The sequence below is a fragment of the Planococcus sp. ANT_H30 genome, assembly GCF_008369335.1.
Lineage (GTDB): Bacteria > Bacillota > Bacilli > Bacillales_A > Planococcaceae > Planococcus > Planococcus kocurii.
Window position 1 is genome coordinate 1 of record NZ_VOBJ01000002.1, and the last position, 115,343, is coordinate 115,343.

The window sequence follows — 115,343 nt, forward strand, 5'->3', positions numbered from 1 at the left end:
GTAGACAGAACCATTGTTTTCAGCTCCTTTTGGGTGGGTATTTCGGAAGTTCTGTGATTGGTACTTCTTGTATACCCAGAAAACAATGGTTCTTTGCGCCGTTATCTATCTATTTCATATAGTAGGGTTCGTAAAAGTACACTTTTACGAACAAAATGAATTTCAGTACTCAAAAAGACCAATCATAATGATTGGTCTTACTTTCTTTACCCTATAAAAGTAATGGCATCGATGATAGCCTTGCATTCTTCAATCAACTCTTGATCGGCCTCGTCTGTTAATCTTGCAGCTCTAGCCAATGGATCAATTGCCTTTATCTTTTCACACAATACATATCCGGTTGTCTGATTGTTTACTACGCTGTTCTTGTTATTCTTGGTTCTTCCATTTACCGGTACATGAGTCGGGTAACCTTTATTCGTATTGGTGATTGGCAAAACCCAAATTAAGTCGGTCTCTTTATGTACATTTTCTTCTGAAACAACGATGGCTGGACGATAACCTTGCTGTTCGTGCCCTTTTGCCGGCGACATATCGACCTTTATAATATCCCCAACTTTAAAAAATCTTGTCATCACTACTCCTCCAATTAAATAGTGCCTGTACTTTTCCATTGAGGATTAAGTACAGGCAAACGATTTTTGAGCCTATTAATTGCTTACCACTCTTCTTTTCCGACTGGTTCTACTTCATCCCAAAGTGCTTCAGGCTCAGGTTTTTCACCATTATAACCAACAAATAACTTTTGAAACGGAGTTAACTGGCTTTTTCGAACTAATGAAATTCGATTTGGTTCAATCTCTACATCAAATACAGCATCATCAGTTGCATTAAATCCGGCTTCCTCAAGGATATCTCTTGTAAGCCTAACTGCTTTACTGTTACCCCAATTCTGAAGTTTAGCCTCTCGGTGACTAACTTTCTGCTTGATTTGCGGCATGTGAATCAACTCCTCAGAGTGCTATTTATATACCAAGTATATACAGTGTATCTACATTCGGCAAGCAATAGCTCTTTTAAGATTCTTTTATAATGGAACTCGATTAAAAAGTAGTCACCATTCGGAATAAACTCTTTTGATCCATCTAGCTGTTTATTTTACTTCCGATAATCCGGAATATATAAACTTCTTCACTTTTTATTTTAGATTCTTTTCCCCATTGCTGTTGATTGCGTTTGATAGCCCAGTTTTTTATAAAGTTTATAAGCATTAGGATTTTTGCCAAAAACATTTAATCCCATAGAGGTAATCCCAGCACTTTTCATGTTTGCTTCTAATTCTTTCAATACCAAGGTAGCGAATCCTTTCTTTCTAAACTCTTCCTTGATTAAAATATGGTAGATATAAGCTTTATTACTTTCGGATTGGATAGTGTACCAAATCACACCAATTGTTTCATCTTCTTCGGTTGAATAAATAGTGTAAACTAACTGGCCTTCTGTGCCTTGTTTGTTTGGAAGGAGTTGTTCCATTAAATCTTTTGATTCTTCCATCGCCTTTTCTAATGGAATCATATAGTTTTCAGATAAGTCTTTAGCGTAGTCAGGTATAAAATATGCCAAGTAACGATCAAATTCTTCCTCTGTCATTTGTTGTAGTTTTGTTTTCATAATAGTCACTCCTCACATTTTATAAAAATTCTAGAATGTTCTATATTTTATTTCATCCCAACTAATTATACCATTATTTCCCTATCTTTTTTTTGTCATTCCTCTAGCTCATTCTCAAAGAAAAACAGCTTATAGAAATAAAGCGTTCCTAAAAGTTCACTTTTCAAAACAAAAAGAGACTCAGGTTTGAGCCTCTTCTTCCGGTAATTGGTCATATGTCAATTAAGCTACTTTCACCATTTCTCATATTAACTTTAAAGACATTTTATGGTAATGAAAACCTATTTGATGCTACAAAGATATTAGTTACTTTCGTTACAATACTTTTCAGTCAGTCTCAAGTATTCTTCAATGGCTCCAATTAACGACTGCTGGGAGGCATTCCAAAATTCGCTCATCGATAAATCTCTCCCTAAAAAGGTTTGTGCCAATTGTTTCACTGTCATTCTTCCAGAGTTGCGCAATAGTTCGTCATATCGTTCGTTAAATCCACTAGGTTCTAATTTTGCCAATTCATAAATGCCATTGCTGAACAAATAACCGATAGTATAAGGAATGTTATAGAATGGTTTTTCAGCGTCATAAAAATGAACCGTATACATCCACTTATAAAGTGCCAATTCTTCAATTTCTCCTTCATAGAAGGAATTTTCTGCTTCGCTCAGCAGTAATTTTATTTCCTCGACATTCAACGGACCATTTTTTCTTTTTTCATAAAAGGCCTGTTCAAACCGGAACATATTGGGTACGGTTCCAACGTACATCAAACCATTTTTGATTTTTATTTCGAGAAGAGCCAGTTTTTCCAGTTCATTGGTGGTCTGATTAATAACGGCATCTAATACCAGGTTTTCCATGAAAGTAGAAGCTGTTTCATCAACGCTTGTTCCTTTCCGTTGGGCAAGAGCAGGTTCCTCATGAAGGATAAAGTTATGGTAAGCATGACCTAATTCGTGAGCTAAGGTTACGACATCCTGATAAGTTTCTCGATAAGTGAAAAATATTCGGCTTTCTTTTGCCAACGGCATGGATGCACAAAACCCACCTTCTGCCTTGTTGGGTCGATTTTCCGTTTCGATCCAGCCTGCTTCAAACGCCATTTCCGCAAAATGACCTAACTTTTCATTGAACCGATAAAATTGCTTAAGGATTAAGCTCCTCGCTTCAGCATAAGACACTTTCTCGACAGGGGCGAATACGGGAGCAACCAAATCAAACCAACTCGTTTTTTTAGTCTGACTTAATTGCAGTTTGCGCTGAATATAGGCTTGATAAATTTTCTTATTCTGATCAATTGAAGCTAGTACAGTATGAATGGTCTTTTCGTCTAAATCATTTTGTTCAACTGCTTCTTTTAATTGATTGGTCCAGCCACGCTGTTCATATATGTCTAACCGAGAACCGGCAATTCGATTCCATACGGAAGCAAAAGAGGCAGCTTCACCTTCACAAGCCACTTTTATTCCTTGAATCGCATGTTGGCGTAAATCCTGATCCTTTGAATAAATCGCATGGTTTAAGGCTTGGCCAATCGATACCTCTGTTATCTTCCCATCTATTTTTATGGAAACTCTCAATTGCGATAGCATCAGTTGATGTTGCTCTTCCCATCCCTTTATTCCGTTAACGGATAAAACGCTGATGAGCCTTTCCATTTCAGCAGGGAGCTGGTCATGAACTGCCTGTCTCTGTTTTTCTAAATAAAACGAAATGGGTTCCACTGCTTCCAAGTTGATAAATTCAGTCCATTCATCTTCAGGAAGCGCAGCAAGAACGTGGTCTAAGCTAATTTTTACGGAATCCAACTTTACTTTGATCTTAGCACTTTGGTCCATAAGAACGAACGTTGCACTGTCTTTCACGTTCTCGGCATACACACAAATCAAGAACTCATCCAATTCCTCCCATTCACTCAGCATAGATTGAAACTGGTACACAATATCGAGAATTTTTTGAAGTTCCTTTTTTTCTATTGCTGCTTCTTGAGCTTCGAAATTCTTACTTAAGATATGAAGATTCTCCGTCAACCGATCTATGAGTTTTCCTAGCTCTACTGATTGGCTTCCGCCTTCGTATAAAGAATCTAAATTCCAATTTTGTTTAACTGTTTGATTCAATGTCAGTCTCCTCTTCTTTTTACTTTATCGTTAAAATAACTGCTACTTCCGATAAACTGGTTGTGCTGTCTTTAATGAAATTACAGTAAGCTAACTAAGCAATTAGTGAAACCAACTCTCTAGTTATACGTATTTGTACCATGTTATCAATTTACATATGAGTACGAAAGGTCAAACTAGCAATCGTTGGATTGGTTCAATGCTTATCTAGAGAAAAAGGAGATAAAATATGAATTTCTTAGTTAACTTCATTATCATTGGTTTGTTTATTTTTCCTTTTGTTGCATTTATTCATGAGATCGGACATGCCTTTTTTCTTAAGCTATTTGGTGGGAAGATCAATGGGTTCAGTATTGGGAATGGTAAAATTCTATGGAAAAAGAACAACTTCAATATCAGAAATGCTTATTTTGCCGGTGGAAGAGTCGTCCCAAATACGATCAACGGGATGAGCACCACTCAAAAGTCCTTCTTCTTTTTAGGTGGTGTGCTATTTAACTTAATTAGCGCGCTGGTTCTGGATGTGACCACTGGATATGAGCTCGGAGTTTTCCGTCATTATTTAGATAGCTTCATATTCGTATCTTACTTAAATGTTTTCATCAATTTAGTTCCACTCACTACTATCTTTGGTGACACTGATGGTAAAAAATTAGTAGAGCTATACAAAAGGTGATCAGAATTACAGCTTTCATTCTTTTTCTAATAGCAGGTACATAAAAGTATCAAGTGAGTTAGTGAAAATAGTTAAGCCTTTTAACATATTTTAAATAACCGTTCGTAAAAGAATGAATTCACAAGCAAAAAGGAGAAAAGATGTGCTAGTTACAGACTCTTTTCCCCTTTGAAATACACGTAGCTTCCGATAAGCTGCGATATGTAAACTTGAGCACAGGTTTCCTCTTAGTAAAACTACGAGTCTCCCTAAGCCCTCGTTCTACCCTTCTCTTTGCGATAGTACTTAATGGCAAGGAAAACTTGAAGAAAAGGAACAAGCAGAGTGATATACAAGAGAGGTTCGATATCCAAGAACAAGAGAGCAATCACAACGGGCAGAAACACCAAAAATCCAATGATCATTCTACGTAACGACTCAAAAACAACACCAACGACAAATAAGTAAACTGATATCATCAACAATATCCACGGCAAATACATCAAGCTAAAATAGTAAAGAAAAATGTACATGGTTTCTAGCCACATGATTATTCCCCCCCTTTTCTACACTTCCCTGCTTAGTTATCGAATGAATTGAGTGAGATTCGAAGTTTGAATGTAACTTTAATCGCTTAGATGTGTCTAATCAATCATAGGGGGGAATTTCGTTGAAAAAATGGTCTCTGTTATTTCTATTTGTGGTTTTTACTTTGTCTTTTATTGGCGGGTGTTCTTCAGAAAACATCGAGAAAGTTGATGTTTTCGAAATGGAAAGCTTTTCGGTGATCAAAAAGGATTCATTAACTTCATACACAGACTCTAAGGTGGTTAGTGACTTCGTAAAAGCGTTTAAAAAAGCTAAAAAAGAGCCAGGGATAGTTGATATGATGGACCCTCGCTATAAAGTTGAATTCGGGGAAGAATCATATTATCTCTGGATCAGTAAAGAACAGGGAACAATAATGAATTTAGATGATACACATACCATCTATACCCTTTCACAAAGTTCGGCCAAAAAAATTTACGAGCTATTAAATTAACAGGTATTTCAGTACAGTGAAATCAAAGATCTGAATGTAACTTACTTACACTTAAGTTACATTCAGATTGAGTAAAAAAATCAATTTAAAGTTCTTTTTTAGAAAAAATGAAACCTTACTGGAAGTAAATAGGTATAACAAAGTGCATTATTATTTATTTAGCGTATGTATGAAAGGTGGAGAAATCAATTGTTCGTTTATTTTCTAGTAACGTTCGTTGTCGTCTTTTTAGCCATTTTAATCATTAATTATATCGTGAATAAACTTTTAAGAATAACGAACAAGACTCATTGGGTTATGTCCATCGTTGCAAGTCTCGTATTCACGTTAATTTTCATAGCAATACTTGGCTTATAAACATTGAAACTGAATGTAACTTAATTGGTAATAAGTTACATTCATTTCTACTAATAAAAATATTTTCTATTGAAAATTTTTCCATTCAACACTTAACTGTTATGATAAAATAACAGAAAAAACAAAATACTTATTAGGATATTAGGAGGTTGGAAATGAAAAAGATAATTCTATTATTCGTTACAGCACTTATATTAAGTGGTTGTAATACTGGAGATGGAACTGTTTCTTCAGATAATATTACTCCTGAAGAAAATTATAGCTTTACAGGCAGCAATGAAAATTGGGAAGTATTATTCGAAGTAGATGTTGTTAACAAAGATCAGGGTGAGAATCAAGTTGATGAAAACGGTACACTTACATTTATTGGTGAAGACGAAGCTCCCAAAATGGTAGATTATAAACTGAAAACCGGCAGTGGTGTAAACAGTAATGAAGGAACTAGCGTACCAATATACGATGAGGTCGGAAGTTTTGCGCAAGGCAGTTGTGGAAATTGCGTTCCTATGGAAGCTGATGAGGAACTTGAGTTAGAGATTATATGGGATGGAATACAGAAAAAATAATATTAAATTCTAATGAATGATTTGCTCAGCAGGTAGATATTTTTTATTGAAATTGAATGTAACTTAACTGCACTTAAGTTACATTCAATTCCCTGTTTTAATGGGCCGCTGGATTGATTTGAAGATAGAACACCATAAATAGGCTGAATAAAGCGATGGCACCAATCATGCCAAACACTACTTTCCTACCAAAATCGCTTACGAAATACAAATTCAGCATGAAAAAATAAAGCACGCTGCTGATCAAAATAAAGATTAAAAATCCGTTTATGTCTTCAATTCCATGAGTGAAAATAGAAAGGATAAGTCCTAAAAAAAGAAAAATACCGTATAGATTAAGCACCTTTTGAACAGTGATTTCTTTAGGAATATCAGCCTCTGTATCAGACCGAGATTTCGAATGAGCATCCATTTTTTCATCTCCTTTTCTATTGGTCTATCCAATTCTACGAAGAGAAAGATTCGATAGTTTCAAAAGCTTTTTCATTTTATTGTTATTTGTTCCAGATCCTCGCCCATAAACTTCGTTTATCTTTTTTAGGCATTATGGGTTCCGGTTCGCTTTCTTCCTCCTGTGAGGACGGTTCTGACGTATCTATTTCTGGTTTTTCGGGTGTTGGTGCAACTAGCTGCTGCTGATGTGCCTCTATCTGATCCAGTTGATGCTTCATCTCTTCTAAGGCTTCTACAAACAAAGAATCCCGTTTTCGCATCTCTTCTTTCAAACTTCGATTCTCTTTTTCAATATCTTCCAATTTTTTCAAGATAACGGCTGCCGCGACGTCGTCATGACGCCGTTTTCTGGCGTTATTGTAGACGCGCCTGCAGCTTCTCTGACCGCATTTTCGAACGTTTTTCCACCGCTTTTTGTGAGCGTCATAGACTCCCGTAACGCCGCGACCTCTGTGACGGTGTAAATTCGGCTATTACTTTTGTTTCTTTTAAAAAGAATCCCTTCCGATTCAAAGCGAAGGCTGTACTTTCTTAACGTCGAAGTAGAAATACTTAATTGCTTACAAACTTCACTGGGAGTCATCATCAATCGCTCACCACCTCTTTTATTTTCATGTTATAAGAGTTCCGTTATGCTTGCATCTCTTTTTCAAAATTGAGTTTGTAAAAATGAAGAAATAGTTAAGTGGACGAATTTCAGAATAGAGAAGAATGAATATTCCACTTCTTATATTAATAATTGGTTTATTTTGGTATATTGATAACAGAACTCAGAACAGAAACTTATTAAGTCCTAGGAGGAAGACGAATGAAAAAAAGTATTTCATTAATAATTTTATTATTTATCTTGAGTGGTTGTGGAAACGGCAGTGATCGGTATAATTTTTCAGGTAGCAGTGAAAATTGGGATGTATTTTATGTAGTTGATGTTTCTAATCCGACTGAGCAGCAACAAACTGGCACCATTAACTTTAGAGGAGAAGAATCAGGTCCGGAAACCATGGATTATAGCATCAAATACTCTGGTGGAAGTTCTTCGGGAATCGACGTACCTTTAGTAAATGGAACAGCGAACACTGGAAGAGGAGCCTGTCAGGGCTGTGCAGTTATTCAAAAAGATGAAGAAATAGAAGTTGAGATTACGTGGAATGGACAAACAGAAAAGTTAATATTAATTAATAAAAAGTAAATAATAAGTAAACAGAGAAAAATATAAACACCTTTTAAATACAGTTAGACAAGTTTACATATCACAGGTTACCGGAAGTTAGAGGCTGAAAAAATGAAAAGGGAGGAATTTCTTTGAATTCCGATCAATATGTTTCGGGTATAATAACTCTCCTCTTGGGGGTTGCGTGTTTAGGACTAGGAATAGTCTCCATAAAGAAAAAAAGATTTCTTGAGACAGATGATTTTTCAGGATTCAAACATACGCTTTTCTTTCCTCCAATCGTAAATTTCTGGCTGCTAAAATTGTTTTTGATCATAAGCGGTTCGCTTTTCATACTATTCGGTATCTATTTAATCGTAATCGGTGTATTTTGAATAAAATTTCTGCGGTAGGCTATTAGAAATAGCAGGAATTCTAAGCGCATTTCTAAATAAATTCAGAAAAAAAGATGCTAACCAACTAGCATCTTCTTTTTATTGTATGACTTCCGATAATCCGGAATATATAAACTTATTATCAATCATGTTCTCTTTCGTTAAAAAAAATAATTATAGTATCGTCCTTCACAAGTGTTTAGCGATCTTATTCACGCGAATAGAAGGTGCCATTTAATTTCTTTTTAATATTTCATTATCAAATTCCAAAAACAAATAGGTTTTGCAGAATATTAAGGTAAAATGAAACTAAGAAGGAATTTAATTGGTAAAAATCCGGATTTTAAGAACTAGGAAAGGATGATACAACTATGAGAAGTCATTCCAAATTATTTATTTTACTACTAGTGTCAGCCGTCATTTTAATAACGGTATTTACCGTATGGTCTATATCAGAAAACAAGATTTCTTATGAAGAACCGCAGAAAGCATTATTAGCTGAGAATAAGGATTTGATTTTAATTCCTGCCTATGTAACGGAGGATAAAGCTTTATACTTCTTCATTAAAGACTCAAACAACATTGGGACAGCTAAAATTACCAATGGACTTTTTGGATGGAAATCAGATTATCTAGCTTGGAGTACGACTACTGGTACGATAACTGATGAAAAATTTAACGGTTATCAGATCTACGGGGATGAAATAATATTTGGCTTGATGAAAAATGGTCAAGATTTTACGGTAATGGCCGATGACATACCCACCGAAAAAATCAATTTAGAAGTTTCTTTACATAATGAATCGGTAGAGATGGATTTAGAAAACGTATACCTGTGGTATATTGAATCGGATAATTTATCAAATATCAAGGAACTAATTTTGGTAAATCAAAATACTAATGAAGAGTTAGATCGACACACATATAGAGATTAGATTAAATCATTAATACCGCACTCTGCAATGTGTTTGTTTAAAAATGTAAATTGCAGATACATCATGCTTTTTATCAAAGAAAAAGCTTAATCACCTTTTCAGCTTAGCTCTCAAATTTTTAGCATTTATAAATAACGGCTCAAGTATATATACGATTAGGAATTACTGTTTTTATGCTGGTATTGGAGCAATACAAGTAGCTTCCGATAATGTGTCTTACGTTAACTAAATATGAATTTTAGCGTAAACTTAAACTTTGAGACTAAGAGTAAGTTTTACTCTCTCCTTCACCTTCAACTTTAAAAAGTTTTAGCAATATACGTAGACATTAGTTCTTTCACGCGCGCTTTATTAACTGCATAATTCTCATGCATGTATTTACTGCAATGTCAGAGAATACTTTCCGATTATCCGTTCTTTCTTTGGTAGCGAATTCACTCAACCCTTTCAAAGCTCTTACACGTTGATTTCTTTCATTATTAAACTGAAGGGTGATTTGTCTGTCGCTTTCGTAACCCTTGTTCTCCATGAATTCGGTACCTCTCCAGCCATTGGCTAAGGATACTCACCGAAACACCGTAGCGTTTAGTAATGCTTTTTTCGACACATGGCCATCCCCGTACTGCTTGTAACTTGTCCTCTACTGAAAATTTGTCCATAGAAAAACTGCATCTCCGCTGTTAGATTGGCGCCTAATAACGGAGGTGCAGTTCAAAATGAGATCACTTTTTTAAAAGTATCTACCATTTGGGTTCGATACACAAAAGTCATTTGTCTTTTTTCATAGATTTTTTCCATCAATTAACCAAAAACTACCAATTTATCAATCGGCAGCCTCTGCATTTTATTTATATTTAAGATTACAGTTTAAATTTTTTGTATATAAAGTGACACTGAACTATTAAAAAATTTAAAAAGAGTGTACATTCTAACCTTTAGAATCTTGATCTACGCCCCCTCAAAATCCATGTTATTATTGTTTTGATCTCCATTTAAAATATCAGTTAGTTTTTTACCCGATTTGCTTACAATGGTCTTTTTTGCGCCTTTCTTCAAAAGAAGTTTTATAATTTCTTTACTATCGGTTTTTGCTGCGTGGAACAGGGCTATTTTCCCTTCTTCGTCCTTTATCTCCATATCTCCTTCATATTTTAAAAAAACTTCGACAACTTGCAGATAGTTATACATGCTAGCTAACATCATTGGCGTAGTTTTGTCATCTTGACCAACTTGTTCATTCACATTAGCACCTTGTTGGATTAAATAATCAGCAAGTTTTGCGTTTCCTTCACCGCAAGCGATATAAAGAGGGGTTGCGCAGGAAAAAGTTCTCATTTTTATATTCGCGCCGTTTTTAATCAATAATCTTACACACTCTTCTTGCACTGCCCAATGCAGAGGGGGTTATCCTTCACCTTCTTTTTCCTGCTTATCGATGGGGATTTTTTTTCAATAAGAAGGTTCAGTATCCTGACATCTCCTTTAGCTGCAGCGGCATGCAAGGCTATGTATCCTTTACTGTGCTCGGAAAAATCATTGCTTTTCTCAAGGAGAAACTCTGCTATTTCAGTATGTCCATTGTTAATTGCTACCTCCAGTGGAGTGAAGTTTTGAAAATCCACCGCATCTACATCCTCTACACTATCCTACCAAAAATCGGACCATTTCCTCATGTCCCTCTTGAGCCGCCCAAAGCAGGACCGTATATTTATCTTTGTCTCCCTCAATGATATTAAAACCTGTCGAAAGAAATCCTTTTAAGCTCTCCATGTCTCCATCTGCTGCCGCTTGATAAGCATTATTTTTCGACATGGGTTATCTTCCTTATTAACTTTAGAGGAGAAAAACATTACTTCCTCTTTTTTATAAAAACATAGGTCTACCTTTGTCTCTTTGGATAGTAATAGTGGTCGTGGTATCTGGAATCCCCCTACAACTGGATGGTAATGAGGTTTAGACCCATCATGAGGATCATTTCTTGGCTCTGCTCCACCCCCTTCTCTTTTAGCTCTTTCATAGGCTTCTTTTCTTGAACCAAGTGTAACGCGTACCAGAAAGCGGTCAAAGAAAAAGGAATGAGCATGAGCATGTCCCGCAAAGGCACGCCCGCTGATAATTCCCCAATCGAAACGTTTCACTCCTCGCTAAAGTCTGAAACGTTTTACCTTGACGGCATTCATAGCACGACTAATGCATGTGTCATTCGAACCGTCGAAGCGTATTTAGATTATTATAACCACATCCGCATCCAGACGAAATTAAACAACCAGTCGCTGGTAAACTACCGACAACTGGCTGCCTAATTAAAAGGTGTTTTCTTACTATCTCAAATATGAAACTAAATGTCCATTTAAGGTTGAGAGCTTTTAATTTAATTTTTCATGCATATCACGAAGAACTCTACCTCCCCACTATGTTATATAAATAAGTATTTAAATAACGTAGAAATAAATGGGCTATTTGAAAACTGATGTGAACTAATTATTATTAGTTACTCGCTTTATCCATTTCAATACCGTAAACTTTGTAGCCTTGCTGATAAAGACGAGCTAGGGTATATTCTTCTTTTGTATCAGATTGATGTGCTGTATAGTATTTTTGAGAAGACAGATTACCCCAATTTTTCGTAATCATTACATTATGATCAATTTTCGAATCTCCACCTGTATCAAGACTGACAACATCGCCTGTTCGGAGGTATGCGACTTTGCTTGCTACACGTGCTCTGTCTTTAAAATGTTTATAAAAGGCATTTGCTCCTCCCCAGCTAAATGTGGGTTTGTTAGAGCCACTTGCATAATACCAGTTTGTACTCCATACATATCCTGAACCAACGCCACCTACATATTTCATGCCACCCGCTGCCAGTGCTTGAGAAATAAAGTTTGTACAATCCCACCAGCAATCATGGCAACCGCCACTATTTTTACTGTAGTAACCATATGAAGCATTATTTCTCAAATTAGCAGTGTTACTAGTCCACTTATAAGCATAGTCACGTGCTTTAAGAGGATAATAGGTATTGGCTGATGTTCCTGCATTATTATCAATTGCATCTGGATCGTCTTCAGTAGTTGGATCAGTTACTGGTGTTTGATCATCTTCAGGCATATCTACAGAAGCTACCGTGGCTAAATTATTAGGAATATATTCTTCCTCTAAATGGACTATCATTTCTTCCTCACTGACGGGCACATCTAGAGTTTCTGACTCTTCAGTTACCCCAAGATCAAACAGAAGAGAAAGTTCTTCATCGGTGATAACTTCTTTTTCAAATTTATTGATTAGCTCATCAATTTGCTCGTTTTGCTCATAGTTTTCATAAAGATCCATAAATTTGATGTACTCACTTACCGCATCTTGCTCACTTTTCTTAAAACTAAAAACTGCTAATCCAAGAGTTTTTACTTGTTCTTGGTACTTAATATCATCAAAATCACCAGATACAGTAATACCTTGATTTTCGTAGTATTGTTTTACAATTTTAATTGCGTGATTATGCTTTTTCCAAGATTTCTCCTTTGTTTCTTGTTTGTTTCCGCCTTCATCTGGAATTTTTAGTTTTTTCAAATTTTTCACTTTTTTGTTAGTCTCACTATCAAACTCCGCTGCATATGCATTCGAATTCCACTCTACAAAAACAACTCCTCCTAACAACAATGCTAAAATAATGATAATTCGTGACAATTTACTCATTACTATTCCTCTTCCCTAGGTAAATTTGTTTTTGTAAAAAACATTTTTTTACAACATCAATTAATATATCATTTTTTCATATTTTTGGGAATAGAATGAATAAATTGTTTTATTGTTTTTTTATTGTATAATCATTTATAACTAAAAATAAAAAGTTTCAATAGAAAGAAGGTTAATTATGAGAAAGTTAATTGTCATTTTTCTACTATTATTTATACTAGCTGGTTGTGCAGAAAAAGAATTTGAGTCCTCAGAAGTTATAGAAAACTTCCCAATACCCGCTGAAGCAAATCCTATTGAAAGTGAAGCTACTAACCCAAACATAGTAGCGTTTCAAAAGTATCGGTATTCTAATAATAATGAACCACAGGGTATTAGTAAGGAGTATTTAGCAGCTATAGAAGATGAGGGATGGTCTGAATTGGAGGAAGAGCAAATGGGGGCAACACGTTTTTTTTCAAATGGAGAGAGAAAGGTAGCAATTGAAGCTCTTCCCGACTCAATTTCCCTTTATGAATATAAAGAATAATTATATCTTCTCTTGTTAAATATCAATAAATAAGAAGTTATTCCATCCTAACTAGTTTTTTATGAAGTATCCTGCTTTTATTCCTAAAAATCTGTAACTCCTTAATAAATAAGCTTTATTAAATCTAATTAACAATATTACATGAAGTATAATGAGCAAAAAATCCCCGAAACTGTCTTCTCAGTCCGGGGATTTCTGTTTTAGGCTTAAAGCAATTGCACTCTTCCTTTTTTGCTTGAGGGCAGTAAAAAACATCAAGTATTTCAATATCATGGTTACGTAATGTATGGAGCATTTTGTTTGTGATGTCATTGTATTGATTTAAGGTTATAAATCCTTCGTTTATAAGATATTGATTTGTGATGATAATAACTCTGTAGCCTTTACTTATTACGCTTTTTAAAGTTTCTACGGCTCCCTCTACAAAAGAAGGGTTATCTATAAATGTCCATTTAGCATCTGGATAATCTTCGATAATTGTTCCATCTCGATTAAAAAAGGAAACTTTCACCAAAATATCCCCCACTTCAACTTGAATGAATTGTATTGTTTACTACTTAGCGAATGTAACTTAACTGCACATAAGTTACATTCACATTCTCAACTTTATTGTCTATTTTTCGGCTAACTCAACTGCAAATTCTTTGAACCAATCGGGTGGGAATTCCAATTTAGTGAGGTCCATCTTCCTCAGTTGTTCGTGTGAATAAAACTCGTACCAATACAAATCCCATTGAGCTTCAATATCCCGGGCAATACCAAAAGCTAATTGATCCTGGTCGTCTAAATCTTCTTCATCCCAAGCCATCGTTAAATTATCGCACCACATGCAAAAATCAACTTGAGGAAATTCGTTTTCTTTCTTACAAATCGTATCTAAAAGAGTCTTAAGATTTTCATATGAATAGGGAAGATTGATGCTGGTCTTATTCCAATTCCACTCCACAACAAAGTCCTCCTCTTTTAATACGGTTCCTCAGCAGAGAATTTAATGATTTTCATTTTTTACTAATAATACCATATTGGAAAGTTAAAAATTATAATCGAAGAAAATTTATCAGAAAATAACCGTTCGTAAAAGTACACTTTTACGAACTAAAGGGAGAGAAGAGCTGTTTTTTCAGCATCCTCTCTCCCTTTCTATTTATGCAACTTCCGATAAGGTGTCATATGTAAACAAAAACAGCTTGTGAAAATGAGATGACCTTTCCAAAGTTTGTTTGCTGACAGCGCGTCACATTCCCTTGTCATTCTTCTTTCTTTTTTATATTCCTAGTATACTAACCATAGAAAAGGGCAAAGGGTAGCCCTCTACCCTTTGCCCTTTTTAGATTTCTTCAGAGGTTTCCCCCATTTCCATAACATCATCACTCAGCCTGCCCAAACACGCCAATTTAAGACGGGTGTAGGTCATTCGTGATCACTCCTATGTTTTTCTTTGGACGGAAAATACATTTAGAGTGTACCACGAATGGCTTTTTCAAGGGAAAACAGTGGATTTAAGAATAAGATTTATTGGTAAACTTCTGAATTACTTCCTGCACAAAATCCGTCTAACTGAGCACACTTATTTTCTCTTTCGATCCACTCATCATAGTGCCCTTTAAAAGAATTTAAATTTTCCTCTAAATTTTTGACTTCACTTGCTGTAGGATTCTGCTGAAATGCAGCTATTGCTGACACAATGTTAGTATGACTTTCCTGAAATTGTTCTTTCTCAGCTTCAGGCATTTCTACAATAGAAAAAATTCCATTACCGATAATTAATTCAATAGGAGTTATTTGTAAGTTGTCTATATTTCCCGATGTCTCTAACAGATATTTTTCTTGCGTTAGTATTAACTCCAGTAATTGAATTTCATTATTCATAGCTGTATAAAAACTATAATAATTTTGATTAATTTCTTCTGTATACTTTTCTTTCAAATTACTAAAAGCGGCCCATAAAACTAAAAATGCAATTAAAGATACAATTGCCACTATCCAACTAATCCTTTTTTTCTTCAACATTATCCACTCCCAACAAATTTATTATCTCTTTTCCAAAGTGAAATTTTTTCATTCCACAAAAATCTATACAGTAATTGGCTATTCCTCTATATTGATTATGCTCTGTTTTCTAATAATCTACAATCATTCCTGGTAATTTTTATAATATTTTTTTAAAAATGGTAACATTCAGATAATTGTTATGGTATATTAAGGGAAAAGGAGGAATTAAATTGCTGAAAAAATTTTTTTACTTCACTGTTTTATGTTTATTTATTGCGGGTGCTTCATCATTTTTATTGTATGAATCAAAAGATGCGGATGCAGAAATTCAAGAAATAACACAGAAAACAGATTTAAAACAAGGAGATAATGAGAAGAATCCAGAAAAGCTCCTCTTTAATTTAAATCTTAATGAAACTTATTATGATTTAGTGATTGCTTCGGGCGGGGAATTAGGAAAAGGAAACGCGAACAAGTTTGGTGGAGATATTAAAAAATCTTCTATTAACATCTCCGTAGATAATATGGAGTTAGTGGAAGAAAATGAAAACAAAAAACTTTACAACGCAAATACCAGTGGTGTAATAAAATCTCCGACAGGAAACTTTAACTTTTCTGGTAAAGGAGAAATCTATAAAGTAAAACTATCTACTGGAGACTGGGTTTACAGTGGCTCTTTTGAAGGTGATTTTAAAAACAAGGCTACTAATGAAACATTCACTATTTCAATGCGGCATAATATAGACTCAGGTGAAGTTGATGTTGTTTTTGTAAGTGGAGTATTGGGCGACACAGGTGTTTTACCTTTTGGGAAACCTTTTCTTCTTGACGATAAAATAATTGAAATTGAAGAGACAATCAGACAAGTAGATGAAAGTGAGGTAAATGCTTCATGAGAAAAATTACTTGCTTAGTTGTAACCATGTTATGTATAGCTTTGTTCTTTTCAACTGCGAGTGCCAGTGCTGATAACTTTTATCATAAAGGATCTGCTTATAGCACGCAGGTAACAGATGAACTAAATAGAGAATTCTCGTCTGCTTCATCGGTAGTCGTTATATCCTCTTCAACCTATTATAGTGGAGTTAATATCGGTAAAGAACATGTAAGAGTATTTTCAAGATGTCAGGTAGTAAAAAATATTACAGGGGCTACAACTTGTTATGTCAGAGATATGAGCGTTCGTTTATCTGCTTCTTATAGTACGGGTACGGATAGAGCTATTCCTCATTTTATTCAACAAATGACTCCAGCAGCTACAGTGGGAACTCAGTATTTTACTTCACTTAGGTTTTTGATTAGAAACTATGCTGTTATCGCCGTAGGAACTATAGTAGAAGCTGCTGTTAACGGATCTAGCTTTAACGTTGACCATTCAACTACTGCTCATTTAACAGCAGGAAGAGTTATTTTTAAAAATCCACCAACTAGTCAAGTAGATGTTCCAACTTCAGTTGCATATAACAAAATCGATTATTATTATGACGGCGTTGATAAAGGTCTTGATGGATACTTCACGTTTTCATACGATGTTCCTTCAGGCGGTGGAATAATTACTTCACGCGGGGATGCTACATACAATCTTTCTATTCCCAGCGGAAATCCATACCAACCTAATTTAGTTATTGACGTTAAAACTGATGAAGCCATCCTTCCTCATTCTATCGGTGCATAAAAATTTGAACAGAATAAAATGAAAAAGGAATTTCATCATCAGTAAGAAAATGGAGTATACTAATTTTGAAAACTATTTTAATTAAAAATTTCAAATTCTTTAAATAAATTGAGCCAGGCCTGGTTTAACAGGCAGTGAACAAACTTACTATAAAAGAAGAATTTTACCCCCTCGTTTTAGATAATAGGAAGTTAGTTTTCCTATTGTTAAAATAGAGGGGATTTTTCTGGAAGAAATAGTTTAACGTCAAAACGTAAATTGAAGATAACTGAATCAAAATTTAAAAAAGATTTTATCAACAGTAACTTCAGTGATTATAATAATTTTTGTCTAGTCCTTCTTTTAGTGAGGCGTTTTCTTCTTGGAGCAGAATTACAGCATTTTTTAACTTCTGAAGCTCATTTTTTTGCCCTTTTAATTTAGTGGAATTAACGTACAGAACATAATACAGACCCAATAAAGTAGTAATATTTACGCTAAAAGTGAAAGAATCGTCTACAGTATAATTGCCTGTGAAAAATTTTTCCGTTTGTCAATTTAAGCTAGACAGATCTGCTCCATTCAGGTGACTCAAAAATGCCCCAGGGGTGTACGGTAATTCAGCGACTTTCGTGGGATGTTATTCCGCTTGTCAGCCACTGTGGAAATGAACGTTTGATCCACATGGTTGAAGTCCATTTCCTTTGCCAAACCGTCTTTTCGAAGGAGCCCGTTGGAATTTTCATTCAGGCGCGCTGGGAAGGTGGTCCGGGATCTGCAAAGTAAATCGAGACGTCGTGCAGGTTGCACAACGGTTCCCAGTTGAAGAATTCCTTCCCACAATCAAACATGATGGATTTGAACAGATTTCTTGGGATCCCTTGAAACCACTGGTTCAACGCGGTTTCAATATGGCATGCCTTACGTCCTGCAGGCTTCAAGGCGATGATGACTTTTGTCAGCCTTTCGACCAGCGTGATCACCGCACTTTTGTGACGGGCGCCCACAATGGTGTCGCCTTCGATGTGCCCGAACTCTTTTTGGAAAGAAAGATAATCGGCTTCCCTTTCATCGGCAGTGTGGCTGCATCAAAGACCTTATTTTTGAACATGCGATAAAGCGTGCGCGCGGAACAATCGATTGCCGTTTCTGAACGGCCGACAATGACATCCGGCGTCCAGTCCTAAGTCACCTTATCTTGAATATAGGCAACTTGTTTCTTCGGCAAGACCATTTTTCGTCGGCCGCAGCGTTTTTTGTTTTTCTTGTATTGTGTATTGTAGATCGGCTGCCTGGAACGGTTCAAGCGTTCGGCGATTCTCACCAGAGGTGTATTTTGGTGGTGGTAGGATTCTATCATCACCAATTCATCCGTGTTAAGACGAGTGTAGGTCATTCATGATCACTCCTATGTTTTTCTTTGGACGGAAAATACATTTAGAGTGTACCACGAATGGCTTTTTCAGTTGTCTAGTGTGTAGTGCAAAATAAAAGTACATAGTATTGCAAGCGAATACGACGTTGCAAATTTACATGGAGTGGCAAGCATGATAGCCTCGTTCAAGCCAGCCCTTGTTACGGCTGGTTTCCTGGCGTGATAGTCATGCTTGTAGAGGCTCCATGTCAAGTTGCAACATTGGGTGTTTTGATTTTGCAAAATACATCTAGCTTAATTTTATAATCGGCGTATAGTTTGAATTCAATAAGATTCGTATAAATTTTTTAAATTGGAACCGTTCGTAAAAGTACACCATTACGAACGCTCCAATCCTTTTAAAATAACAAGTAATAAACGTTCGGAAACCTATCCAAAGGCTTTACGAACGTTCGCCTATTGCTATCCACTTTTTCGAACACTATATAATAGAAGGAACAGCATCAAAATATGATATAATCTTGTTAACAGAACCCACCACGCCTCTTCATAATGCGGACCACGGTGGGTCTTATGATGAGTTTGCTATTTTGCAGTGGAGGTTCCGTCATGGATATTAACCAGTTCAACGAAAATTCTTCTGGCCGATTAGTAGTCGGAAAAATAAATCGAGAAAAAATTACTAAACTAACAGGCGTTACCTTCATTGAAGAAGATGTGTTTATCTATCCTGGTGCTATCAAGCATATTAATCGAAATCATCCACTCGTTTGGAATCAATATAAGGATGAACTTCCATCTATTCTGTTAAATCCCGATTACATCGGCCAAAACCCAAAAGTTCCAAATAGCGTTGAACTGTATAAATTCATTAGTAACTATCTTCTATTGGCCATTAAATTGGACCCGAGTGGATATGTATTCGTTTCCTCTTTTTATGTATTAGATAATGCCGAATATAAAATTAAGAAGAGACTGGCAAGCGGACGGGTTCAAGTATACGAATAAGCCAACAGCTTGAATAAAACACGTTTTGTGTTATGATTGAGGTAAGAAAAGATTATTTGTAAAGAATGTTAATCAGGTTATACGGGTTATTAAGGTGGGAAAGGTTCCCCACGCGCTCACAATGAGTTACCAGAGATCCTGGATACGCCGCCCAGGTAATAACCCCCTAAATATGTAAGCCTCTAACTTCGGTTAGAGGCTTTTTTTGTTCTTCTCCTATCTTATCTCCTTATGCCTCATATTCTTGAGGATTCCTTTTTTCCAAGTAACGATAGATGGTCGTACGAGAAACGCCCCATCTTTCAGCCACATCTTTAATCGGTGTTCCGCCCTGAATCAGGGAACGCATCATTTCAATATCTTTCGGTCCAAATTTCTCTGGTCTGCCACCCAATCGCCCTCTTGCTCTGGCAGCAGTTCGTCCCGCAGCCGAACGCTCCTCAATCAAGTTCCGTTCAAATTCGGCAAAAGCTGCGAACAAGTGAAACATCAATTGTCCCGTTGCATTGCGTTTATCCATCGTCAAGTTTTCCTGCAAACTGTGGAAGGCGACACCCCGTTCATTTAGGGCATTCACAAGTTGAATCAAGTCCTGCATATTTCGTCCCAAGCGATCCAATCGCCAAACAACGATCGTATCCCCTTCACGAGCATACGAGATGGCTTCTTCTAAACCGGGACGTTGCTTTTTCGTTCCACTCATTTTGTCGTGAAATGTTTTATCGCAGCCATAAGCTGTTAACGCATCCATCTGTAAATCCAAATTTTGTAATCCTGTAGACACACGCGCATATCCAATGAGCACTCGATCCCTCTTCTCTTCTTTTTTCATGAATTCATTGTACCATAAGATAAAAACACCATGGTTAATGAACATAGAATACTGTACAGGGTTTTATAACATGAAACGCATGAAAAAAGATCCTTTTCAAACCGACGAGTGCCGTGTTCAGAAAAGGACGAGTTTTGGAACATAGATGATAGATTCAATTCACTATCGATTAAATATAATTGAAGACAATATTAAACTACCAGTAGTGGAATTTGAATTATAGAAATAAACAATAATAAAGTGAAATCAATTTTGTAGAGGATCTAAAAAAACCAGTAACCTTTAAAAAAGGCCCTGGTTTTTAGAAATTCCGTTTATCAATTTAAGCTAGATAGACCCATTCCATTCAAGTGACTCAAAAATGCCTCCAAGGGTGTGCGATAATCCAGCGACTTCCGTGGGATGTTATTCCGTTTGTCAGCCACTGAGGAAATGAACGTTTGGTCCACCTGGTTGAAGTCCATTTCCTTTGGCAGGCCGTCTTTTCGCAAGAGGCCGTTGGAGTTTTCATTCAAGGCGCGCTGGGAAGGCGTGCCGGGATCCGCAAAGTAAATCGAGACGTCGTGCTGGTTGCACAGCGGTTTCCAATTGGAGAATTCCTTCCCACAATCAAACGTGATGGATTTGAACAGATTTTTTGGGATTCCTTGAAACCACTGGTTCAAAGCGGTTTCGATATCGCACGCCTTGCGTCCTGCAGGCTTGATGGCGATGATGACTTTCGTCAGCCGTTCTACCAGTGTAATCACTGCACTTTTGTGGCGGACGCCCACAATGGTATCGCCCTCGATGTGCCCGAACTCTTCTTTGAAAGAAGGATAATCGGTTTCTCGGTCGGAAATATGCCGTTTGAACACCTGTTTTCCGCGGCGTTCCTCGTGACCATTGGGTTTCCGTTTGCCTTTCATCGGCAGTGTGGCAACATCAAAGACCCGATTTTTGAACATGCGGTAGATGGTGCGCACGGAACAGTCGATCGCTGTCTCGGCGCGTCCCACAATGACATCAGGCGTCCAGCCCTGCGCCACCTTGTCTTGAATATAGGTCATTTGTTTCTTCGGCAAAACGATTTTTGGGCGTCCGCAGCGTTTCTTGTTTTTCTTGTATTGTGTGTAAAAGTCGAGGGCTGTATGTCCCAATTTCAGGAAATTGATGACCTTGTAAATTGGCTGCCTGGAACGTTTCATTTGATTTGCGATAATCGCCACGGGTATGTTTTGGCGGTGATAGGATTCTATCATCACCAGTTCATCCGTGGTAAGATGGGTGTAGGTCATTCGTGGTCACTCCTCTGTTTTTCTTTGGTCGGAAAATACATGTAGAGTGTACCATGAATGACTTTTTTAGTTGTCTAGCTTAATTTTACAATCGGCGAAATATAAATTTTACTGATAAAAGCTACCGATAACCTCGTGATATGTAAACTAGTCAGTTAATTTGATTGAACTAAATAAGACTTGATTTTCTAAAGGTAACCGATCGAAATAGTGTTTATCTAAGATTATTCTTTATATGAGTTACTCAACCAGTACAGAATCTTTTTTGGATAAGTTCTTTTGTTGCTTCATATAATCTGCTTTCATCACTCATTTTCCCTTTCAAGAAAGTGAATCTAATAGCTGTCGTTTCTTTTTACTTTATCGCTTCATTTAATGCAATGAAATCTATTCCCTCACTCTATTGTCTTTTACTTTCAGTGCCTTTTCACGCGTTACCAGCTTAATATTTTCATGATGAATTTTTTCATAAATGTTGAAAATCCACACTCATCTACAAAAGATTCCAGTAAATGATATTTACTGTCTTCTTCAGCCGTTCTCAGAAGCTGTTCAATATACCAGAGCGAGTCATCAAGTCTGTCTTTAATTTCTGTTGGACTTGAAGTAACAGACCCATGACCTGGAATAAGAATATTAATTCTCTGCTGTTCATGAAGGCTCTTTATTTTTTGAAGAGACTCCTCATAGAACTCGATGTTCTGATGAATGTATGGAATTTCTACATCACTTGAATAATCTCCAATGTCAAAATAAATTATAATTGAATATAACTTTTCAGTCGTGAGTAGAGTTGTTCACTTTACTTAATATATTAATTTAAACACTGTAACTTTTAGTTTAATGGCACCACCGTCGAGCTAGTGTACAATTCCAAACCATAATTATTTCTATATTCAACCCAAGGGGTAAAATAAGAAACATCATCTTTTTCAGTATTGCCACCGTGGTGAATACCTACTAAGCTTTGTCCAGAATTAGTCATGTAGTGCCAGGGACCGCCACTATCTCCGCCTTGTGAAAGAGAAGTTCCATCGTAACTTGTTACTTCAGTTCCGACAAATTTTTTGGGGGCATAATTTTTTGGTTCAAGAACCATTCTTACATCTGTAATTCTGCCGCAACTATGCCAAGTTTTAAGACCCTCTAAACAAACTGTATCTCCTGCTCTTTGATACATAGAACTCGTCAGCTTTTTATCATAATTGTAATTCACTATTCCTTCAGACAACAAACCATTAGTAACGTATCGCTGAAGAGAGCTACTAATTATTCTAATAAGTCCAACATCATATCCACCCTCCATTGAATTTAAATGTACCCTGCCCACAGAGTGAGAGGTATATTGAAAAAAAGTTGCTGTATTAAGACAATGGGCTGCTGTTACAATAAAGTAATCTCCAGCTTGGTTTTGAGCAATTGCACCTAGTGTACACAAGCCACCATCTGAGGTAGTAATTCCAATTCCTGCTCCTAATTTGTTATATGTCTTTACTTTATCAGTGGCCAGACTTTCTGGAACTATAGTAAGTTCATATTCCGGATCTATAATAACATTGATTATATTGCCAAACTTCTTGATGATTTTAGCTTTATCACTCTCACTTATGTCAGAGACTGTTAAATCAATCCTATTATCAATTGAATTGAGTGATGTTTTATATTCACCTGCAAGAATGATTTCACTTTTCATTATATGATTGACTAAATCATCTTGTGCTTTTGTTAAATCGTTATACGAGTATTCTACGATTTTAGTTTTAACTGATTTATTTAGCTTTTTTTCAATTTTCTCTTGCATTTTAATAATTTTACGTTCAGCTTTTGGAGTGGATTCTTTTAAAGTTTCCGATGTACCTACAACATCTTTTTTAATATGAAAAATGGGATTTTTCTGTTCATTAAGGTAGTAATTTCCTTCATTATTAAAATCCTCTTCAGTAATATTTAGTTCTAAAAGAGCTTCTTGAAATGCACTCTTAACAACTGATTGTTTAGTGTACATTTCTTCTACTGACATTTCGTTTAGATTACTAGCCTCAGTATTAGTTGCCATTACTATCGATAAAATAAAAGCAAAAATTAAAGGTACCTTGATTCTTCTCACTTTAATCACTCCTTTTCAATATATTTAAATTATAAACATTTTTTTACAAATAGTATATAATTAAAATGTAATTCAATTGCGAATTTTCAAATATTATTTCACGCGTGTTGATTAACCAATAAATGACAGACTACTCCTACTGAGGGCAAAGTACTCGTGCAGAAATGTCGTCAGGGCATCCAGCCAAATCAGCGGCAATGTACCGGTCAACAACGTGCGCTGAAAAGCGACAAGCGACAAAGCCGGCAGCCGGATGGCCAATTTCGTCTTTTGATACAGCCACTGGATCAATACGTACGCAATTAATACCGTAAACAGCTGGTTGTAGACGGCATTGGGCGTTTGGCCAAATAACTTCGGCACGTTCAAGTTCTGCTTGATCCAGCGGAAGAAAGATTCGATGCCCCAACGTGCTTTGTAGATTCGGGCGATGGCCTCAGCTGACAGGTTAAGAAGATTGGTGACGACCCGAATCTCATGCCCTTTATGATCCGTGAAAAAGACCATGCGGTGCCGTTTCGTTGAGCGCGATTGAGGCGTTCCAAGCCGGCAGGTGAAGTCACGGGTGACGTTGGACTCTTCCTCTGGCAGGCGCTGCAGCGATTTGACGGTCGACAGTTCGACATTTTCTTTCACCCGAATGACAAAATCTTGGTGATCCGATACGAACCGGTCAATGCGTTTGATAGTGAAATACGCCCGGTCCTGCACGAGGATAAACCGGCGGTCGGCCAAGCGTTCACCGACCGGTCCATCGTGTACGAGACCTGTAGTTTCAACTACGTCTAACGGCATATTGGTTTCGGGTGTATAGCTGACATGAAGCTTGATGCCCGACCGTTCGCCGTGATAAAGCGCCCAAGGGAGACGGCTCTTCCCTACAGTAATCGTTGTCGAATCTACCAGTAGAAGCCGGTTTGGAATTTTGAGTGCGCGCCTTGTCGCCCGGTTGCATTTACCGACGACTAAGGCGAAGGCTTTTTTCATCAACTGGTAGTCGAGTTCCTTCATCTTTTTGGAGATCGTCGAATGGTCGACATCGACCAGCCCCGCAGAACTTCCGACGTCGCCGCAATGACGATAGCCCTTCCATTCGGACGCCGCTGCGGTCACCAGGTATTCAATCAACTTGCCGACAGTGAACTTCCGGGCGGTATCTTCATAGCCAATCAGCTCCGTGAGCGTGGCCACCTCTTCATTCGTAATAAACTTTTGAATCAAATTGGGGAATAGGGTATTCTGTTTCATAAGGGACACCTCTTCCTGTAGTTGTTGGTTCGCACTTACAGTCTACAAGAACGGTGTCTCTTTTTGTATTGATTTGGATGATTCTGGTTAATCAACACGCGTGATATTATTTATGAGTTACACTAAAGATTTGGTAAAAGGATTATAATAATTAATGAGAGAGGAGGAGGCATATTATGAGAACTAAAAGTTTAAAGGCATTTTCTATTTTAGTATTCTTACTACTGACATTATGGGGCTGTACTGATAAATCTTCCTCAACAAACTATAATGACCTAAATTCTAGTGATCAAAAGGGAGATTTCAAAGTAGAAGTTTTTTCCAAAGACAATGATAAGAAAAGTATATATGCGACCTTAACGTATATTGGCGAAGAAGAAGAGGTTTCAATTCTTCACGGGGGAGATGAAGCACTTTACTTTTTAATATTCAAAAATGAGGAGTTACTTAATCCTGGTTCTCGAACCGATCAGGGTACTAAAGCAATACTCAAACAAAATGAACCACTAATTATTAACCTAGATAAAAGTTATCAAGATTTGTTGAAATCTGGTGATTACCAAATAGTTGCTATCGCAGATATGAGCTATGATACGCCTGAAAGCACACAATATAGAATCCCCGTATCTACCAACTTTTCAATCAATTGAAAATCGATTACTAATTTTCTGTTTTAATTATCCTAAAAGCAAACAAAAAACATTCATATCTAGACTGACATAGCGATTTGAGACACCTATAAAAAACCTTCAGTAGGCTGCTTGCGCCCATATTCGTTGAGGGCCAAGAAGATCTATTTATTTCATAGCTCTGTATCTTCATATCTTTCATACGGGTGTGCTAATAAACTTGGAATTTCCTCTACAGCAACACAATCTTCAGCTTCTTTTAAGGCTGAGAGGGCTTTTTGGAAAGCATTTTCTCCTTTATCAAACTTGGATGTAGCTACTCCTAATTCCCCATCCCTCTATACGCACAGCCTTGGGCTACCAAACTTTTCGATAAGACCGCATATTCCAGTGGTTGGTCCAACAGGATGTTACCTTCCGCGTATTTCTTCTCTTTTATAGCGATGGAACCCCGTTCATAAAAGTACGAGTTTTGGAACATAGAACGCAAGTGGAGGTTTCATAACTGAATAAATTTCTATGACCGGATATTCGTCCCAAAATAACGAAATCCCAATAAGTGCCACCGTGGTTCTTACTGTTATATTTTGATGCTGTTCCTTCTATATATGTAGTGTTCGTAAGAGCTTATGAAAATTAGCGAACGTTCGTAAAGTGTCTTTCCACATTTACGAACGTTCTTTTTGTCGTTTCTTAACTATTTTTGGAGTGCTCGTAAACGTGTGATCTAAATGATCTTTTGTTGATACTGTCATTTTTAAAATTAAGTTCGAATAATATTTTAAAAGACCAGTGACATCTGTGTAACAGTTACTTTTTGCTTAATGCTTCTATGGTTGTAATAATCTGTTTTACTGTTTGAATCAATTTCATAATGCGCACTTTTAAAAAATCATAGAAGAGCCGAAAATCGATGATTCCTTAAAAAAACGAATGAAATGGTGAATTACGCTGCGATTGTTTGAAGAACTTTTAAACGGTCGATGGCGAGTTTGGATGCGTTATACGCTAACTGAACCAAATCGACATGCAATTTGGCTTTCTTTCCAGTGCGATGATAAATCTGATTTAAGAGGAAGTACCCTTTCAAATAGGCATTGACCCTTTCAACGGCACTTCGTGCCTTGTAGAGCTGTTTCCATTTCAGCGAGCCTCTTGCCGGCGCTGTGTATTTGCGGAGGTCGTCCGTGATTTTCTTTTTGTATACTTTTTGGCACAAGCTGTCGTGGGCTAACGGACAGTCCGCGCATTCGCTTGGCCTCGTATACTTAAGGGTTTCGTGCTTTTTATCGAAACTGTCATATCGGTAGCTATGTTCGCGGACGCAGGTCGGCGCAAAATGACGATCAAATCCAATTGGTTCTGGTTCGTTCTTTTTATTGTAGGCAATGACTGATTGGGCGCCCATCCGGTAAACTTGTTCGTAAATCGGAGCGTAGTCGTATCCGGCATCCATCGTGGCATAAGCGATTTTGAGCGAAGCCAACCGTTCCTGTATTCCTTTAAGCAGCGGGATGGCGGCTTTTCCGTCATTCAGATTGCCCGAAGAAAATAGAGACTGAAGGATGTACTGGCTTTCTGCCCCAACGGCGAGATGGATTTTGAATCCAAACCAGAACACGTTCTTTCCTTCGCTATTCTTTTTCACTCCCCATTCGGGGTGTATGGGAACTGAAGCTCGCAGTTCCGAAAGCAGAATATCCAGCTGATCGGCAATTTTTTTTCATATAAGGGAAGACTCGCTTCTTCTTCCGCCTTTTCCGCCAGCCATTGTTCCCGTTCTTCTTTCTTTTTGCGGCCACGCTTTTTCGGTTCTTTTTCGACCGCTTCTTTCTTTTGTGGCGCACAGTCATGTGCCTCGACATGGGTGGCGTCTATGGCAACAATTTCATCTGAGATGAACCCTTCAGACATGGCCATCAAAAGAGTGCGTTCCTGGACAATTTCCAAGGCATCCGATTCGCTGACCCACGTAATCATACGTGAATAAGAAGCTTCCGAAGGAATCTCGTCCGATACCAAAAAGCCGCAGTCCACTTTGAAGCGCAAATCACTTTCCAAGCGTTTGACCAAATCTTTGATGAAGGGAATCCGTTCGGTGATCCGCACAATCAGCGAATAGATCATCGCCGCGTAATTCAAGGTTTGCGGTGGTCCGAAACGAGACTTTTTCGTCACAACATTAAGAATTGGATGGATATCAATTCCCGATAAAATTGAGTTGAACCGGTGGGTAGGTTCCAAGTCATATAAAACTTGCATGTCAAACAGGCTTTCTTGTCGTATAATAGGCATAGGGCAACTCTCCAGTCTGTTAATGTTTGTGTCGTAACTCTCATTATACAGGATTTGGGGAGGTGCTCTATTTTCTTAGGATTTTACCCTTAGAGCCGCAAGGGCTCGGAGTTATGAAATTGATTCACATAGAAGAGTTTTTCGCAAAATGCCACGGTGAAATAAAACAGCAATAAACTCTCATTATGAATAACCCCTAAACTCGATGCGTTCACATGACAATTTCGAGCCTATCTTACTAGTAATGCCAGAATATTTTCAGTGGCAAGCTTCTGTACTTTTAAATCCGTTTTCATTTGGATAGAGCTTTTTGCCAGTTCTAAACAAAATTCACTTTCGTCAAACCGTACAAAGCCAAACAATTGTGTAGAAATCCATCCCATTACGAATCATCTGAACATCTCTTTCTAAGGATGTTAACTGGTGCGCAGAGGGATGACAAGCTGTCATCTTATACCGACGATTTTCGTTTTGATAGGTATAATCGATTCTTGAATGATTACGGATCTTTGAACCTATCATGTATGTATCTGTGTTTACATATTTGATTTTTCTTTTATCCAACAGGTTTATAAGCCTATTGGCAAACGTCTTTTTCTCTGCAGCACCATGACCGGATATTCAGATAATAATTTTTATCCGTCTCTTTTATTCTTTTTGCTAACTCTTGAATAAAATCTTCCATTCTTCTTCTTCTTTTAGGCTTGTTGTTGGCTTTTTTGAATGCCATTCTAAAGCTTCTTTTTGAATTTTTAAAGCCAGTTGCTCTTTTCCCTGGATATAGGATTCGATGTCGTACGGAAACTTCTGGCTCAAACGGCTTTTTAATTCTCCATATTCTTTCCTAGCAACCGAATGAGTGCGAAGATAGTCACGAAATGCTAAATGTCTTTTAATTTCAAGACTTCCGATTTGATAAATATGGAGATGATGCGTCCGTTCATCTCCGCCTTTTTGAAAATACCTGCGTCCTGGAATGCCATTTTCGCCTTTTCCTTCGTATCCTAAGCCTTGTAATTGATTAGTATAGGTATCTATTAAAGTGATTACGTTCACTGTAGCTAATATATCTATGACCGGCTTAGCTTGTAATCCTGGAATGGATGTACTGCCAAAATGATGAATCGAAACAATCTCTTCGCCTAACATTCCCTTTAACTTAGTTGCCTCTTTGACAAATAAGGATACCCACTGTTCATCATATGGCAAAACTCTAACTTCTCTCAAAACTTCACCCTACTTTCGCTAATTCACAAATTTTTCATAAACATGAATTCTCTCAAATGTCATCAAGAAATGGTGGTTTGTATCTTCAAAAACAAAATGTTTCTTAAAAGTGCACCCATTGAGGGAAAGATGGAAAGCGCTAAAAGTTTGGTCTTTATCCTTCTTCGTTCATGTATAAGAATTTCATGGCAAAAAAAAGCCATTTAAATTCCAAACGGCTAAGAAAGTTTGAATTTATTTAGTGTAAACAAAACGAAGAATAGGCATATTCGTTTTTAGAGTCTATTATTCCACAAAGCCCATTTCATTCAATGGCCAAAAGACGTAATTAGTGCTACCGGTTATATTCGTTATCGGCACGAGACCAATAATTCGACTATCGGTGCTACTTCGACGATTATCGCCTAAAACGAAGACATAACCTTCAGGAATCTTGTCCAGTTCTGTAAGTCCTTCAAGTGTAAAATCTTCTGTTAGCGTCCCACTTCCCAAGTTATATTGCTCCTTAAGAGAAGATAAATACGGTTCAGCTTGAGCTTTCACATTTATGTACAGCTGATCATTCTCGTAGGCTACATAATCTCCCGGAACGCCAATTACTCGTTTAATATAATCTTTGTCTTTTGTCGCATGAAACACCACAATATCGGATCGTTCAGGTTCTCCGATGAAATAACCAATTTTGTTCACCAACATTCGATCCTCATTTTCAAGTGTCGGCATCATTGATTCTCCATCGACAACAACTGGGGCGAATAAGAAAAAACGAATGAGTCCAGCGACTGCTAAAGCAACAAAGAGCGCTTTTCCCCACTCCCAAAGTTCATTTTTCTCTTTTTTTGTCTGATCCACGGTTTACTTTCCCCCTTACTATACTAAATCTGAATGTAACTTAGTTACTAATAAATTACATTCAAAAAATAAACAATAACGTGAATTGATGGTGAGAGAGCCTAGTTAATAGTTAAAGGGAAAACATAATATCCTGTTCCTCGTTCCCACGTGGCGACAACTTCATAGATTGTTTTCCCACTTTGTCCATCCAGCACTACATCTTTGAAAGAACCTTTTAGATTATCTGTAGAATCCCAAATGTTAACCTGGTAAGAGATTGGTTCTTCCTCAAACTGAAGTTCAATGGATGTACTTGTATTTACGATTGGCCCGTTTCGATCACCAACCAATTCAGAAATACCGATAGTTTCTGCCTCTATCTCAACCATAGAATTTTCTTCTTGATCAAAGTAACTCCAGGCATAACCACCTAAAGCAGCAGAAAACTCCTCTTCATTCACTTCTATTTTTAATTGAGGAGGTTTTTTTTCAGTATATTTTACATTTCCCACAGAATTACTCATGTTTTTTTCGTTTTCTGTAGCTTCCTTTTCTTGATAGCAACCAGCTAATACAACAATCATTAGCATGCTTAAAAATAATAATTTGGATTTCATCTTCATCCTCCTTAGCTCAACTTTAGACGTAAAGTACAATCTATTGGTTACAGAAGGTGACTAATTGCTAAGCTCTCAGTCTAGTGAGCATAAAGTATAGCTCTTTAGCAATGGAGAATTTTAAAGAACATTAATCTTATTATTCCCTGTAGTTTTTACCAGTTAATTGACCAGCAATTAAAGCTAACAACATATTAGTAATTATAAGGGCGCTCAGAGGCATATTCGAAACGATAAGAATTAAAGTCAATATACCTGCGACTCCAGCAAACAAAAAAGCATTGTAATTCATAAAGGTCACCTCCTCGATTCATTCTTCGGATTTTGAATGTAACTTACTTCATCTTCAGCTACATTTCGTTTCCATCGTTCTCAATCGCTTTCAATCGCTTTCAACGCGTATTATTTTTCTTTCTTTTTCGAATCTCCATCTTCTTGCCAAAAAGCTGGACCCGTTACATCCGATAACCAAAACAAAACATCCTGTTCATGATTCTCGGGCTTTAAGTTGCTAATGGGCCCGATATCATAGGTTTAGATGTAACTTTTCTGCACATCTGTTGCATTTAATGGCTTGCGCTATTATATGTTCTTCAATCAGAAGACTCAGCTATATAATAGGATGGTTTATTGTACCCAAATTTTATATTTAAAATGAAACAGTAGGATAAACTACTAGAAAACTGATGACTTCCCTTTTTTATAAAAGACGATGTTCAATATCAACTTGGACGACTTGAAAATCTTTTACAATAACAAGGGTTGGTCCTAAGCGTAGGTCGCTAACGAACTTTTCATTTGAAAAACTGGGAATCCATTAATTGTTACTTCAAATATACATATACCACAAGAAGATAGCTAGCTAATTTCGGAAATTAAACCGTTCGTAAACATATCGAAATCCGTTATGAACGTTCGCATGTTTACAGCTACTTTTGCGGTCTGATTTGTTTAAGATAGAATGGATGAAAACACGTTTTTTCTATAATTGTATGAATCACTCTTATTTTGGACTAACTAAAACGAACCGTGTAAAATTGAACTTTAACGAAGAGGAGGTCATGGCTATGTGCACATCCCTAACGTATTCAACGAAAGATCATTATTTTGGGCGTAACTTGGATTTGAATTTATCGTATGGTGAATCGGTCACGATCACACCTAGACATTTCCCATTTGAATTTAGAAAAGTGAAGGCTGCACCACATCATTACGCTTTGATTGGGATGGCGGTTGTAGTGGACAACTATCCTTTGTATTTTGAGGCTACGAATGAAAAAGGGTTGAGCATGGCGGGGTTAAACTTTCCGGACAATGCGTATTTCTTTTCAGCAGTAGAAGGCAAAGACAATGTGTCTCCATTTGAATTTATCCCGTGGATTCTTGGGCAATGCGCATCGATTACAGATGCAAAAAAGCTATTAGCAAACTTGAACCTTGTGAACATTAATTTTAGTGAGGACTTACCGCTGTCGCCGCTCCATTGGATCATTGCAGATCAAACCCAGTCCATTGTTGTGGAATCGGTAGCGGAAGGATTACAGATTTACGACAACCCAGTGGGCGTGCTGACAAACAACCCGCCTTTTGATTATCACTTGCTGAATTTAACAAACTACCGCCATCTCTCTACAACTACACCTGCAAATACGTTTTCCTCACAACTAGAGCTGGGTATACACAGCCTTGGCATGGGAGGACTTGGGCTTCCGGGAGACTTGTCGTCACCTTCTCGCTTTGTCCGCGCGGCTTTTGCGAAATCAAATTCGGTAGCGGGTGATTCAGAAGCAGAAAGCGTCAGCCAATTTTTTCATCTCTTAAAATCGGTCGCCTATGCAAAAGGGTTGTGCGAAGCAGGCGAAGGAAAATTTGAATACACGATTTATTCTTCTTGTTGCAATGTGGATAAAGGAATATATTATTACACGACTTATGAAAATAGCCAAATTACGGCCGTACAAATGAACAACGAAGATTTGGATGGTGCTCAATTGACTGCGTATCCACTCGTCAATAAAGAGCAAATCAATATTATCAATTAATTTAAGTAACAAAAATGATTCTGCGATTAGCTGCAGAATCGTTTTTTTACTTACAGCTATCTTTGCTATTAAATCACGACTCTCTAACGAATTTTGAAATCGTTCAATCCTCTGTGTCTTCTCAACAAATCAAGAAAGGCAGAAAGTGCTTTTGTTTGAAAAGGTGACCTCGTGACAATTGAAAAGTCTCTGGTATACGGCATTTCTTTAATGTTTAAGATTTTTAAATCGCCATAACGCAGCTCTTTTTGAATCGCCCACTCGGATAGTAAACTGATGCCCATACCAGCTTCAATCATTGCTTTGATTGGCTGTGTACTACTGAAATGCATAATGGATTGTGGAGACATTGAAAATTGCTTGAAGACATTTTCAGCTGCTTCTCTCGTACCCGAGCCAAGTTCTCTTAAAATCCATGTTTCTTTTATTAAGTCTGGCATGGTAATTGACTTCTGTTGGCGCGTTAGCACATGATCTGCACAAGCAACGACTACCATTCGATCTTCTGCAAATGGTTCGGTTTTCAATTCTGGCACCTCTTTAAAATGACCTTCTACTATCCCCACATCTAACTGATGACTGAGTACAAGTGCTGCAATCGTTGTTGTGTTGCCAATCGTCACAGTTGGTTTAATGTCTGGGTATTGTTCTTTTGCTTCTGCAATAATGCGTGGTAATAAGTATTCTCCAAATGTATAACTAGCCCCGATCGCAATCGACCCGCTGGCTTTATGAGTCAAGTCTTCAAGAAGGTGATTCATTTTTGTATAAAGTTCTTTGATTTCAATAGCATGATGATAAACAATTTCGCCTGCTTTGTTTAACCTGACGTATTTATTGGTTCGTTCTAACAATTTGACTCCTGTCAATTCTTCTAATGACCGAATATACTGACTAACGGCAGGTTGTGTCATATGCAACGCTTCGGCTGCTTTGGAAAAATTTTTCTTTTCAACTACCTTGAGAAACACTTCCAATCGTAGATCCATCTCTATCCTCCACTCTTACATACAGCTTTACTTATTATCACTATTCTAATTATTTATTTTACTAATGTATAGTGCTTTTCTATACTTACTACAGGAGGTTTTATCATGTCTGCTTATTATCAAAAACTAAATCGTTTCAACTTGAATTCGTCATCCCCTAAAACTGCTTGGTTAGGCGGCGTGGCATTCACATTTTTAATTGCTTTTCTCGGATATCTGTTAGCACAAGTACCTGGATTTGATCAAATTGGTCAGTTAGCCTGCGCGATTATCATTGCGGTTTTCTACCGTCAGATTTTTGGTTATCCGAATGCCATTCGTTCAGGTATCACATTTTCGTCCAAACGTTTATTGCGTGTTGCCATTATCTTATACGGACTAAAATTAAACATTGATACAGTTTTAAGTGATGGACTTTGGCTTTTAGTGCGTGATCTTGGTGTTATTACTTTCGCTATTTTAATGACGGTATGGCTAGCGAAACGCTTTAAAGCCGATAAAACCATTTCGTTATTGCTTGGTGTTGGTACCGGCGTGTGCGGAGCAGCTGCGATTGCAGCGATTGCACCAATTATTAAAGCAAAAGACGAAGATACAGCTATTGGGGTTGGAATTATCGCGTTGATGGGGACAGTATTCGCGATTTCTTATACAGTTATTCGTCCTTTTTTACCGCTTGACGACATTGAATATGGCATGTGGGTCGGCATAAGCCTTCATGAAATCGCCCATGTTGCATTAGCAGGTGCGCCAGCTGGAGAAGACGGATTAGCTATGGCTTTACTTGGAAAACTAGGGCGCGTCTTTTTACTTGTCCCTCTTTGCTTTATCTTTATTTTTATGATGAAACGCAAAAATAAAGGTGAAGAAACAACTGCAAAGATTGAATTTCCATGGTTCTTGCTTGGCTTTATCTTGTTGAGTATTTTAGGAAGTTATGTCTTTGGTCCCGTTATTCCTTTCCCCGATGCATTGCGTGACTTTGTATCGACATTGACAACCTGGTTATTGACGGCTGCAATGGTCGGGCTCGGCTTGAACGTCAGTTTGCGAGATTTGCGAGAACGTGCATTACTGCCGCTCGCCGCCATGACTATTACGTCAATTTTGCTGTCGATTCTTACGTATTTTATCGTTTGATATTTCTATCCCCCAAAGTTATTCTATGGAATAACTTTGGGGGATTTTTTTGAACTAGTTCTTTCTAAATTGAGTATTTCACTTTGACCTTTTACATTGACTTGAATAATTTTTAATTTAGACAACAATTTTTTACTAATAATTCGTGTTTTTTGAAAAAATTACTATACAAAAGAGAGGTAATAAAGCTATAATAATTTCAGTTTGATAATTTGAACGGAAAGGGCATCTGATTTTATCATTAATTATTAACCTGCATTTATTATATTGAGATTGGGGATATATCATTGAACATTAAAAAATTCTTATACACAACTACAGCTGTCGTACTTGCTGTCGTCGCTCTTGCTTCACCCGCATCAGCTGCATCAACTACTTCTTCACATTCTTTTACTGATGTCGGAGACCGCTACGCAAAAGCAGTAGATTTCTTATATGCGGTAGAACTTATTAACGGAAAAAGCCCAACGAAATTTGGTACCAATGATCCTTTGACGCGCGGAGACGCTGCTGTTATCCTCGCAAATACGTTGTTTTCAACTATTGAAAATCCAAAAGATGCAGGATTTAAAGATCTGAATACTCGTGTACGTGCCTCTGTAAATGCTCTTGCAGAAGTAGGAATTGTATCTGGAGTAACTCCAACTGAATTTCAACCTGGAGCCCCGTTAAGCCGAGGCGCGATGGCAAAGTTTCTATCTTTAGCATTTGAATTAGAAGAATACCAACAGCAAACACCATTTTCTGATGTAGGCGGCGTATTTAAGCCTTACATCGAGTCATTGTATGGCGCACAAATTACTGCCGGTAAAACACCATCAACTTATGGAACACATACACAAATTACTCGTGGAGAATTTGCAAACTTGCTTTATAAAACAATCGAAACAACTACAGATTGGTTATATTATCCAGAGGTTGCTGATGTTAAAGTGACTACAGTGACTTCTACTACGGTCACGTTAACAGAACCAGCATTGGCTGATTACACAGCTACTGAAATAGCTGACTTCTTGGAGTTTATGGTGATTCTCGAAGATGGAACTGAAGTACCTGTAGAACCAACTTCGTTCAAATTATCTGCGGATCGTTTAGTGTTGACCATTGGACATACGAAGCAAAACTTAACTGGAAAAGCGGGTCACTTTGTTGTGAGTGATTTTGATATTAGTTTCGAGTCACCATTTAACTTCAAATTGAAATAAGCTTTATAAAACCCCTTGAATGGAATCACTCGTAAGTGAACTCCTTCAAGGGGTTTTTCATATGTATTCAATTAGTCAGTTGGAGACTTTCGCGTGATGGCATCGTTAAATTTTGCCTCTTACAATATATTGGGCTTTCTTATACGATCATTATTCTAGATTTTTGTAACGGGCACTTTCACGGCTCTTCGCTTTTCTGGCCAGTTCACAAGAAAAATCCCTGCAAAAATCAAACTCCCCCCAACAAAAAGCGGCAATCCAACAACTTCTCCTAACACGAACCATCCGGATACAATGCCAAAAAAAGGAGCTAAAAAGAGAAAAGCACTCACTTTTCCAGAATCTCCTTTTTGCAATAAATAAAACCAAATAGTAAATTGAACAATTGAAGCTGGAATAGATAGCCACAATAAAATGGAAATAGATGTCGGGTTGATGACAAGGTAAGAGACTTCCAAGAAAAAGGAGCCAACCAGTAAAATAATACCCCCGAATAACATCTGGTAAGCGGTCAAGACCCACATATCAATGGAGCCTCCCCATTTCTTAATTAACAGTGTGCCGACTGACCAAAAAACAGCGCTTGAAAATCCAAATAAGGTACCGATTTGAAGATCTAAATGACTTCCCATTGTCACAAAAACACCCAAAAATCCAACCAGCACGCCTAACCATTGAATGACTCGGTAACGCATACCCAGTGCGAGTGTACCGATTAATACCACAAGCAAAGGATTCATAAAAGTTAAAATAGCCGATTCGCCGGAAGTGATGGTTCGCAAGCTTAGAAAAATAGCACCCATGACACCAGCAGTTTGAACGGCACCGATAATGATGATTTTTCCCCACGTAGTTACAGTTTGAGGGTGATTTCTTTTAAACAATCTGACAAACAACATCATGATACTACCTGCAATCGTAAACCGGATGCCTGCTAATAACAAGGGGGATATGTAGAGTAAGCCAATTTTAGCTACTACAAAGGAAGAACCCATTAAACCCGTGGTCAGAATGACTAAAAAAGAGAACAGTAATTTGTCTTTCAATGTGCCACTCTCCTTTTTTAAGGGTGCGTTGTTTCTTGTTTATTTTTGTTAAAGACTAGTTAACTTCAGTGTTTGCTAATGGTTGTCGACGATTTCAGTCCAGTAATCCCAAACTTCTAAATAAGCTAGCCAATCAGCTGGATGATGCTTTAAACAAATAGCTAACCGTTGATACAACCCTATTAGTACTTCTTCATAGAGCTGCTTCGTATTAGATGTGTTAACAGTTAACTTGGCAGCTGCCGCATCAAATCCCTCTTTTGTTAAATCATACGGCGAAGAAAAGAAAGCGTAAATTAAATCATAATGTGGCCAGCCGAAAATCGGGGTTGGATCGATAATACCTGTTAATTGTTCTTCACTGACTAAAAAGTTATGAAATACACAATCACCGTGAAGCAAATACGGAATTGGCTGCAAGTTCGCTTGTTCTCGCTTTGTTGGTACCGGAGCTTCTATATGTAGGCCTGCTCTTTTAAAACAAGGCGCCAATATTTCTTTTGCTGCTTCTACTTCTGCTGTTAAAAATTGTTCCCACGTGCTCACAGTTGCCCCTCGCCAGCCCCACTGTTCGTTTGTGGAAGCAGGCTGATAGCGATTGAGTAGACCCGAAACCAAATGTTGCATCAGTTTATTTTTACTGCTGTTAAAGGATGTAGCAATCGCACCAGGAATATGTGTATAGACCATGAACTGAAAACCGGGATCGACAAGCGTGAGATCTGGTAGTAAGGAAATGGACTGATAAGTAGACAAAAAATCTACTTCTGCTTGAGTTGTTTCGGCTTTGTTTATTTTGAGGACATGAGCTTTGTCATTTTCTTTAGTAAGCAGATAAACCTCACTCCTGGTTCCACCACTCAAAGCTGTGCGCGTCCAATCCAGTTTATCTCCATTCAGTTGGGTAAGAATTGTTGTTATATCCATTTATTGCCCCTCCGTTTAAATCAGATCAGTAGAATAAGCATACCATTATTCACATTGAAAATTTATACTAGTTAAATTAATCCGAATCAGTAACTTGCTTACTCCGTTAGATAATTAGCCAATTGTGCATTTTTTATGGAGTTTATTCTGAGTAAATGAAGGTATACACATACTAAGTTCAGCTTGTTAGCAGACTAACGAGAGAAGGAGGAGAATTTTCTGTGAATGCTTATGCGAAATTCGGTATAATGATTTTGACTTCAACTTTTTTGATGTATTGGTTAATGTTCTTGAATATTTTTCAACTTGACCATATTTTTTACAGTGAGACTCGCGTTTATATGGCCTTGATTATGGGCTCGGTGATGGCGATTGTCATGCTGCTGTTCATGTGGCCAATGTACAAAAACAAAAAAACCAATACCGTGATTCTCGGAGGAAGTGCAGTTATATTCGCGCTTTCGCTATGGCTCGTCCGTAGCCAAATACTTGTAGAAGATGTTAAATGGATGGAAGCGATGATTCCCCATCATTCGATCGCCATCTTAACGAGTGAACGCGCCAACATTTCAGATCCTCGTGTTCGTGAACTGGCAGACTCAATTATCGAAGCACAACGTAAAGAAATTGCCGAAATGAAAAAGCTAATTAAAGATCTTGAAGACGAAGAATGATCAAAGTCAATTAACCAGAAAAGCCAAGAGCAGATTGGATGCTCTTGGCTTTTTTCTATTGCTAGTTCCTTATTAAAAGGCAATAACAAATGGCTGTGTACGATCATCTAAACAATACTCGATTCTTTCTCTAAAGTTTCCCCAAGTAACCATTGCCAAAGCTTCGGCAATTGGATAAAAACCTACTAGTAGACTTTCAGCAGATGTTTTTGCTTGACCACCGACAGGTTTTGCTAAAAAAAGCATATTGCAAATTGAATTTTCCACATTTTGAAACACACCGCAAAATTTCTGGATTTCAATATCAATACCGGTTTCTTCTTTTACTTCTCGAATCGCTGCCATTTCAAGCGATTCTCTTTCTTCTACTTGTCCGCCTGGCATTTCCCATCCTCTACGTGGTCCTTTTATCAGTAATATTTCACCTTCGTCATTTAGAACAATTGCTGCCGCAGACAAGATATGACTCGGGGGTAAGAAAGCTGGTTTCTCATCTTCATTACGTAGAACCATGTAACTTCACTCCTTAAATTTAGATAGAACCTGAATAAGTTTACTTAGCCAAAGTAACTCGTTACAATTCATCTCCAGCTATTTTTTCTATTGACCAACGATGACGTTTATATCGCTCCCATACGGTCGGAATAACTAATTGTTGACTGTTCATTTCTTCCCACTCTGCTAACGTTGCAAATTTAGCACCACACACCTCACCTGCTTGTAATTTTAAGTCTGTCAGGTTGAGCTGATTTGGACTTTTCCATACATAGCTATCTAAATAATAAGGATGTTTCTTCATGCTGCTAATATGATGCAATTTGCTTGGGTCAGCGAATATGCCTGTTTCTTCTTCCAGTTCACGAACTGCTCCGATTCGACTGGTTTCTCCAGTCGTAATAGATCCACCTGTAAATTCCCATAGCAATGGATACGTTTTTGCCTTATCTCTTTGAGTAACTAATAGTTTTCCGTCTTTATTGAGTGTTAAAATTTCAACGACAATATGATATTCCTCTTGCTCCACGAGTTCACCGCGGACATGTTTCTTGCCAAGTGGTTTTCTTGTTCCATCAACTAAATCCCAAATTTCCATAAGACTGGTTTCTCTACCTTCTGTTTATTCTGTCTTTCCATCGCAGATTACAACTTCCAACAAAAGGAACAGACCACACAAATCGCCTGCTCTATTCCTTTTATTGCGATAAGCTATAGCAAGAGTACTAAGTTTCAAAATTGGAATTTAACGTAGAAAATGGTTCCTTGCTCGCTAGATTCTACTTCAATTTTTGCCTTATGACGTGCCGCGATTGCGTACGAAATACCCAATCCTAAACCTGTTCCGTTATCTTTTGTTGTATAAAAGGGTGTGCCGATTTTTTGCATGACTTCCTTGTCCATGCCAGTACCTTGATCTTCTATTTCAAGCACGACCTTTTTTCCGTCTTCTATATACGTCCGAATAGACAGCAGCTTTTCTGGCTTCATCGCCTCTAAACCATTTCGACACAAATTAATTAATAATTGACGAATTTCATCTCGGTTTAATAATAATTCGGGGATTTCCAATGTCTCAAATTCGATAAATTTGTTTTGATTAAACGTATCAATCTTTAATAACGGAGAGATGTCGTAGATGATGTCATTTAAATTTTGCATCTCCAAATCTGACGATCGGGTATTTCCCATCGATAAAAACTCCGAAATGATTGCGTTGGCACGGTCCAATTCATCAATCATTAAATCAAAATAAGGATTGAATTTCTGTAATTCATTGTTGTCGGTAAGTAATTGCAAAAATCCTCGAACAGTCGTCATTGGATTTCGAATTTCATGGCTTATTCCTGCGGCCATCTGCCCAATCAATTCCAAATTGGATAAACGCTTTAGTTCGTTCTCATAATTCTTTTTCTCTGTGGTGTTTTTACATAAACAACAAATGCCGTCATCAAAAGGGTAGGCAACTAAATCGTAGCAATAGCCGTCTTCTGTAGATGAAATTTCAAAATGTACGGGCTTTCTATTAACCATGGCTTGAGAAAACTCTTTGTACAAAATCTTATTGAAATCATCCGGAAAAATAGACCATAATTTCTCGCCTAGTACATTTTCAGCCGTTTTTCCTATCGGCAGTTCTTGGTATTGATTGATGTATATAAATTCCCAGTCTTTGTTTAGCGCAAAAAAACCATCCATAATACTTTCAATTACACTGGTGACTTTGTCGTTGGCATTTGCCAATTCTTTAGTTCGTCTTTGGACACGAAGTTCTAACTGATCCATATAAGTTAAATTTGAATAAGTAAGTGCTGTCGTATCAATAATAGACTGTGCCAGATAGACCTGCGATCTCTCGTCTGATTGAAGATTTTCCATTAAACAAGCAATCATGACTACACCAAAAACATCTCCTTTAGAAATAAGCGGAATGAGAAGCAATTGACAGTTGTCTTCACTTGGAATAAATTTGGTATTCTTTTGAGCGAATATTTCTTTAATAATTGTTGCTTTGCCGTCATGAGGCTGAATTTCGTCTAGTATATTTTCCCATTCGGATTCTGTCCATTCGGATTTTTTGCTCATTTCTTTGAAACAAATAGTCTCCATATCATTGGGATTTCTTAAGTAAACTGCAACATTTTTGCACTTCACGGCCTTTTCTAAATAATAAAAACAAGTGTCCAAACTTTCTTTCACAGTTGAACATCTAGAAAGATCACGGTTAGCATCTAGTAACAATTGTTTCTCAGCAAGCAGCTGCTCTTTTTGTTTTAAATTATTGGCATTTTGAACTGCAACAGCTGCCATATTGACGTAGGCTTCCACACTTTGTATTTGCAATTCTGTTAAATTCATCGGTTTTCCACGATCAAACAAAAAAACCAGTCCGAATAAATTTTGCTCATAAATAATGGGAAGACCGAGCAGCGAATGAATGTTAAACGCGGCGATCGCGGCGGGATCTGGACGTGGATCTACTGATGTATCTGGAATGTAAATAGCTTGCTTTTTAGTTGCGATATCATGCGAAAATCGATCTGTGCTAAAGTTGATTTTCTGTGAAGTGAGAGACTGTCCGTTGATGAATTGCGGTTTCCCAGCTACCGCGCTAAATACTCCATCGCTATCAGGTAAATATATACCAATCGAGTCACATTGCACAATTTCTTCTGATATGGCTACCGAAACATGTTGCAACATGTCACCCAATTCAAGCTTTGTATTAACAATTCTCGTTAGTTCTGCTAGTCTGGAATATCTGTTTTGTTCTTTTAACATGGCTATTCGCTCCACTCTTAATCTTGATGAAGTAAAGAATACCAGTTGCATTGGATAAACTTCTCTATTTCATTCGTCTATTATTTCTGTAGCTTATCATAAAAAATATTGCGCTGGCTAATAATTTTTGATGTTTTTGCTACAAAATTGATTTCTCTAGTCAAACACTTAAAAAAGGAAGAGACAGCGTTTTAGCTAAATCCCTTCCTTTTTTATTTTGCTCGGTCGTTACTTCATGTAGCGGTATTCCCTCAAACTGTTTAAATTAAAAATTTCTTGCATCAAACCATTCCCAATATTGGTTTCTCTAACTTTTTTACGCTCTAACTCTTCATCAACTAAGCGCTTAGCCGATAGTACATCTGTGCCGTTTTGCAAAACTTCTTCTTTTGAATTGAACAATTGATGCGCGACCAATTGCATGCCATAGGAGTTGTAAAGCAACGTATATCCGGCTATCCCTGTAGTCGATTGGTAAGCTTTCGAAAACCCTCCATCGATAACCAGCATTTTGCCGTTCGCTTTGATTGGGTTTTCTCCATCTCGCTCTTTAACAGGCGTATGGCCATTAATAATACGTCCGTAATCCGGGTTCATGTCAAACTCCGTCAATATTTTGCGACAAATTTCCTCGTCTTCCCGTAAATAATAATAAGGATTTTTGCGCTCTTTGTGCGTTTCTTTGTCTTTGATAAAATAGCGTTCAAATGTAGTCATTTCTCGTTTCCCAAAGAGTGACGAATACTCCCCAGTCCACAAATACCAAACCATATCTGTCGCAAAGTCATCAGTTTCTTCCGGATGAGCAAAAGAGTAACGGAGGTAACGTTCAAAGACATCTAGCAGTTCTCGCCCAGCATAGGATTTCCCTTCGATCTCCATTTTCTCCATATTGCCGTCTTCATCTAATGGAATACAACCATGAATCAATAAATTACCATTATACTTTAAATAAAGACTCCCTTTTTTCATCAAAAATTTCATGTGTCTAGCTAGTTTTTCTGAATGTTGAACTGAAAAAAGTAACTTGTCCATAACTTGTCTTTCTTCTTCAAGCAATTCGTCTGGCTGTTCCGGATTAATGGTCGTAAAACACGTCCCATCTAATGAATACGTGTTTCCATGAATCGTTGCCGTATTTTTTTCATAATCAACTTTTTCAAGCACTAAGCGATCTGTCATATCGAAACAAGCTCTTCTTTTGATAATTGGGCTTTCGAGCTTGAATTGGATAATTGAAATGGCCTGATGGATTTTAGTGATTTGCAACTGTTCTTGCTCTGTCATTTTTTCATCTGAAATTCTTTTTGGGCGAAAAGCTACATTGTCTTCATAGTATTTCTCCGCTAAATTCAACAACGGCCTCAAGTTGATGCCATACACGTCTTCAATAATATCTAGGTTATTATAACGCGCACATATCCGTAAAATATTCGCTAAGCACACTTTTGATCCAGCAAATGCTCCAATCCAAAGTACGTCATGATTTCCCCACTGAATGTCAACGGAATGGTAATCAATAAGTGTATCCACAATCTTATGCGGATCCGAACCTCGGTCGTAAATATCACCCACTACATGAAGATGGTCGACCACTAAACGTTGTGTCGTATAAGCCAAGCCAATAATTAGCTTGTCTGCCTGGCCTAAGGAAATGATTTGTGTCACCATTTTGGCGTAATAATCCTTTTTGTTCTTAAACTCGTCAGTCTTATACAGCAGTTCTTCTATAATATAGACAAATTGTTTTGGCAAAGCTTTACGCAGTTTTGAGCGTGTGTATTTGGAAGAAGCATAAGAAATCAGTTTTAATAGCCGCTCGATAACTTCTATGTACCATTCCTGCAATTCTGCTTTACTGCTAAAATGGCTTTTAATCAACTGTAATTTTTCTTCAGGGTAGAAAACCAAAGTCGCAAATTCGTTTAGTTCTTCTTCACTCAGTTCATTTTTAAATAAATCCTTTATTTTTACTTTTACGTTTCCGGAACCATTGCGCAATACATGTTGAAATGCCTGAAACTCTCCGTGCAAATCGCTAACGAAATGCTCTGTTCCTTTTGGCAAATCTAAGATTGATTCGAGGTTAATGATTTCGGTAGCCACTTTTTCTTCACAATCGTATTTTTGCGCTAACAAATCCAAATATTTTAAGTTCAACACCATGCATCCTCTCCTTGTCTATTTTTTATTGTTTAGCTATTGTGATGATGAGAACCATTAAAATGCCCTATAGTAATTAAGAATAACTAACTACTTTGCAACGCAGCTAGACTGTGTGTATTTAATTTGACTTTAAGGTTTACAATACAGCTCACTAAATCTTGTTCAAAAAGAGTTGTGTCTTATACCTCAGTTTACCCCAGAAACACCGCAATCTCTAGGTGATAAGAAAACCTTTGGAATTTTTGACAAAAATCAATAGGAATTCTTTTGTCCTACTCAATTTTTTGTTTTAAATTCGTCTGATTTCACTATTTTATACTAGTTGTAATAGCTTTCTGAAAGAGATTAACAACTTCGCGTATTCTGTTACAGTCATGCTAACACCCTTATCTACCTCTATTCTTCATTTATCTGGAAATTCCTTGTGAAATGATAAAAAAACAGAGAAGCATGGTGCGACTTCTCTGTTTTTTTTGTTGTGTTTCATTAACTCCGCATTCGGTAGTCGCAACTTTTAATATGATCATTGACCATGCCGATTGCTTGCATAAAAGAATAAGTCGTTACCGGTCCTACAAATTTAAAGCCCCGTTTTTTTAATTCTTTACTGAGCTTTACAGACAAAGCCGACTGCGCAGGAATCTGCGCATCGGTATCCCACTTGTTGTCGATTGACTTACCATCTGTAAAACTCCAAAGAAATGCTGCAAAACTACCCCATTCTCTAGAGAGATCTAAAATAGCTAGTGCATTAGTTCGTACCGATTGAAGTTTGGACCCATGCTTGATCACCGCAAAGTTTTCCTTTATAAAAGACAACTCTCCGTCCGTTAGCTCCGCACAATACGCGACGTCAAATTGGTGAAACGCTTCTCGATAAGCACCTCTCTTTGATAAAACGATATTCCACGACAATCCTGCCTGTGCGCCTTCAAGTACTAGCATCTCAAAAATGTACCGATCATCTGAGCTCACTCTGCACCATTCTTTATCATGATAGTTCTGCATGAGTGCGTTACGTTGCGCCCACAAACACCGATTCCCCATTCTCTTCCTCCATTCTTTTCGTGAAATTTAGTATTCTCGCACAGTTACTAGTTGGGACATTCCTCTATCCAAAACACATAAAAGGACACTTGCCCATCTACTGGGGCAGGCGTCCTTTTATGTAGTGTACTTAAATTAACAAGTTAAACAATAAGGAATCATTGTTAATGTCTTTATAAGGAAAGCCGTTTTCTGCCATACGTTTAACGAGTGGCTCATAGTCCTCTTGGCATTTCAATTCAATGCCCACTAAAACCGGACCTTGTTCACGATTCGTTCGTTTTGTGTATTCGAAATGCGTTATGTCGTCGGTATCGCCCAGTACCTCACCCATAAATTTACGTAGCGCACCTGCCCGTTGCGGGAAAGTGACGATGAAATAATGTTTCAAGCCTTCATAAATCAAGGACTTTTCTTTAATTTCTTGCATCCGCTCGATGTCGTTATTGCCTCCACTAATGACGCAGACAATGTTTTTTCCTTTGATCTCTTCTTTATAAAAGTCAAGAGCGGCCACGGACAAAGCGCCTGCGGGTTCCGCGACGATTGCATTTTCGTTATATAGCTGTAAAATCGTTGTACAAACTTTGCCTTCTGGAATCAATACAATATCATCTAAAACTTCTGAACAGATAGCCATAGATAGATCGCCTACTTGTTTAACTGCTGCACCGTCAACAAACGTGTCAATTGTATCAAGACGCGTGACTTTACCGTGAGTTATAGATGTTTTCATACCCGGAGCACCTTCGGGTTCGACACCGATTAGTTTTGTTTTTGGGCTAATGCCTTTTAAATAAGAACCAACCCCTGAAGCTAATCCCCCTCCGCCAATTGCACAAAACATGTAATCGATTGATTCTTGCATATCATTTAAAATTTCCACCGCAACGGTTCCTTGTCCGGCTATGATTCGGTTGTCATTAAAGGGATGGACAAATATTTTTTCTTCAGCGTTACAATATGCCATTGCTGCTGTAAACGAGTCATCAAACGTATCTCCTACCAATTCAACCGATACTTGGTCACCGCCAAAACGTTTTACTTGAGAAATTTTTTGGCGTGGTGTTGTTAAAGGCATAAAGATTTTCCCTTCGATGCCAAGGGCAAAGCACGAATACGCAACACCTTGTGCATGGTTGCCCGCACTGGCACAAACAACGCCTTTAGCACGTTCAGAAGCATTTAGACTACGGATAAAATTGTAAGCACCGCGCAACTTAAATGAACGAACAATTTGAAGATCTTCTCGTTTTAAATACACATTGCATTCATACCGTGCAGACAGCAATTCGTTTTTTTGCAAAGGTGTCTTGATGACAACATCTTTGAGCGCCTGGTTGGCTACCATAATTTCTTCTACCGATACTTTAGTTAACGTTACTTCTCTCTCAAGCTCTTTGATGTTGCTCTTAGTCATAGTTGTCACCCTCTTTTTTTAATTTATCTCACTACTCTACCACATCGAAGCGTCAAATTGGAGAGAAAATTGCGACAATTAAACAAAAAGTTAACGGATTAATATTTTGCTCCTGCTTCCTTCTACAGTAAAGTTTACAGCTAGACGCACAAACAAGAGAGGAGAATCCATAGCTTCTACTAGTTTATACGTCTATTGACATTGGATTCTATTTATTTAACATCCTTAATAATTGCTGACTGCACGCATCATCAGACAGTTGAATATCTTCCAAAAGAATTATACATCAACCAACATTCAAGATGAATATCATTTCATCAATCGATACCAGAAATTATTCCTCTAATTATTCAATTGCTTGCAAAAATGAATATTATTCGTTAGCGTGAGTATAAATAAAAGGGTCGAATGATGAATGCTCATTAATATATTCATTTCAAACCACACTATTCAAAATCTTAGTTTCAGTGACAGTAAGATTGAAGTTGCTCTTACAGAAAGTAGAATAGTTGAATAATCCGAACTTATAAGCTGTTATTTAGTTTAGTTGGACTTAGCATGCAGTTAAGCTGATGAATAGAGAACCCCTCTTGCTATTTACAAGAGGGGTTCCAATTTATTCTTTTACTGCTACTCGATAAGCTGTAGTTACTTTGCCATCTGTTGCTTCATCAGCTATGAATGAACCATTTGAATACCGATCTACATTTTTCAATGCGTTAGCGATCAGCGGAATTCGAATGCCTTTGTCGGTTTCTAAAATGATTTCCTCTTTCCCTGTTGCACCAATAACGGCAACTACACGATGAGGGTTCGACTTTAGTTCACGTAGCATAACTACGCCACGCTTCGCACGACTGCCACTTTCAAACTCCTGCAGCTTCATTTTCTTCGCTGAACCACGATGAGTAATGAGGACAAGTTCCTGTTTAACTTCTGGATCGATTAGAACAGCAGATACAGCTTCGTCATCATCTTTCAAGTTGACGCCTTTAACGCCCCCTGTTCGAAGTCCAGTAAGTGGCACTTCGTCTAATGGGAAACGAACACCGTAAGCTTGTTTCGTACCAATGAATAATTCAGTTTCTTTCGTAACTAATGCTGCATAAATCATAGAATCACCAGACTTAAGATTCATGGTTTTAATCGTTCTTGAATACCGTTGAATCTGATAATCTTTCAATGCTGACCGTTTGACTTGACCCATTTTTGAGACAGTTAAAATACTGCCATCTGTTTCAAAATTCTCAAATGGATAAACAGCAAGTATAGATTCATTCGCCTCTAGTTGAATAATACTTGATAAATGTTGGCCTAAGTCTTTCCATTTGATATCAGGCAACTCGTTAATTGGCTGGAAAACAAAGTTACCTGCTGTAGTAAAAATTAGAATTGTATGCTGTGTATTCAGATTGCCTTCAAATAGCAATCGATCCGACTCTTTCATTGCAAAATCTTTGCCATTCGAAGCGGCGTGTGAACGTGTACTCGTACGTTTTACATACCCTTCTCTAGTAACAGTTACCACCACTTCTTCACTTGGAATCATGATTTCACGTGTAATGGTAATCTCTTCGATTTTATCTTCAATAACCGAACGACGCGGCTCTGCAAATTGCTTTCGAATACTGGCCAATTCTTTTTTGATAATATTTTTTAATTTAGTTGAACTAGTTAAGATTCCTGTTAGTTCAGCAATCAGTTTTTTTAAATCGCTTTCTTCTTTTTGCAGGTCGGTAATATCGGTATTGGTCAATCGGTATAGTTGCAAAGAAACAATCGCTTCCGCTTGTGCCTCTGAAAAATCATAAGACGCAATTAAATTATTTTTGGCATCGCGCTTGTCTGTTGAAGAACGGATGGTTTTAATAACTTTATCAAGAATCGACAGAGCTTTCATCAAGCCTTCGACAATGTGCATGCGGTCACTAGCTTTTTGCAAATCAAATTCAGAACGTTTCGTAATAACCTCTTTCTGGTGTTCAATATAAGCATCTAACATAGTCTGCAAAGTCATCATCGTTGGACGACGCTTGTAGATTGCTACCATGTTAAAGTTGTAGCTGACTTGTAAATCTGTGTTTTTATAAAGATAGCTCAAAATCCCTTGTGCTTGTACATCTTTTTTCAATTCAATTACAATGCGCAATCCCGTTCTGTCGGATTCGTCGCGCACTTCCGAAATACCTTCGAGTTTACGATCAAAGCGATGATCGTCAATTTTTTTAATCATTGTCGCTTTATTCACTTCAAACGGAATTTCCGTAATGACAATTTGTTCCTTGCCACCTTTTAACGGTTCTATTTGAGCTTTTGAACGAACGATAATTTTACCTTTTCCGGTCTCATAAGCTTTTTTAATCCCGTCGATCCCTTGAATAATACCACCTGTTGGAAAATCTGGACCTTTTATGACAGTCATTAGTTCAGCAACAGTCGCTTGCGGATTGTCTATGCGCATCAATACAGCGTCAAGAGCTTCATGCAACGCATGCGGCGGAATATCGGTCGCGTATCCAGCAGAAATTCCTGTCGATCCGTTAACTAAAAGGTTCGGAAAACGTGCCGGTAAAACGGTTGGTTCCATGTCCGAATCATCAAAATTTGGGATAAAATCCACTGTACGTTTATCAATGTCGCGCAGCAACTCAGAAGAAATAGCAGACAAACGAGCTTCCGTATAACGCATCGCAGCTGGTGAGTCACCGTCCATTGACCCGTTATTTCCATGCATTTCAACGAGCATGTGACGGATTTTCCAGTCCTGGCTTAAACGCACCATCGCTTCATAAACAGAGCTGTCTCCGTGTGGATGGTAGTTACCTATAACATTACCGACAGTTTTGGCCGATTTACGAAACGCTTTATCGTTGGTATTGCCTTCATGATACATTGCGTATAAAATGCGGCGCTGAACAGGTTTTAATCCATCACGAGCATCTGGAAGTGCTCGGTCCTGGATAATGTATTTACTATACCGGCCAAACCGATCGCCAATTACTTCTTCTAATGGCAAATCTTGAAATCGTTCGGTTTGTGTCATACAACTTCCTCCTCAGCGTGAATCAAATCATTTTCAAGTATGTTGCTGTCATCTTCTAATCCAAAGTCGACGTTGTTTTCAATCCATCGTCTTCTTGGTTCAACTTTATCCCCCATCAACGTAGTAATGCCGCGCTCTGCACGCGCACTATCTTCAATCGTTACACGAATAAGTGTACGGGTTTCGGGGTTCATCGTCGTTTCCCATAATTGGTCTGCGTTCATCTCGCCCAAACCTTTATAGCGCTGCAAGGTGTAGCCTTTACCAACTTTTTTAATCGATGCATCTAGATCGGCTTCCGTCCAGGCATAGTCGATTACTTCTTTTTTACCGACACCTCGAGAAACTTTGTATAACGGCGGCAAGGCGATAAACACTTTGCCCGCCTCTATTAATGGCTTCATGTAACGGAAGAAAAACGTCAAAAGTAGCACTTGGATATGCGCGCCATCAGTATCAGCATCGGTCATGATAATGACTTTATTGTAGGCAATGTCATCGATTGAAAAGTCGGAAGAAACACCCCCACCAATTGCATGGATAATCGTCGAAATCTCTTCGTTTTTCATAATTTCTTCCAATTTGGCTTTTTCGGTATTCACAACCTTACCGCGCAGTGGCAGAATGGCTTGGAAAGTTCTGTCGCGTCCTTGTTTTGCAGAACCACCGGCAGAGTCTCCCTCCACAAGGTACAGTTCATTTTTAGAAGCGTTACGAGATTGGGCAGGTGTTAATTTGCCAGATAGTAATGCATCTGATTTTTTGCGTTTTTTGCCGTTTCGCGCGTCTTCTCGTGCTTTTCGAGCTGCCAAACGAGCTTGAGACGCACGAATTGCTTTCCGCACAAGCGAAGCACTAAGTTCTGCATTTTCTTCCAAAAAGTACATTAACTTTTGTGAAACGACTGAATCGACAATGCTGCGGGCTTCACTCGTCCCTAGTTTACTTTTTGTTTGACCTTCAAACTGTAGCATTGCTTCTGGAATACGCACTGAAATAATCGCTGCTAATCCTTCGCGAATATCAGAGCCTTCTAAGTTTTTATCTTTGTCTTTTAATAAATTAATCTTTCTAGCGTAATCATTAAAAACACGTGTCATAGCTGCTTTTGCACCAGTTTCATGCGTACCACCATCACGAGTCCGGACGTTGTTAACGAACGATAAGATGGTTTCAGAATAGCCATCGTTAAACTGGAACGAAAATTCGATTTCCATTTCGTCCTGCTGACCTTCGATGTAAGCTACTGGATGCAGCACATCTTTTTCTTCGTTGAGGTAAGCGACAAATGCCTCAATTCCTGTTTCGTAATGAAAAATGTCTTTGGCTTGTGTTCGTTGATCGACTAACTCGATTTTTAGTCCTTTTAATAAGAAAGCAGACTCACGCAATCGTTCAGAAAGCGTTTCATAATTGTATTTAGAGACAGAGAAAATAGACTCATCTGGCAAGAAATGAATCATTGTGCCTGTTTCTTTTGTCGAACCAATTTCCTCTAAAGTTGTGGCAGGCTTGCCACCCTTTTCAAAGCGCTGGCGATATTTTTTGCCGTCACGGTAAATGGTCACTTCTAAAAAACTGGATAAGGCGTTGACGACAGATGCGCCAACACCATGCAAACCACCACTTGTTTTATAGCCACCTTGTCCGAACTTGCCGCCTGCATGCAAGACTGTCAGAATTACTTCAGGTGTAGGTTTCCCGCTCCGGTGCATACCGGTAGGCATACCACGCCCAAAATCCCTCACACTGATGCTGTTGTCTTCGTGAATCGTAACGGCAATTTTATCTCCGTGTCCTGCAAGCGCTTCATCTACCGAGTTGTCCACAATTTCATAGACCAAATGGTGAAGTCCTCGCGTATCTGTAGAACCGATATACATACCCGGACGTTTTCGAACGGCATCTAAGCCTTCGAGTACTTGAATTGCTTCTTCGTTGTATGCCGTATTTTGAATTTTAGCCATCTAATTCCCTCCAACAAACATTTGTTCGCTTTTTAATCTCTCTTTATCGTATTCTATTTCCAGGTCATCTGTCAAACTTCATAGAAAAAGAGCGCCGAGCGCCCTTTAGCGGTGATGCCTTATTTCAGAATGGCGTGTTCCACTTTGACACAACGATCCATAATGACAGTATAGCCTGCATCACTGAGTCGATTAAAGACATTTTCATCTACTACATTTAGTTGTGTCCAAAATACAGGACACTCCATTTTCATAAATTCATTTGCGATATCTTCTAGAAACTCACTGCGCCTAAACACGTTAACGATATCTACTTTGCCCGGAATGTCACTTAACGAAGCATAACTTTTCTCACCCAGCACAACATCTGCTAGTGGATTTACCGGAATGATACGATATCCTGCTCGTTGCATAGATTCTGAGACGATATAGGAAGTTCTGCTAGGGTTTGGGCTAAGGCCAACAACCGCAATGGTTTTTGCCTGATCGAGTATTTTTTTAATTTCTACACGGCTAGGATTGTTCAAAATCATCACCTGTCCTTTTTATTCTATCATACACGATTTTGTTCTGTCTGTTGAATAATGTGTCGTCTATTGTTTAAAGAACTTCAGTCATGGTAAACTAAAACTACAAAATAAGCTTGTTGTAAAGGAGTTCCTCATGACGATATTGCTGCCTATTCTATTAGCTTACCTGCTTGGCTCGATTCCTTCTGCCTTATGGATCGGAAAATTATTCTATAACACAGACATCCGCACAAAAGGAAGTGGCAATTTAGGAGCTACAAATACCTTTCGGACACTCGGAAAAAAAGCAGGAATTGTTGTAACAATACTAGATATCTTAAAAGGAACAGCGGCTACACTAATTCCTTTTTATATCGCTACTGATATTCATCCCTTATTACTTGGTGTCATTGCTGTTATTGGTCACATTTATCCCGTGTTTGCTAAGTTTAAAGGAGGCAAAGCAGTTGCCACTTCTGGCGGCATTTTGATCGGTTATCAATGGCCATTGTTTATTATGGCGGTAGCTGTGTTCTTAGTTGCATTAAAAATCACAAAAATGGTATCATTATCTTCAATTATATTGGCGGTCGTTTTTATCGTTTACATTTCCATTTACACAATTTTTTCAGCAGATTACTTGTTTATGGCCGTGATTTATATTTTAGCGCTATTCATTATTTTCCGTCACCGCGCCAACATTACCCGAATTCGAGCTGGCACGGAACCCAAAATCAGCTGGATGTAACCAGTGGAAGGACGTGTAATATGCAAATTAACATTAGCAACGACGCTCTCGATTGGTTTAAAAAAGAAATGGAAGTCGTATCCGGAGAAGCTGTTCGCTTTTTTGTCCGATATGGCGGTTCAAGCAAGCTGCAGCCTGGTTTTTCATTAGGAGTCACAAAAGATCAACCAAATGAAATAGCAGCCAAAGTAGAGCAAGATAAAGTTATTTACTTTGTCGAACAAAACGATGTTTGGTATTTTGACGGACACAATCTTGATGTCAGTGTTAACGATGACTTACACGAACTCGATTATTCATACACAAAATAAAAAAGCATGAGCTATTCATGCTTTTTTATTTTGCAGTTTATTCAGTTGGTCTAAATGGCCCTCACGTTGCAAAATTTCACGTTGGCGTTCGCCAAACAAATCAAAATGCGGATAATCCCCCCGTAAATCCATCCATTGACGTTGCAATCCGTACTGTTTCCCCCAAGTTTCCAACTTATTTAAGTCGCAGCACCCCACTTTTGTGACCGTACTGCAGCCTGGGAAACGATCGTCTACCCAATAATGAGTCAAAAATGAAATTTCACCGCTCTCGACTCCTTGTTTCCAACGTTCGAGTTCGTATCGTTTAATTCCGAACGCCATCTGGCACCTGCTTTTTGATTTCTTCGTATTTTTTATGCCATTCGGGGTTAACTTTTTGAATGGAAATCGGTCGGAATGACTCTTTTTTAACAACAATATGCTCAGACATTGCGGTTGCGGCAATTGTTCCGTCTTCGTGAATGATTTCATAGCCGTATTTTGTCCGCAAACGGCCGTGCTCCTCTACCCATGTTCGCACAAACGCTTTTTGGCCATATCGTAGAGCTGCCTTGTATTGAATGGAGATATCCATTACGGGCGATAGGTATCCATCTTTCTCCATACCAGCATATGTAAAGCCTATATCTTCAATCAACTTGGTACGTCCTATCTCTAGCCAAATAATATAATTGGCATGATAGACGACGCCCATTTGATCGGTTTCTGCGTAACGGATTTCAATTTCTTTTTCACTTATAAACATGTCTATTTCACCTCTTTATCAGTATACAAGAAATTTCTTTTTGGTTGTACCAAATCAATTTCTTTAACTCCTTGGCTACAGCAAATAACCGATTACAAAGAGAAATAAGCTGTCGGGAAATTCCCCGACAGCTTATTGAGTTGGTTCTTATACTTCTAGTAATTTGTTACGTAGTACCATTTGTAAGATACCGCCGTGACGGAAATAATCTACTTCCACTTCAGAATCAAAGCGTGCGAGTACTTGGAACTCCGTTACTTTACCGTTTTCAGCAGTAGCTGTAACCGTAAGAACGTCGCGTGGTTTCACGTCATCAGTTAAGTTAACGCTGATTGTTTCGTGTCCAGTTAATCCAAGAGAATCTGCGCTTTCACCGTTGACGAATTGCAACGGTAAAACACCCATCATCACGAGGTTTGAACGGTGAATACGCTCATAGCTTTCTGCGATAACTGTTTTGATGCCTAAAAGGAAGGTTCCTTTAGCTGCCCAGTCACGAGAAGAACCCATGCCGTAATCTTTACCAGTCAAGACTACAAGTCCTGTGCCTTGTTCCTGATACTTCATCGCTGCGTCATAAATCGCCATTGTTTCGCCCGTTGGCCAGTAAGTTGTATACCCACCAGTTGTCCCTGGAGCTACTTGGTTACGGATACGGATGTTCGCAAATGTTCCGCGCATCATGACTTCGTGGTTACCACGACGAGATCCGTAAGAGTTAAAGTTACGAGGCTCAACGCCGTTTTCACGAAGGTATAGACCTGCTGGCGTATCTTTACCAATCGCACCAGCTGGTGAAATATGGTCAGTCGTGATAGAATCTGCGAATTTCGCAACGACACGTAGACCAGATAATGCTTGAATTGGTGCTGGCTCTTTAGATAAGCCTTCAAAGAATGGCGGGTTTTGGATATAAGTTGATGTCGAATCAAACTCATACAAAGAATCGTCATTTGTTTCGATTGCATTCCATGCTTCGTTTTCGTTAAATACATGCTCGTATTCTTTACGGAACAATTCTGGAGTAACCGTATCTTTAACTGTTTTTTTGATTTCTTCAGTTGTTGGCCAGATGTCTTTGAAGAAGACATCTTTACCTTCTTTGTCTTTACCAATTGGATCTACTGCAAAGTCGATATCCACTGTTCCAGCAAGTGCATAAGCTACAACTAGCATTGGAGATGCCAAGTAGTTTGCTTTGACAAGTGGGTGAATACGTCCTTCAAAGTTACGGTTACCAGACAATACAGACGATACCAGTAAATCGTTATCAAGAATTGCTTCTTCGATTTCTGGAAGCAATGGACCTGAGTTACCGATACATGTTGTACAGCCATATCCGACTAAGTTAAAGCCGATTTGGTTCATGTAATCTAGTAAACCAGAATCGTTCAAGTAACCTGTAACGACTTTAGATCCTGGAGCTAATGAAGTTTTCACATAAGCAGGTGGAGTTAATCCTTTTTCTACTGCTTTTTTCGCTACTAATCCAGCACCTAGCATTACGTATGGGTTAGAAGTGTTTGTACAAGACGTAATTGCTGCAATTGCCAGTGCACCGGTCTTCATTTCAGCAGTTCTGCCGTCTTTAAAGTTAACCGTTGCTGTTTTCGCAATTTCTGCTTCATCAAGTGCAAAACCATGTGGCCCTTCTTCGCCTGTTACAGCTTTGTTGAACTCAGTTTTCATTTGAGATAACGGAATCAAATCTTGTGGACGTTTCGGTCCTGCAAGGTTTGGTTCGATTTCAGTAAGGTCAATTTCCACAAGGTCTGTGTAGATTGGTTCTTCGTTATCGACTGTAAAGAACATGTCGTTTGCTTGCAAATAGGTTTTTGTTACAGCAATTTGATCTGCATCACGTGCAGTTAAACGCATGTAATCTAGTGCTTCTTCATCTACTGGGAAGAATCCGCAAGTAGCGCCGTATTCTGGAGCCATGTTGGCAATTGTTGCACGGTCAGCAAGTGGCAGTGTTGTAACACCAGGGCCGAAGAACTCAACAAATTTACCAACTACGCCTTTTTTACGTAATGTTTGTGTCACTTTTAATGCCAAATCGGTAGCTGTTGCACCGTTTGGAAGTTCGCCAGTCATTTTAACGCCGATAACTTCTGGAATTGGGAAGTAAGAAGGTTGTCCGAGCATGCCCGCTTCAGCTTCAATACCACCAACGCCCCATCCAAGAACACCGATTCCGTTGATCATTGTCGTATGTGAATCTGTTCCAACTAATGTATCAGGGAAAGTTTCAAATGTACCGTCAGTGTTTTCAACTGCATGGACAACATTTGCCAAGTACTCAAGGTTAACTTGGTGAACGATACCTGTTGCAGGTGGAACTGCACGGTAGTTGTCGTATGCTTTTTGAGCCCAGCTAAGGAACTGGTAACGCTCGGCGTTGCGATCAAACTCGAGCTCCATGTTGATGCGCAGTGCATCTTCTGTCCCGTAATTATCCACTTGAACCGAGTGATCAATAACAAGATCGACTGGAATTTCAGGGTTGATTTTGTTTGGGTCTCCACCCATTTCAGCCATTGCTGAACGAAGTGCGGCCAAATCAACGACTACTGGTACGCCTGTGAAATCTTGCAAGATAACGCGTGAAGGTTTGAATGGAACTTCTGCCTCTTTGTTCGCATCTTTGCCCCATTTTGCTAATTCTTCTACGTGCTCGTCTTTGATAACATATCCATCATGCTGACGCAATACAGATTCCAATAGAACTTTAATCGAATAAGGAAGGCGTGATACTTTAGCGATCCCTGCTTCTTCTAATGCAGCTAAACGATAATAATTATACGTTTTGCCGTTAAGCTCAAAAGAAGTGCGGCTGTTGTGCAAGCTGCTCTTTGCCATATGTGTTTTCCTCCTTTGAATCTTCTGAAAAGCCCGTGGTAGCGCTTCTCTCCTCTTCTATCATACCGAATGCAGGAGCATAAGTAAATTACATTAAAATTATAGAATGTGATAAGTTTTTTGAATGACTATTCTTTTTCGCCATCAAGTTTTCTTAAGGTCTTCTCTAACTGCTTGAAGTGACGCTTTTCATGCAGTCCAACAAATGGAAACCATTGGCTCAGTGGAACTTTTCCGAATACCGGATGATCCATTGATTTTTGCGCAAGTTGTTCCGGCGTTGCTAAACCATATACTTCGTACAAGAAATTATGCGAGTCATTTAATCGCTTTTTCATTTCTTCTAGTGTGACAAAATCGTTTGTAGGAATCACATTTTTAGGCGCCTCCACTTTAAACGACCGATTGGCTGTTAATGCAATTGGTTTTTTAAGAGCTTTTTCACTGGCATCATTTTTAAGTTCTAAGGAAACACCTTTTGCAACCGTCGTTTCCATAAGTTGAAGATGATCTAAAATCTGAAGAGCTGACCATTCTTCCGCTGATGGTTTCTGGTTTAGTTTTTCATCCGTCATCCCTTCTACTGCCTGAAGAATTTGATTTCTGATTTTCGCATTATCTTCTTTGAACATGTTTTTTTCCACCTTTTTTGTCTGATTGCCTATCTCTCTTAACATACCCTAATCTATTCGAATTATATACATTGTTTCGGAACGATTTCCTTGTTACCTACAACAACGCGATACATTTTCCCTAGTTGATCGTGGTACTGCGATCAACTAGGGAAAATACGTTCTATTTTTCTGAATTAATGGTATAATTTAAGGAAATCCATTTAGAAGAGGTGACGCACAATGCCTTATGGTTATGAAAAATTCCGACTGGATAACGGCATTAGTCCGAATACGGTTGTTCATGAAGTCCAATTGATTCGCTCGCTCTTCGCCTTTCTGAGACATACCTATAAAAAACCGGTAGAACCGCATGACATCCGTCCTTCTGACATCCAACAGTTTCTCCAGGACCAGCATGCATCCGGTATTAAAGACAGTACGTTGAACCGCAAACTAATTTACATTAGAAGATGGTTTGATTATATGTGGCAAATTGGACGCATACCAAACGATTTTATGCCCAAATTTAAATTTAATCGAAAGCTTGACTTGACGCCTTCTGATATCTATTTAAATTATGAAGATTTGCTGAAAAAGAAAGACGCTGTGCTGCAAACTGACAGTTTGTCGTTAAATGCCAAAATTCTCTATATTTTATATCTACGTGGCCTTCGACTTCGAGATATGGTTACCATCGATGTTGATAATTTTGATGACGGCAATGGACAACTGACTTTAATCGTCGAGAAAAAAGACGGCTATCAATGCCGCCTAGAATTTTTAGACAAAGAGATTCCCGTCATGCTTGACGGAATCGAACGTGCTGTATTTCGTGGTACGCCGTATTTATTGTCATCTAAAGTGAAAAACGAATACACCTTATTTCAGATGGGCTCGCTATCTGATTACACAGAAGCGCTATCCTCTTTTGTTGGCATGCCCATGCGCTCTGGCGATATCCGCTTTGCTTATGTTCATTATCTCTATTCAGTGAAACATAAAAACTTGGAAGACATTCAAGAAATACTTGGCGTCTCGATTGACTCAGCATCGCGTATCCTCAAAGACTCGCTCGTTCGACTGAAAAAAAGAGAAAGTGGCACAAATTAAAACAGCCTATCCCCGTGTAAATAGGGATAGGCTGTTTTACTAGTTCCAATCATGTGAAAAAACCAAAGTCCAAAGCAAAATTTAAAATAAGCAATGTATGAATTGCGACAAAAATCATTGCTTGTCTATTCAATTTCTCAACATTTTCGTATTGCATATGGACCACCCCTCTCTTCTTAATAGTCTGATTATACTGAAAAGTGATTACAATAGCAAGAATTTTTTCTCCAAAGCGAGCTGCAAAAATTAACTATTTGAGTGTTGTTCGCAAGCTTGCGGTATACTTATAGTTACTTGCGAAAGGAGTGCTTACTATGAAAAAAGCATTGTTGGTAGTAGATTACACAGTAGATTTTGTAGCAGATGATGGGGCCTTAACATGTGGAAAGCCCGGACAAGTTATTGAAGAGAAAATTTGTTCCTTGACTGAGGAATTTCTAGAAGATGGCGAGTTAGTCATCATGCCGGTGGATTTGCACGAAGAAAATGATGCCTTTCACCCAGAAGCAAAACTGTTTCCTCCTCATAACATAAGAGGAACTTACGGTCGCAAATTATATGGACGTCTTGCAGATGTTTATGAAACACATAGTGAAAAGATCGTTTGGATGGATAAAACTAGGTATAGTGCTTTTGCTGGTACTCATTTAGAGTTACTTCTACGCGAACGAAAAATTGAAGAAATTCATATTGTTGGCGTCTGTACGGATATCTGCGTATTACATACAGCAGTCGATGCGTACAACAAAGGTTTCACCATTTATATTCATGAAAAAGGGGTTGCAAGTTTTGATCAAGCGGGGCATGACTGGGCTTTGCGCCACTTCAGCACAACCTTAGGCGCACATCTTTTATAAGTTTTTTATGTTTTTATGTTTCAAATGTCCTGAATAAGGTTATATCTAAAGTGTAGCAATTATACATTACCTTAAAAGGAGCTGGAAAAAATGGGTTTTATTTTATATCTAATTATGGGTGGTATCATCGGTTGGATCGCAGGAATGATTCTTGGTAAAGATGTACCAGGCGGCATCATTGGTAACATTATCGCAGGTATCGTCGGTGCTTGGTTAGGCGGATTGATTCTTGGAGATTTAGGTCCAGCTATTTGGGGCGTAGCGATTATCCCAGCATTAATTGGTGCTTTGATCTTCGTATTTGTACTAAGCCTGATTATGGGTTCTATGAGAAAAAGATCATAAAGCTTACTAAAAAAGAGTGGACAATTGTCCACTCTTTTTTTCTTTAATTAAATTCTTCTTCATATAACCGATAATAATGAAGGACATCCGCTACATATTTATCACTGTGATTGTATTGAAAAATAGCATTCTCTAAATCGCCTTCAGCCGCACCATTTTGTGATAAATAATTCGCAGCACTGTAAAGAGAGTCCGCTAAATTATATGGATCGGCAATGCCATCTCCATTGCCATCAACTCCGTATCCACCATAATAAGCAATGACGTCGAGATTTGTTTTATCTTCTTCACTAATATCGCCTTGGCCTTGACCTGAACAACTGGGATGGCTCCACCCGACAAATGTACAAGGCATGAATTGCAAATGTCCTTCTGCACCAACTGGCGATAATAACGGATCCATCGTTGAAAACCTAGTTTCAATCCGGTGATGAGCTGCGAGTAATGTCCAGGGGATATTATAGGCGTCTGCCGCTTCTTGATAAAGCGGAATGTTTTCTTCCGGTACTTTGAGTTCGATCAAATGGCTTGGTGCTTCTTTTATTTTGTCAACTACTGAAGTTGCATTAAAAAGCATAAACAGGAGGACCCCAACCGTCGCTATAACGACCGCTGCAGGGATAAACAAAATCAGACAACCTAGTTGACGCTTGTATTTTTTGGGTATTTTCTTTTTTTTCATTTCTCCACACCTAATCATTCCTTTGTTTTAGTGTAGCATATCTGCTGTTGCAATGCCTTTTCTCGTCAATAGACTGCTTATATAAAAGCTGAAACAAACTTTAATTTTCAGAATACTTCTGATAGAATTATTCATTAAGAACAGGAGGTGAAACTTATGTGGGAAGATTTCAAGAAATTTGCTTTGAAAGGAAATGTTCTCGACCTTGCTGTAGCGGTGGTTATTGGAGCTGCTTTTGGGAAAGTCGTTTCTTCTTTAGTTGAAGACATCATTATGCCAGTAGTTGGCATATTAGTAGGCGGAATAAGCGTTGAAAATTGGAGTTATACATTTAACGATGTTGTTTTAAATTACGGTTTATTTATCCAATCGATTATTGACTTTTTCATTATTGCTTTCTCTATCTTTATGGTGATCCGTCTCTTTACAAAAATGAAACGCAAGAAAGATGTACCTGCTGAGGAAGAACCGGAAGTGTTGGACAAAACCCAGGAAATCCTTTTAGAAATTAGAGATTTATTAGGTAAAGAAAAAAAGGAACTTTGATTAAGCCTTGATCTATAAAGTCACAAACACTAGATTCAGAACACAAAAGGGGTGCCCGTTCGTTTGTGAATGAGCACCCCTTTTATGTTAATCGATGCTTCAAAAGGATTTTTTTAAGTAAGTCCACTTATTTTCAGCACGACTAAATCTCACCGTATAACCAACGACAAAACAAGCTAAATAACAAAATTTTAATTTAACTTTATTATTTTTAACAAAAAACACACCTTCTCTAAAGTCCTGAGTATCCAGAATTCTTCAAGAATTGGTGTGTTTTAAAGCTTTAATTTTCTTCGATTAATTTACCTAAGTCTTTTTTAATATCTTCAACGGGTACATCTTCAAAGCCGTCGTAGTTATTGACGACAACCCCTTTTTGGTCCACTAGATAAAAATTAGTACCGTGTATGACCTGATCACTCTCAGGGTCATTTCGGACAAATGAACTAAAGTTATTTTTTGCAAAATCAGTGATTTCCAGTTGGGTATAGCCTGTTAGCAAATGCCATTTCGATTCATCTGGAACCGAATACTGAGCCAAATAGTTTTGCAGCGTTTCAGGTGTATCCACGACCGGATCAACGCTAAATGCTACAATTTTATAATCTTCCAAACCCGATGCAGCCAGTTGTTGTTGAATATCGCTTAAATTGAAGGTCATCGGTGGACAAACCGTCGTACAATTTGTAAAAACAAAAGTCGCTAGCCAAGGCGTTCCTTTTAAATCTTCTAAGCTCACTGAATCTCCACGTTGATCTGTATAAGAAAAATCTTCAATTGTAGAACTACCACATGCTGATAATAGCAGCACCAAACTTACTAATGCTAAAAAAGAAATAAGTCGCATAAAATTGCCTCCACTCTTTCATCTCTTTCATCATAGCGAAAGTATAGAAACAGCACAATACATGTTAAACCGCCATTGTCACGATTTTGTGAAATCAAGACAGCTTTAATGTGATGAGTGCATCGTGAATGGCGACTAATTTTGCTTCCACACGGTGCATCAAATAAAAAGATACAAAAATAGGGAAACCAAGTTCTTGAACCCATTGCATCCACTCAGCCATAAGCTTTTACCTCCTCATTCATCTGATAAAAAAAGCTCTCCCAAATTAGGAGAGCTTCGTGATTATACTTCGTATTCTAATACATTTCGTTCGATGACTCGTGCACCTTTTATCGAAGTGAAAGAAGAACCTTCGACTTCAAAGACGTTTTGTGTGATGATTGCTTGCATACCTGTCAGCAATTCCGCATCTGTCACATTCGCACGCGGCTCATCTACGGTCAATGTCACGTCTTTTCCTGCAGCAGTTGTGAAAATCAATTCCAATGTTTTTGCCATCTGTACTCCTCCTCAAAATAATTACTGATAGATTGTCATTGCGGATTGTTTTTCAACATCCATCAATGTCTTCGTTCCAAAATTCGTTAAGACAGCGGCTGTTTCAAAGATTCCATCTGCAGCTGCTGCTTCTTTGACATTGTGGTACGATTTAAACTTTCTCTTTACTTTGCCGTTAACATCCAACCCATTATCGTAGGTAAAACGAATGCTAGCGTTCTTAAAATCACTAAAGGCCATGTTCTTCACCTCCTTTCATTCGCTATATAGACACAGATAGAAAAAAGAGATACATTTTTGATGAATTTCTTTCTAAATCCTTCTATAATAGAAGTAATGGAAAAATGAGGTGAAACAATATGGAACTGAATGGCTGGTTTTTGTGGTTTATCCTATTTTGGGTATTCGTACTGGTAGGACTTTTTGCCATTGGTGGATATTTCATGTTCAGAAAGTTTCTGAAGTCTATGCCGAAAGAAGACGGCCTTTCAGATTTGAACTGGGAAGAATACTACGTTGATAAAACGATTCATTTATGGGGCGACGAAGAAAAGGCAATGTTGAATGAGCTGGTTCAGCCGGTTCCTGATTTATTTCGTCCGGTAGCAAAACAGAAAATTGCCGGTAGAATCGGTCAGGTTTTACTTGAAGAAAAAGCTAAAAAGATGAAACTCGAGCATATTATCCGTGGGTATATCCTAGCAACCCCAAAGCGAGATCATAAATTTCTGCGAAAAAAACTAGCAGAACTTAAAATTGATGTAAGTCCGTACGAACAATATTTTGAACAGTAAAAAGCGCTACTCCCTTAAGTGGGAATAGCGCTTTTGTTTTTTGCTGCAATTTTTTTGTATTGCCACAACATTGAAATACGCCATGGCCAAAGCATACCAAAGGCCAAAATCCAGAACATGCCTGCTAGTTCGCCAATGTCTATACTCGAACTCAAAACGACTTTCCCAATAACTCGTACTAGCAATAGCCCGAACAAGATAAAGACAAAGGCTTTTGACTTTTTCAAGTAAATATCTCCATCACGGACTTCAAATCGGGAAGTCCATATTAAGACAGTTGAAAAAAGAATGCCTACTGCTAGCGCCTCGAGAATCTGCATGGGCGGAACGCGAAAAAACGGAAAGACGAACATCAATGCACCGGTTGACATAAAAAATGGCGGCAAAATGATTTTCTTGACCGTCGCCGGTTTTTTTGCCGATTTTGTACGGATAAACATTGCCAGCAAACCCATCGCAAAAGCACCGACCGTTGAAACGATCAAATACACTTCGGCAGGGATTTGATCAAACATTTAAACTCTCCTCCAACTCATCTAATCGGTGACGTAACTCATCGATTGGCACAAATCGTGCAAAACGGTTTATTTCTTTTCCTTGTCGGAACAATAAAACGACAGGTGCTGTAAAAAGCATCAGCTGTCCTGCCAATTCTGGCATTTCGGCAGCATTGACCAAATAGAAAGGCGTTTTATAATCATCTTCAAAATCTTCAACTTGAGGACGTAAACCTTCACAAACTGAGCAATTGTCTGTTTTAACAAAAAGTAAAAATGACTGTTCTTCACTAATTTTAGATTGATATTCTTCTATCTTTGTAATGGTTTCCATCATTTCCACCTGCCTAACGTCAATTTAAAACCCTTGGAAATCACCGAAAATTGGACTTAGAATACGAATTAGATACGTCATACCATCGAAAAACAATAGTACACCCACACCAATCATAACATAGCCACCAATTTTCATGATTTTTTGGTTATGCTTACGTAACCAACCCATGCGGGCGACAAAGAACGACAAGACGAAAAACGGAATAGCAAAGCCAAGCACATACGCCAACATATACCAAACACCAGATCCTGGATTAGTGGCAGCAAGAGCATAAATAGCTGCAGTGATAGGCCCCGTACACGGTGTCCATCCGGCAGCAAACGCTAACCCGATAACGAATGTTCCTAAAAATCCAGACGGACGATTCTTAAACGAAAACTTGCGATCTTGCATAAGGAATTTCGGTGAAAAGACACCAACAATCATCAACCCAAATAGAACAATAAAGATAGCACCTATTTGACGGATCAAGTCATCATAAAGGACAAACCATTCATAGAAAAACGATGTACTGAAACCGAGTGCAATGAATATTGTTGAAAATCCTAGTAAGAAAAATAGAGTATGATACATCCCTCGTCGTTGCATAACTTTTTTATCGTTCTTTATTTCATCCATCGTCATACCCGTTATATAGGATAAAAATGCGGGATACAAAGGCAGCGTACATGGCGAAATAAAACTTAAAAAGCCAGCACCAAAAGCCAAAAATAAATTAATATCAGATGCCACTAGTAATTCTCCTTCCTGTGTTCTTCTCATCTTACCAAATTTAAAGATGAAACACTGCTCTAGCACCTGTGAAATCTTTGTGGACAAATAATCTGTTACAATGCTCTATTTTTTTCACGGGATTACTCGCTACTTGCTTGCTTCTAAGAAAAGCAAGCAAGCTTTCGTCCTATTCGCAAGTAATTTTGACTTTTTTGTTGTTAGCGTTTTTGATTTTTTGCTATTATACTTATGTAATTTACTACATAGTAAGTAAAAATACAGCTACTTTATGAAGTATTTTGGTCACACCAAATATTCGGGTGTTAGAGTTTCTTCATTACTACCCAACTAATAATGCGCGGAGGCAACACACCGAGGAATGCGACAATCTTCAATAAAAATATTCCTAGAGCATATTGTTTTTTCCGTTCTTTAAAAAACCCGCCTAATTCCCAAAATACGCGTATTGCAAAAAAATAGAAGCCGATTTTCCAAGGGGAAGAGGAAATCGACTTCTATGGACCGACAGCGAGTACCAATCGCTAGCGGCTCTATAGGGAATGGACTGTTTACCCGATGAGTTGCTTGGCAAGTCCCAATTGATGATGTACTTGTTCAAAACCTGTGCCTCCCAGTGAGTTTCTTCTCTCGACTGCAGTTCTCGGCTTTAAGGTATGGTAAATGTCTTCATCGATTAGCGAACTTGCTTGTTGAAGGTCAGCAAGTGGCAAATCTTTTAAGAAATATCCACGCTGGATGCAAGTGAAAACGAGTTTCCCGGTCACGTCATGCGCTTCTCTAAACGGCATCCCTTTAGCAGCAAGATAGTCCGCCAATTCGGTAGCATTCGAAAAATCCGTGTGTACCGCTTTTTCCATAGATTCTGTACGCACTGTCATGGTCCGGATCATGCCTTCAAAAATCGGCAAAGAACCCAGTAAGGTATGGACCGTATCAAACATACCTTCTTTGTCTTCTTGCAAGTCTTTGTTATAAGCCAGTGGCAGGCCTTTCAATGTCGTCAGCAAGCCAAATAAATTGCCGTAAACACGTCCCGTTTTTCCACGTATTAATTCTGCCATATCGGGATTTTTCTTCTGTGGCATAATACTTGATCCTGTAGAGAACGTATCATCTAACTCGATAAAACGAAATTCCTCACTCGACCATAGAATAATTTCTTCCGCAAAACGCGACATGTGCATCATCAACATCGACGAATTGCTAAGAAATTCCAAAATAAAGTCACGGTCACTGACAGCGTCTAAACTATTTTGATAAACAGTTGAAAATCCTAGCAGTTTTGCTGACATTTCGCGGTCAATTGGGAACGTTGTACCGGACATCGCTCCCGCTCCAAGCGGTGAAATATCGATGCGTTTTAACGATTCCGTTAATCGCTCTTTATCGCGCTGTAACATCCAAAAATACGTCATCAAGTGATGACCAAAAGAAATTGGTTGTGCACGTTGAAGATGTGTATATCCTGGGACAATCGTTTCTACATGCGCTTCTGATTGTGTAACAATTGCGTCTTGGAAAGCCGTAACAGCTTCAATTATTTCTCCCACACGATTTTTTAAATACAAATGCATATCGGTCGCTACTTGGTCGTTCCGACTTCTGGCTGTATGTAATTTACCGCCAATTGGACCTATTTCATCGATCAGCTGTTTTTCTAAGTTTAAGTGGATGTCTTCATTTGATACGCTAAACTCCAAATCCCCGTCTTGCGCTTTTTGTTTAAGTGTCGCAAGACCAGACAAAATAAGCTCTGCATCTTCTTTAGAAAGAATTTCGCAAGCAGACAGCATTTTTACATGCGCCGTGCTGCCTTCCAAATCTTCCATGACCAACTTTTGGTCATAAGCAATGGAAGCACCAAATTCATCGACCCACTGTTCGGCCGATTTTTGAAAACGGCCGCCCCACAGTTTGGTCATGCTTTCACCTTCTCTTTTAAGTCTTCAGGAACTGCCACTTCTTTTTTGTTGACCATAGAGTTCACAACTGTCGGAAGACCCCATAACTCAATAAAGCCAACTGCAGACGCGTGGTTAAATGTATCATCTGTCGAATACGTCGCTAATTGTTCATTGTAAAGTGAATTTGCTGACTTACGTCCTTCAATAATTGCATGGCCTTTAAACAATTTCACACGGACTGTTCCGTTGACGTAAACTTGCGTTTCTTTTAAAAATGCTTCAAGTGCAACACGTAACGGAGAGAACCACAAACCTTCATAAATTAATTCAGTCAATTTTTTCTCGATTACTGGTTTGAAATGAGCCATTTCTTTCACCAACGTAATATCTTCCAACTCTTTATGCGCTGCGATTAATGTCATCGCTGCAGGAGCTTCATATACCTCACGAGATTTGATCCCGACTAAACGGTTTTCAATATGGTCAATTCTACCGACACCATGTTTCCCAGCAATCTCATTTAGTTCTAAGATCAATTTAGAAAATGAGTACGAAATACCGTTTAATTGAGTTGGAACTCCGTTAACAAATTCGATTTCAACAATATCCGCTGTATCTGGTGTTGTTTCAAGAGAATTTGTAATGTCATAAGCTTCTTCTGGTGGAGTAGTCCATGGGTTTTCCAATACGCCACATTCGTTGGCACGTCCCCATAGATTTTGATCGATTGAAAATGGGCTATCCAAATTCACTGGGATTGGAATATTATGCAGTTTTGCATAAGCGATTTCTTCATCACGTGACCATCCCCATTGTCTAACTGGTGCTACAACTTCAAGATTTGGGTTTAACGACTTGATCGAAACTTCAAAACGTACTTGATCATTGCCTTTGCCCGTACACCCATGTGCTACTGCAGTTGATCCAGTTGCTTCTGCAATTTCAACTAATTTTTTTGAAATCAGTGGACGAGACAAGGCAGACACCAATGGATATTTCCCTTCATACAATGTATGAGCTTGCAACGAGATTAATGCATATTCATCTGCAAATTCGTCTCTTGCATCAATCATATAACTTTCAACCGCTCCCACTTGAAGCGCTTTTTGTTTAATAAAATCCAAATCTTTTCCTTCCCCGATATCCAGGCACACAGCGACAACGTCGTAGCCTTCTTCTTTGAGCCACGGGATGGCCACCGATGTATCTAATCCACCTGAGTATGCGAGTACAATTTTTTTAGTCAATATGAAAACCTCCAATGTATTTTTATGCAACTTATTATATGAATATACACATAATATCATGGATATTTAGTAAGTGCAACACATACGAGCAGAAATTTTCAAAAAAAAAAAAGCAGCCGCAGCTACTTTTTTTGATTACTCATTTAGTTCTCCACTTATAGTATATTCATGCGTATCAAGATCGATACGCACTTCAGACATTTTTCCTGCCTCCATATTGCTGAACAAAAATCCGATTTCGTTGTCGCGAACAATTGGTTGCCCCATCATAATCAATTTTGGCAATTGCTCACCATTGATAAATGCTTCAAGTGCTTCTGATTGTTTGACAGAATCCTCGTCCGTTAGAATCGTAATGGTTTCCGCCTCTCCTTGCATAGGAAAAGACTCTGCAAGCGGACCTTGATAGTCCATGCTAACTTTCATCCCTGTACGAATATCACGGATTACACCTTCAGTCGTTTTGGCGCCATCACTTAACTGAACGTTAACATCTTCAGGAATGCTGAAATAGATATTATTGACAAGGATGCTTTCTCCATCGACTTGAGTGATAAATCCTTCTTCTGTCATACTTTTTTGTTCGACTGCCATCTCCGGCTCGTCTTTTTCTTTTGTTTTAGCCGGTTCAGTTTCTTCATTTGAGCATGCTGCAAGTAGCAGGATACTAGCTAAAAATAAACTCCATTTTTTCAAAGCTACCCATTCCTTTTCCTGTAAATTCGTGATGTCTACACTGTTCAATTAATTTTACCTGTTATACGGAATAGTTGCAATTATCGGTCGAGCTATACTTTACTGTAATAGAAAATGCCATCTTTACTCAACTGCTCTACGATGGAACCGTCTTCTAACAAGTAGTCAATTTGGCCAATGGTTTCCGATAAGGTAAGTCCCAATTCTTTTTCGTAAGCATGAGCAAACAGTTCTTTTGTCAGTTCATAAACCGTGCACTGACCTTTCCCAATAATGCCAAGCGTTTTCATGGCACGTTGATGTTGCTTTGTTAAACGAGAAGTAATCAATTCGTTGACATTGCGTACTTCTTCACCATGACCACTGTAAATCACATCAATCGGCATTTTTAGTAAGCGTCTGAGCGAAGCATTATATTGAAGCAACGATTTCGGGCGGCCGAGTGCAGGATCTAGTGGTGGTTCTATTAATGGATTGGAAGATACGGTCGCGATCACATGATCGCCTCCAATCATTTCACGCGTCTGTGCATTCCAAAATGATAAGTGGCTCTGTGCATGTCCGAGTGTTTCAAGAACTTGCCACTCAGTGTGTCCTGGTAGCGTATCTCCTTCATTAATGAACATATCTAGTGGACGATTGCCCATTAAATTTAAGGGCCGTTTCATTTTTTTAACCCAAAAATGCAAATCGCCTGGAACTCCTTCTTCCTTTAATCTTTCCAAGTAAAACGCGTCATGGTAATCAAAAAAATCTTGGTCACGGCGAAGCCAAGGATCGTTATAAGGATGTCCGTATAATTTCGCGTTCTCAAAGCCATCTACCCACCCGGAATGATCCGGGTGATGATGCGTTAGTACAACTTGGTCCACATCTTTTGGTTCTGCACCAAATTCTTTAAGTCCCGCTTTTAAAGCGAGCCAAGCTTCGGGAGTTTTAGGTCCGGCATCGATCAAAGTTAGCATGTCACCTTGTATCAAGTAAGAATTAACATCTCCTACAGCAAACGGTGTCGGAATAATAATCTTATGTAAAGTCAAATTAACCATCTCCTCTAAATGAATGACTATTCATCTATCATACATGGAAAATTTGAAATCGTCACTTCTTTACGCTATTTGACAAAGAGTCAAGCTATCCTCTATAATTTATTAACATATGTGAGCGAAGATAAAGAATAGTACACAAAGTGAAGGTGTCAAGAGAGTGTTGCTTTAGCTGAAATGCACGCCCCCTCTCCTTTGTAGAACCTGCTTTTGAGCTGCCGTGAAAACACGGCCGTCTGTCCGCGTTATGGATATCGAGTGGTGTCTTGATGGCAAACTTAGGTGGTACCGCGGAAACAAAGCGTTTTCGTCCTTGTATAAACAGGGACGAATGCGCTTTTTATTATGAGGAAAGAGAGTGATACAAATGAAAATTGTCTGTGTTGGAGCCGGATCCATGGCCGAATCCATGATTCATGGCTGGATCAATAAGCGAATTATGAAACCAGAAGAAATTTCGGTGATGAACCGATCAGATCAGGACCGACTTGAATTTCTAAGTGACGAATATGGTGTGAATATCGTTTGCGAGGAACAAACAGAATTACAAGATGCCAATTTCGTCTTACTTGCGATGAAACCGAAAGATGTAGAAGCAGCACTCAGTGGAATTAAAGAAAAATTGACGGGTAACACAGTTATCTTGTCTGTCGCAGCAGGCGTTTCAATTGCAACGATTCAAAAACATGTCGGGGATTTTCCAGTCGCACGTGCAATGCCGAATACTTCTGCGAAAATCGGGAAATCGGCGACCGGCGTCGCATGGAGCAAACACGTTTCTCTGGAACAGCAACATGAATTACGAGATCTACTGTCGTCGATTGGCGGTGTCACAGTCGTTGAAGAAGAACAATTGCATGCCGTTACTGGAGTTGCAGGAAGTGGACCAGCTTATATTTATTATTTTGCTGAAGCAATGACTGAAGCGGCTATTGAGAATGGATTGTCCCATGCCGATGCAAAAAAACTAGTACGCCAAACTTTTGCAGGTGCTGCTGAAATGCTGCAACAAGAAGATTTTGCTGAGTTGCGAATAAAAGTAACCAGTCCAAACGGCACAACTGTAGCGGGTCTAAACTCACTGGCAGAAAATAACTTTAAAGACATTGTCGGACAATGTGTCACGAAAGCTTCCCAACGATCTCAAGCGCTTGGAAAAGAATTTAAATAAATGCTGCTGTATAATTTGTAGTTGTATCTATATGAGGAGGGCATTCCATGGCAAAGCTATTTGAATCATTTACAATCAAAGAAACTGTTTTTAAAAATCGTATCGTTATGGCACCGATGTGTATGTACCAAAGTGATCAAGAAGATGGCAAAATAACAGACTGGCACCGCGTTCATTATCCAAGTCGTGCAGTCGGAGGCGTCGGTCTCATTATTACAGAAGCAACAGCAGTTCAACCACAAGGTCGCATTTCATCAAGAGATCTTGGCATTTGGAATGATCACCAGATTGATGGACAAGCAGAAGTTGTCCGGTTGATGAAACAAAACGGTGCCAAAACTGGCATTCAATTGGCACACGCTGGTAGAAAAGCAACAGTTGACGGCATTATCTATTCTGCAAGTGCTATTGCTTTTGATGACAGCTATCAAACACCCAAAGAAATGTCTTTAAGAGACATTGAAGAAACAATTGAAGCGTTTAAAAACGGAGCGATCCGCGCGAAAAAAGCCGGATTCGATGTCATCGAAATTCATGCAGCACATGGATACTTAATCAACCAATTCTTGTCTCCTTTAACCAATAAACGGAGCGACTTATACGGTGGTAACGCTGAAAACCGTTATCGTCTTTTGAAACAAGTCATAGATGTTGTCAATGAAGTATGGAACGGCCCGCTATTCGTTCGAATTTCTGCGCACGATTACAGTGATGGGGGCATGACACCAGAGCAATATGTAGAAATGTCGCAATGGATGAAACAGCAAGGCGTCGATTTAATCGATGTTAGTTCTGGTGCTGTGGTACCAGCCCGCATATCGGTATTCCCTGGCTACCAAGTACCATTTGCAGAAACCATCAAAAAGCTCACACCAATTGCGACTGGTGCAGTTGGCTTGATCACTAGTCCGTTGCAAGCAGAAGAGATTCTCCAAAATGAGCGTGCAGATATGATCTTCCTGGCACGCGAGCTGCTTCGCGACCCTTATTGGGCATATACTGCTGCTAAAGAACTTAAAGCGGAAATCACCGCTCCAGTGCCGTATGAACGTGGTTGGGTATAAGGCGGTTGCAAAATACTTAAGATTTAGTATACTTAAGATAACGTAAAAAACCGAATGCTTTCGCATTCGGCCAGCTGTATGCCGCCACGAGAGCGGTTGGCTGGAATATAGGCTTAAAAATAACCGTCATTCCACGCCACATGGGACGGTTATTTTTTTTTGTTAATGACCAAAATCATGGAAACGACAAGTGTTAATGCGCTGATCGTTAATCCGATACTCGCAAAAACGAGACCGAATGATTCTGTGATGGTCATGATACCACCCCCTTTCAACGGGAATGGCCAAACCGCCCTCATACAACTGTAACTTTATTTTAACACAAAAAGAACGTATGTTCTATTATTCCCAAAAATAATTTTATTATTAACCAAAAAAAGCCATCCCCTAGGAATGACTTGGCTGTTTTTTCCTAATTTTTTTAGCGTGCTGTAGCCATTCCAACTCTAAAAAATCGTGAGCAATAAATCCATGTGGCTGTATTTCCCTCATTTGTTTCAACAAAAATTTGTCGTCTTCCGGTAAAAAACGTGCACTAATATGATTTATGATTAATGCAGTAGCACCAGCTAAACGAGCTGTTTTAGCAGCATCATATACGGTTGAATGGCCATATTCGCCAGCCATCTTTTTAGCAGTGCCATCAAAGGTTGCCTCATGCACTAAAACATCAGCCCCTTGACTCAACTCGACAGCAGCGTGACAAAACCGCGTATCTCCCAGAATTGCAACAACAAATCCTCGCTCTTCTGGCTCAGTTACATCTTGACTACGGACTAATTGACCAGTAAGGGTTTCCACATCTTCCCCATTTTTTAACTTCGCTAGTAACGGACCTTTTGGAACACCAAGAGCTAGTGCTTTGTTAATAAGTAACTTTGGCGGTAATGGTTTTTGGGTAATTCTAAAACCATAGGACGGAATAACATGATATAGCAGCCGGGTTTCTACTGTCATTAGCTCATCCTCAAATAACAAACCTTCTACTAATTCATGATAAACAACCGAGTAAGTTAAATGCGTACGACTCAATTTTAACGTCATTTCAATGTATTCTTTAATTCCCGAGGGACCATAAATTTCAAGTGGTTCATCTCCGCCTTGGAATGAACGAGACCCGAGAAGGCCAGGCAAGCCGAAAATATGATCTCCATGCATATGAGTAATAAAAATTTTTTCGATTTTGCGCGGCTTAATGGTTGTATGGAGAATTTGGTGCTGCGTCGCTTCTCCGCAGTCAAATAACCAAACAGTTCCCCTTTCTTCCAGCAATTTTAGTACTAATGCAGAAGTATTACGTTGTTTAGAAGGCATTCCAGCACCGGTACCAAGAAATAATAATTGCATATGTCTCCTACTTTCTGTCATGATCATGATCGTCAAGAAAATCTTTACTAAAGCTTGTTTGGGAATCATAGTTTACTTTTTTTATTTTTGTTCCTCGTGTTAAGACACTTTTCCCAAAACGACTTTCCAGTTTAGCCATCAAATCGAGGATAGGTTCTTCTTTAACATGTTCTTGGAAATTGAAAATCGACAATTGTTCTGTCATATCGACTTTAGCAGCCACATTCGATACCGTCACGCCAATCAGCCGCAAAGGCTCACCGTTCCAATGCTTCGTAAACAATTGCCATGCATTGCGGTGAATATCATCGGCTTTCCAAACCGTGTTGTTTAGCGTAACGCTGCGCGTTCTGTTTTTCCAATCAGAGCTACGGGTTTGAATGCTGACGGTGGGACCCGCTAATTCTTTAGCTTCTAGACGGTTAGCCACTTTTTGACTGAGCTGACGAAATAAGGCTTTTAAATTTTGTTCATCTGTTTCATCTACCGGTAGGGTAGTTGACGTACCCACACTTTTTGTATCATAAATCGAATCGGGATCAACTTGACGGTCATCGATACCATTGGCACGTGCCTGCAGGCGAACTCCATTTTTACCCATCTTTTCTTTAATCAACCCTTCATTTGCTAGAGCCAACTCACCGATTGTTTCGATTTTCAAACTTTTTAGCCTCGTTGCTGTACTGTCACCAATACCATGCATATCAATGACGGGATTTGGCCATAGTAAAGTTTGAATATCGCGTTTTCGCAATATCGTAATGCCCATCGGTTTTTTCATATCGGAAGCCGTTTTGGCTAAAAATTTATTAGGAGCAATGCCAATAGAGCAAGGCAAGTCTAATTCGGCAAGCAAGCGTTGTTGAATGTTTTTAGCAATTTCAAGTGCATGCTGTTGTTGTGTCAATTCCGTGACGTCCACATAGCCCTCGTCAATCGATACGGGTTCGACCATCTCCGTATAGGAACGCAAAATCTCGAACATTGCTTTAGAGGCTGCTCGGTAACGTTCAAAATTCGGTGGCAATACTAAAAGTCCAGGAAACTTACGTTTGGCTTCATGTACTTGCATTGTCGTATAAATGCCATAGGCTCTCGCTTCGTAGGAACACGTAACGATAATGCCTTTACGTTCCTTGGGATTTCCAGCTATAGCAATCGCTTTGCCTTTTAGTTCCGGATTATGTGATTGTTCAACGGAAGCATAAAAACTATTCATATCAATATGAAAAATAACTCGGCTAGCCATAAAGCGCTCTCCACTTTCCTTTTCTTTTCTTTTCAGTGTATCAAAAAAAGAGAGAACATACATCCTGTTCTCTCTTTTCTGTGAAGCTTCTATTAGTTAGTTAGTAGTTGATTCTTTAACAATTTCAACGAGTAATTCCGTCAATTTTTCAAGTTCTTCGATTGGCATCCGTTCATTTTTTGTATGGATCTCTTCATAGCCTACACATAAGTTAACAGTAGGGACACCAAAACCGTTGAAAATATTAGCATCACTACCGCCTCCACTTGTTAGGATTGGCGACGGACGACCGATTTTAGCTGCTGCTTTTTGAGCAATTTCAACAACTGGATCCATGTCATCAAAGTAGAATCCTGGATACATTAGTTTAACTTCTGTTTTTGCACGTCCACCTAGATTTTCTGCTACTTGTTCAAAAACAGTTTCCATGTGGATAGTCTGTGCAGCTAGTTTGTCTTCGCTAATTGAACGTGCTTCTGACAAAATATGGACTTCATCACAAACAATGTTAGTAGCACCGCCACCTTCAAAATGTCCGATATTTGCTGTTGTTTCTTCATCTATACGGCCTAAGGTCATTTTAGCAATGGCTTTTGCAGCAATACTAATAGCTGAAATTCCTTTTTCTGGTGCAATTCCAGCATGTGCTGTTTTCCCATAAATGGTCGTCCACAATTTCGCTTGGTTTGGTGCAGCTGTAACAATGCCCCCAACTTTACCGTCGCTGTCTACGGCATAGCCGTATTTTGCAATTAATAGCGAAGGATCCATTTCTTTCGCACCGACCAAGCCACTTTCTTCTCCAGCTGTAATAACCAATTGAATATCGCCATGCTCAATTTGCTGTTCCTGAAGCACCCGGATCATTTCAAACAAAGCAGCAATACCTGCTTTGTCATCTGCACCTAAAATCGTCGTGCCGTCTGAATAAACATAGCCGTCACGAATTTCAGGTTTAACCCCTACTCCCGGTGTAACGGTGTCCATGTGAACTGTGAAATATATAGGCGCAACATGACTTAATGTTCCCCGCAGTGTAGCAATAATATTACCTGCACCATGACCTGTAACTTCAGCTGTATTGTCTATTACAACATGAAAACCCATCGCTTCAAGCTTAGTTTTTAAAATTAGAGAAATGACGCCTTCGTGTTTTGTTTCAGAATCAATTTGAAGCAATTCCAAAAATTCATCCATTAATCTTTCGCTATTCATCTAAAACACTCCTTCTATATCTTACAGCGGCATATTGCCGTGTTTTTTTGCAGGACGCGTATCTTTTTTATTGTGCATCATTTCTAATGCTTGAATCAATTTGATGCGCGTTTCGCGTGGGTCAATAACATCATCGACCATGCCACGGGCAGCCGCAACATAAGGATTCGCGAATTTAACACGGTATTCCTCAATTTTTGCTGCACGCGTTTCTTCTGGGTTGTCGCTTGCCGCGATTTCGCGTGCAAAAATGATATTCGCTGCGCCATTTGGACCCATAACCGCAATTTCTGCATTTGGCCATGAATAAACCAAATCCGCACCGATAGATTTAGAGTTAAGTGCAACGTAAGCACCGCCGTACGCTTTTCTTAGGATCACAGTCATTTTAGGCACAGTTGCTTCTGAATAAGCATATAAAATTTTCGCTCCGTGACGGATAATACCGCCGTGTTCTTGCTTAATACCTGGGAAGAATCCTGTAACATCTTCAAATGTAATCAGCGGAATATTAAACGAATCACAGAAGCGAATAAAACGGGCTGCTTTATCAGAAGAATCGATATCAAGCCCACCTGCCATGACTTTCGGTTGGTTACAGATTAACCCAACCGTTTCTCCTTTGATGCGTGCCAGGCCAATAACAATGTTACGCGCAAATTCTGGTTGCACTTCCATGAAACTGTCTTTATCGACAACTTGTTCAACTACCTTACGCACGTCATATGGCCGAATCGCTTCAAAAGGGACGACGTCAGCTAAATCTGGACGGTAATCATCTTCTTCTCCACCATCCAGACGCGGAGGCATTTCCGTATTATTCTGCGGCAAATAGCTAATCAATTGACGTACCATTTCCAGCACTTTTTGTTCTGAGTCCCCACGGAAGTGCGCATTGCCGCTAATTGCTGTATGTACTTTCGATCCTCCAAGGTCTTCAGAGGAAATTTTCTCACCAGTAACGGTTTCAATGACTTTCGGTCCAGTAATAAACATTTGGCTCGTTTTATCGACCATAAACACAAAGTCCGTAATCGCTGGCGAATAAACTGCGCCGCCTGCAGAAGGTCCCATAATAACAGAGATTTGCGGAATAACTCCAGAATAAATCGAGTTGCGATAAAAAATCTGGCCATAGCCATCTAGGGACAAGACACCTTCTTGAATACGTGCACCACCGGAATCGTTTAACCCGATAAAAGGTGCGCCGTTTCGCGCAGCTAAATCCATGACATTGGCAATTTTTTTCGCATGCATTTCCCCTAAAGCTCCACCAAAAACAGTAAAGTCCTGCGAAAACAAGTAAATCGCTCTGCCATTTACTTTACCGTACCCTGTGACTACCCCTTCACCAGGACCTTCTGCCATACCGAAATCGGTTGTGCGATGTTCAACAAACGGGCTCAGTTCAACAAATGTTCCCTCGTCGACTAATAAATCAATTCGTTCACGCGCTGTCAGCTTGCCTTTATCGTGCTGCTTTTTGATGCGCTCTTCGCCACCACCAAGTTCGATCTCGCGTTTACGGTCGTACAATTCATTGATTCTTTCGTAAATATCCATTTCCCCACTCCCAATCACTCTTTTTCGCAAAGTTCGTACAATACCCCATTTGATGATTTCGGATGCAAAAAGGCTACCATTGCTCCACCTGCACCCGGCTTTGGCTGTTCGTTTAGTAGTTGGACACCTTTGTCACGCAGTTCTTCCATTCGCTGTTCAATATTGACGACACCAAATGCAATATGGTGAATGCCTTCACCCTTTTTCTCTAAAAATTTGAAAATGGCACTTTGTTCATCCATCGGTTCCAGTAATTCTAGTTTGACATTTCCCGCATCGATAAATGCGACGCGTACTTTCTGAGACTCTACTTCTTCGATTTTCATCAGTGACAATCCGAGTGTATCCGTGTAATAAGGAAGGACAGCATTCAAATCCCGCACTGCGATTCCGATATGATCTACTTTTTTCATCCTAGTTTCACTTCCTTTTTTATCTTCTCTCTTATTGTACAGATTCGCTGTTAAAAACTCTAGTTGTTAGCGAATATTTGGAAAACCGTAGCGTGTCTCTTCAACTTCTACTCAATATATGATATGATTTCCTCAAGGATTTGATTGATAAAGGAGCTTACCACTAATGAGAAACGCAGCTTTTCGCAAGTTTATCGTTTATGCGATGATTGGCATCATGCTACTATCAAGCTTTATGTTTGGTTTGAGCTTTATCCTTTAATGGATTTTAAAAGACAGCAAGAGCTAAATCGCTCTTGCTGTCTTTTTGATTTTCATTTTTGGGAAACGTATAGAGTTAGCCGGCTACTTCTGTTTTTCTTGTTTGAAAGCCTTTATAGGATTGCTTGATTTCCAAATACGTTTCCATTTCATGAATCACTTGGTAAAGTTCCGCCATGGCGAGGAATTTTTCGTGACTGTCGGGTAGTGGCAGTGCAGCAAAGTTTTCTTTGACTTTATTTAACTTAGATATATAGCGATGCGCTGTATTGCCTGAGTGAACGTGCTCTGACAAATCTTGCAGAAAGTCAGCGACCAAATCTGTTTGATCCACGATTACTGGCAACGCTGTAATTTTCGGTAAAATACGCTCAATAATTTCAAGTTGCTGTTCACGCATTTCAAAGTAATGATAATATTTGTTTTCATGGCGTCTAATGTGATTTTCAACGTCTTGATACGCCAACGCTTTTGCTTTTTCCAGCAACTTTCGGGCATCCATCAATTCTTTGCCGCTCCATACAGATTCTCTTTCCCTCAAATAAATAACAATTTCACGAAAAATAGAGGCGTATAGATTTTCAATTTCGTAACGATAGCTTTTCAGCTTTTTTTCAATGCTCGGCATGTACATATTGACGACCAACGCTGTACCAAAACCCACAAGCATCAGAATCAATTCATTTGTCAGTAAATCCATATCTAGATTTTTGGCATCGTATATATGCAGCAAAATTACGGCACTTGATACAAAACCATCTTGAAAACGTAAGGTTACCAACAAAGGAATAAAGAGGACAATGAGAACACCAATCATAACAGGATGGTAAGAAATCCCTTCGAAAAAGATGAACGCATAAAGGATACCGATCAAACTGGCGATAAACCGAGAAAACGCTGCACGAATCGACTTTCTCTTCGTCGGTTGTATACAAAGAATCGTTAAAATTCCAGCAGATACATAATAATCAAGCTGGAGCAATTGAGCTAACGAAATAGCAACGGCTACACCTAGCGCGGTTTTCAACGTACGATAACCAATTGAATAAGGCTTAAAATTCAGCTTCATTGTCCCCTCCAAATTTAGACATGAAAAAGATGCCTCCATAAAGAGGCACCTTTTTTAAACTTCTTCGCAATGCTGTTCAAATATCGCTTGGATATGCGTAATAACAGACATAGGATCATGTCCTTCAATTTCATGACGACCGATCTCGTCAACCATTTTTCCGTCTTTCATAAAAACGAATGATGGCGAAGACGGTAAGTGATCGTCACCGAAAATTGCGCGTGCTTGAGCAGTTGCTTCTTTATCTTGCCCAGCAAAAACGGTAAACAAACTATCTGGACGCTTATCGTAGTGAATCGAATGCAAAGCTGCTGGACGAGCAATGCCGCCTGCACATCCACATACCGAGTTAATCATGACAAGGCTAGTTCCTTTTTGTGAAAATGCTTCATTTACAGCTTCAGCTGTTTCGAGCTGTGTATATCCACCATCAATCAATTCTTGGCGAGCTTGTGTTGCTATATCGTTCATTAGGAAGTTAAAATCCATGCTCATCAAATACCACTCCTTATTATTGCTTCTTTTATCATAGCAGTTGTTCTGTTGACTTGCAAAAAAAGCTTACTCAAAAAGCCGGACGATTGCCTGCGCTACAGTCAATTCATCGCTCAATACTTGCTTTTCTAAGACAGTCACCAATTGACGGCGATTCACATCGTTAAAAAAGCGACTATGTAACTCGTCTGTAATCATCGAACGGAACCAATCTTTTGTTTGTTCTTGACGACGCCGCTTCCAAAATCCGCTGTTTTTTACTGCCATTTCAAATTCCTGAATCATTTCCCAAACGCCTGGAATACCCGTACTTTCTACAGAAGAAGCAGCAATCGGTCTAGTTGTCCAACTTTCAGTTGCCGGCTGCAGAAAATGCAGCATTTGCTTGTACTCTGCCACTGTTCGTTTTGCCAGTCGGACATTATCTCCGTCCGCTTTATGGACGACAATCGCATCCGCCAATTCCAATATCCCTTTTTTCATCCCCTGTAATTCATCCCCAGCACCTGTCAACACTAATAACAAAAACATGTCGACCATACCACGAACTAAAGTTTCACTTTGACCAACTCCGACTGTTTCCACTAAAATTATATCGTATCCTGCCGCTTCACAGAGCAGCATCGTTTCGCGCGTCTTTTTATGAACACCACCAAGTGTGCCGGCTGTAGGTGACGGCCGGATAAAGGCATTCGGATTTCGCGCTAACTCCTCCATACGGGTTTTGTCTCCGAGAATACTGCCACCAGTAAGCGATGAGCTTGGATCAATCGCCAGTACCGCAACACGGTGGCCAAGACTTGTCAGCATTTCACCAAAGGTTTCAATAAAAGTGCTTTTCCCAGCTCCGGGTACGCCGGTAATGCCAATACGCAGACTGTCGCCTGTAAACGGCAGCAATTGGTTGAGCAATTCCTGACCGTTTTGTTTATGTTCTGGATTTGAGCTTTCAAGTAAGGTAATTGCTTTTCCAAGATACAGCCGCGATCCGCTCTGTACGCCTTGTGCAATGGTTTCAATATCCAAATTTCCAGTATCCGGTTTCTTGAACTTTTTCCGTGGCAAAGGTTTCATGCCGTCATGCGCTTCATGAACACCTTCCATGACACGTCTGGAATTTTTTTCATGGCTCATCAGTCTGCCACTTCCTCATAACCCAAACGCACGTAAATTTCTTCGATAACTTTTTGTGCCGCTACTGGGATGACGGTTCCAGGACCAAAAATAGCACTAGCTCCATTGTTGCGCAAAAACTCATAATCTTGCGCGGGAATAACTCCCCCAACAACAATCAATATATCTTCTCGTCCAATTTTCGTAAGCTCTGCTTTTAAATCTGGAACCAATGTCATATGTCCAGCTGCTAGTGAACTCACACCAATAACATGAACATCATTTTCCACTGCTTGTTGCGCTGTTTCAGCTGGTGTTTGGAATAATGGGCCAATGTCAACGTCAAAGCCCAAATCAGCAAATGCCGTGGCAATAACTTTCGCTCCGCGATCATGGCCGTCTTGACCCATTTTGGCAATTAAAATACGTGGGCGACGCCCTTCATTCTCAATAAAGTCTTCTGTCATTTTTTTGACGATTTCCATTTCTTGTTGATTTGAGAAATTTGAACTATAAACCCCACTCACTGAACGAATCACCGCCTTATGCCTTCCAGATGCTTTTTCAATGGCGTCGGAGATTTCACCGAGAGATGCGCGGTGACGTGCCGCTTCAATGGCACAAGCTAAAATATTGTCTTTCCCGCTTTGTGCTGCTTTTGTCAATGTTTCTAGAGCTGTTGCAACTTTTTCACTGTCGCGTTCAGCTTTCATCCGATCTAATCGTTCAATCTGCGTTTTACGAACCATTGTATTATCGATATTCAAAATATCGATCGGATCTTCTTGATCGAGACGGTACTTGTTGACACCAATAATGACTTCTTCATTGGAATCGATTTGCGCCTGCTTTTTCGCTGCGGCTTCCTCAATACGCATTTTAGGTAAACCCGTTTCGATAGCTTTCGCCATTCCACCTAGTTCTTCAACTTCTTCAATCAATTCCCATGCTTTTTCCATTAATTCATTCGTTAAGGTCTCAACGTAGTATGAACCGCCCCATGGATCGATAACATTGGTCATCATCGTTTCTTCTTGAAGGAATAATTGTGTATTGCGGGCAATTCTTGCAGAAAAATCTGTCGGTAGGGCAATGGCTTCATCGAGTGCATTCGTATGAAGCGATTGCGTATGACCCATTGCCGCTGCATTGGCTTCGATCAATGTGCGTGTGACGTTATTAAACGGATCTTGCTCAGTCAAACTCCATCCTGATGTTTGCGAATGTGTCCGCAAAGCCAATGCCTTGTCATTTTTCGGATTGAAAGTTTTCATCATTTTTGCCCAGATTTCTCGTCCTGCACGCATTTTTGCAATTTCCATGAAATAATTCATGCCAATGCCCCAGAAAAACGACAACCGCGGTGCGAAATGATCGATATCTATGCCTGCCGCAAGTCCCGTCCGAACGTATTCAAGCCCGTCTGCTAGTGTATAAGCTAGTTCAAGATCTGCCGTTGCGCCTGCTTCTTGGATATGATAACCAGAAATCGAAATTGAATTAAATTTCGGCATATGATCTGAAGTATATTTAAAAATATCTGCGATAATTTGCATCGACATGGCTGGCGGATATATATACGTATTACGTACCATATATTCCTTTAAAATATCATTTTGAATTGTCCCCGCTAGTTGGTCAGGAGATACACCTTGTTCTTCAGCTGCGACAATAAAAAACGCCATAATCGGCACAACTGCACCGTTCATCGTCATAGATACTGACATCTGATCCAATGGAATGCCATCAAACAAAATTTTCATGTCTTCAACGCTGTCAATGGCAACGCCTGCTTTACCAACGTCTCCAACAACGCGCTCGTGGTCTGAGTCATAGCCACGGTGTGTCGCCAAATCAAAAGCAACGGATAAGCCTTTTTGCCCCATCGCTAAATTGCGACGATAAAAGGCATTACTTTCCTCTGCAGTTGAAAATCCAGCGTACTGGCGCACAGTCCAAGGACGCGAAACGTACATCGTTGGATACGGACCGCGAACATTTGGAGCAAATCCTGGCATGCTTTCTTTTAGAAAATCGATATCTTTTGCCGTATAAACTGGCTTAATAGCAATTCCTTCATTTGTTGTAAAGACGCTTTGTTGTTCGACCGTTTGAGTCGCGGTAGCTAATTGATCAAGCGTTACTTTTGAAAAATCGGGTTTAGCCATTAGAACGCCTCCTTTCCTAAAGCGAGAATTTTTTCGAGTTTTGTAGTCATATGCTTACCAGAATAGAGCGTTTCATTAATACCAAATTGTGCCCACTCTGATAGCTGTTCTTTTGGATACCTACCTGCGAGATCAATACTCGCCTTTGTATCCAATCCAGCTACAACTGCCTCAACTGCCTCTTTTGATCCACACAACACACCATAATCAATCGCTTCATTTGCTAAAAATTGATTAATTTCTTTAGCCGTCGCTAAATGTGAACTTACTAGAGGCTCTATTCCCCCTACTGCTAAAAAGCCTGAAACAAAGTCAACTTGTGCTTTTATGTTCTTTACTGGCTCGAGAAGAATGATTGCAGATTTTAAGTTCACTACTTTACTTTGTGCACGAAGATTTTCAAATGGTGTTGCCAAACGTTTAGCTGTCATGTATTCCAAGTGACTGTCACCTATTTTCGAGTCTCTCACGGGTTCTTGTGGATTGGCATAAATATTCGTGCCAATCAGCGACTGTTGACGCGTTGCGATATTGTTTTCTCGATCAACCCATTTTGCTTGAATATCGTCTGTTAACCAGCCTGATTTAATAACTTCGGAATAGCCACCTGCTTGTTCGATTTCCAGGAAATAATTCCATCCAGCTTCTACGTACTCTTTCGTTAAAGTTTCAACAAAATACGAGCCGGCTGAAGGATCCACCACATGAGACACATGGGCCTCTTCTTTTATGACCAATTGGACGTTGCGCGCGATACGTCTGCTCGATAAATCCGATTTGGTCAAAAAATCATGCGGATGGACAGTATGCGCATCTGTGCCACCAAGAACAGCCGCAAATGTGGAATTTCCTGCACGCAATAAATTCACATAAGGATCTAGCTTTGAGTAAGAACGGACAGACGTTTCTGTAAATAATGGAATCATCGGCGCTTCTTCTCCAAAAGCAGAACTGAAAGCTTGCCATAATACACGGAATGCACGCAACTTTGCGATTTCTTGGAAGAATTGTGTATCTACAGCAAAGCGAATCCACGTATTTTTAGCAGTTTCCGAAAAATCACTCTCTGCCATTCGTTCTGACAGAATACTCAGTGCAACGCCTAGTTCGTGTACGGCTGTTCCTCCAGCATGATGAATTGGAATGGTATCTACCAATTGAGTTCGAACGTTTTCTGGGGCTTCCACAGCTTCTTCAGAAAAAACAACACCTTGTACGTGTGCTAGCTGTTCAGGTGCCACAAAATCAAAAACACGCAAAATGCCTTGATCGTCACTTGTCAATTTAAAGTACAACGGTTTTTCGGTGATCAATCCTGCCAACTCACTCAATTGCTCATCTGTCCAATCAAATTTGCCGAATCCTGTATAGACAACGGTTTCATTTCCGCGAAGTATATCGTCTTTCATCAAAGTTAAATATTGTTCTGCCGACTCGGCCGTCACTTCTTGTGCCACCAACCAACTCGGCTGATATTTGCCATGTTGGATAGCCGCCACTTGTGCCGGTACATAACTCCCTAATTGATCGAGCATGTTTTTGGTGTATAGCGGTTCAAGTGTAATATCTTCGATTGTTGAAGTTTTCAACGTTTCATCAAAAGGTTTGCCTTTAATCGCTTTTTCAGCTGCCTGCTGCCATTCACTATATGTACGCTTTGGAAATTGTATGTTCTTCATCGATTCGATTGTCAAACTATTCCCTCCTCAAAGGCTATCTGTCTTCATTTTAACCGACTCGACGCCGACATTAAAGCAAAAAAAGCTTGAAGTCCGAAGACTCCAGCTTTTCTTAGTAAACAGATGTATTTTCTTTTGACATATTCTCTAATATTTCTTTGACGCGAGCCAAGAATTGACCGCAAACAAGACCATCAAGTACACGGTGATCGAGTGAAAGACAAAGGTTCACCATGTCACGCGCTGCAATCATTCCGTTATCCATAATAACCGGACGTTTTACAATTGACTCAACTTGCATAATTGCTGCTTGCGGATGGTTGATGATGCCCATTGACTGAACAGAACCAAATGATCCTGTATTGTTTACAGTGAATGTTCCACCTTGCATATCAGCTGATTTTATTTTGCCTGAACGTGCTTTTAATGCCAATTCGTTTACTTCTTTGCCAATGCCTTTAACCGATTTTTCATCAGAATTTCTGATGACCGGAACAAACAAAGCACTGTCAGAAGCAACTGCAATTGAAATATTGATATCTTTTTTCTGGATAATTTTATCTCCCGCCCACATCGAGTTCATCATTGGGAATTCTTTCAAAGCTTGTGATACAGCTTTTACGAAGAAAGCAAAATACGTAATATTAAAGCCTTCTTTTTTCTTAAATTCGCCTTTGATCGAATCACGGTATTGAACAAGGTTCGTAACATCCACTTCAATCATCATCCATGCGTGCGGTGCTTCGTGTTTACTCTTCAGCATATTTGCTGCAATCGCTCTACGAACACCCGTGACTGGAATTTCAATATCTCCCGGAGCACTTTCGATTGGAGCAGGTGCGGCTTTTGGTGCTTCTGGAGTTGCTATTGCTTGCTGCGCAGCCGGTTGTTCTTGTTGCGTTGGTGTCTGTGCTGCAGGCACATCTCCAGCTTTTGGAATAGTTCCGCTGTCAATCAACTTCATTAAATCTTTACGCGTAATACGGCCTTCGTTTCCTGAACCGTCCACTTGGGTTAAGTCGATATCGTTGTCTTGAGCCAAGCGCAAGACAGCTGGTGAATAACGGCCTTTTGAACCAGCTGGTTTCGCAGGTTGAGCTGCCGTTTTTGTTTCTTCTTTTTTGCCTGCTGACGGTGCTGCTGATTGTTCATCAGGTGCATTTTTTTCTTCTTTTACAGGTGCAGAGTTGCCGCCTTCAGTTTCAATCGTGCAGACAATTTCACCGACTGCTAGAGTTTCACCTTCTGAAGCAATTAATTCCTTAACAACTCCTGTGAACGATGATGGAACTTCCGCTGTCACTTTATCTGTATTAACTTCAGCGAGTGGATCATATTTATTTACATGATCACCTGGCTGGACAAGCCATTTTTCAATGGTGCCTTCTGTGACACTTTCACCCAGCTGGGGCATTTTGATGTTTTCAATAGCCAAGGGAATTCCTCCTTTACTTGTCGTTCGGTTTTATGTTTCTTACTCTTTAAGTAATAAGCCACTCTGACTGTGCGGCAAAAGACACCGCTGCCAGTGCGCCTTATGCCTGTCGGAGCTGTGCGGCCGGTTCAACTTTTCTTTTGTCTAGCTTCAGCGCCCAGATTCTAGGGTCATAAGCCACTCTGGCTGTGCGGCAAAAGACACCGCTGCCAGTGTGTCTTACGCCCGTCGAATCTACACGGGCGCTTACGCTTTTCTTTTTAAAATTCAGCTAGTTCTCTCATTGCTTTTTCTACTTTGTCTGGGTTGATCATGAAGAATTTCTCCATAGTTGGTGCATATGCCATTGCTGGGATATCGGGTCCAGCTAGACGTTTAATCGGAGCGTCTAGGTCGAATAGGCAGTTTTCAGCGATGATAGCTGCTACTTCTCCGATGATACTTCCTTCTTTATTGTCTTCTGTAACTAGAAGAACTTTACCTGTCTTTTTCGCAGCTTCGATAATGCCTTCTTTGTCCAATGGATAAATTGTACGCAAATCAAGGATGTGCGCAGAAATACCATCTTCGGCTAGGCGTTCTGCCGCTTGAAGTGCAAAGTGGACTGCTAAACCATAAGTGATGACTGTAATATCTTCACCTTCGCGTTTCACATCTGCTTTACCAATTTCAATTGTGTAATCTTCTTCTGGTACTTCACCTTTAATTAGACGGTATGCACGTTTGTGCTCAAAAAACATAACCGGATCTTCATCGCGAATTGCTGCTTTTAACAAGCCTTTTGCATCGTATGGAGTTGACGGGATAACGATTTTTAACCCAGGCTGATTAGCGAATATTGCTTCTACTGACTGCGAATGATAAAGTGCGCCATGAACACCACCGCCAAAAGGTGCGCGGAAAACGATTGGACAAGTCCAGTCGTTATTTGAACGGTAACGAATGCGTGAAGCTTCAGAAATAATTTGGTTAATAGCGGGCATGATGAAATCCGCAAATTGCATTTCTGCAATTGGGCGTAATCCGTACATCGCTGCACCAATGCCGACACCGGCAATCGCTGATTCTGCAAGAGGCGTATCTAAGACACGGTCTTCTCCGAATTGATCGTACAGACCTTGAGTCGCTTTAAAAACGCCACCTTTTTTACCGACGTCTTCTCCGAGAACAAAGACGTTTTCGTCACGTTCCATTTCTTCTTTCATGGCAAGCGTGATGGCATCTATATAAGACATAATAGCCATTATTCGTCTCCTCCTTCTTCGGCATAGACATATTTCATCGCATGTTCTGGTTCTGCATATGGTGCTTCTTCTGCATAATCCGTTGCTTCATTGACAATCACCATAATGCGATCATTAATTTCTTTTTCTAATTCATCGTTCATCACACCGTTTTCTTTCAAATAAGCACCAAATGTTAAGATTGGATCTGTTGATTTTTGTGCAGCCAATTCATCCGCAGAGCGATACTGGCGGTGATCATCATCTGACGAGTGCGCTGTCATTCGTTCGCAAACTGTTTCTATCAAGCTTGGTCCTTCGCCACGGCGTGCGCGATCAGCAGCTTCTTTAACATGTTTGTATACTTCAATCGGATCGTTGCCATCGATTGTTACACCTGGCATACCATAGCCGATTGCTCGATCCGATACGTTTTTACAAGCTAACTGGCGTTCAACAGGCACCGAAATTGCATATTTATTGTTTTCGACCATAATGATAACTGGTAACTTGTGAACGCCGGCAAAGTTCATGCCTTCGTGGAAATCCCCTTGGTTGGAAGATCCTTCACCCAGCGTCGTAAACGTGATGAAATCTTTTTTCTTCATTTTTCCTGCTAAAGCAACGCCCACTGCGTGAGGCAATTGTGTCGTAACAGGCGAAGAGCCTGTCAAAATACGGTTACTCTTTTGCCCAAAATGACCAGGCATTTGGCGCCCACCAGAGTTTGGATCTTCTGCTTTAGCGAAAGCAGACAGCATCAAATCTTTTGGTGTCATTCCAAAATGAAGGACGACACCAATATCGCGGTAGTAAGGAGCGATATAATCTTTTGAATTATCAAGAGCAAAAGCAGCGCCTACTTGTGCTGCTTCTTGACCTTGGCATGAAATCACGAAAGGAATTTTTCCTGCGCGGTTTAATAGCCACATCCGTTCATCTACACGTCGAGCCATCAACATTGTTTCATACATTTTGAGTAAATCTTCATTTGTTAAACCAATTTCTTCATGTCTAGAAGCCATTATGTTTTCCTCCTTTAACTGTGAATTGCTTTTCCGTCAACTGCTAAAGCCGCTTCGCCCATTACTTCTGATAGTGTCGGGTGTGGATGAATTGTTTCAGCAATTTCCCACGGAGTTGCATCTAACACCATTGCAAGACCCGCTTCCGAAATCATATCGGTAACATGCGGCCCAATCATGTGCACGCCAAGTATATCGTTCGTTTCTTTGTCTGCAATAATTTTAACGAAACCATCAGATTCCCCATAAACCAATGCTTTACCAATTGCTTTGAACGAAAATTTACCAACTTTAACCTCATGACCTTTTTCTTTTGCCTGCTCTTCTGTAATACCAACACTTGCTGCTTCTGGATTGGAATAAATGCAACGTGACACCAAGTCATAGTTAATTGCATGTGGATTATTGCCTTTAATGTGCTCGATTGCCGTGATGCCCTCGTGTGATGCAACGTGCGCTAATTGAAGACCACCAATGACATCACCAATTGCGTAAATATGAGATTCTTTCGTTTGGAAAGATTTCTTCACTTGAATAAACCCTTTTTCAACAATAATGTCCGTGTTTTCAATGCCAATATTTTCAACATTTGCTTGACGACCGACTGATACTAGCATTTTTTCAGCAGAAAAACTTTCGTTTTTGCCACTGATTTCTGCTTGAATGGTAACGCCATTTTCACCTGTTTCTAATGTATCTGCCATTACTTTTGCGCTTGTCGCAAACTTAACGCCTTTTTTCTTCAAAAGTTTCAACATCTCTTTAGAGATATCTTTATCCTCTGTTGGAACGATACGGTCTGCATATTCAATAACAGTTACGTCCACACCAAAATCGTTAAGCATTGAAGCCCACTCGATACCAATAACACCCCCACCAACAATTAGAATCGATTGTGGTAAAGTTTCCATCTTCAAGGCTTCATCTGAAGTCATAACGAACTTGCCATCAACAGCTAATCCTGGCAAAGTACGCGGACGTGAACCTGTAGCGATAATGACATTATTCGGAATTAACATTTCATTTTCTTCACCATTGTTCATTTCAACAGAAATGGTTCCAGCATTTGGTGAGAAAATAGAAGGTCCAAGAATTCGACCGATACCTTCGTAGACATCAATTTTCCCTTTTTTCATCAATCCTTGCACGCCTGCATGCAATTGGTCGACGATGCCTTGTTTGCGTTGCTGAACACGTCCAAAGTCTAGTGTAACTTCACCTGTCTGAACACCAAAATCAGCTGCATGATTTTTAGTCGTCGAATAAACTTCTGCACTTCTAAGCAATGCTTTGCTCGGAATACAACCTCTATGTAAGCAAGTCCCACCCAGTTCACTCTTTTCAACGATTGCTGTTTTCAATCCAAGTTGTGCAGAGCGTATTGCTGCTACATAACCGCCGGTTCCACCGCCTAAAATAACAACATCATAATTTTGAGCCATAGCTGTATCCTCCTTTATCTGTTCTATCGTTATTCAAATTTCTTGCTACATTGTTGTCTGCTACTTAAAACGGATAGACTTTTACGCGTTCTTCTCCATTTAATACCCGTGCTGCACCTTCAGCTAATGCTTGAAGTTCGTTTTCACCGGGTTGAATTTCGACATCGGCGATCCAACTTACCCGTTCCGATATTAGTTCTACCAAGCTCTCGCCGTATGCTAAGCCACCCGTTAAAATGATGGCATCTACTTGGCCTTTTAAGACCGCACTGATTGCGCCAATTTCTCGCGCAATTTGATACGCCATCGCGTGATAGATCAATTCGGCTTTTTTATCTCCCGAAACAATACGCTGCTCTACTTTGACCACATCACTTGTTCCCAAGTAGGCGAATAACCCACTTTGTCTCACCAATTTCTTGATAATTTCTTGGTGGCTGTAATGTCCAGAAAAGCATAATTCGACCAAATCGCCTGTTGGGACTGTTCCAGCACGTTCAGGACTAAACGGACCATCGCCATGCAAACCGTTATTGACATCAATAACGCGACCATTGTGATGAGCGCCAACTGTTATGCCATTTCCCATATGCGCAACAATTAAATTGACCTCTTCGTATCGACGTCCTCTTTTTTCAGCACATCGACGGGCAACCGCTTTTTGATTGAGAGCATGAAAGATAGATTTTCTTTTAATTGACGAAAATCCAGATACACGTGCAAGTGGCTCTAATTCGTCAACAACGACCGGATCTACTATAAATGCGGGTATATTCAGTGCATCCGCAATTTCAAATGCAATAATGCCGCCTAGATTAGAAGCATGCTGTCCTGAGTACCCTACGCGTAAATCTTCTAGCATTCCACTGTTAACTTCATAAGTTCCACCTTCAATGGGACGTAATAACCCGCCCCTGCCACAAACTGCGGCTAAATTAGAAACATTCATACCCTCTTCGTCCAACGCTTCCAAAATCGTGTTTTTTCTGAATAGATATTGGTCGTTAATACTGGAAAATTTACTTAGGTCTTCTATGGTGTGGCGTATCATTTTTTCCATAATCAAAATATCATTATCGAAAACACCAATTTTTGTCGATGTAGAGGCAGGATTAATGGCCAGGATCCGATTCGACTGCCTTTGCACGTCGCTCCCTCATTTCTTCTTATACTAATAGATTTTTTCTTCCATCTCCGACAACCGACTTAACGAAGCAAGAAGCCAGGCGTAGTTTGCCTGACTTCTTACGGGAGCCATGCAGCATGCGGCTGAAACGGAATAGAAGAAAAAATTCTTTCGATTATTCTACTTTGTTATCTTCTGCTTAAAATATTATGTTCATTTCTAAGAAACTGAGTTCTTGAATTGCGAACGCGTTCGATTCGCTCTTCAGCCATGCGGTCCGCAGCGATGTAACTTGGTACGTTATCACGTTTAGAAATTGCATAAATTTTCGTGATGCTGTCATAAATTGTTTCAACGCGTTTCATCGCGCGTTCATTGTTGTAACCATATAATTCATCTGCAACGTTGATAACACCGCCTGAGTTAATAACAAAGTCAGGTGCATATACGATACCACGTGCTTCAAGCTCATCGCCGTGACGCTCTTCTTTTAATTGGTTGTTAGCAGAGCCAGCAACTACTTTTACTTTTAATTGAGGAATCGTATCATCGTTGATGATTGCGCCCATTGCACACGGTGCAAAAATATCCGCTTCTTGTGAGTAGATGTCATTTGGTGCAACTGCTGTTGCGCCGAATGCTTCTACTGCACGATTTACAGCATCTTGGTTAATATCTGTAACGATTAATTTCGCACCTTCTTTGTGAAGATATTCGCAAAGTGGGTACGCGACGTTCCCAACACCTTGAACTGCAACTGTTTTGCCTTCTAAAGAATCGTCGCCAAATGCTTCTAAAGCCGCGGCTTTCATTCCAATATAAGCGCCGTATGCTGTAACAGGTGATGGATTACCTGAAGAGCCAAATGCTGGCGAGATTCCTGTTACGAAATCTGTTTCTTCGTGGATTAAATCCATATCCGCAACAGTTGTTCCAACGTCTTCAGCAGTTATATAACGCCCGTTTAATCCTTGAATAAAACGTCCGAATGCACGGAACATTTCTTCGTTTTTGTCTTTCAATGGATCTCCGATAATAACTGTTTTTCCGCCACCCAAGTTAAGACCTGCTGCAGCATTTTTGTAAGTCATTCCGCGAGCAAGACGAATGGCATCTTCAATCGCTTCTTCTTCTGTTGCATAATTCCACATGCGCGTACCGCCAAGTGCCGGTCCTAGAGTCGTGTCATGAATACAAATAATAGCTTTTAGGCCCGAGCTTTTATCTTGGCAAAATACTAACTGTTCGTAATCGTGTTGTTCCATTCTGTTGAAAATTTCCATTGTTAATTCCCCCTAGTAGATGTTCTTAGCGTTAATGATGAGCAAATGGCCAAAGCCAATGAATACAGTTTGCTGTCTGCACTATCAGCACGCGACGATAAAACAATTGGCGCTTTAGCACCAGCTACAATACTGCCGACTTTGGCATTTGCAAAAAAGACCAGCGATTTATACAGGATATTTCCGGATTCAATAGTTGGAACAAGTAAAATGTCGGCGTTGCCGGCATTGTTTCCTGCTATTCGCTTATGTTTGGCCGCATCTACTGATATCGCATTGTCGAGAGCAAATGGCCCGTCTACGATACAATTTTTGATTTGGCCACGCCGATTCATCGCAGTAAGCGCTGCAGCGTCTAGTGTCACTTGCATGTTCGGATTAATTACTTCTACCCCCGCAAGTGGTGCAACGATTGGTAATTCTACACCTACTGAGCGCGCGATTTGAACAGCATTTTGAATAATTTGTACTTTTTGAGGTAAATCAGGACTAATATTCATGCCTGCATCTGTCAAAAAAATCAACCGATCAAACCCAGCGACTTCAAAAACAGCTACATGAGACATGATCGAGCCCGTCCGCAGACCATAGATTGGATTTAGTACGGCCTTTAACAGTACCGCTGTCGCAATCTGACCCTTCATCAAGATATCGGAATCATTCCTGAATACGGACTTTACAGCTTCTTGTGTAGCCATTTCCAAACTATCAACGTGACACAACTGAACTTTAGGGTGATCGAGCAGCTCGGGAAAATGCTCCCTTAGCATTGCTGTTACAGTCAATTCATCGTCGTATAGTCGGAAATGAGCCATATTGCGTTCGATAGCCATACTCACGGCTTTGAGAACGGACACATCAGCAGCAGCTGCAACAGCCACCGTATGATTAGACTCATCCGAAACCATCTCGAATAACTGATTTAATGTGGCCATTACCGCTCACCTCATTCTTCTTAATTAAAACAGAACAAATGGTCATATATAAGAGATGAAAGCGTTTTATTTGCTTTTTAGCACGTAAAACATTGCAATTAATTGCAAAACCCTGCAATAATTTGCAAAACTATTGCATTAACCCGTATTTCTCTAATTTGTAATACAAGGTTCGGAGAGAGATTTCTAATTGTTTTGCCGTTTTGGATTTATTGCCTTTAGCCTGTTTCAAAGCATGATGTAAAATTCCTCGTTCAACAGTATCCAATTGTTCTTGCAAAGGCATGGAGGATTGAATGAGTACTTCGTTTTTCGCTTCTGCAACTCGTAGCATACTAAGTGGGATGTGTTCTTCAGTTAATACACGGTCGTTCATCTGCATGAAGATCATCGAACGGCTCAGTACGTTTTCCAGTTCCCTGACATTACCTGGCCAATCATAGACACGCAAATACTGTAAGGCTTTGTCAGAAATCGATTCAACACTGCGCCCGTACTCCTGATTTAACTTCAACAATAGACGCCCAGTAATTCTCGGAATGTCTTGCTTTCGATTACGCAAAGGCGGAATTAAAATTGGCATCCTGTTTAACCGATAATACAGATCCTCACGAAACTTCCCTTCAAGCAATGCTTTTTCCATGTTTGCATTTGTCGACGCAATCACACGCACGTTAACAGGAATCGGTTTACTCCCACCTATACGCAAGGTTTCATGTTCTTGTAGTACACGTAGCAATTTACTTTGAAGCATCGATGACAATTCACCAATTTCATCTAAAAAGATGCTGCCATTATTGGCTTCTTCAAACAAGCCGCGCTTTTCTCCTGTTTTAATACCTGGAATGGCTCCTTCTTCATAACCGAAAAGTTCACTTTCTAACAGTTCCTCTGAAAGCGCAGCGCAATTGACGCGGACGAATTTGTTGTATTTCCGCTCACTAGCACTGTGGATGGCGTGTGCGAATAATTCTTTACCCGTCCCCGACTCACCGCGCAATAATACGGTCACTAAAGTTTGTGCGGCTAATTTTGCTTGTTGAAGAGATAATTGCATTTCTGACGACAACCCGATGATGTCATCAAAGGTATACTTCGATTCCAGTGTACGAATAATACTTCGAGCACGATCTAGCTCTTTCATTAGGGAGCGAATTTCGGTCGTATCGTGAATGACGCCAACACTGCCTTTTAACTTATTGTCGACGATAATGGGTGCGACGTTAACAATAACTTCGCGGTTTGACGGACCTACTTTTAAATTAACTCCGCGTACAGGCTTGCGTGTTTGCAGTGCTTTTAAGTGCATGCTTTCTCCTTCAGAGATATCTGCCGATGCCGGCTGACCGATAACATCCTTCATCTGCAAGCCGGTAATTCGTGTATACGCTGGATTTACAAGCAATCCATTGCCCTTTTCATCTACTACGGATATAGCGTCATCACTCGACTGGATAATGGCTTCTAACATGGTCTGCACTTCTTTCAGATCTGTTATTTCTTCTGCTAACGCAACCACTTCCGTAATGTCTTTAAACACCGCAAAGGCACCGATGATCTCTCCATCATCACCAATCATTGGGAACCGGGAAGTAACAATTCTCGAACCATTTTCTAACGGCAGTTCTTTGTTCAATTCGGTGCGACCCGTTTCGTAGATTCTTGGCAATTCACTCAAGGAAATAAATTCGTGAATATGCTTTCCGAGTGTTTCATCAACTGTCACTTCAAGCATTCGCGCTGCACTTTTATTGATAAATGTAATATGGCTTGTTTTATCAATACCAATCATACCTTCTTCTATTGAATTGAAAATGATTTTTTCTCTACGACTTTCTTTACTTAATCGATTAATAAAATGCTCTTTTTCTTCCAACAAACGAACCAATACATTTGCAAGACTGCCAGGAACAATAACCGTCTTTTTCAAAAAATACGTTTTTAGCTCTTGATAAAAAGAATCACTTCCAGTGACATTAAAGACAATATCAATATCCGCTTTATTGAATTTCCGGTAATCCTCCGCAACCGAAATACCGTGAGACCGCGCAGTTAAAACAGCAGGCGCATCCATGTGTAAATCAACGACGCCATGTACGTCTAAATAATCCGTTTCGAGAAGAGTCTTTAAAATAGCAGACCCTCCAACACCACCGCCGACAATTAATACTGTTTGCAATTTCATTCAAACTCCCTTCCACCAATATGCAAGTAATTGCAATAATATTTTAAGCGTACATCAGGAAGGTTTTCTTGACAACTTTAATAGAATTAGAAACAATAGAAGCAGAAGGATGTGGAATTATGGGTCGTCTAGTGGCATTTATCATTTTGCTGATTCCTGGAATTATGGCGGCATATGGCATTAAATTAATGCGTGATACGTTATTTAATAAATTGCTCGAGCCTTTTCCGGCTCTTTGGCTCCAGTTTACATTCGGCACTCTTTTTGTCGTTCTAGGAATCGGTTTTTTTGCCGGATTTCTATTGAATCGCGATCGAAAAAAAGGGACCGTTTCAAAAAGATTCCAGAAATAAAAAAATTGCGTCTACCCAAAAAGGGGAGACGCAATTTTTCTTTTAACACGATCTGGGTAATTGGTAATAATACCAACCGTTTGTGAATTAAGTTGAGTGATAAGCGACTCCGACCCTAAAACTCCGTACAACCGAACTTTCTTGTCCAACTCTAGGACATCGGCCCATAAAGCTTTATTAAGAAGGCGTTTATGGAGATGAATACTGTCGACCCACTCCATTTCTTTCACGTAAGGCAGCTGTTTATTCTTTTTAATAATCAGAGCCATTTCAGTAGAAGGCATCAATTTCTTCATTTCTTCCAGCAATTGCGGATTAAACGAAGACAAATGGATATCCCTAATCCCTTCCAACATAGCTGCAAGAATTTGTGGTCCTTTTGGATTTTTCACAAATGATGCTTTTAACTCAACGTTCAATGGAATGTTCTTTTTTTTTGCCCATTGAAACACTTCATACGCTAACGGGATTTGATAATGCTGAAATGGACGTATCCATTTTTTGCCGACACGAAGATCTTTTATGTCTTCGTAAGCAAGTGCCTCAATATCTGCATTAAAACCAGTTAGTCGCCGCAAGTTGTCATCATGAAAGACAACAACAACGCCGTCTTTCGTAATTTGTACATCAAGCTCAATCCCAACACCAAATTCACAAGCCTTAAAAAAAGCGTCCCATGTATTTTCCAGTGCATATCCTGAAGCGCCTCGGTGTGCATACACTTTGACTTCAGACAATAAAATCATCCTCTTCCATTTCTGAAATCCACTAAACGAGTAAAACCGAATTTACTATCGATTCTACTAGCTGTTTCTTTGCAGTTCCATCACTATTTTATCATTTATTAGGACAAACTAACAGCATTGTCGTTTTACTGACTTTTTTTTGGTTTTGCTATTTTCGTATACTTCCTTATGTAAAAAAATACATTGTAAGCTTTAAAACAAAAAAACCGATGAATTAAAGTCTCATCGGTCGATTATCTATTGGATCATAGTAGGTTTTTAAAGCGACGCCATCGTAAAAAATGCAATCAAAATGCTAACGCAATAAACACCATAAAAATACAGCCGGTCGGTGACAGTTCCTTCACCATTACCTAAAAAATAGTCATCAATTTGCCGAATCAATTGCAATTGCGCTCGCCTCTTTTCATCCCATTGATTTTCCGGTCTCGTCATTCTTAATCATTCGGAAAGTTCCCTTTTTTTAAAAACAATGTCTTATTCTTTTCCTTTATTGTGCTTTTTTTAAACCTACCCATTCGCTCCAACAAACACAATAAATGTGCTTAGAATTAACTAAAAAAACTTCCCTACCGCCATTTTGGCGACAAGAAAGTTTCGATAAATTCTCCGATTATAAATCGTCTCGCATTTTCAGCTGCAAACTATCTGCGACCATTGCAATAAATTCCGAATTAGTTGGTTTTGATTCTAAATGCGCTACACTGTAGCCGAAAATTTTTGAGATATGATCGACCGTTTCATGACGATTCCAGACTTGCTCAATTGCATGGCGAATCGATCTTTCTACCCTCGACGACGTCGTGTCAAATTTAGTAGCAATTCCCGGATATAATACTTTAGTGACTTTATTTAATATTTCTGGTTGTTCCAGTACTAACGAAACGGCTTCTTTTAAATAAAGATAGCCTTTAAGATGAGGGGGAATCCCAATATCTTTCACCATATTCGTAATCAAATCATCTTTCGTTCGCTTGTCTTCAGTTTGCTTTGTTTTACCAGTTCGTGCATTCATAATATGATTAATCTGGACTGCAAGGCGTTCTACCTCAAAAGGTTTCATAATAAAATAGGAAGCTCCGTACTCCGCAGCCTGGCTCATTATCGATTCCTGTCCAAAAGCAGACAGCATAATTACATCAATTCCCTGTAAATCTTCATTTTCTTTGATAGCATCTAAAACAGCGATGCCGTCTAGATAAGGCATAATAATATCCAATAATAAGACATCAATTGTGTGATTTTGGAGCATTTCGATACAAGTTTTGCCGTTATAAGCAACTTTTACTACTTCCATGTTAGCTTGTGCATTTAAATAATCTTCCATCAGTCCGACCAATTCGCGATTATCATCTGCAATTGCGATTTTTATTTTTTTCATTCGACTCTCTCTCCTTGGTGACTGACTCTAGCAGGATTGTTTTTCTTCTTAATTGACTCTCTTTACCCTTACTGGCTGTCTTTATAACTTTATTTCATCAATAGTTTACGGTCTGCCGCGAGTGATAACAATTCTTCCGCATGTTGCAAAGTCAGATCTGTTATTTCAGCTCCTGACAGCATACGACTCATTTCTTCCGTTCGCTCTCTTCCATTAAGCTCGGTCACCGCAGTGGTTGTTCGTTGCTTGTCGACTTTTTTCTCAATAAACAAATGCTGATCTGCCATCGCCGCTACTTGAGGCAAATGGGAAATACAAAGCACTTGAGAATCGACTGAGATAGCAGCAATTTTCTCAGCAATAGCCTGAGCCACTCGACCGCTAACACCTGTATCCACTTCGTCGAATATAATGGAAGTTATGCCTTGATGCTTAGAGAAGATGGTTTTTAGTGCCAACATCATGCGGGACAATTCCCCGCCGGATGCTACTTTAGTTAAAGGTTTCAACGGTTCGCCAAGATTTGTTGAAATGTAAAAAGTAATTGCATCATGACCATGACGATCAAATCGACCGCTTGGCAACACGGTAAAGTTTACTTCAAACGATGCCTTTGCCATATGTAATTCTTTTAACTGCTCCATAATCGCTTTGCCTAGGCTTTTCGCTGCTTTTTTGCGAAGAATCGTTAACTCTTCCGCTTCCACACGCAAATCCTCAGTTAATTCTTTTAACTTTTCTTGATCTAATTGATAACGCTGATCTCGGTTGACCAATTTATCCAATTCATCTGTCTGCTTTTCATGATACAGCAAAATATCTTCTACAGAAGTCCCGTATTTTCTTTTTAGCGATTGAATAACAGCTAAACGTTGCTCGATTTCATTTAATCTACCCGGATCGAATTCCATATCATCTAAAATCCGCTTGATTTCCGTACCGGTATCTTGGATTAAATAAAAAGCACCGGATAAAGTTTCAGAGGACCCTATAAAAGTTTCATCTACTGCTGCTGCATGTTCAAGTTCAGACATAGCGGATCCAATCCAATCCAGTCCTTTGCTTTCTCCTTGAATTGCTTCGTGCGCCGCAGAAATTGACTCGTATATCTTATTAAAATTTTGTAATTTTTTACGTTCTTGAATAAATTCTTCTTCTTCTCCTATAACCAACTCCGCTGCTTCGATTTCTTGCAGTTGGAAAGTCAATAAATCAATACGCTGTGCAATTTGCTGCTCATTTTCAGTATAAGAAGAAAACTCTCGCTTTAATTTTGTGTACTTATCAAATGTGTGGCTATAGCTTTCTTTTGACTTCGCTAAGCTTTTACCGGCAAACTGATCGAGCAAGTAAAGATGCTGTTTTTCATCCATCAATTCCTGTGTTTCGTGTTGGCCGTGAATATCAATTAGAGAAGCTCCAACTTCACGTAAAATAGAAATGGTAACGAGTTTACCATTTATTCGACAGACATTTTTGCCTTTATCATTTAATTCTCTGCGCAACAAAATATCGCCATCACTCCAAGTGATACCGAATTCCTCTAATCTGCGAAATACCGGGTGTTGTTCACTTTCTAATGAAAACAAGCCTTCGATTTCTGCCTTTTTAGCGCCATGACGAATAAATTCTTGGCTTCCTCGTCCACCTGCTAAAAGATGAACCGCATCGATAATAATGGATTTACCGGCTCCGGTTTCTCCAGTCAAAACAGTCAATCCTTCAGAAAAGCTAACTGTCAAAGCATCAATAATAGCAAAATTGCGTATATCTAACTCCCGAAGCATATCCGCTCACCTCTTCTTAAAGCATTTCGATTAAACGTTGTTTTAAAATTTCACGCTGTTCGGTATCTCGGCAAATAATAAGACATGTATCATCCCCACAAATTGTTCCAAGAATTTCTTCCCAGTCCAAATGATCAATGAGTGAGCCAATTGCATGAGCATTACCTGGCAAAGTTTTCATTACTAAGAAATGGCTAGCTCCGTCAATGCTAACAAAAGCATCTGTCAATGCACGATGCAGTTTTTGCATTGGATTAAAACGTTGATCAGCTGGCAAACTATATTTGTAACGCCCATCTTGAAGCGGTACTTTTACTAAATGCAATTCTTTTATATCCCGTGAAACAGTTGCTTGTGTCACTTCATAGCCCGCTGATTTTAATAGTTCTACCAACTCATCTTGTGTTTCAATTTCACGATTTGATATAAGATCGCGTATTTTAATGTGACGCTGTCCTTTATTCATGTTGTGCCCCCTTGAATGAATAATTATTCCATATACCTAATATTCTAACTCTATTTCATACACAAGACAAGAAAACACATTCCTTTTTGGAATGTGTTTATAATAATTCATGTGCTGTCTTGACAGTTTCATCGATGGACTGCTCAGAAACCCCTGCTATATCAGTGCCTTCAATAGCCGATTGAAGGTGAAATAAAAATTCAATATTACCTTCTCCACCAGTAATCGGTGAGAACGACATGTTCTTCACATGAAAACCGGCTTCAACTGCAAATTTTCCGACTTTAACCAACACATCACGGTGTATTTGGGGGTCGCGAATAATGCCTTTTTTTCCGACATTTTCTCTACCTGCTTCAAATTGAGGTTTGACCAGTGCGATGACGTCGCCCCCTGGGACCAAAACTTGTTTTAACACAGGAAAAATAATGCGCAAAGAAATAAACGAGACATCAATTGTAGCAAATTCCGGCAGACCTTGATTAAAATCTTCTGGTTTGGAATGGCGGAAATTGACGCGTTCCATGACAGTCACACGCTCATCCTGCCTAATCTTCCATGCCAACTGATTGTAACCAACATCAAGTGCATAGCAGTGCTTAGCGCCGTTTTGAAGAGCGCAATCAGTGAAGCCACCTGTTGAAGAGCCAATATCAAGCATCAGTTTGTCGGCAACCGATAAGTCAAACTTTTCTAAAGCTTTTTCAAGCTTTAAACCGCCTCGGCTAACATATTTCAAATCATTTCCTTTCATTTGCAAAGGAGATTCTACTGAAATTTTTTCACCAGGCTTATTCATGCGTTCAGATCCAGAATAGATAATACCAGCCATGATAGCTCGTTTTGCTTTTTCACGTGTTTCACAGATGCCTTGTTCAACTAACAAGACATCTACACGTTCTTTTTTGGGCTTGATCATAGAGGAATCGAACCTGCCTGCTTTTTGGCTTGCGCACGCTTGTTAATGACACGCACGACTTCATCGCTATTTAAATGAATTTCATCCATAAGTTCAGCAACGTCTCCGTGTTCAATAAAGTGATCCGGAATTCCTAAACGGTCAATAATCGATCCGCGGTATTGGTTTTCTTGTGCAAATTCTAACACGGCACTACCAAAGCCACCTTGAAGTACCGCTTCTTCAATCGTTACGACCGGAATGTCACGTTTAAAGACTTCGTGGAGCATTGCCTCGTCCATCGGTTTAATGAAACGTGCATTTACCACTTCCACGGAAATGCCTTGCTCGAGTAGTTGTTCTGCTGCGCGCATAGCCATTGGAATGGTCGTACCGAACGTTAAGATGATAGCATCTGTTCCTTTTTGTAACACTTCCCACGAACCGATTGGCAACGCGTGAAGTTCTGTATCCATTGGTACACCTAAGCCGTTGCCTCTTGGATAACGAAGCGCAATTGGGCCACCATTATAATCAATAGCAGTTTTCACCATATGCTGCCCTTCATTTTCGTCTTTTGGCATCATAATGACCATGTTCGGCAAATGACGTAAGAATGCAATATCGAAAACGCCTTGATGCGTTTCACCATCTGCTCCAACAAGACCCGAGCGATCAATTCCAATAAAGACATTTAAATTTTGACGACAAATATCATGAACGACTTGATCGTATGCACGTTGTAAGAAGGTTGAATAAATCGCTAAGAATGGCTTCATGTCTTGTGTAGCAAGTCCAGCCGCCATCGTTGTCGCATGCTGTTCTGCAATTCCAACGTCAAACATACGGTCAGGAAATTCAGAAGCGAATCCTTCTAATTTCGAACCAACTGGCATAGCCGGTGTAATTGCGACAATGCGCTCGTCTGTGCGTGCTAGTTTACGGACAGTTTCTGCTACCAAACCGCTCCATGAAGGCGCTTTTGAAGATGATTTCACTAAATCACCAGTCTCCGTTTTATAAGGACCCGTACCATGCCATGTCCCAATTGTATCTTGTTCAGCAGGTAAAAAGCCTTTGCCTTTTTTCGTTATGACATGAAGTAAAACCGGTCCTTTGGTTTTCTTCGCGTAACGCAAGTTTTCTTCCAGTTCTTCTAAGTCATGTCCATCAATTGGCCCTAAATACGTAAAGCCCATTTCTTCAAAGAACATTCCTGAAACTACTAAATATTTCAAAGAATCTTTTACGCGTTCAGCAGTTGCGGCTAATCTGCCACCGACTGCCGGTACTTTTTTAAGTAAATATTCCAAATCATCTTTGACTTTGTTGTATTTTCCAGCTGTTCTCATACGGCCAAGCATACTGTGCATTGCTCCAACATTTGGAGCAATAGACATTTCATTATCATTTAAAATAACGATCATATCGGTCTTCGTATGACCAATGTGATTTAATGCTTCAAAAGCCATTCCACCGGTTAATGCTCCATCACCAATAATTGGAACTACATAATTGTCGGTTTTTTTGATATCACGAGCAGCTGCCATTCCCATTGCAGCTGATAGAGACGTCGAACTATGTCCAGTTTCCCATACGTCATGGTCGCTTTCATTGCGTTTCGGAAATCCACAAAGACCTTTAAATTGACGCAGTGTGTCAAATTGGCTAGCTCTTCCTGTTAAAATTTTGTGGACATATGACTGGTGCCCTACATCCCAAATAAATTTGTCTGATGGGCTATCGAATACTTTGTGTAGCGCAACCGTTAGTTCCACTACTCCAAGATTCGGACCAATATGCCCACCTGTTCTTGATAAATTCTCTATTAGAAACCGTCTTATATCTTCACTTAATACTTCAAGCTGTTTTGTGTTCAGCTCTTTTAAGAAAGATGGACCAGTAATCGATTGTAGATCCATTGCCATCACGCACCTTTTTTAAAATTTTCCTTCAGACTGTCTGTTCATATTATATCAGTCTACAGCGATTGTACAAACTAGAGCCTTAGAAATCAGCTTTTTCTTTGAACAATTAAGTCTGTCAGTTGTAACAGCAATGTTTTTTCTCCCATCAGCTTATCGAGTGAATTGATCGCTTCAGAAGCATGAAAGTCTAACTTTTCCTTTGCTTTTGGCAATGTCAATATGCCTGGATAGGTACTTTTATCGCTCGACTCGTCTTTTCCAGCAGTTTTTCCAAGTTCCTGAGAAGTTCCCGTAACATCTAGAATATCGTCTTGAATTTGGAACGCAAGCCCAAGATGCTGACCAAATTGACTGAGTGCCACCATTTCTTCGTTCGAAGCTTGTGCTAAAATACCACCCGCTAGAATGCTATACGTTAACAAAGCACCCGTTTTCAAGCGATGTACTTGCTCTAGTTCTTCAAGTGTTAATTGTTTTTCTTCACCTTCAATATCTAGTACTTGTCCGCCGACCATTCCTTCAGCCCCCGCAGAAACACTCATCAAATCAATTAAACGGACTTTATCATCACTTGAAACGTTCGACAACCTTGCAACAATACCGAAGCTATAAGTTAAAAGTGCATCTCCAGCAAGAATAGCTACAGCTTCTCCAAATACTTTATGGTTTGTTGGCATGCCCCGTCTTAAATCGTCATCATCCATACTTGGTAAATCGTCATGAATCAATGAATAAGTATGAATCATTTCAATTGCAGCCGCTACTTTAAGTGCATCGGGATGTTCTTGTCCGCTTAACTCATGAAGAACTGCCAGCAAAAGAATTGGACGGATTCGTTTTCCACCTGCTTGCAACGAATAATGCATCGACTCTCTTAGCGAATTGGGAATCGGCAATGATAAAATTAGTTGAGCCATTTCCTGTTGGATAAGTGGTTCGTAATGCGTACGAAATTCAGTTAAATTCATTTGGCATTCCCGCCCATTTCTATGTCGATTGGCACTTCCTTGCCGTCTTTCATCATTGTCACCAATTGACTTTCTGCATTCTGTAATTTATCGTGGCATACTTTTGACAGTTCCATCCCTTTTTGATAAAGGGTAAGCGCTTGTTCAAGTGGAACGTCTCCCTGTTCGAGTTGACGAACAATTTCCTCCAATTGTTCCATTGCATCGTTAAACATGATTTTCTTTTCAGCCATCGTTTACGTCTCCTTTACTTGCTGGATTTATTTCATTGACAGTTGCCTGGATCATACCGTCTTGCATTGCGATCGTCAAACTGTCACCTGTTTTTACCTGCGTTACACTTTTTACTACAGCTCCTTCTATATAAGGAATCGAATAGCCACGGTCCATAATCTTAAGTGGACTTAGCGCATCCAATGTCCGAATAGAAGAGGACAGCTGTTGCTGGCGATCTTTTAGCAATTGATTTACTTGATAATCAAGCCTTCTTCCAAGTTCCGTTACATCTGTCTCCGACTGACGAATTTGTTGCAGGGGCATGCGCGACTTTAATCGGTGGTCGAACGTACGGTATTGTTCTTTTGAACGACTCACATATTGTAAAGACTCACGCTGCAGAGAGTCAGTAGCCCGCTCTATACGTTCTATAAATGGACGGTATAGCCGTTCTGGGTAAGCTAGTGGAAACGATGAAGTTAATCGTTCTAGCATTTTCTGTTGCTGGCTGATCGTGATAGAAACGGTCCGGTACATCCGACTGCGATAGCTTGATATTTTCTCAAGCAGCTCTGCCTGACTTGGTACGGCTAGTTCGGCAGCGGCAGTCGGTGTCGGTGCTCGTAGATCTGACACAAAATCAGCAATCGTAGTATCCGTTTCGTGACCAATGGCTGAGATAATAGGAATTTTCGAAGCGACAATAACACGCGCCACTGCTTCTTCGTTAAAAGCCCATAGATCCTCGATAGAACCGCCACCTCGACCAACGATTAAGACGTCATAATTGCTTGTATTGGCCGCCTGTATCGACTGAACTATGGATTGGACTGCACCTGCCCCTTGTACGAGTGTAGGATACAATACCACCTCTGCTAAAGGATAACGACGATGTAAGGTAATAATAATATCGCGCACAGCAGCTCCCGTCTGAGCGGTCACTACTGCAATTCTTTTCGGAAAACGCGGCAGTTGTTTTTTATGAAGTGCATCGAACAAGCCTTCTTTGGCTAGCTTTTCTTTTAATTGTTCAAAAGCTAAATAGTAATCACCAATGCCGTCTACTTGCATAGATTGTGCATACAATTGATATTGACCCGATGCTTCGTAAACTGAAACGTCTCCACGGATCAATACTGTCATGCCGCTTTCGGGCTTGAATTTAACAGACTTAGCACTTGCTGAAAACATGACGCCTGGTAATCGTGTGGCATTGTCTTTTAATGTGAAATAAATATGGCCGCTCGTATGGATTTTAACATTCGATAATTCACCTTTGACGTAAACATCGCGAAGATGTGGATCGGCATCAAACTTCTTTTTTATGTATTTGGTTAAGGCTTTGACACTTAAGTACGGGTCGGTTGACACACTTTCAACCCCTATCTGTGAATTTAAAAAGCTGTCTTTCTTTCGAAAAACAGCCCTATTGCTCTTTATTTTACATGCTTATGCTTATTTTGTCTTTGATAACCCTTTTTCCGCTGACTGTAGTGTATTTCCCATCAGCATCGCAATGGTCATCGGTCCGACACCACCAGGAACTGGAGTTACAAAGCCAGCTGTTTCTTGAACATCTTGAAAGTCAACATCCCCGCACAATTTACCGTTTTCATCTCGGTTCATTCCTACATCAATAATAACTGCATCTGGTTTGATAAATGTGTGATCGATAAACTTGGCTCTACCGATAGCAGCAATCAAAATATCCGCTTGTGCTGTGATGCTCGCTAGATCTTTGGTTTTGGAATGGCAGTAAGTCACAGTCGCATCTTTTTGAAGCAATAGCTGACCAATTGGCTTGCCCACGATATTGCTACGTCCAATTACAACTGCATGCTTGCCAGCTGGATCAATATTGTAATGAGCTAGTAGCTCCATTATGCCGTGCGGTGTACACGGCAGGAAAGCTTCTTTACCAATCATCATATTACCGACCGAAATTGGGTGGAAGCCATCGACATCTTTTTCTGGACTAATTGCTGAAATAACTTTAAATTCATCAATTTGTTTTGGCAAGGGCAGTTGGACAAGAATGCCGTGAATTTCTGGATTTTGATTTAACTCCTCAATTTTCGTCAGCAGTTCCTGCTCGGTCAATGTATCTGGATATTGATGAAGATCTGAACGCATACCAAGTGCTTCACACGTTTTTTTCTTGTTTTTTACATATGTAAGAGAGGCGGCGTTTTCTCCCACCAATATAACGGCAAGTCCTGGGATGATGCCTTGCTGTGCCAATTTTTCCACGCGCTCTTTTACCTGGATTTTAACTTTCTGGCTTACCGCTTTTCCATCAATCAATATTGCAGTCATATAAACTCCTCCAATTAATTTGCTGTTTCGTCTGTAAATTTCGAAAGAACGCCGTTAACAAAGCGACTCGATTTATCGTCTCCAAAAGTTTTGCACAGTTCAATCGCTTCGTTCATGATGACACGTGCAGGTGCATCTTCCATATGGTCTAGTTCAAAGATCGCCATGCGAAGAATTGTTCGTTCAATTTTCGGTAACCGTTCTAACGACCAATTTTCCAAATGTCCAACTAATTTTTCATCAATTTTTTCCATATTGCTGTAAGTGCCTTGAACTAATAGACTATAGAAGTTATCATTTTCTCCAGCCATTACATGGTCCATAGCCTCATCAATTGTCAGTTCAGTGCCTTCAAGTTGAAATAAGGTCTGAAGCGCTTTTTCGCGTGCTTCGTGTCGTTTCATAATATGTCCGGTCTCCTTTTCACAGCTAATTACCTCTTATTATACAGGTTTTCGGACTGAACTTCCATGTTTGAAATGTTCGGTCAATAGTTCAACACAACAAAATTCTGGGCTTAGCAGACAAAAAAGACGAGGCCGTCCCGAAGCCAGTGCTAGCGCTTCAGGACAGCCTCGCTGTCTATTCTGTTGCTTGAGACTCGAAGTTAATGCCTGTAATGTGCACATTCACTTCTTGTGTTTGAAGCGACGTCATATTTTCAAGCGTTTGACGAACCTGCTCTTGAATTTTTAAAGCTGTCTTTGGAATTGATACACCATAGTTAATGACGCAATAAACATCAATCGCTAGTCCTTCTTCAGACAAGTCGGTTTTGATGCCTTTGCCGTGAACTTTCTTGCCTAACCGCTCAACTACATCAGAAGCAAAATTACCACGCATGCTTGCAACACCTTCAATATCCGTCGCTGCAATGCTCGCAATGATCTCCAAAACTTCTGGAGCCACTTCGATGTTACCTAAATTTTGTGCTCCATGAGACTTCATCCGTACATAAGGTGCTGTTTTTTCTGCCATTTGCAAAGCTCCTCCTTTAAGATCCCAGTACGTCGTATTTTTCCAGGAATTTCGTATTGAAATCGCCTGATTTGAATACTTCGTGATCCATTAATTTTGAATGGAATGGAATCGTCGTGAACACGCCTTCAATGACAAACTCATCTAACGCGCGTTTCATTTTCGCTACCGCTTCTTCGCGCGTATCAGCAAAAGTAATTAGTTTAGCAACCATGGAATCATAATACGGGGGAATGCTGTATCCCGAGTACATAGCCGAATCTATTCTTACGCCCATACCACCTGGGGGCAGGTACATCTCTACTTTGCCTGCTGAAGGCATAAAGTTTTTCGCTGGGTTTTCCGCATTTATACGGCATTCGATCGACCAGCCCTTAAAAACGACATCTTTTTGTTTATAAGCTAGTTTTTCGCCCGAAGCAACTTTTAATTGCTGTTGAATCAAATCAATTCCTGTAATCATTTCTGTTACTGGATGCTCTACTTGAATACGTGTGTTCATTTCCATAAAGTAAAATTTCTGGTTAACTGCGTCAAAGATAAATTCAACTGTCCCAGCACCACGGTAGTCGACGGCCAAAGCAGCTTTTACTGCAGCATCGCCCATTTCTGCGCGCAACTCAGGAGACAAAGCCGGTGAAGGCGCTTCTTCAACTAATTTTTGCATGCGGCGCTGAATTGAACAGTCACGCTCACCTAAATGAATGGCATTGCCATGTGAGTCTGCTAACACTTGAATTTCAATATGACGGAAATCTTCGATAAATTTCTCGATATAAACGCCTGGATTCCCAAAAGCAGCTGCTGCTTCTTTTTGCGTCATTTTCAGACCTGTAACAAAATCTTCGCGCGTTCGGGCCACACGAATTCCTTTTCCACCACCGCCGGCAGTTGCTTTAATGATGACCGGAAATCCGATTTCATCTGCAATCCGTAAGCCGTCTTCTTCACTAGCTACAATACCAGTGGAACCTGGAACAACTGGGACACCGGCTTTGCGCATCGTTTCACGGGCTACGTCTTTAGTACCCATACGCGAAATAGCATCGGCTGTTGGACCGATAAACATCATATCGCAAGCTTCGCATAATTCAGCAAAACTCGCGTTTTCAGCTAAAAATCCGTACCCTGGATGAATGCCATCACAATTTGTTAGCTTAGCAACTGACATGATATTTGAAAAGTTCAAATAACTATCTTTTGATAATTTTGGACCGATGCAATAAGCCTCATCTGCAAGTTCCACATGAAGCGCTTCTTTATCTGCTTCTGAATATACTGCGACCGTCTCAATGTCCATCTCTTTACAAGCACGAATAATCCGGACCGCAATTTCCCCACGGTTTGCAATTAATACTTTTTTCATCGCTTTCATCGCTATCTCCCCTTTCCTCAGTTTGCTTTCACGAGGAATAAAGGTTGGCCGTATTCGACAAGCTGACCATCTTTTACAAGTATTTCAGCAATTTCCCCATCTACTTCTGCTTCGATTTCGTTGAATAATTTCATCGCTTCAACAATACACACTACTTGATCGGCAGTAACTTTAGATCCTACTTGTACATAAGCCGCTTCCTCTGGAGATGGAGATTCATAGAAAGTACCGACCATTGGTGAAAGAATTTTGTGATACGCTGAATCGCTGCTAGCGGGAATTTCGGGTGTTTCTTGTGATACCAGTCTTTCTGCTTCTGACTCTTTTGTCGGTGCAGATGCACTTGGTGCTTCTACCGCTTTTGGTTGTTGAGGTGTTTGTGCTGCTGAGTTAAGCGTTTGTTGAGCGGAGCCCGAACCATTTTTTTTCATTTTCACTTTAACGCCTTCAAATTCGTAAGAGAACTCTTCAATTGATGACCCATCTACCAATTTGATGATTTCGCGGATTTCTTGAATTTTCATATTCATCCTACTCCCCTAATATGTAGTTAATTGATTTCTATTCTATTTTAGACTTTTTCGTTCTATTTTGAAATAGCTAAGCTGACTTTTTAAAAAAAGGCCTCTAGCAATAGAGGCCTTCTGCTTGTTATTGAGCTCTTGATACGTACGACGAGTCTGTCGTGTTAATAATCAAGTGATCGCCTTCGTTGATGAAGAACGGCACTTGAACAGACAAGCCAGTTGACAATTTCGCTGGTTTTGATCCACCGCTTGCCGTATCCCCTTTAATGCCTGGATCCGTTTCAACTACTTCTAGAACAACCGTATTCGGTAGTTCAACACCTAATACTTCGCCTTGAAATTGAATAACTTGAACTTCCATGTTTTCTTGAAGAAACTTCAATTCGTATTCAATGTTTTTTTCAGGCAATTCAATTTGATCGTATGTTTCCATATCCATAAATGCGTGCATATCACCATTGGCATACAAATACTGCATTTTGCTGTTATCGATTTGTGCTTTCGCGACTTTTTCGCCTGCACGGAATGTCTTTTCAGTGACACTTCCAGAACGCAGGTTGCGAAGTTTTGAACGCACAAATGCTGCGCCTTTACCTGGTTTTACATGTTGGAATTCCATAACGCGCCAAATTCCGCCGTCTACTTCAATTGTGACACCTGTCTTAAAATCGTTTACTGAAATCATAGTAGTTCCTCCGTTTGTTATAAAATGCGTAGCTCTTTTGTGGAGTTAGTCAACCGTTCATTTCCTGACTCGGTTATCAGTATATCATCTTCAATGCGCACTCCGCCAATTCCCGGTAGATAAATTCCCGGTTCTACTGTTACAGCCATGTTCGGCTCAAGAATTGTTTCTGATTTAAAAGACAATCCCGGACCTTCGTGAACTTCTAAACCGATGCCATGACCCGTTGAATGGCCGAATGCGTCGCCATAGCCTTTAGATTTAATATAATCTCGTGCGATAGCATCCGCTTCTATCCCACTTATACCTGGACCAATTTTCTCTACACCTAGTTCTTGTGCTTTCAAGACCACATCATAGACTTCCTTCATTTTCTCTGAAGGCTGACCGACTGCAACCGTACGGGTAATATCTGAAATGTAGCCATTGTATAAAGCACCGAAATCAAGTGTAACCATGTCACCTTTTTCAATAATTTTATCTGTAGCTACGCCATGAGGCAATGCCGAACGAAGTCCAGACGCAACGATAATATCAAAACTTGATGATGTCGCTCCTTGTTTTCTCATGAAAAATTCCAGTTCATTAGAAACTTCAAGCTCTGTCAATCCTGGACGAATAAATCCGCAAATATGCTCAAAAGCATCATCTGCAATTTTAGCAGCTGCTTTTAAAATTGTGATTTCTTCTGGTGTCTTGACCATCCGAATTTTTTCAACCAAATCGCTGACAGGCTGTAACTCTATATCCATCTTGGATTTATATTGCATAGCTGTTGCATAAGTCATATGATCTTGTTCAAAAGCTAGTGTTTGAATAGCTAACGACTTAACCGTTTTGATTGCCTCGTCAGTTAAGTTTTTTTCTGCTTGGACAACAACAAAATCTTCAACTTGGTCATTGGCTTGCTCAGTGTAACGAAAATCAGTAATAAAAACCGCCTTTTCCTGTGTCACGATTGCCAGTCCAGCTGTTCCCGTAAATCCAGTAATATAGCGCAAGTTAAAAGAACTGGTAATAAGCAGTGCCTCAATATTTCGGCTGTTCATTTCCGTACGTAGTTTTTGAATTTTCAACATATTCATCCTCTCTCTTGTTTCAAGATCAATGCTTGTAGTGCTAATTTGTAGACATCCTGGCCAAAGCCAACAATTTGTCCGACAGTAACTGGGGAGATGTATGAATGATGGCGGAACTCCTCACGTTTGTGGACATTTGATATATGTACTTCAATAACAGGGACTTTGATTGCGGCAATCGCATCTCGAATAGCGATGCTCGTATGCGTATAGGCACCAGCGTTCAATACAATTCCTGATAATGCATCGTCTCCTGCTCCGTGAATCCAATCAATCAATTCCCCCTCGTGATTCGACTGCCGACAAATCAATTCAATATGATGCTGGTTAGAAAATTCCACTAATTCTTGCTCTAACTCTTCTAGCGTAAACGTTCCATAAGCTTCTTTCTCTCTCTTGCCCAAACGATTTAAGTTAGGACCGTTCAAGATCAGCACGCGCATTCAACTTTCCCCTCCCCTTATACATTCTTAATTATTTTAACATATCGGAACAATCGAGCAACTATTTAGAAAAGCTCAAGCACCCGTGTAAGTCCGACGGGCATAAGACAGACCAGCAGAGCGGCGTTCTTTGCCGCACAGCTGGGTTGGCTTATGACCCTAGGACTTGGGTGCTTGAGCTAGACAATAAAAGAAAAGCTCAAGCACCCGTGTAAGTCTGACGGGCATAAGACAGACCAGCAGAGCGGCGTTCTCTGCCGCACAGCTGGGTTGGCTTATGACCCTAGGACTTGGGTGCTTGAGCTAGACAATAAAAGAAAAGCGAAAGCCCCTGCATAGAACCGACGGGCTTAAGACGACTTGCCGAAGCGGTGTTTTGGTACAGAATATAAAAAAACGCGGTAGCTTGTTAGCCACCGCGTTCATTATTTTTACAATCCACATTTAAGTTGAGCGTTACAGTTGGTGCATGTATTGCAGCCACCCATTTCTTCTACTGTTCCTTTTCGGCAAACTGGACATGTATCGCCCACTTCAGAACCGATAGTAACGTTAGTTGAACGGAGATCCTGGATGGTATCGATTAAAACGATCGGACGCTTGCCAGTTTCTTCTGGTTGTTGCTCTTCTTCAAAGTTATTGTCTTCAGCTTTTAATGTTAAAACTTGTGAATCACGGCTGCCATCAACATAGACCGTACCGCCTTTTGCTCCACCTTTATACAAACGCTCATAAACGCCTTCTACTTGTTCTACTGTGTAACCGCGTGGTGCGTTGACAGTTTTTGAGATAGACGAATCAATCCAGCGTTGAATAATGCATTGAACATCAGCATGCGCTTCTGGAGCCAAGTCCATTGACGTTACAAATGCTTTTGGAAGGTTTTCTTCGCTTACTTCAGGATTATTTTTCAAATATTCTCCAACGATATCAGCTTTGACTTCAATAAATTTACCAAGTCGGCCGCTACGGTAGTAAGTAAATGAATAATAAGGCTCAAGTCCCGTTGAAACACCAACCATCGTTCCTGTAGACCCTGTTGGCGCAACCGTCAACAGATGTGAATTACGTATACCTTTTTCAAGAATTGCTTCGCGAACATGTTCTGGCATACCTTGCATAAAGCCAGTTTCAGTAAATGCTTTGCGAAGTGCTGCTGTCTCTTCGTCCGTCTTACCAACTAGGAAGGGGAAACTACCGCGTTCTGCTGCTAAGTTTGTCGATACTTCATATGCCGCTGTAGCAATAGTTTCGAAGATTTCATCAACAAGTTTATTGCCTTCTGGTGATCCGTATTCTTTATCGCAATAAATTAGCAAATCTGCTAATCCCATAACGCCAAGACCTACACGGCGCTCACCAAGTGCTTGTACTTGGTTTTCTTCGAGGAAGTATGGCGTTGCGTCAATAACATTATCTTGCATGCGGACACCGACGCGAACTGTTTCTTTCAAGCTTTCAAAATCAACCATTTTCGTTTTTGGATCTGCAAATTGCGCCAAATTGACCGCAGCCAAGTTACAAACCGAATAAGGTGCTAACGGCTGTTCACCACAAGGATTTGTCGCAACAACTTTTTGACCGTATGCTGCAGCATTGGTTTTTTCATTGGCATTATCAATAAAGAAAATACCTGGTTCAGCTGAATATGTCGCACAAATATTGATCAAGTTCCATAGCTCACGAGCTTTCATCGTACGGTAAACGCGGACACCATGGCCCATACTTTCCCATTCACGAACGTCGCCCACTTCTTGCCATTTCTCATTATAAATCGCCATTTCTTCTTTTGAGTACGACTCGACTGCTGGGAAACGCAAATCAAAATCTGCATCATTTTCGACAGCTGTCATGAAATCACTCGTTAGCGTAACGGAAATATTTGCACCGGTTAAGAATTCTTCATTATGAACAGAGTACGTTCCACCGTCACGTAACTTCGTGTCGGCATCACGCATGATTTTTTCATTAAATCCGCCCATGCCAGGAATTGTGCGGTAGTTCAGAATTCCTTGGAACATCGCTTCTTCTTGGGCTGTTAACGGTTTGAATTTCAATTTATCATGAGCCAGTTTTTTAATCGTCTCATCTTGCGTGTTTTCGATCAAATAACGCAAAATACGAGGGTTTTGCATTTTTGAAATGATAAATTCCGCAATATCTGGATGCCAGTCTGCAAGCATAATCATTTGCGCACCGCGACGTGATCCACCTTGTTCAACAAGATGGGTTAATTTCGCGATATCATCTAACCAAGATACAGAACCTGATGATTTGCCGTTAACTCCACGTGCTAATGTATTCCGTGGACGAAGAGTCGAACCGTTCGTACCAACACCGCCACCGCGGCTCATAATTTCCATCACTTGTTTACGGTGATCCGAAATACCTTCGCGTGAATCCGCAACAAACGGCATTACGTAACAATTGAAATACGTTACATCTGTATCCGCTCCTGCTCCGTAAAGAACACGTCCAGCTGGAATGAATTTCAAGCTAACCAATTGCTGATAAAATTTCTCAAACCATTCTTGACGTTTTTCAGAAGTTGTTTCTACTGAGGCAAGACCTGTTGCATTGCGTTTCGCAATTTGCTCGTAGTACACTTCCATTGGCTTTTCAATCACGTCGATCGGACGATTGACAATGCCTGCTACTTGTTCTTCTGGATTGTCGATTGCACTTCTGTAATCTTCCTCAATCCAAACTTTCGCTTTGTTCGTAGTTTTATCAATCGAAACGATGTAACCTAGCCCACGAGCTGGGAATTTCGGATCTTCTTTAACAGTTAATACAACAAAATCTCCCGCTTTGAGCGTTTTTTTCTCTGTATCTTTGAAAGAGTAACGATCAATCATAACAAGACGCGAGACACCTTTGTGCGTTAACTTCATATCTGAAGTGATGGCATGTACTTGCGGAAAGGTTTTGATATCTTCGTTTAAAGCTGATGCATTTAATGAATACTGGGATTGTTGTGTGGCGGAAACCATTTGACAATTCCTCCTTTATGTTATATGGAGTCGGATACTATATATAGTATTACTTCGATTCCCATCATACTACATGTTGAAACTTATTTTCAATAACAAGTTTTTTTTATAGAATTCTGTTAGTTTATAAAGCTATATTTACCAAGGTTTCGAGCTTTTAAATTCGGTAAAATGAGCCAAAAGACCTCACACTCGGAAATTCCACTCGTGATTCGCGTATTTTTTTTCCTCTAAAGCCTTGACTTCTGCTAATTGTTGCTCAGTCAACACATAGGGCTCTAAATCGATAGACAAAGCTTGCTCAAACCCTTTTTTAAAGGCAGCAATGCATTCTTCAGCAGTTGCTGGCGTTTTTCGTAGTGAATTAATCGACACTGCTTTTTCAGGTATCTTCATGCGCATGCGCTCTTTTGCTTCTTCACTCGGAAATTTGAAAACAGATAACAGTTTCTCGGCATCCAAATCAATTAAAATCGCACCATGCTGTAGAATAACACCTTTTTGACGTGTTTGTGCACTTCCTGCCACTTTTTTACCTTCGACGACCATCTCATACCAGCTCGGCGTATCAAAACAAACTGCAGATTTTGGTTTTTTTAAGTCAGCGCGCTTCTCAGCTGTATCCGGTACCGAAAAATAAGCATCGAGCCCTAAGTTTTTAAAGCCTTCCAATAACCCTTCGCTCAGTACACGATAAGCTTCTGTAACAGTTTCTGGCATCTGTGGATAATCTTCGCTGACGATGATACTGTATGTAAGTTCATGTTCATGAAGTACACCTCTGCCCCCTGTTGGACGGCGCACAAAACCAAGTCCTAATCGGTTAACAACATCCATATCAATTTCCTTTTCTACTTTTTGAAAGTAACCAATTGAAAGAGCTGCCGGTTGCCAACCATAAAAACGAATGATCGGCGGAATAAGCCCTTCACTATGCCAAGTCAGCAAGGATTCATCGAGCGCCATATTAAAAGAAGGGGTGCCCGCACCTGAATTTATAAAAACCCATTTCGGATAATTCACAAGATCGCCTCCTATTTCCGATAATTAGTGTAACATTGGCATTGAATATCCGTCATCTCTTCTCTTATAATAAAAGAAGAGTAGAAAGGGGCAAGACCATTGGAATTTTTGTATATTACGATCGCAATACTGTTAGCCATCATCATTTACGCGGTGATTACTTATTTTCGCATTAAAAAAACTGTCACTAACTTGACACAGGAACAGTTTATTGAAGGCTACCGCAAAGCTCAATTAATCG

The 115,343-nt window shown here is 39.6% G+C and carries 116 protein-coding genes and 3 pseudogenes (1 of these 119 running past the window's edge); 27 read left to right on the forward strand and 92 right to left on the reverse strand.

The window, feature by feature from the left end:
• Positions 1–206: 206 nt before the first annotated feature.
• From FQ085_RS05825 to FQ085_RS05840, 4 genes are all read right to left on the reverse strand, one after another.
• The gene (locus tag FQ085_RS05825) at positions 207–575 is read right to left on the reverse strand and encodes a type II toxin-antitoxin system PemK/MazF family toxin (protein WP_058385424.1); all 369 of its coding nucleotides are present in this window, start codon (positions 573–575) and stop codon (positions 207–209) included.
• Positions 576–658: 83 nt separating this feature from the next.
• The gene (locus FQ085_RS05830; RefSeq protein ID WP_058385425.1) at positions 659–940 is read right to left on the reverse strand and encodes an AbrB/MazE/SpoVT family DNA-binding domain-containing protein; all 282 of its coding nucleotides are present in this window, start codon (positions 938–940) and stop codon (positions 659–661) included.
• A gap of 203 nt (positions 941–1,143) precedes the next feature.
• On the reverse strand, positions 1,144–1,611 hold the full coding sequence (locus FQ085_RS05835) for a GNAT family N-acetyltransferase (protein WP_149456156.1): 468 nt from the start codon (positions 1,609–1,611) through the stop codon (positions 1,144–1,146).
• A 302-nt stretch (positions 1,612–1,913) separates the two neighbouring features.
• Positions 1,914–3,728, reverse strand: a complete 1,815-nt coding sequence (locus FQ085_RS05840) for a M3 family oligoendopeptidase (protein WP_149456157.1) — start codon at positions 3,726–3,728, stop codon at positions 1,914–1,916.
• A 229-nt stretch (positions 3,729–3,957) separates the two neighbouring features.
• On the opposite strand from FQ085_RS05840, the gene FQ085_RS05845 reads away from it, so the two are divergent.
• The gene (locus tag FQ085_RS05845; protein ID WP_149456158.1) at positions 3,958–4,404 is read left to right on the forward strand and encodes a site-2 protease family protein; all 447 of its coding nucleotides are present in this window, start codon (positions 3,958–3,960) and stop codon (positions 4,402–4,404) included.
• Positions 4,405–4,652: 248 nt separating this feature from the next.
• Here FQ085_RS05845 and FQ085_RS05850 read toward each other — a convergent pair whose 3' ends face one another.
• Positions 4,653–4,931: a hypothetical protein gene (locus FQ085_RS05850; protein ID WP_149456159.1), complete on the reverse strand. Its 279-nt coding sequence runs from the start codon at positions 4,929–4,931 to the stop codon at positions 4,653–4,655.
• 122 nt (positions 4,932–5,053) lie between these two features.
• On the opposite strand from FQ085_RS05850, the gene FQ085_RS05855 reads away from it, so the two are divergent.
• Complete coding sequence (locus FQ085_RS05855) at positions 5,054–5,425, forward strand: YhfM domain-containing protein (RefSeq protein WP_149456160.1); 372 nt, start codon at positions 5,054–5,056, stop codon at positions 5,423–5,425.
• 512 nt (positions 5,426–5,937) lie between these two features.
• Positions 5,938–6,348: a membrane lipoprotein lipid attachment site-containing protein gene (locus FQ085_RS05865; RefSeq protein WP_149456161.1), complete on the forward strand. Its 411-nt coding sequence runs from the start codon at positions 5,938–5,940 to the stop codon at positions 6,346–6,348.
• A gap of 97 nt (positions 6,349–6,445) precedes the next feature.
• Here FQ085_RS05865 and FQ085_RS05870 read toward each other — a convergent pair whose 3' ends face one another.
• From FQ085_RS05870 to FQ085_RS05880, 3 genes are all read right to left on the reverse strand, one after another.
• A complete protein-coding gene (locus FQ085_RS05870) occupies positions 6,446–6,760 on the reverse strand; it encodes a hypothetical protein (RefSeq protein WP_149456162.1) in 315 nt (104 codons plus the stop codon).
• An 82-nt stretch (positions 6,761–6,842) separates the two neighbouring features.
• Complete coding sequence (locus FQ085_RS05875) at positions 6,843–7,112, reverse strand: hypothetical protein (protein ID WP_149456163.1); 270 nt, start codon at positions 7,110–7,112, stop codon at positions 6,843–6,845.
• Positions 7,109–7,387 carry a MerR family transcriptional regulator gene (locus tag FQ085_RS05880; RefSeq protein WP_149456164.1) on the reverse strand — a complete coding sequence of 93 codons (279 nt, stop codon included), beginning with the start codon at positions 7,385–7,387 and terminating at the stop codon, positions 7,109–7,111. The genes FQ085_RS05875 and FQ085_RS05880 overlap by 4 nt, the downstream gene beginning before the upstream one ends.
• Before the next feature lie 222 nt (positions 7,388–7,609).
• Here FQ085_RS05880 and FQ085_RS05885 point away from each other — a divergent pair, with 222 nt between their 5' ends.
• Together FQ085_RS05885 and FQ085_RS05890 are read left to right on the forward strand one after the other, a co-directional pair.
• On the forward strand, positions 7,610–7,990 hold the full coding sequence (locus FQ085_RS05885) for a lipoprotein (RefSeq protein WP_149456165.1): 381 nt from the start codon (positions 7,610–7,612) through the stop codon (positions 7,988–7,990).
• A gap of 727 nt (positions 7,991–8,717) precedes the next feature.
• Entirely contained in the window at positions 8,718–9,281 is a 564-nt protein-coding gene (locus tag FQ085_RS05890; protein ID WP_149456166.1) for an aspartyl-tRNA synthetase, read from the forward strand.
• Between the two features lie 479 nt (positions 9,282–9,760).
• On the opposite strand, the gene FQ085_RS18430 is transcribed toward FQ085_RS05890, so the two are convergent.
• From FQ085_RS18430 to FQ085_RS05910, 4 genes are all read right to left on the reverse strand, one after another.
• A complete protein-coding gene (locus tag FQ085_RS18430; RefSeq protein ID WP_149456167.1) occupies positions 9,761–9,940 on the reverse strand; it encodes a helix-turn-helix domain-containing protein in 180 nt (59 codons plus the stop codon).
• Between the two features lie 289 nt (positions 9,941–10,229).
• Complete coding sequence (locus tag FQ085_RS05900; RefSeq protein WP_188074720.1) at positions 10,230–10,643, reverse strand: ankyrin repeat domain-containing protein; 414 nt, start codon at positions 10,641–10,643, stop codon at positions 10,230–10,232.
• Between the two features lie 5 nt (positions 10,644–10,648).
• The gene (locus FQ085_RS05905; protein ID WP_149456169.1) at positions 10,649–10,903 is read right to left on the reverse strand and encodes an ankyrin repeat domain-containing protein; all 255 of its coding nucleotides are present in this window, start codon (positions 10,901–10,903) and stop codon (positions 10,649–10,651) included.
• Between the two features lie 19 nt (positions 10,904–10,922).
• Entirely contained in the window at positions 10,923–11,093 is a 171-nt protein-coding gene (locus FQ085_RS05910; protein ID WP_149456170.1) for an ankyrin repeat domain-containing protein, read from the reverse strand.
• A 236-nt stretch (positions 11,094–11,329) separates the two neighbouring features.
• Here FQ085_RS05910 and FQ085_RS05915 point away from each other — a divergent pair.
• Positions 11,330–11,584: pseudogene (locus FQ085_RS05915) on the forward strand (integrase core domain-containing protein); the annotation flags it as partial.
• A gap of 184 nt (positions 11,585–11,768) precedes the next feature.
• Here FQ085_RS05915 and FQ085_RS05920 read toward each other — a convergent pair.
• Positions 11,769–12,977 (reverse strand): amidase domain-containing protein, encoded by a 1,209-nt coding sequence (locus FQ085_RS05920; protein ID WP_149456171.1) that lies wholly within the window; start codon positions 12,975–12,977, stop codon positions 11,769–11,771.
• Positions 12,978–13,155: 178 nt separating this feature from the next.
• On the opposite strand from FQ085_RS05920, the gene FQ085_RS05925 reads away from it, so the two are divergent.
• A complete protein-coding gene (locus tag FQ085_RS05925) occupies positions 13,156–13,506 on the forward strand; it encodes a membrane lipoprotein lipid attachment site-containing protein (protein ID WP_149456172.1) in 351 nt (116 codons plus the stop codon).
• Between the two features lie 124 nt (positions 13,507–13,630).
• On the opposite strand, the gene FQ085_RS05930 is transcribed toward FQ085_RS05925, so the two are convergent.
• The 3 genes from FQ085_RS05930 to FQ085_RS05940 form a co-directional block, all read right to left on the reverse strand.
• Positions 13,631–14,017: an HAD-IIIA family hydrolase gene (locus FQ085_RS05930; RefSeq protein WP_149456173.1), complete on the reverse strand. Its 387-nt coding sequence runs from the start codon at positions 14,015–14,017 to the stop codon at positions 13,631–13,633.
• A 102-nt stretch (positions 14,018–14,119) separates the two neighbouring features.
• Positions 14,120–14,452: a hypothetical protein gene (locus tag FQ085_RS05935; RefSeq protein WP_149456174.1), complete on the reverse strand. Its 333-nt coding sequence runs from the start codon at positions 14,450–14,452 to the stop codon at positions 14,120–14,122.
• Positions 14,453–15,018: 566 nt separating this feature from the next.
• Positions 15,019–15,516 (reverse strand): hypothetical protein, encoded by a 498-nt coding sequence (locus FQ085_RS05940; RefSeq protein WP_149456175.1) that lies wholly within the window; start codon positions 15,514–15,516, stop codon positions 15,019–15,021.
• A gap of 212 nt (positions 15,517–15,728) precedes the next feature.
• Between FQ085_RS05940 and FQ085_RS05945 the strand changes: the two genes are divergently transcribed.
• Entirely contained in the window at positions 15,729–16,394 is a 666-nt protein-coding gene (locus tag FQ085_RS05945; RefSeq protein WP_149456176.1) for a hypothetical protein, read from the forward strand.
• Positions 16,391–17,173 (forward strand): hypothetical protein, encoded by a 783-nt coding sequence (locus FQ085_RS05950; RefSeq protein ID WP_149456177.1) that lies wholly within the window; start codon positions 16,391–16,393, stop codon positions 17,171–17,173. The genes FQ085_RS05945 and FQ085_RS05950 overlap by 4 nt, the downstream gene beginning before the upstream one ends.
• A 532-nt stretch (positions 17,174–17,705) precedes the next feature.
• Here the strand turns inward: FQ085_RS05950 and FQ085_RS05955 are convergent.
• A pseudogene (locus tag FQ085_RS05955) lies at positions 17,706–18,548 on the reverse strand (IS30 family transposase).
• A 588-nt stretch (positions 18,549–19,136) separates the two neighbouring features.
• Here FQ085_RS05955 and FQ085_RS05960 point away from each other — a divergent pair.
• Positions 19,137–19,535: a PBECR3 domain-containing polyvalent protein gene (locus FQ085_RS05960; protein WP_149456178.1), complete on the forward strand. Its 399-nt coding sequence runs from the start codon at positions 19,137–19,139 to the stop codon at positions 19,533–19,535.
• A 229-nt stretch (positions 19,536–19,764) separates the two neighbouring features.
• Here the strand turns inward: FQ085_RS05960 and FQ085_RS05965 are convergent, their stop codons facing one another.
• The 4 genes from FQ085_RS05965 to FQ085_RS05980 all read right to left on the reverse strand — a co-directional run bounded on the left by FQ085_RS05965 (position 19,765) and on the right by FQ085_RS05980 (position 24,999).
• The gene (locus tag FQ085_RS05965; protein WP_149456179.1) at positions 19,765–20,340 is read right to left on the reverse strand and encodes a recombinase family protein; all 576 of its coding nucleotides are present in this window, start codon (positions 20,338–20,340) and stop codon (positions 19,765–19,767) included.
• A 344-nt stretch (positions 20,341–20,684) separates the two neighbouring features.
• Positions 20,685–21,644, reverse strand: a complete 960-nt coding sequence (locus tag FQ085_RS05970) for an IS30 family transposase (protein ID WP_149456180.1) — start codon at positions 21,642–21,644, stop codon at positions 20,685–20,687.
• 835 nt (positions 21,645–22,479) lie between these two features.
• Entirely contained in the window at positions 22,480–23,751 is a 1,272-nt protein-coding gene (locus tag FQ085_RS05975) for a S1 family peptidase (RefSeq protein ID WP_149456181.1), read from the reverse strand.
• Between the two features lie 111 nt (positions 23,752–23,862).
• Positions 23,863–24,999, reverse strand: coding sequence for an IS4 family transposase (locus FQ085_RS05980; RefSeq protein ID WP_149456182.1), 1,137 nt, complete (start codon positions 24,997–24,999; stop codon positions 23,863–23,865).
• Between the two features lie 176 nt (positions 25,000–25,175).
• On the opposite strand from FQ085_RS05980, the gene FQ085_RS05985 reads away from it, so the two are divergent.
• On the forward strand, positions 25,176–25,649 hold the full coding sequence (locus FQ085_RS05985) for a hypothetical protein (RefSeq protein WP_149456183.1): 474 nt from the start codon (positions 25,176–25,178) through the stop codon (positions 25,647–25,649).
• Between the two features lie 925 nt (positions 25,650–26,574).
• On the opposite strand, the pseudogene FQ085_RS05990 reads toward FQ085_RS05985, so the two are convergent.
• The 5 genes and pseudogenes from FQ085_RS05990 to FQ085_RS18000 all read right to left on the reverse strand — a co-directional run bounded on the left by FQ085_RS05990 (position 26,575) and on the right by FQ085_RS18000 (position 30,893).
• Positions 26,575–27,923, reverse strand: a pseudogene (locus tag FQ085_RS05990) (transposase).
• Between the two features lie 660 nt (positions 27,924–28,583).
• Positions 28,584–29,150: a GrpB family protein gene (locus FQ085_RS05995; RefSeq protein ID WP_149456184.1), complete on the reverse strand. Its 567-nt coding sequence runs from the start codon at positions 29,148–29,150 to the stop codon at positions 28,584–28,586.
• 285 nt (positions 29,151–29,435) lie between these two features.
• On the reverse strand, positions 29,436–30,002 hold the full coding sequence (gene lepB, locus FQ085_RS06000) for a signal peptidase I (protein ID WP_149456185.1): 567 nt from the start codon (positions 30,000–30,002) through the stop codon (positions 29,436–29,438).
• A 101-nt stretch (positions 30,003–30,103) separates the two neighbouring features.
• Positions 30,104–30,601 (reverse strand): hypothetical protein, encoded by a 498-nt coding sequence (locus FQ085_RS06005; protein WP_149456186.1) that lies wholly within the window; start codon positions 30,599–30,601, stop codon positions 30,104–30,106.
• Positions 30,602–30,740: 139 nt separating this feature from the next.
• Entirely contained in the window at positions 30,741–30,893 is a 153-nt protein-coding gene (locus FQ085_RS18000) for a hypothetical protein (protein WP_156423921.1), read from the reverse strand.
• Positions 30,894–31,668: 775 nt separating this feature from the next.
• Between FQ085_RS18000 and bsh the strand changes: the two genes are divergently transcribed.
• Positions 31,669–32,643: a choloylglycine hydrolase gene (gene bsh / locus FQ085_RS06010; RefSeq protein WP_058385441.1), complete on the forward strand. Its 975-nt coding sequence runs from the start codon at positions 31,669–31,671 to the stop codon at positions 32,641–32,643.
• A gap of 83 nt (positions 32,644–32,726) precedes the next feature.
• Here the strand turns inward: bsh and FQ085_RS06015 are convergent, their stop codons facing one another.
• Positions 32,727–33,632, reverse strand: coding sequence for a LysR family transcriptional regulator (locus FQ085_RS06015; RefSeq protein ID WP_058385442.1), 906 nt, complete (start codon positions 33,630–33,632; stop codon positions 32,727–32,729).
• Positions 33,633–33,737: 105 nt separating this feature from the next.
• Here FQ085_RS06015 and FQ085_RS06020 point away from each other — a divergent pair, with 105 nt between their 5' ends.
• Together FQ085_RS06020 and FQ085_RS06025 are read left to right on the forward strand one after the other, a co-directional pair.
• Positions 33,738–34,772: a YeiH family protein gene (locus FQ085_RS06020; RefSeq protein WP_071154037.1), complete on the forward strand. Its 1,035-nt coding sequence runs from the start codon at positions 33,738–33,740 to the stop codon at positions 34,770–34,772.
• Between the two features lie 287 nt (positions 34,773–35,059).
• Positions 35,060–35,977, forward strand: coding sequence for an S-layer homology domain-containing protein (locus FQ085_RS06025; protein WP_149456187.1), 918 nt, complete (start codon positions 35,060–35,062; stop codon positions 35,975–35,977).
• Positions 35,978–36,132: 155 nt separating this feature from the next.
• On the opposite strand, the gene FQ085_RS06030 is transcribed toward FQ085_RS06025, so the two are convergent.
• On the reverse strand, positions 36,133–37,023 hold the full coding sequence (locus FQ085_RS06030; protein WP_149456188.1) for a DMT family transporter: 891 nt from the start codon (positions 37,021–37,023) through the stop codon (positions 36,133–36,135).
• A 75-nt stretch (positions 37,024–37,098) separates the two neighbouring features.
• Positions 37,099–37,950 carry an aminoglycoside phosphotransferase family protein gene (locus tag FQ085_RS06035; RefSeq protein WP_149456189.1) on the reverse strand — a complete coding sequence of 284 codons (852 nt, stop codon included), beginning with the start codon at positions 37,948–37,950 and terminating at the stop codon, positions 37,099–37,101.
• Positions 37,951–38,171: 221 nt separating this feature from the next.
• Between FQ085_RS06035 and FQ085_RS06040 the strand changes: the two genes are divergently transcribed.
• Entirely contained in the window at positions 38,172–38,624 is a 453-nt protein-coding gene (locus tag FQ085_RS06040; RefSeq protein ID WP_082707481.1) for a DUF305 domain-containing protein, read from the forward strand.
• A gap of 72 nt (positions 38,625–38,696) precedes the next feature.
• Here the strand turns inward: FQ085_RS06040 and FQ085_RS06045 are convergent, their stop codons facing one another.
• The 9 genes from FQ085_RS06045 to FQ085_RS06085 form a co-directional block, all read right to left on the reverse strand.
• Positions 38,697–39,137, reverse strand: a complete 441-nt coding sequence (locus tag FQ085_RS06045) for an NUDIX hydrolase (RefSeq protein ID WP_149456190.1) — start codon at positions 39,135–39,137, stop codon at positions 38,697–38,699.
• A gap of 61 nt (positions 39,138–39,198) precedes the next feature.
• Complete coding sequence (locus FQ085_RS06050; protein ID WP_058385448.1) at positions 39,199–39,717, reverse strand: NUDIX hydrolase; 519 nt, start codon at positions 39,715–39,717, stop codon at positions 39,199–39,201.
• Between the two features lie 134 nt (positions 39,718–39,851).
• Complete coding sequence (locus FQ085_RS06055; protein WP_058385449.1) at positions 39,852–41,900, reverse strand: GAF domain-containing sensor histidine kinase; 2,049 nt, start codon at positions 41,898–41,900, stop codon at positions 39,852–39,854.
• A 228-nt stretch (positions 41,901–42,128) separates the two neighbouring features.
• On the reverse strand, positions 42,129–44,060 hold the full coding sequence (locus FQ085_RS06060) for a fructose-bisphosphatase class III (RefSeq protein WP_058386910.1): 1,932 nt from the start codon (positions 44,058–44,060) through the stop codon (positions 42,129–42,131).
• A gap of 492 nt (positions 44,061–44,552) precedes the next feature.
• Entirely contained in the window at positions 44,553–45,113 is a 561-nt protein-coding gene (locus FQ085_RS06065) for a DNA-3-methyladenine glycosylase I (protein WP_058385450.1), read from the reverse strand.
• A 130-nt stretch (positions 45,114–45,243) separates the two neighbouring features.
• Positions 45,244–46,533, reverse strand: a complete 1,290-nt coding sequence (gene ilvA / locus FQ085_RS06070; protein ID WP_058385451.1) for a threonine ammonia-lyase IlvA — start codon at positions 46,531–46,533, stop codon at positions 45,244–45,246.
• A gap of 616 nt (positions 46,534–47,149) precedes the next feature.
• Positions 47,150–49,576, reverse strand: a complete 2,427-nt coding sequence (parC, locus tag FQ085_RS06075; RefSeq protein ID WP_149456191.1) for a DNA topoisomerase IV subunit A — start codon at positions 49,574–49,576, stop codon at positions 47,150–47,152.
• Positions 49,573–51,543, reverse strand: a complete 1,971-nt coding sequence (gene parE, locus FQ085_RS06080; RefSeq protein WP_058385453.1) for a DNA topoisomerase IV subunit B — start codon at positions 51,541–51,543, stop codon at positions 49,573–49,575. The genes parC and parE overlap by 4 nt, the downstream gene beginning before the upstream one ends.
• A 119-nt stretch (positions 51,544–51,662) precedes the next feature.
• The gene (locus FQ085_RS06085) at positions 51,663–52,076 is read right to left on the reverse strand and encodes a CoA-binding protein (RefSeq protein WP_058385454.1); all 414 of its coding nucleotides are present in this window, start codon (positions 52,074–52,076) and stop codon (positions 51,663–51,665) included.
• Between the two features lie 130 nt (positions 52,077–52,206).
• On the opposite strand from FQ085_RS06085, the gene plsY reads away from it, so the two are divergent.
• Entirely contained in the window at positions 52,207–52,800 is a 594-nt protein-coding gene (plsY, locus tag FQ085_RS06090) for a glycerol-3-phosphate 1-O-acyltransferase PlsY (RefSeq protein ID WP_149456192.1), read from the forward strand.
• 20 nt (positions 52,801–52,820) lie between these two features.
• Positions 52,821–53,111 (forward strand): HesB/YadR/YfhF family protein, encoded by a 291-nt coding sequence (locus FQ085_RS06095; RefSeq protein WP_058385456.1) that lies wholly within the window; start codon positions 52,821–52,823, stop codon positions 53,109–53,111.
• Between the two features lie 15 nt (positions 53,112–53,126).
• Here FQ085_RS06095 and FQ085_RS06100 read toward each other — a convergent pair whose 3' ends face one another.
• From FQ085_RS06100 to FQ085_RS06115, 4 genes are all read right to left on the reverse strand, one after another.
• Positions 53,127–53,435, reverse strand: coding sequence for a hypothetical protein (locus tag FQ085_RS06100; protein ID WP_058385457.1), 309 nt, complete (start codon positions 53,433–53,435; stop codon positions 53,127–53,129).
• A complete protein-coding gene (locus tag FQ085_RS06105; protein WP_058385458.1) occupies positions 53,419–53,859 on the reverse strand; it encodes an acyl-CoA thioesterase in 441 nt (146 codons plus the stop codon). Before FQ085_RS06105 ends, FQ085_RS06100 begins: the two co-directional genes overlap by 17 nt.
• Before the next feature lie 147 nt (positions 53,860–54,006).
• A complete protein-coding gene (gene acnA / locus FQ085_RS06110) occupies positions 54,007–56,721 on the reverse strand; it encodes an aconitate hydratase AcnA (RefSeq protein WP_058385459.1) in 2,715 nt (904 codons plus the stop codon).
• Between the two features lie 128 nt (positions 56,722–56,849).
• A complete protein-coding gene (locus FQ085_RS06115; RefSeq protein WP_058385460.1) occupies positions 56,850–57,353 on the reverse strand; it encodes a DinB family protein in 504 nt (167 codons plus the stop codon).
• Positions 57,354–57,575: 222 nt separating this feature from the next.
• On the opposite strand from FQ085_RS06115, the gene FQ085_RS06120 reads away from it, so the two are divergent.
• The 3 genes from FQ085_RS06120 to FQ085_RS06130 all read left to right on the forward strand — a co-directional run bounded on the left by FQ085_RS06120 (position 57,576) and on the right by FQ085_RS06130 (position 59,647).
• Positions 57,576–58,445 (forward strand): tyrosine-type recombinase/integrase, encoded by an 870-nt coding sequence (locus FQ085_RS06120; RefSeq protein WP_058385461.1) that lies wholly within the window; start codon positions 57,576–57,578, stop codon positions 58,443–58,445.
• A 314-nt stretch (positions 58,446–58,759) separates the two neighbouring features.
• A complete protein-coding gene (locus FQ085_RS06125; RefSeq protein WP_058385462.1) occupies positions 58,760–59,302 on the forward strand; it encodes a cysteine hydrolase family protein in 543 nt (180 codons plus the stop codon).
• A gap of 90 nt (positions 59,303–59,392) precedes the next feature.
• A complete protein-coding gene (locus FQ085_RS06130) occupies positions 59,393–59,647 on the forward strand; it encodes a GlsB/YeaQ/YmgE family stress response membrane protein (protein WP_071154025.1) in 255 nt (84 codons plus the stop codon).
• Positions 59,648–59,690: 43 nt separating this feature from the next.
• Here FQ085_RS06130 and FQ085_RS06135 read toward each other — a convergent pair whose 3' ends face one another.
• Positions 59,691–60,329: a lytic transglycosylase domain-containing protein gene (locus tag FQ085_RS06135; protein WP_058385464.1), complete on the reverse strand. Its 639-nt coding sequence runs from the start codon at positions 60,327–60,329 to the stop codon at positions 59,691–59,693.
• A gap of 156 nt (positions 60,330–60,485) precedes the next feature.
• Between FQ085_RS06135 and mscL the strand changes: the two genes are divergently transcribed.
• Positions 60,486–60,875: a large conductance mechanosensitive channel protein MscL gene (gene mscL, locus FQ085_RS06140; protein WP_058385465.1), complete on the forward strand. Its 390-nt coding sequence runs from the start codon at positions 60,486–60,488 to the stop codon at positions 60,873–60,875.
• 283 nt (positions 60,876–61,158) lie between these two features.
• On the opposite strand, the gene FQ085_RS06145 is transcribed toward mscL, so the two are convergent.
• The 4 genes from FQ085_RS06145 to FQ085_RS06160 form a co-directional block, all read right to left on the reverse strand.
• Positions 61,159–61,722 (reverse strand): SCO family protein, encoded by a 564-nt coding sequence (locus FQ085_RS06145; protein ID WP_058385466.1) that lies wholly within the window; start codon positions 61,720–61,722, stop codon positions 61,159–61,161.
• A 94-nt stretch (positions 61,723–61,816) separates the two neighbouring features.
• Positions 61,817–61,945, reverse strand: coding sequence for a YvrJ family protein (locus FQ085_RS06150; protein WP_078080368.1), 129 nt, complete (start codon positions 61,943–61,945; stop codon positions 61,817–61,819).
• A gap of 62 nt (positions 61,946–62,007) precedes the next feature.
• Complete coding sequence (locus tag FQ085_RS06155) at positions 62,008–62,223, reverse strand: DUF2922 domain-containing protein (protein WP_058385467.1); 216 nt, start codon at positions 62,221–62,223, stop codon at positions 62,008–62,010.
• Between the two features lie 21 nt (positions 62,224–62,244).
• A complete protein-coding gene (locus FQ085_RS06160) occupies positions 62,245–62,463 on the reverse strand; it encodes a DUF1659 domain-containing protein (RefSeq protein ID WP_058385468.1) in 219 nt (72 codons plus the stop codon).
• Between the two features lie 119 nt (positions 62,464–62,582).
• Between FQ085_RS06160 and FQ085_RS06165 the strand changes: the two genes are divergently transcribed.
• Entirely contained in the window at positions 62,583–63,017 is a 435-nt protein-coding gene (locus FQ085_RS06165; RefSeq protein ID WP_058385469.1) for a DUF2621 domain-containing protein, read from the forward strand.
• A 14-nt stretch (positions 63,018–63,031) separates the two neighbouring features.
• On the opposite strand, the gene FQ085_RS06170 is transcribed toward FQ085_RS06165, so the two are convergent.
• The 7 genes from FQ085_RS06170 to FQ085_RS06200 all read right to left on the reverse strand — a co-directional run bounded on the left by FQ085_RS06170 (position 63,032) and on the right by FQ085_RS06200 (position 69,473).
• Positions 63,032–63,532: a CcdC family protein gene (locus tag FQ085_RS06170; RefSeq protein ID WP_149456193.1), complete on the reverse strand. Its 501-nt coding sequence runs from the start codon at positions 63,530–63,532 to the stop codon at positions 63,032–63,034.
• Positions 63,525–63,848, reverse strand: coding sequence for a thioredoxin family protein (locus FQ085_RS06175; protein WP_058385471.1), 324 nt, complete (start codon positions 63,846–63,848; stop codon positions 63,525–63,527). The genes FQ085_RS06170 and FQ085_RS06175 overlap by 8 nt, the downstream gene beginning before the upstream one ends.
• A gap of 24 nt (positions 63,849–63,872) precedes the next feature.
• Positions 63,873–64,583: a cytochrome c biogenesis CcdA family protein gene (locus tag FQ085_RS06180; protein ID WP_149456194.1), complete on the reverse strand. Its 711-nt coding sequence runs from the start codon at positions 64,581–64,583 to the stop codon at positions 63,873–63,875.
• 551 nt (positions 64,584–65,134) lie between these two features.
• Positions 65,135–66,508 (reverse strand): argininosuccinate lyase, encoded by a 1,374-nt coding sequence (gene argH / locus FQ085_RS06185; RefSeq protein ID WP_149456195.1) that lies wholly within the window; start codon positions 66,506–66,508, stop codon positions 65,135–65,137.
• Complete coding sequence (locus tag FQ085_RS06190; RefSeq protein WP_149456196.1) at positions 66,505–67,737, reverse strand: argininosuccinate synthase; 1,233 nt, start codon at positions 67,735–67,737, stop codon at positions 66,505–66,507. The genes argH and FQ085_RS06190 overlap by 4 nt, the downstream gene beginning before the upstream one ends.
• A gap of 135 nt (positions 67,738–67,872) precedes the next feature.
• Complete coding sequence (locus tag FQ085_RS06195) at positions 67,873–68,433, reverse strand: DUF3221 domain-containing protein (protein ID WP_058386911.1); 561 nt, start codon at positions 68,431–68,433, stop codon at positions 67,873–67,875.
• Between the two features lie 92 nt (positions 68,434–68,525).
• Positions 68,526–69,473 (reverse strand): MBL fold metallo-hydrolase, encoded by a 948-nt coding sequence (locus FQ085_RS06200; RefSeq protein WP_058385475.1) that lies wholly within the window; start codon positions 69,471–69,473, stop codon positions 68,526–68,528.
• A 373-nt stretch (positions 69,474–69,846) separates the two neighbouring features.
• Here FQ085_RS06200 and proC point away from each other — a divergent pair, with 373 nt between their 5' ends.
• Both proC and namA read left to right on the forward strand, forming a co-directional pair.
• Positions 69,847–70,650, forward strand: coding sequence for a pyrroline-5-carboxylate reductase (gene proC, locus FQ085_RS06205; RefSeq protein ID WP_149456377.1), 804 nt, complete (start codon positions 69,847–69,849; stop codon positions 70,648–70,650).
• A 47-nt stretch (positions 70,651–70,697) separates the two neighbouring features.
• On the forward strand, positions 70,698–71,714 hold the full coding sequence (gene namA / locus FQ085_RS06210; RefSeq protein WP_149456197.1) for an NADPH dehydrogenase NamA: 1,017 nt from the start codon (positions 70,698–70,700) through the stop codon (positions 71,712–71,714).
• A gap of 387 nt (positions 71,715–72,101) precedes the next feature.
• Here namA and rnz read toward each other — a convergent pair whose 3' ends face one another.
• The 5 genes from rnz to mce all read right to left on the reverse strand — a co-directional run bounded on the left by rnz (position 72,102) and on the right by mce (position 77,501).
• Positions 72,102–73,061 (reverse strand): ribonuclease Z, encoded by a 960-nt coding sequence (rnz, locus tag FQ085_RS06215; protein ID WP_149456198.1) that lies wholly within the window; start codon positions 73,059–73,061, stop codon positions 72,102–72,104.
• Positions 73,062–73,068: 7 nt separating this feature from the next.
• Positions 73,069–74,310, reverse strand: coding sequence for a DNA polymerase IV (locus FQ085_RS06220; protein ID WP_149456199.1), 1,242 nt, complete (start codon positions 74,308–74,310; stop codon positions 73,069–73,071).
• A 96-nt stretch (positions 74,311–74,406) separates the two neighbouring features.
• The gene (locus FQ085_RS06225; protein ID WP_058385479.1) at positions 74,407–75,525 is read right to left on the reverse strand and encodes a M20/M25/M40 family metallo-hydrolase; all 1,119 of its coding nucleotides are present in this window, start codon (positions 75,523–75,525) and stop codon (positions 74,407–74,409) included.
• 21 nt (positions 75,526–75,546) lie between these two features.
• Complete coding sequence (locus FQ085_RS06230) at positions 75,547–77,088, reverse strand: acyl-CoA carboxylase subunit beta (protein ID WP_149456200.1); 1,542 nt, start codon at positions 77,086–77,088, stop codon at positions 75,547–75,549.
• A 14-nt stretch (positions 77,089–77,102) separates the two neighbouring features.
• On the reverse strand, positions 77,103–77,501 hold the full coding sequence (mce, locus tag FQ085_RS06235; RefSeq protein ID WP_058385481.1) for a methylmalonyl-CoA epimerase: 399 nt from the start codon (positions 77,499–77,501) through the stop codon (positions 77,103–77,105).
• Positions 77,502–77,667: 166 nt separating this feature from the next.
• Here mce and prli42 point away from each other — a divergent pair, with 166 nt between their 5' ends.
• The gene (gene prli42 / locus FQ085_RS06240) at positions 77,668–77,763 is read left to right on the forward strand and encodes a stressosome-associated protein Prli42 (RefSeq protein WP_149456201.1); all 96 of its coding nucleotides are present in this window, start codon (positions 77,668–77,670) and stop codon (positions 77,761–77,763) included.
• Positions 77,764–77,838: 75 nt separating this feature from the next.
• Here the strand turns inward: prli42 and FQ085_RS06245 are convergent, their stop codons facing one another.
• The 13 genes from FQ085_RS06245 to FQ085_RS06305 form a co-directional block, all read right to left on the reverse strand.
• Positions 77,839–78,831: an aromatic acid exporter family protein gene (locus FQ085_RS06245; RefSeq protein WP_149456202.1), complete on the reverse strand. Its 993-nt coding sequence runs from the start codon at positions 78,829–78,831 to the stop codon at positions 77,839–77,841.
• Between the two features lie 54 nt (positions 78,832–78,885).
• Complete coding sequence (locus tag FQ085_RS06250) at positions 78,886–79,326, reverse strand: BrxA/BrxB family bacilliredoxin (protein WP_058385483.1); 441 nt, start codon at positions 79,324–79,326, stop codon at positions 78,886–78,888.
• 66 nt (positions 79,327–79,392) lie between these two features.
• Positions 79,393–80,460 carry a methylmalonyl Co-A mutase-associated GTPase MeaB gene (meaB, locus tag FQ085_RS06255; protein WP_058385484.1) on the reverse strand — a complete coding sequence of 356 codons (1,068 nt, stop codon included), beginning with the start codon at positions 80,458–80,460 and terminating at the stop codon, positions 79,393–79,395.
• Positions 80,460–82,607: a methylmalonyl-CoA mutase gene (gene scpA, locus FQ085_RS06260; RefSeq protein ID WP_149456203.1), complete on the reverse strand. Its 2,148-nt coding sequence runs from the start codon at positions 82,605–82,607 to the stop codon at positions 80,460–80,462. The genes meaB and scpA overlap by 1 nt, the downstream gene beginning before the upstream one ends.
• Positions 82,607–84,301, reverse strand: coding sequence for a methylmalonyl-CoA mutase family protein (locus FQ085_RS06265; protein WP_149456204.1), 1,695 nt, complete (start codon positions 84,299–84,301; stop codon positions 82,607–82,609). Before FQ085_RS06265 ends, scpA begins: the two co-directional genes overlap by 1 nt.
• 97 nt (positions 84,302–84,398) lie before the next feature.
• Complete coding sequence (locus tag FQ085_RS06270) at positions 84,399–85,721, reverse strand: dihydrolipoamide acetyltransferase family protein (RefSeq protein ID WP_058385487.1); 1,323 nt, start codon at positions 85,719–85,721, stop codon at positions 84,399–84,401.
• 260 nt (positions 85,722–85,981) lie between these two features.
• A complete protein-coding gene (locus tag FQ085_RS06275) occupies positions 85,982–86,965 on the reverse strand; it encodes an alpha-ketoacid dehydrogenase subunit beta (protein WP_058385488.1) in 984 nt (327 codons plus the stop codon).
• Positions 86,965–87,969: a thiamine pyrophosphate-dependent dehydrogenase E1 component subunit alpha gene (locus FQ085_RS06280; protein ID WP_058385489.1), complete on the reverse strand. Its 1,005-nt coding sequence runs from the start codon at positions 87,967–87,969 to the stop codon at positions 86,965–86,967. Before FQ085_RS06280 ends, FQ085_RS06275 begins: the two co-directional genes overlap by 1 nt.
• Before the next feature lie 14 nt (positions 87,970–87,983).
• Positions 87,984–89,411: a dihydrolipoyl dehydrogenase gene (gene lpdA, locus FQ085_RS06285; RefSeq protein ID WP_149456205.1), complete on the reverse strand. Its 1,428-nt coding sequence runs from the start codon at positions 89,409–89,411 to the stop codon at positions 87,984–87,986.
• Between the two features lie 64 nt (positions 89,412–89,475).
• On the reverse strand, positions 89,476–90,558 hold the full coding sequence (gene buk / locus FQ085_RS06290; RefSeq protein WP_149456206.1) for a butyrate kinase: 1,083 nt from the start codon (positions 90,556–90,558) through the stop codon (positions 89,476–89,478).
• A gap of 167 nt (positions 90,559–90,725) precedes the next feature.
• Positions 90,726–91,820, reverse strand: coding sequence for a Leu/Phe/Val dehydrogenase (locus tag FQ085_RS06295; RefSeq protein ID WP_058385492.1), 1,095 nt, complete (start codon positions 91,818–91,820; stop codon positions 90,726–90,728).
• A 2-nt stretch (positions 91,821–91,822) separates the two neighbouring features.
• Positions 91,823–92,755 carry a phosphate butyryltransferase gene (gene yqiS / locus FQ085_RS06300; RefSeq protein WP_149456207.1) on the reverse strand — a complete coding sequence of 311 codons (933 nt, stop codon included), beginning with the start codon at positions 92,753–92,755 and terminating at the stop codon, positions 91,823–91,825.
• 130 nt (positions 92,756–92,885) lie between these two features.
• Positions 92,886–94,934 (reverse strand): sigma-54 interaction domain-containing protein, encoded by a 2,049-nt coding sequence (locus FQ085_RS06305; RefSeq protein ID WP_058386913.1) that lies wholly within the window; start codon positions 94,932–94,934, stop codon positions 92,886–92,888.
• 125 nt (positions 94,935–95,059) lie between these two features.
• Here FQ085_RS06305 and FQ085_RS06310 point away from each other — a divergent pair, with 125 nt between their 5' ends.
• The gene (locus FQ085_RS06310; RefSeq protein WP_058386914.1) at positions 95,060–95,293 is read left to right on the forward strand and encodes a DUF2627 domain-containing protein; all 234 of its coding nucleotides are present in this window, start codon (positions 95,060–95,062) and stop codon (positions 95,291–95,293) included.
• An 11-nt stretch (positions 95,294–95,304) separates the two neighbouring features.
• Here the strand turns inward: FQ085_RS06310 and FQ085_RS06315 are convergent, their stop codons facing one another.
• The 20 genes from FQ085_RS06315 to FQ085_RS06405 all read right to left on the reverse strand — a co-directional run bounded on the left by FQ085_RS06315 (position 95,305) and on the right by FQ085_RS06405 (position 115,045).
• The gene (locus tag FQ085_RS06315) at positions 95,305–96,030 is read right to left on the reverse strand and encodes a glycerophosphodiester phosphodiesterase (protein ID WP_058385494.1); all 726 of its coding nucleotides are present in this window, start codon (positions 96,028–96,030) and stop codon (positions 95,305–95,307) included.
• A 267-nt stretch (positions 96,031–96,297) separates the two neighbouring features.
• Positions 96,298–96,474, reverse strand: a complete 177-nt coding sequence (locus tag FQ085_RS18005; RefSeq protein ID WP_169793152.1) for a hypothetical protein — start codon at positions 96,472–96,474, stop codon at positions 96,298–96,300.
• 178 nt (positions 96,475–96,652) lie between these two features.
• Positions 96,653–97,420 (reverse strand): sporulation transcription factor Spo0A, encoded by a 768-nt coding sequence (spo0A, locus tag FQ085_RS06320; RefSeq protein WP_058385495.1) that lies wholly within the window; start codon positions 97,418–97,420, stop codon positions 96,653–96,655.
• An 89-nt stretch (positions 97,421–97,509) separates the two neighbouring features.
• Entirely contained in the window at positions 97,510–99,207 is a 1,698-nt protein-coding gene (recN, locus tag FQ085_RS06325; RefSeq protein WP_149456208.1) for a DNA repair protein RecN, read from the reverse strand.
• Between the two features lie 16 nt (positions 99,208–99,223).
• Complete coding sequence (gene ahrC, locus FQ085_RS06330) at positions 99,224–99,673, reverse strand: transcriptional regulator AhrC/ArgR (protein WP_058385497.1); 450 nt, start codon at positions 99,671–99,673, stop codon at positions 99,224–99,226.
• Positions 99,674–99,770: 97 nt separating this feature from the next.
• Positions 99,771–100,589: a TlyA family RNA methyltransferase gene (locus FQ085_RS06335; protein WP_188074734.1), complete on the reverse strand. Its 819-nt coding sequence runs from the start codon at positions 100,587–100,589 to the stop codon at positions 99,771–99,773.
• Positions 100,589–102,493 (reverse strand): 1-deoxy-D-xylulose-5-phosphate synthase, encoded by a 1,905-nt coding sequence (gene dxs / locus FQ085_RS06340; RefSeq protein WP_058386915.1) that lies wholly within the window; start codon positions 102,491–102,493, stop codon positions 100,589–100,591. The genes FQ085_RS06335 and dxs overlap by 1 nt, the downstream gene beginning before the upstream one ends.
• Before the next feature lie 92 nt (positions 102,494–102,585).
• Entirely contained in the window at positions 102,586–103,467 is an 882-nt protein-coding gene (locus tag FQ085_RS06345) for a polyprenyl synthetase family protein (RefSeq protein WP_058385499.1), read from the reverse strand.
• Positions 103,464–103,700, reverse strand: coding sequence for an exodeoxyribonuclease VII small subunit (gene xseB / locus FQ085_RS06350; protein WP_058385500.1), 237 nt, complete (start codon positions 103,698–103,700; stop codon positions 103,464–103,466). The genes FQ085_RS06345 and xseB overlap by 4 nt, the downstream gene beginning before the upstream one ends.
• Positions 103,693–105,054: an exodeoxyribonuclease VII large subunit gene (gene xseA / locus FQ085_RS06355; protein WP_058385501.1), complete on the reverse strand. Its 1,362-nt coding sequence runs from the start codon at positions 105,052–105,054 to the stop codon at positions 103,693–103,695. Before xseA ends, xseB begins: the two co-directional genes overlap by 8 nt.
• A gap of 84 nt (positions 105,055–105,138) precedes the next feature.
• Positions 105,139–105,999, reverse strand: a complete 861-nt coding sequence (folD, locus tag FQ085_RS06360) for a bifunctional methylenetetrahydrofolate dehydrogenase/methenyltetrahydrofolate cyclohydrolase FolD (RefSeq protein WP_058385502.1) — start codon at positions 105,997–105,999, stop codon at positions 105,139–105,141.
• Between the two features lie 14 nt (positions 106,000–106,013).
• Positions 106,014–106,403, reverse strand: a complete 390-nt coding sequence (gene nusB / locus FQ085_RS06365) for a transcription antitermination factor NusB (protein WP_058385503.1) — start codon at positions 106,401–106,403, stop codon at positions 106,014–106,016.
• A 178-nt stretch (positions 106,404–106,581) separates the two neighbouring features.
• Positions 106,582–106,977 carry an Asp23/Gls24 family envelope stress response protein gene (locus tag FQ085_RS06370; RefSeq protein WP_058385504.1) on the reverse strand — a complete coding sequence of 132 codons (396 nt, stop codon included), beginning with the start codon at positions 106,975–106,977 and terminating at the stop codon, positions 106,582–106,584.
• Positions 106,978–106,993: 16 nt separating this feature from the next.
• Positions 106,994–108,343: an acetyl-CoA carboxylase biotin carboxylase subunit gene (gene accC / locus FQ085_RS06375; protein WP_149456378.1), complete on the reverse strand. Its 1,350-nt coding sequence runs from the start codon at positions 108,341–108,343 to the stop codon at positions 106,994–106,996.
• Between the two features lie 26 nt (positions 108,344–108,369).
• The gene (gene accB, locus FQ085_RS06380) at positions 108,370–108,876 is read right to left on the reverse strand and encodes an acetyl-CoA carboxylase biotin carboxyl carrier protein (RefSeq protein ID WP_149456209.1); all 507 of its coding nucleotides are present in this window, start codon (positions 108,874–108,876) and stop codon (positions 108,370–108,372) included.
• A gap of 127 nt (positions 108,877–109,003) precedes the next feature.
• Complete coding sequence (efp, locus tag FQ085_RS06385) at positions 109,004–109,564, reverse strand: elongation factor P (RefSeq protein WP_058385505.1); 561 nt, start codon at positions 109,562–109,564, stop codon at positions 109,004–109,006.
• Positions 109,565–109,581: 17 nt separating this feature from the next.
• Positions 109,582–110,643, reverse strand: coding sequence for a M24 family metallopeptidase (locus tag FQ085_RS06390; protein WP_188074722.1), 1,062 nt, complete (start codon positions 110,641–110,643; stop codon positions 109,582–109,584).
• A gap of 2 nt (positions 110,644–110,645) precedes the next feature.
• The gene (gene aroQ, locus FQ085_RS06395) at positions 110,646–111,086 is read right to left on the reverse strand and encodes a type II 3-dehydroquinate dehydratase (protein ID WP_058385506.1); all 441 of its coding nucleotides are present in this window, start codon (positions 111,084–111,086) and stop codon (positions 110,646–110,648) included.
• A 431-nt stretch (positions 111,087–111,517) separates the two neighbouring features.
• The gene (locus FQ085_RS06400) at positions 111,518–114,079 is read right to left on the reverse strand and encodes a vitamin B12-dependent ribonucleotide reductase (RefSeq protein WP_058385507.1); all 2,562 of its coding nucleotides are present in this window, start codon (positions 114,077–114,079) and stop codon (positions 111,518–111,520) included.
• Positions 114,080–114,265: 186 nt separating this feature from the next.
• Positions 114,266–115,045: a lipoate--protein ligase family protein gene (locus FQ085_RS06405; protein WP_179946130.1), complete on the reverse strand. Its 780-nt coding sequence runs from the start codon at positions 115,043–115,045 to the stop codon at positions 114,266–114,268.
• A gap of 156 nt (positions 115,046–115,201) precedes the next feature.
• Between FQ085_RS06405 and FQ085_RS06410 the strand changes: the two genes are divergently transcribed.
• Positions 115,202–115,343, forward strand: the 5' end (the start) of a protein-coding gene (locus tag FQ085_RS06410; protein WP_058385509.1) for a rhodanese-like domain-containing protein. The gene runs 242 nt beyond the window's last position; the window shows 142 of its 384 coding nt (coding positions 1–142); its start codon is at positions 115,202–115,204; its stop codon lies off the right edge, out of view.

Bases quoted from the DNA above. Each gene is read 5' to 3' on its own strand.
- ilvA (WP_058385451.1), bottom strand. From the start codon at position 46,533: ATGACTAAGAGCAACATCAAAGAGCTTGAGAGAGAAGTAACGTTAACT.
- nusB (WP_058385503.1), bottom strand. From the start codon at position 106,403: ATGAAACGACACGAAGCACGCGAAAAAGCGCTTCAGACCTTATTTCAA.
- xseB (WP_058385500.1), bottom strand. From the start codon at position 103,700: ATGGCTGAAAAGAAAATCATGTTTAACGATGCAATGGAACAATTGGAG.
- FQ085_RS06105 (WP_058385458.1), bottom strand. From the start codon at position 53,859: ATGTTTATAAGTGAAAAAGAAATTGAAATCCGTTACGCAGAAACCGAT.
- FQ085_RS05950 (WP_149456177.1), top strand. From the start codon at position 16,391: ATGAGAAAAATTACTTGCTTAGTTGTAACCATGTTATGTATAGCTTTG.
- FQ085_RS18000 (WP_156423921.1), bottom strand. From the start codon at position 30,893: ATGAATTACAATGCTTTTTTGTTTGCTGGAGTCGCAGGTATATTGACT.
- FQ085_RS06085 (WP_058385454.1), bottom strand. From the start codon at position 52,076: ATGATTTTGAACAATCCTAGCCGTGTAGAAATTAAAAAAATACTCGAT.
- efp (WP_058385505.1), bottom strand. From the start codon at position 109,564: ATGATTTCAGTAAACGATTTTAAGACAGGTGTCACAATTGAAGTAGAC.
- acnA (WP_058385459.1), bottom strand. From the start codon at position 56,721: ATGGCAAAGAGCAGCTTGCACAACAGCCGCACTTCTTTTGAGCTTAAC.
- mscL (WP_058385465.1), top strand. From the start codon at position 60,486: ATGTGGGAAGATTTCAAGAAATTTGCTTTGAAAGGAAATGTTCTCGAC.
- parE (WP_058385453.1), bottom strand. From the start codon at position 51,543: ATGGCTAAAATTCAAAATACGGCATACAACGAAGAAGCAATTCAAGTA.
- proC (WP_149456377.1), top strand. From the start codon at position 69,847: ATGAAAATTGTCTGTGTTGGAGCCGGATCCATGGCCGAATCCATGATT.
- FQ085_RS05890 (WP_149456166.1), top strand. From the start codon at position 8,718: ATGAGAAGTCATTCCAAATTATTTATTTTACTACTAGTGTCAGCCGTC.
- FQ085_RS06115 (WP_058385460.1), bottom strand. From the start codon at position 57,353: ATGTTCAAAGAAGATAATGCGAAAATCAGAAATCAAATTCTTCAGGCA.
- FQ085_RS06275 (WP_058385488.1), bottom strand. From the start codon at position 86,965: ATGGCTATTATGTCTTATATAGATGCCATCACGCTTGCCATGAAAGAA.
- aroQ (WP_058385506.1), bottom strand. From the start codon at position 111,086: ATGCGCGTGCTGATCTTGAACGGTCCTAACTTAAATCGTTTGGGCAAG.
- FQ085_RS06280 (WP_058385489.1), bottom strand. From the start codon at position 87,969: ATGGCTTCTAGACATGAAGAAATTGGTTTAACAAATGAAGATTTACTC.
- FQ085_RS06050 (WP_058385448.1), bottom strand. From the start codon at position 39,717: ATGGAAATTTGGGATTTAGTTGATGGAACAAGAAAACCACTTGGCAAG.
- FQ085_RS05845 (WP_149456158.1), top strand. From the start codon at position 3,958: ATGAATTTCTTAGTTAACTTCATTATCATTGGTTTGTTTATTTTTCCT.
- FQ085_RS06165 (WP_058385469.1), top strand. From the start codon at position 62,583: ATGGAACTGAATGGCTGGTTTTTGTGGTTTATCCTATTTTGGGTATTC.
- spo0A (WP_058385495.1), bottom strand. From the start codon at position 97,420: ATGAAAAAAATAAAAATCGCAATTGCAGATGATAATCGCGAATTGGTC.
- FQ085_RS06345 (WP_058385499.1), bottom strand. From the start codon at position 103,467: ATGAATTTAACTGAATTTCGTACGCATTACGAACCACTTATCCAACAG.
- FQ085_RS06015 (WP_058385442.1), bottom strand. From the start codon at position 33,632: ATGGATCTACGATTGGAAGTGTTTCTCAAGGTAGTTGAAAAGAAAAAT.
- plsY (WP_149456192.1), top strand. From the start codon at position 52,207: ATGACGATATTGCTGCCTATTCTATTAGCTTACCTGCTTGGCTCGATT.
- FQ085_RS18430 (WP_149456167.1), bottom strand. From the start codon at position 9,940: ATGGACAAATTTTCAGTAGAGGACAAGTTACAAGCAGTACGGGGATGG.
- FQ085_RS06120 (WP_058385461.1), top strand. From the start codon at position 57,576: ATGCCTTATGGTTATGAAAAATTCCGACTGGATAACGGCATTAGTCCG.
- FQ085_RS05870 (WP_149456162.1), bottom strand. From the start codon at position 6,760: ATGGATGCTCATTCGAAATCTCGGTCTGATACAGAGGCTGATATTCCT.
- FQ085_RS05980 (WP_149456182.1), bottom strand. From the start codon at position 24,999: ATGAAACAGAATACCCTATTCCCCAATTTGATTCAAAAGTTTATTACG.
- FQ085_RS18005 (WP_169793152.1), bottom strand. From the start codon at position 96,474: ATGACGAGACCGGAAAATCAATGGGATGAAAAGAGGCGAGCGCAATTG.
- FQ085_RS06170 (WP_149456193.1), bottom strand. From the start codon at position 63,532: ATGTTTGATCAAATCCCTGCCGAAGTGTATTTGATCGTTTCAACGGTC.
- FQ085_RS06160 (WP_058385468.1), bottom strand. From the start codon at position 62,463: ATGGCCTTTAGTGATTTTAAGAACGCTAGCATTCGTTTTACCTACGAT.
- FQ085_RS06100 (WP_058385457.1), bottom strand. From the start codon at position 53,435: ATGGCGTTCGGAATTAAACGATACGAACTCGAACGTTGGAAACAAGGA.
- yqiS (WP_149456207.1), bottom strand. From the start codon at position 92,755: ATGGCCACATTAAATCAGTTATTCGAGATGGTTTCGGATGAGTCTAAT.
- FQ085_RS06370 (WP_058385504.1), bottom strand. From the start codon at position 106,977: ATGGCAGAAAAAACAGCACCTTATGTACGGATGAAGTCTCATGGAGCA.
- FQ085_RS06245 (WP_149456202.1), bottom strand. From the start codon at position 78,831: ATGAAGCTGAATTTTAAGCCTTATTCAATTGGTTATCGTACGTTGAAA.
- FQ085_RS05865 (WP_149456161.1), top strand. From the start codon at position 5,938: ATGAAAAAGATAATTCTATTATTCGTTACAGCACTTATATTAAGTGGT.
- FQ085_RS06130 (WP_071154025.1), top strand. From the start codon at position 59,393: ATGGGTTTTATTTTATATCTAATTATGGGTGGTATCATCGGTTGGATC.
- FQ085_RS05940 (WP_149456175.1), bottom strand. From the start codon at position 15,516: ATGTTGAAGAAAAAAAGGATTAGTTGGATAGTGGCAATTGTATCTTTA.
- FQ085_RS06400 (WP_058385507.1), bottom strand. From the start codon at position 114,079: ATGGTTTCCGCCACACAACAATCCCAGTATTCATTAAATGCATCAGCT.
- ahrC (WP_058385497.1), bottom strand. From the start codon at position 99,673: ATGAATAAAGGACAGCGTCACATTAAAATACGCGATCTTATATCAAAT.
- FQ085_RS06175 (WP_058385471.1), bottom strand. From the start codon at position 63,848: ATGGAAACCATTACAAAGATAGAAGAATATCAATCTAAAATTAGTGAA.
- prli42 (WP_149456201.1), top strand. From the start codon at position 77,668: ATGAGAAACGCAGCTTTTCGCAAGTTTATCGTTTATGCGATGATTGGC.
- accB (WP_149456209.1), bottom strand. From the start codon at position 108,876: ATGAAAATTCAAGAAATCCGCGAAATCATCAAATTGGTAGATGGGTCA.
- FQ085_RS06155 (WP_058385467.1), bottom strand. From the start codon at position 62,223: ATGGCAAAAACATTGGAATTGATTTTCACAACTGCTGCAGGAAAAGAC.
- mce (WP_058385481.1), bottom strand. From the start codon at position 77,501: ATGAAAAAAGTAGATCATATCGGAATCGCAGTGCGGGATTTGAATGCT.
- FQ085_RS06405 (WP_179946130.1), bottom strand. From the start codon at position 115,045: ATGGCGCTCGATGAATCCTTGCTGACTTGGCATAGTGAAGGGCTTATT.
- parC (WP_149456191.1), bottom strand. From the start codon at position 49,576: ATGACACAAACCGAACGATTTCAAGATTTGCCATTAGAAGAAGTAATT.
- FQ085_RS05920 (WP_149456171.1), bottom strand. From the start codon at position 12,977: ATGAGTAAATTGTCACGAATTATCATTATTTTAGCATTGTTGTTAGGA.
- FQ085_RS06005 (WP_149456186.1), bottom strand. From the start codon at position 30,601: ATGAAATCCAAATTATTATTTTTAAGCATGCTAATGATTGTTGTATTA.
- rnz (WP_149456198.1), bottom strand. From the start codon at position 73,061: ATGCAATTATTATTTCTTGGTACCGGTGCTGGAATGCCTTCTAAACAA.
- FQ085_RS05885 (WP_149456165.1), top strand. From the start codon at position 7,610: ATGAAAAAAAGTATTTCATTAATAATTTTATTATTTATCTTGAGTGGT.
- meaB (WP_058385484.1), bottom strand. From the start codon at position 80,460: ATGAGCCATGAAAAAAATTCCAGACGTGTCATGGAAGGTGTTCATGAA.
- FQ085_RS06225 (WP_058385479.1), bottom strand. From the start codon at position 75,525: ATGAATAGCGAAAGATTAATGGATGAATTTTTGGAATTGCTTCAAATT.
- FQ085_RS05850 (WP_149456159.1), bottom strand. From the start codon at position 4,931: ATGTGGCTAGAAACCATGTACATTTTTCTTTACTATTTTAGCTTGATG.
- FQ085_RS06310 (WP_058386914.1), top strand. From the start codon at position 95,060: ATGGGTCGTCTAGTGGCATTTATCATTTTGCTGATTCCTGGAATTATG.
- FQ085_RS05970 (WP_149456180.1), bottom strand. From the start codon at position 21,644: ATGACCTACACCCATCTTACCACGGATGAACTGGTGATGATAGAATCC.
- FQ085_RS06295 (WP_058385492.1), bottom strand. From the start codon at position 91,820: ATGGAAATTTTCAACAGAATGGAACAACACGATTACGAACAGTTAGTA.
- FQ085_RS06135 (WP_058385464.1), bottom strand. From the start codon at position 60,329: ATGAAAAAAAAGAAAATACCCAAAAAATACAAGCGTCAACTAGGTTGT.
- FQ085_RS05835 (WP_149456156.1), bottom strand. From the start codon at position 1,611: ATGAAAACAAAACTACAACAAATGACAGAGGAAGAATTTGATCGTTAC.
- FQ085_RS06035 (WP_149456189.1), bottom strand. From the start codon at position 37,950: ATGGATATAACAACAATTCTTACCCAACTGAATGGAGATAAACTGGAT.
- lpdA (WP_149456205.1), bottom strand. From the start codon at position 89,411: ATGGCTCAAAATTATGATGTTGTTATTTTAGGCGGTGGAACCGGCGGT.
- folD (WP_058385502.1), bottom strand. From the start codon at position 105,999: ATGACTGCAATATTGATTGATGGAAAAGCGGTAAGCCAGAAAGTTAAA.
- FQ085_RS06095 (WP_058385456.1), top strand. From the start codon at position 52,821: ATGCAAATTAACATTAGCAACGACGCTCTCGATTGGTTTAAAAAAGAA.
- FQ085_RS06065 (WP_058385450.1), bottom strand. From the start codon at position 45,113: ATGGGGAATCGGTGTTTGTGGGCGCAACGTAACGCACTCATGCAGAAC.
- FQ085_RS05830 (WP_058385425.1), bottom strand. From the start codon at position 940: ATGCCGCAAATCAAGCAGAAAGTTAGTCACCGAGAGGCTAAACTTCAG.
- argH (WP_149456195.1), bottom strand. From the start codon at position 66,508: ATGACCAAACTGTGGGGCGGCCGTTTTCAAAAATCGGCCGAACAGTGG.
- FQ085_RS06390 (WP_188074722.1), bottom strand. From the start codon at position 110,643: ATGTTGAAAATTCAAAAACTACGTACGGAAATGAACAGCCGAAATATT.
- FQ085_RS05825 (WP_058385424.1), bottom strand. From the start codon at position 575: ATGACAAGATTTTTTAAAGTTGGGGATATTATAAAGGTCGATATGTCG.
- FQ085_RS05910 (WP_149456170.1), bottom strand. From the start codon at position 11,093: ATGTCGAAAAATAATGCTTATCAAGCGGCAGCAGATGGAGACATGGAG.
- FQ085_RS06125 (WP_058385462.1), top strand. From the start codon at position 58,760: ATGAAAAAAGCATTGTTGGTAGTAGATTACACAGTAGATTTTGTAGCA.
- FQ085_RS06055 (WP_058385449.1), bottom strand. From the start codon at position 41,900: ATGTTAAAAGAACAAAACAGATATTCCAGACTAGCAGAACTAACGAGA.
- FQ085_RS06220 (WP_149456199.1), bottom strand. From the start codon at position 74,310: ATGGCTAGCCGAGTTATTTTTCATATTGATATGAATAGTTTTTATGCT.
- FQ085_RS06045 (WP_149456190.1), bottom strand. From the start codon at position 39,137: ATGGTTCTACGTAATGAAGATGAGAAACCAGCTTTCTTACCCCCGAGT.
- FQ085_RS06250 (WP_058385483.1), bottom strand. From the start codon at position 79,326: ATGAGCATGGATTTTAACTTCCTAATGAACGATATAGCAACACAAGCT.
- FQ085_RS05880 (WP_149456164.1), bottom strand. From the start codon at position 7,387: ATGATGACTCCCAGTGAAGTTTGTAAGCAATTAAGTATTTCTACTTCG.
- FQ085_RS06020 (WP_071154037.1), top strand. From the start codon at position 33,738: ATGTCTGCTTATTATCAAAAACTAAATCGTTTCAACTTGAATTCGTCA.
- FQ085_RS05985 (WP_149456183.1), top strand. From the start codon at position 25,176: ATGAGAACTAAAAGTTTAAAGGCATTTTCTATTTTAGTATTCTTACTA.
- FQ085_RS05925 (WP_149456172.1), top strand. From the start codon at position 13,156: ATGAGAAAGTTAATTGTCATTTTTCTACTATTATTTATACTAGCTGGT.
- namA (WP_149456197.1), top strand. From the start codon at position 70,698: ATGGCAAAGCTATTTGAATCATTTACAATCAAAGAAACTGTTTTTAAA.
- FQ085_RS06230 (WP_149456200.1), bottom strand. From the start codon at position 77,088: ATGGATATTTACGAAAGAATCAATGAATTGTACGACCGTAAACGCGAG.
- scpA (WP_149456203.1), bottom strand. From the start codon at position 82,607: ATGGCTAAACCCGATTTTTCAAAAGTAACGCTTGATCAATTAGCTACC.
- recN (WP_149456208.1), bottom strand. From the start codon at position 99,207: ATGCTTCGGGAGTTAGATATACGCAATTTTGCTATTATTGATGCTTTG.
- FQ085_RS06145 (WP_058385466.1), bottom strand. From the start codon at position 61,722: ATGCGACTTATTTCTTTTTTAGCATTAGTAAGTTTGGTGCTGCTATTA.
- FQ085_RS06150 (WP_078080368.1), bottom strand. From the start codon at position 61,945: ATGGCTGAGTGGATGCAATGGGTTCAAGAACTTGGTTTCCCTATTTTT.
- dxs (WP_058386915.1), bottom strand. From the start codon at position 102,493: ATGGATCTACAATCGATTACTGGTCCATCTTTCTTAAAAGAGCTGAAC.
- accC (WP_149456378.1), bottom strand. From the start codon at position 108,343: ATGAAAAAAGTATTAATTGCAAACCGTGGGGAAATTGCGGTCCGGATT.
- bsh (WP_058385441.1), top strand. From the start codon at position 31,669: ATGTGCACATCCCTAACGTATTCAACGAAAGATCATTATTTTGGGCGT.
- FQ085_RS05960 (WP_149456178.1), top strand. From the start codon at position 19,137: ATGGATATTAACCAGTTCAACGAAAATTCTTCTGGCCGATTAGTAGTC.